Here is an 81,173-nt window from a genome sequence, read left to right on the forward strand (position 1 = left end):
CCGGCGGCTCGGTCGAGGTGCTGCGCGACCCGTTCGAGGCGGCCGACGGCGTCGACGTGATCGCCACCGACACGTGGACCTCGATGGGTCAGGAGGGTGACGGGCGTGACCGGCTCACCCCGTTCTGGCCCTACCAGGTCAACGACAAGCTGCTGGGCGCCGCGGCCGAGGGCGCGATCGTGCTGCACTGCCTGCCCGCGCACCGCGGCGAGGAGATCACCGACGAGGTCATGGACGGGCCGCAGAGCGCGGTCTTCGACCAGGCCGAAAACCGCCTGCACGCGCAGAAGGCACTGCTGGCCTGGCTCCTGTCGGTGAACTCGCAATGACCGGGCCGGTGACCCGGGCCGGTCGGCACGCGCGGATCGTCGAACTGATCCGCGACAAGGCAGTCCGCTCGCAGACCGAACTGGCCGAGCTGCTGTCCGACGACGGCGTCCAGGTCACCCAGGCCACTCTTTCGCGCGACCTCGAGGAGCTGGGCGCCGTCAAGGTCAGCGGCGCCTACCTGATCCCCGAGGACGGAAAACGCCCGCTTCGCGAGACCAGCGGTCAGGGCCCGGCCCGGCTGCTGCGTCTGCTGCGGGAGCTGTTGACCGGGGTCGACTCGAGCGGCAACATCGCCGTTCTGCGGACCCCGCCGGGGGCCGCGCACTTCCTGGCCAGCGCGCTCGACCGGGCCGGCCTGACCGACGTCGTCGGCACCATCGCCGGCGACGACACGATCCTCGTGGTGGCCCGCGACGTCACCGGGGGCAAGGCGCTGGCGGCCAAGCTCGCCGACTGGGCCGGGCACAACACCGATTCGTTCCAAGGCAAACTGAGAGACGATGACTGAGAAGACTTCCCTGTGGGGTGGCCGGTTCGCCGGTGGTCCCGCCGATGCCCTCGCCCGCCTCTCGGTGAGCGTCCAGTTCGACTGGCGTCTCGCCCCGTACGACATCGCCGGCTCGCGGGCCCACGCCCGGGTGCTCGCCGCGGCCGGTCTGCTCGACCCGGACGAGCTGGGTCAGATGCTGGCCGCCCTCGACGATCTCGAGGCGGCCTGCGCGTCCGGTGAGTTCCGGCCGACCATAGACGACGAGGACGTGCACACCGCCCTCGAGCGTGGCCTGCTGGAACGGCTGGGCGCGCTCGGCGGCAAGCTGCGTGCCGGCCGCTCCCGCAACGACCAGGTCGCCACCGATCTGCGGCTCTACATGCGCGACCACGCCCGCGGGGTGGCCGTGGCGCTGGTCGAGCTGGCCGACGCGCTGACCGAGCAGGCGGCCCGCAACGTCGGCACGCCGGCGCCCGGTCTCACCCACGTGCAGCACGCCCAGCCGGTCTCGTTCGGCCACTGGCTGCTCGCCCACGTGCAGCCGCTGCTGCGCGACCTCGATCGGATGAAGGACTGGGACGCCCGTACGGCGGTCTCGCCGCTCGGCAGCGGTGCGCTGGCCGGCTCGTCGCTGCCCCTCGACCCGGCTGCCGTGGCCAAGGAACTGGGCTTCAACGCGCCCGCGGCGAACTCGATGGACGCGGTGGCCGACCGTGACTTCGTCGCCGAGTTCCTGTTCATCACGTCGCTGATCGGGGTGCACCTGTCCCGGCTCGGCGAGGAGGTGGTGCTCTGGACGTCGACCGAGTTCGGCTGGGTCGAGCTCGACGACGCGTTCGCCACCGGATCGTCGATCATGCCGCAGAAGAAGAACGCGGACATCGCCGAACTGGCCCGGGGCAAGAGCGGCCGGCTGATCGGCGGGCTGGTCGCGGTGCTGACCATGCTCAAGGGCCTGCCGCTGACCTACGACCGGGACATGCAGGAGGACAAGGAGCCGGTCTTCGACGCGATCGAGACGCTCGAGCTGCTGCTGCCCGCGCTGGCCGGCATGGTGTCCACCATGACCGTACGGGTGGACCGCCTCGCCGCGGCCGCACCGGTCGGCTTCTCGCTGGCCACCGAGGTCGCCGACTGGCTGGTCCGCAAGGGTGTGCCGTTCCGCGACGCCCACGAGATCACCGGCCGTCTGGTCGCCCTCTGCTCGGTGCGCGAGTGCGAACTCGAGGACCTGACCGACGACGACCTCGAGACGGTCAGCGAACACCTCGACCCGTCGGTCCGCCAGGTGCTCTCGGTCGAGTCGGCCCTGGCCGGCCGCACCACTCCCGGCTCCACCGGCCCCGGCCCGGTCGCCGACCAGCTGGCCCAGGTCCAGCACCACCTCGACACGTGGCGCCAGTGGGCGGTGGAAAAGGTCGTTCCTCGCTGAGCTGACAGAGCGGCCTGCGCGGCGGGCCGCTCTTTCGCTATCCTCCGGCGTCACTTGCTGATCGCGGGGGTGTCCTCAGTGTTGCGTCGAGTCCTTTACGCGGCCGTGGCGACGGCTGTTGCCGTCCTGCTGCCCGCCCCGGTGCAGGCCGCGCCGGCCGACATGAGGGTCAGCGTCGAAGACCTGGTTGTCGCCGGGGTGGACAAGCAGGCGCGCACCGAGTGGACGCTGCCGCCCGGCACCCGCAAGCTGGTAAACCTCGTCATCGAGCTCGGCGCGACCGCCGGCGTGGCCCGGGCGGCGATCGACGAGAGCGGCTGGGAATGCTCCGGCGCGGGAGCGGTGACGACCTGCCGCCTCGGCAGCTATCAGGCCGGCAACGACATCTCCTGGCATCTTCCGGTGATCAAGGTGCGGGCGGCGGAGGACGCGACCCCCGGCCAAGCCGGGGAACTGACGCTGAAAGTGGCCGCCGACGGCTTCGGGCCGGCCACCGCCACCGCCAAGGTGACCGTGGTCAACGGGGTCGATCTGGCCGCGCTGCCGGCCCGGGGGGCGATCACCGCCGAGCCGGGTGCCGTGATCACCTCGCCGATCGAGGTGTCGGTCTCGGGCCGGGCGCCGGTCGACGATCCGGTCGTCGAGCTGACCCTGGCGCAGGGGCTGAGCTTCATGGAGAAGTACGGCAACTGCACCTACTTCACCGATTCGCGGCTCGAGATCGCGCACTGCCGCTTCGACCAGCGCCTCGCGCCCGGCGCCACCTATCGGCTCGGCGGACCCGTCGCCCAGCTCGACGCGAGCGTGAAGGCCAAGTCGAAGAACACCTACCTCTACCAGTTCTTCACGGCCGAGGACTACGCCGAGGTCGGCTACGACACCTCGGACTGGGAGCAGGGCACGGGCACCCAGCTGCTGCTGCAGCCCAACCCCACACCCGCGCCGGGCGAGCAGCGGGTGGCGTCGACCGACACGAACTGGGAGAACAACCGCAGCTTCACGGTCGTGACGGCGCAGCCGGGCCCCACCGAGTCCCCGGCCACTCCGGCCACCCCCGCCCCCGTCACGCCGGCCCCGGGTGAGGGCGGCGGCCTTCCGGTGACGGGTTCCAGCGCTTCGACCATCGCCGCCCTCGGTGGGCTGCTGCTGGCCGGCGGCGTCATCGCGTACGCGCTGGGCCGTCGCCGCCGGAACGTCTGACCACGCTGGAGCGACCTCGGCCGCTCCAGCGTGATGCGGCCTGTTAGCCGACGACCCGGGTTTTCGGGGTGTCGCCGGGCAGGCCACCCGACTCGTACTCGAACGCCGGCACGGGCGTGGTGCCCATTTTCACCCCGTTCTTCCCGTACGCCGTCACGTGCGCTTCCTGGGCCGGCGGCACCGACGTCATGGCCGCACCCGTCGCGTCCGGCGTGAGCTGCACCGGCGCGGCCGTGCCGAGTTGCAACGTCAGGCCGGTCGCGCCCGCCGGGCCGACCACGACGACCCGGTCGGTGCGGTCGTCGCTGCCGTCGGCCCGCATGCGCCACGCCACGGGCCGCTCGGCCACGCCCTCGGCCGGCAGCAGGAGGCGCAGGTCCTCGCGGTAGGAGTCGGCGGAACCGTGGAACGCGTACGCGAGCACGCCGCCCCCGCGGGGACGGAGGGTGAGCAGGGCGGCCGGCTGCCCGTTGACCGTGCCGGTCCAGCGGACGGCGAGCGCCGTCCCGGCCGCAGGGAGCCGGGTGTCCTGCAGCGCGCCGTTCGCCCAGCGGGTCAGGGTGGCCCGGTCGAACTTCCGGTCACCCAGCGCCTCGGTCACGGCGGCCGGCGGGAACTCGTCGGGCCGGTAGCCGGAGGAACTCGACCAGCCGGCGCCGACGGTACCGGTGTAGAGGACGTCGGCGCCGTCGGTCACCGTGACCTTGGTGTCGGGGGGTGAGGGCGCGGGAGGAAGTACCAGCTCGGCGAGTCCGGTTCCGGCCGGCTGCACCTGGTCGGGGGCGTGCTCGACGCGTCCTTCGGCGCTGTAGCGGAAGCCCTCGCTGATCGCGACCGTGGAACCCTCCGGGGCGACCACCACGAGCACGCCCGGCGCTTCGGCGCTGCGCATCGAATAGGTCACCACCGTCTCGCCGCCGTCGACCCGGCCGCTCTCCACCAGCTTGGCCGCCGGGTCCCCGGCGTCGCCGTCGTACCAGATCAGCGCCCGGTCCTCGAGGAAGCCGAAGCGCAGCGGGACCAGCGCGAGCACGATCCGGCGGTCGCCGACGTCCGCCGCGTACACAAATTTGATCTTGCTGCGGTCGGCGATCCGCCAGGTCTCGCCCGGGTCCTCGACGTCCTTGAAGTGGCGGCGCATGTCCTCGAGGAACGCCTTGTCGCCCGCGAGCGATCCGCGGACCGGGCCCTGGTCGAGCACCGCGTTGAAGCCGGCGACCGCGATGCCGGGCGCCCAGCCGGGCAGCGGGATCACGCCGGTCTGCACGCCGGCCGCCCCGGCCAGCACGGCCGCCACTCCGGCGACGACCCCGCGCCGCCTCATCCGGTGACGGCGTTCGCGTCGCTCGAACCCGGGCCACGGGTTGTCGATCGCGCCGAGCGCGTCGGCCTCGGCCGCCAGCGCGTCCTTGAGAGTGGTCTCGGTGTTCATGCTTGTGTCCTCTGCTCGGCGGCGACAGCGGCGGCGGCCCGGGAAACGGCGGCGGGGGTGATCTGGTCGCGCAGGCGCTCCAGCCCGCGCGAGCACTGGCTCTTGACGGTGCCGACCGAACAGCCGAGCGCGTCGGCGATCTCGGTCTCGGTCAGGTCGCCGAAGTACCGCAGGACCAGCACCGCGCGCATCCGCGGGGGCAGGGTGCGCAGCGCGGCGACGACCTGCTGCCGGTGCTCGATCGAGCCGTACGGGTCATTGATCGGACCGTCCGTGGTCAGCAGCGGAACCTCGCTGACCCGCCGGCGCCGGCGCCAGGAGGTCGCGGTGTTCACCATCGCCCGGCGGACGTAGGCGACCGGCGCCTCCATCCGCGAGACGCGTCCCCATTTGCGATGGGTCTTTTCCAGGGCCGCCTGGACCAGGTCCTCGGCGTATCCGCGATCGCCGGTCAGCAGGTAGGCCAGCCGCACGAGCGGCCCCCACTGCTGTTCGACGAAGGCGCGGAAGCCGTCGTCGGCCGGTGTGTGTGATGACATGGTGAGCTAACGCCGTCCGACATCCAAAAGGTTGAGTCAGCCTAAGGTCTTTGGGCTCACCCGGAAGCGCGCGACCGCGATCACATTCCTCTCATATCACCATCAGACCGGCCGGTCATGACTAACGTCGGAGTTGGCCGTAACCGAGGGTGAAGAGAGAAAGACGGAACGTTGCAGGAGTTTCTCGTCGTTGCCGGCGGCCTCGCTCTGTGCGCGCTGGTCGCGACCCTGTTGCGCCGTAAAGTCCGCCCCGCCGTTCACTCCGGTTATCACGCGATGCACGCCCGGGTGCGGCCGCACCTGCCGGAGCGTGTGCGGCGCCGGCTCCGCTGGTGCTTCGACCAGGTCGACGGCGCCACCGCCCGGGCCGTGCTGGTGTCCGGCATCGCCGCCGGTCTCGCGTGGTCCGCGGCTATTTTCCTGGACCTGGCCGGGCCGGTGATCGCGGCCATCTCGGCGACGCTGTCGGTGCAGATCAGCTCGCACGCCTCGGTCCGCGAGGGGGCGCAGCGCCTGATCGCCACCGTCGCCGCGATCGGTGTGGCGGTCGGCGTGTGGCACTTCTTCGGTCTGCACTGGTGGTCGGTCGCGGTGATCGCCGGCTGCGGTCTGGCCGCCGGCCGGTTGCTGCGCCTGGGCGACGGCGCGGTCGCGGTGCCGGCGACGTCGCTGGGCATCCTGGTCGCCGGCAGCACGCTCACCGAGGCGTTCATGTGGCAGCGCGTGGCGGCGACCGCCCTCGGCATCGTCGTCGGCGCGATCCTCTCGCCGCTGGTCGGCGGGATGACGCCGATCGAGCGGGCCCGGCACCAGCTCGCCCACCTCTCCACCGAGATCGCCCTGCTGCTCGGCGATCTGGGCGCCGGCGCCCGCGGCGGTTACACCCGGGAGGAGGCCACCGCCTGGCTGGCCCGCTCGCGCGAGCTGAACGAGGACCTGACCGGCGCGGTCACCGCGGTCGAGGAGCTGACCAAGCAGGCCCGCTGGTCGCTGACCACGCCGACCGCCCGGGTCGTGCCGCTGCAGCAGACCCTGCGGGCCCTCGAGCACGGCGTGCACCAGGTGAACTCGGTGGCCCGCTCGATGTTCGACGCGATCGCGACCCCGATGACCGCAGGTGTGCCGGCCCAGATCGGGCACGTGCTGACCACCGCCGCCGAGGCGTTCGCCGCGCACGCCGACCTGGTCTCGGACCCCGAGGCCGACGTCACCGGGGACGCCGGTCACCTCGACGACCTGCTGGCGAACCTGCGGGAGGCGCCCCGGCGGACGCTGCGCACCGTGCGCAGCGAGTTCGCCGACACCGGCGTGCTGGTGCTGACCGGTTCGATCATGAACGACATCGACCGGATGGCCGGGTCGCTGGCCCGGTCGGCGCCGGCCCTGGCGGTCGGTGAGCCCGCACCCGAACCGGGCATCCCGGCGGTCTCCGAGGTGCTGCCGGCCGTCCGTCGCCTGTGGGACAAGCGCCGCGACGGAACCGCCGCCTGACTTCCACGGTGGACGGTCCCGATCGTTTCGCGCGGATTTCGGGCGGCCCGCTCAGGAGATCCGGTGCACTTGGGTCATTTGATCGGCTAGGCCGGTCGCCCGAATGTGACGGAGACGTTACGGTGAGGAGGCGCCGGGACCCGCGCGACCGGTGGCACATCTGCGTCGTGAGCTGCCTACCGAGAAAATCGTCAACGGTCCGGCCCATCCGCTCAGTCCAGTGAGACGAATAGACAAGCAGGAGTACCAAGGAACAAAGCTTTCCGGGGTGCCTGCCGGAGAGATCCGGGCACGGGTGCTGGCGTCCATCGGTGAGGTGATGTGGTGATCCGGGTTGCGGTGGCCAGAGATGAGGGATACTTCGGTGTCCCGGTCCGAGCCCTGCTCGAGCCGAACCCCGACATGCATTTCATCGGTACGCTCCCGTTCGGTAACGATCTGCCGCAGGTCGCGGCCGAGATGTGGCCGTCGGTGATCGTCATCGACACGCAATACATGGTCGGTCAGATCCTTCCGGTGGCCAACGCGGTGCGCTCGGCCAACCCGTCGTGCGCCATGCTGCTGCTCTGCGATCCCCTCAAGCGCGGCATGCTGCCGCCCCGGCACCGGTCGGGGCCGCTCAACTTCCTGCCCAAGGACGCTTCGGCGCCGCTTCTGGCCGATTCCGTACGCCGTCTGGCCGGCGGCGAGCGGGTGGTGTCACCCCGGCTGCACACCGCGTCGCTGCTCACCGACAAGGGCCTGACGACGCGCGAGCTCGAGGTGCTGGGGCTGGCCGCCGAGGGTGAGCCGGTCAAGGAGATCGCGCGCAAGCTGTTCCTGTCGGGCGGCACGGTCCGCAACTACCTGTCGGCGATCATCTCGAAGACCGGTGCGCGCAACCGCCTCGACGCCATCCGGATCGCCCGTAAGGACGGCTGGCTCCGCTGACATAGGTACCGTTGGTGCGGTGCCATCCGGTCAGCTCGAGATTCCCGCCCTGGAGATCCTGATTCCGCTCGGGACGGCGCTCATGGTGGCCGCGGTCGTCGTGTTGCTGCGCCGGCGCGCGCTGACTCCGGGCCGGCTCGTCGCGACCTGGGCCGCGGGGTGGTATTCGGTGGCGGTGGCCGGCGCGACCATGCTGCCGCTACGGATCGCGTGGGGGCCCGCGGCGGGTGACCCCGAGTTCTTCCGGTTCCTGCTGATCCCGGTCGTCACGATGCGGGTCGACGACTTCATCCTCAACATCATCATGATGCTGCCGCTGGCCGCGGCACTGCGGGTGGTGGCCGGGGTGCGCGCCCGGCGGCGGGTGGTGCTGATCGGCTTCCTGATCAGCCTGTCGATCGAGACGATCCAGGGGCTGCTCCTCGTTCTTCTGCACGGCGACCGCTGGGCCGACGTGAACGACCTGATGGCCAACACGCTCGGCGCCTGGCTGGGCTGGGTGATCATCCAGGCCCCGATCGTGGCCCGCACGCTCGACCACTGGTCGGCGGCCCGTCAGCCCGAGCCGCTGACCCGCTCGTAGAGGCCGCCGACCTCGGCCGCCATCCGCCCGGCGTCGTACCGGTCGCCGGCCGACCGGACCGGCAGCCGCCCGCCGGACCGTTCGGCCAGGCAGAGCACCTCGGCCCGCAGCTTGCGCGGCAGCGATTCCGGATCGTGCGGGGTGAGCCGCTCGGCGCCCTCGACCGACTTGTCCTCCAGGGCCTCGCAGGTCGCATAGAGGGCGGGCAGCCCGGCCGCGATCGCCTCCAGCACGACCAGCCCGACCGTCTCGCGTCCCGGTGACGCGAAGACGTCCATGGCGCTGTACATCTCGCGTGCGTGGCGCACCGGCCCGGCGAACCGCAGCCGGTCGGACACACCCTCGATCGCCGCCAGCCGTTCCAGCCCGCGGCGGGCCGGGCCGTCACCGGCCAGCAGCAGCACCGCGCCGGGCACCTCGGCCACGGCCCGGATCAGCACGTCGAACCGTTTACGCGGCTCGAGCCGGCCCAGCCCCCCGATCACTGGGGTGCCGTCGGCGATGCCCAGCCGGGCCCGGGCCTCGTCCCGCAGCCCGGCGTCGAAGCGGAACTCGCCCGCGTCGAGCGCCTTGGGAATGACGGCCAGCCGGTCGTCGGGCACGCCCCGCCGGCGCAGCCGCTCGGCGATCAATGTGGACACGGCGATGGTGAACCGGCCCCGGCTGCCGGGCCGGGCGGCGAGCGCGGTCCGCCGTCCCTCGTCGAGGTGATACTCGGTCGCCACGACGTGGGCGATCCCGGCCAGCCAGGCGGCGAATCGGCCCTGCACGCCCGCCCGGAACAGGTGGGTGTGCACCACGTCGAACCCGCCGCGCCGGGCCAGCCGGCCCAGCCGGACGATCGCGCTCGGGTCGAGGTCGCGGCTGCCGGCGATCTCGTGCACGGTCGTGCCCGACGCCCGCATGGCGGCGAGGACCGGTCCGGGCGGTGACAGCGTGACCACCTCGCTCTGCTGCGGCAGGTGGTGGATCAGCAGCCGCAGCTGATGTTCGGCGCCGTCGCCGGCCCGGGCGCTGATCACGTGCAGCACCCGAACGGCCATTTCTCGGTACCCCGCTATCGCATTGTCAGGAATATGATTGCGCGCCCCGTGGAATGGACGTTCGCAGAGGTCGGAGCCTAATGACAGTCGCAAATGTCATGCCTAAGTAGAGAGTCTTTCACTTTCATGTTCGGGCCGTGAACCGACAATCGAGCAGGCCAGGCCGGGTGTCATGTCAAACGTGAGTAAATCTCATATGGTGCGTGACAATTGCTACTGTATTCACCCGGCCCCTCCTGGCACGCTCGGAACGCAGGCGGCGAAAGCGCTTCGGATCATATTTCCCGGCCTCGGTGACCATATTACCGGGCGCATTTTCCTTGCCTTGTGAAGAAGCTTCTTCGACCGGTGATCCCGGGCGTCCGCGCAAGGAGGAATTCATGCAGGTACGCAGTGCGGCGCCCCGCGCGGACACCGACGATCCTCCGGGTCGATGGCCGGGCTCACCCCGGCTGGGCGCCATCCTTGGAGGCCGGGCCGCCCGGGCCGGGGTCGACGCACTCGCCCTGGCTCTCGCGCTGGCCATCGCCACGGTGCTGCGGCACGACGGCAACCTGCCCGAGTCGCATCTGCCCGAGGTGCTGGTTCTCGGGGCGTTCGCGGCTGTCGTGCACACCATCGTCGGGCTCCGCTTCGGCCTCTACACCGGCCGGTGGGCGTACGGGTGCTTCGAAGAGATCGCGGCGCTGGCCAAAACCGCGGCGGTCACCACCCCGGTGCTGTTCGTCCTCGACACGCTGCTCGGCCGGCTGGTGCCGCGGTCGGCCATCATCGCGTCCGGCCTGATCGCCCTCGTCCTCGCGGCCGGGGTGCGTTATGCCGTACGCCTCTCGCGCGACCAGCGCCTGCGGCCCTCACCGGAGCACGGCGGGCGCGTGGTCGTGATGGGTGCGGGCGAGGGCGCGGCCCAGATCGTCCGGGCCATGCTGCGCAACCCCGGCAGCCCGTACGTGCCGGTCGCCCTGCTCGACGACGACCCGGCCAAACGCACCCTGCGCGTGATGGGCGTGCCGGTGGCCGGCACCCGGCACGCGATGGCCTCGGTGGTCAGCCGCTACGAGGCCGACGTCCTGCTGATCGCCATCCCGAGCGCCGGCGCCGAGCTGGTGCGCGAGCTGACCGAGCTCGCCGGGCCCACCGGCGTCGAGGTCAAGGTCGTGCCGCCGGTGGTCGAGCTGTTCGGCCGCACGGTCAGCGTCGACGACATCCGCCCGGTCAGCCACGCCGACCTGCTGGGCCGCCGCGAGATCGGCATCGACCTGCAAGCCATCGCCGGCTATCTGACCGGCCGGCGCGTGCTCGTCACCGGCGCCGGCGGCTCGATCGGCTCCGAGCTGTGCCGTCAGCTCGTCCGCTTCGAGCCGGCCGCCCTGGTGATGCTCGACCGCGACGAGTCCGGCCTGCACGCCGTGCAGCTCTCGATGGACGGCCGCGGCCTGCTCGACGACCGCAACCTGGTGGTGGCCGACATCCGCGACCAGCAGCGGCTCGACGAGGTCTTCGCCGAGCACCGGCCGCAGGTGGTCTTTCACGCCGCCGCCCTCAAGCACCTGCCGCTGCTCGAGATGCACCCGTCCGAGGCGCTCAAGACCAACATCATCGGGACGTACCAGCTCCTGCAGACCGCGCTCCGGCACGGCGTCGAGCGGCTGGTCAACATCTCCACCGACAAGGCCGCCGACCCGGGCAGCGTGCTCGGCTACTCCAAGCGCATCACCGAACGGCTCACCGCGGCGGCCGACGAGTCCGGCCCCGGCACGTACTGCAGCGTCCGCTTCGGCAACGTGCTCGGCAGCCGCGGCTCGGTGCTCACCACGTTCGCCGCGCAGGTCGAGGCGGGCGGGCCGATCACGGTCACGCACCCCGAGGTGTCCCGGTTCTTCATGACCGTCCAGGAGGCCGTACGCCTGGTCGTGCAGGCGGGCGCGCTGGAGAGCGCGGGCGAGGTGCTGGTGCTCGACATGGGCGAGCCGGTCCGCATCGCCGACGTGGCCCGCCGCCTGGCCGACGCGGCCGAACGGCACATTTCCATCGTCTACACCGGACTCCGCCCGGCCGAGAAGATGCACGAGAGTCTGTTCGGCGCGCACGAGAGCGACCGCCGCCCCAACCACCCGCTCATCTCGCAGGTGCCGGTGCCCCCGCTCGACGGGGCCGTGCTCTCCCTGCTCGACCCGACGGCGCCCCGCGGCGACCTCATCGCGGTCCTGCGCTGGCTGGCCGAGAGCCCCGCGCTCTCCGTCGCCCGCGAAACCCCCACGCAGTCACTGAAAGCCAGCTGAGGAGCCTCCATGCGGGTTGTCATCGTCGGTCAGGGATATGTCGGGCTGCCGCTGGCCGTCCGCGCGGCCCGGGTCGGGCACACCGTCGTCGGCTTCGACGTCGACGACGAACGGATCAAGCGGCTGGCCGCCGGCGAGTCCTACGTGGACGACGTGTCGTCGGACGAGCTGCGGGAACTGCTCGGCACCGGCACCTTCCACCCGTCGGCCGACCCGCGCTCGTGCGCCGGCTTCGACATCGCGGTCATCGCCGTCCCCACGCCGCTGCGCGAGGGCACACCCGACCTCAAGTACATCGAGGAGTCGGCCCGCACGCTGGCCCGTTACCTGCGGCCCGGGGCGACCGTGGCGCTCGAGTCGACCACCTATCCGGGCACGACGACCGACCTGGTCGCCCCGCTGCTCGAGGAGGGCTCCGGGCTCATCGCGGGGGACGACTTCTTCCTCGGCTACAGCCCCGAGCGCATCGACCCCGGCAACCGCGAATGGACGCTGGAGACGACGCCCAAGGTGGTCTCCGGCATCAACCCGGCGTCGCTGGAACGCATCGACGCGTTCTACAGCTCGGTGGTGGCCAAGACCGTGCCCGTCTCCGACTGCAAGGTGGCCGAGCTGGCCAAGCTGCTGGAGAACACGTTTCGGCACGTGAACATCGCGCTCGTCAACGAGCTGGCCGTCTTCGCCCACGACCTCGGAATCGACGTGTGGGAGGCGATCGACGCCGCGTCGTCCAAGCCGTTCGGCTATCTGCGCTTCGTGCCCGGGCCCGGGGTGGGCGGCCACTGCCTGCCGATCGACCCGTCCTACCTGTCGTGGCGGGTGCAGCGGACCCTCGGGCAGAGCTTCCGCTTCGTCGAGCTGGCCAACGACATCAACAACCACATGCCCGACTACGTCGTACGTCGTCTCGTCGCGGCCCTCAATCAGCAGCGCAAGGCGGTCAACGGCTCGACCATCCTGCTGCTCGGCCTGGCCTACAAGAAGAACAGCGGGGACGCCCGGGAGTCGCCCGCGCGCCGGATCGCCTCGCTGCTGCTCGACATGGGGGCCGACGTACGGGCGGCCGATCCCCACGTGGTCGAGGACGCGCAGGTCGACCGGCGCGTCACCCGGGTCCCGGCGACGGCGTCGCAACTGGCCGAGGCCGACGCCGTCGTGCTGCTGGCCGACCACGACGTCTTCGACCTCGGCCTCGTCGTCGAGCACGCCGCGTACGTGCTGGACACCCGCCGCCGCCTCACCGGAGAAAACGTGGAGACGATGTGAAACTGCTCTGGGGTTTCCTCAACCGCCTGGTCGCCGCCGTCGCTCTGATCCTGCTGTCCCCGGTGGTGCTCGCGGTCGCGGTGTGGATCCGCGTCGCCGACGGCCCCGGCATCCTCTTCGTGCAGGACCGCGCCGGCCTGCGCGGCAAGCCGTTCCGGATGCTCAAGTTCCGCTCGATGGTGCACCACTCCGTCGCGATGAGCGCCGAGCTGGGCATCAGCGACCCGTTCGGCCTGGTCGAGAACGATCCCCGGATCACCGCGTGCGGCCGGTTCCTGCGCCGCACCAGCCTCGACGAGCTGCCCCAGCTGATCAACGTGCTGGCCGGGCACATGCTGCTGGTCGGCCCCCGCCCCGACGTGCTGCCGCAGGTGGCCAACTATTCGCCGGTGGACGCGCGGCGTCTCGAGGTGAAACCCGGGATCACCGGCTGGGCCCAGGTCAACGGCCGCGACGACATCGACTGGCCGCAGCGGTTCGTGCTCGACCGCTGGTACATCGACAACTGGTCGCCGCTGCTCGACCTGCGGATCATCGCGCGTACGATCACCGACCTGCGCCGCGGCGAGCCCCCCGTACACGTCGACACGCTCAACATTGCCCGGGCCCAGGATCGTGGTCCGGCCGAGGACGTTCGTCGTGCGGCCTGAGATCGGCTCGGAGTTCCACTGGGACCCGGCCGTCCTGCTCGACGTCGCGCGAAACAGCCCCCTGCCGCTAAGCCATTCCCTGTACGCCACCGGCTGCGGAGCCCTCCTGTCGTTGCTGGGCCGGCTCGCCCGGCCGGGCCGCCTGCACGTCCCCTCGTTCTTCTGCATGGGAGTGGCCGAGGCGTTGAGCGCGGTCATGCCGCTCGCGTGGTACCGGCACCGGCCCGGCGGCCCCTCGATGGAGACGCTGCGGGCCCGCCCGGGCGACGTGGTGCTGGTCCAGAACCTCTTCGGCCGCGAGGACGGCGCGGTCTGGCGCGACTGGATCGGCGCGCATCCCGGCGTGACCGTCATCGAGGACCATTCGCACGACCCGTTCGGCCCGTGGGCCACGACCAGCACGGCGCCGTACGCGGTGGCCTCGCTGCGCAAGACCCTGCCCCTCCCCGACGGTGGTCTGCTGTGGTCGCCCCGGGGCCTCGACCTGCCGTCCCCGTCCGGCGCCGGGTCACCCGGCAGCGACCTCAAGCTGACCGCCATGGTGCTCAAGGCGGCCTGGCTCGGCGGGAAGCCGGTGCCGAAGGACGTGTTCCGCACCCTGCAACAACGGGGCGAGCGGGCGTTGCTCGGCAGCGCGGCACCCCCGGGCGCCTTCACCGTGGCCGTGCTGCCGATCCTCGACATAGCCGGCATCCGCGCGGCGAGCACCCGCAACGCCCGCGCCCTGGAAGTGTTGCTGCCCGCCCCCTTGCTGGTTGCCTCGCCCGGCGCTCATCCGCGAGGTGCGGCGCCCTTCCGGGTCCAGCTGCTCTGCTCCGACGAGACGGCCCGCGACGACCTGCTCGGCCGCCTGGCCCGCCACGGCATCTACGCCCCCGTCCACTGGCGGCAGTCCCGCGACGGCTTCTGGAGCGGCGACGACGAGGCCGCCACGCTCGCCGACCGGATCCTGACCGTCCCGATGGACCACCGCTGCGGCCCCGCCGACGTGCACCGAGCCGCCACCCTGCTGTCCGCCACCCCGGTGCCCGCGGCCTGATCGCTCGTGGCCTCGAATTCGCGGACCCAAATCGGTGGAGTCGCCCGGCGGGCCGCTGCTAGCGTCGCCAGGTGGGTTCCATCGCCGAACAGGGGACAGGCCGTTGTATCACTGCTGACACGTCCACCGCGCGAAGCGGGCACGCCGGAAGTCTCCGGCGTCGCGGCCTCGCGCCCTGACGTCACGCACCGACCGAGCGAGCGCGGCGGGTCCGCCTCTCGCTTCGCCGCTGTGCGCGGGCACAACCCGCGGAGCGTCGTCTCCGCCCGGAACTGTCGCAGCAGATCGGTACCCCACCAGTGATCATCATCGAGTCGTCACGCAGCACCCTCCAGCTCGGCTGGGACGGCGCCTGGATCCTCCGGAAGTCGGCTTTCGACTTCCCCAAGCCCCGGACCGTCCCCGCTCCCCGCCGCCGGATCTGGCACCGGGACCCGCGAAGGACCGGCGAGACGGGCACGATCGTCCGCCGGCAATGGTCCCGGACCACCCGCCGGGACTACCGCCGCCGCTGGCGTTGAGAACAGGCCGCCGTTTCCGCCGGACCACCCAACCGGCCGGCGGAAACGGCGAGCCGCGAGCGGGCAGCGTCGGCGGGTAACGGGCGGTCGGTGTCGGCGGGCTACGAGCAGGCGGCGTCGGCGGGTTACGGGCGGTCGGTGTCGGCGGGGCTACGGGCCGGTCGTGCAGTTGCCTTCGATGCCTGTCGTCCGCAGGACGGCGCCCGACTCGGCGTCCACCACGACGACGAGCGTCCCCGAGGGGACCGTCGAGGGGAAATGGACGCAGAAGTCGTCGGAGACGCTCGGCGCCGGGCCGGCTTCTCCGGGCAGGCTCAGCAGCAGGGCGGCCGCCGCCGCGATGACCAGCAGACGAGGGTGCCGCGCCCGGCGGTCCGGGGCGACCCGGGGCCGGGAGTCGAGGTCGATGACGGGCACAAGCCCGATCCTAACTTGGACGTGGGCCGCCGGACGGCCCGGCGGGTGCCGGCCAAGGGGCTATCGATAGGGCGGGAACCGCCCGGTCAGCGACTCAGGCGTGAGCGGCCCGGCCAGCTTCTCGAAGTTGTTCCGGTCGGTGATCACCCGCCACGTGTGGAACTGGTGGCGGCCGGACGCGAACTGGCTCTTGTATTGGAACAGGGAGTCGGCCGAGCCGCCGACCCCGCCGCCCAGGTGATAGATCTTGTTGCCGCGGGCGCGGCCCCACAGGCGTACCTCGTGGTAGAGCAGTTTGTCGGCGTAATGGATCGGGCCGTCGGCGGTGGACTGCAGGTGGGTGTGCATCATGCCGCCGTATTCGAAGAACAGGTTGCCCCCGAGCACCCGGCCCTCGGAGAGCGCGACGGCCAGGTGGGCGTGATCGGCGAGGGCGGCCCGCAGGCGGTGGAAGTGCTCGGAACCGAAGAAGTAGAACTCGGCTGCCCCGACCCGGCGCATGGTGGCGTGGTAGGTGGCGATCCAGGCGTCGAACAGCTCCCAGTCGTCGAAGACGACCTCGACGCCGGCCCGCCGGGCCTTGTTGATCTGGTTGCGGTGGCTGCGGTGGGTCTGCGACCAGAGCTCGTCGGGGCCGAGGGTCAGGTCGATCGAGACCGTCTCGCCGTGGTGCACCAGCGTGCCCGACCGGGCCAGCGACTCCGGGCAGCCGGGGAGCAGCGGATGGAGCCGCGCGAACGCGGTGATCACCCCCTCGGTGCAGAGCAGTTCGCCCATCACGCCGGCCGCACGCGACCAGAAGGCCGCGTCCCGGCTGCCGACGGGGCCCGGATACCCGTACGGGGAAATCGCGTCTTGCAGGTCGCTGTCGGGCACCGGCCGCACCAGCAGGGGCAGCAGGAAGACGCGTCCGCCCTCGTCGTATCGGAAGGCGATCGGAGTTGCGCCGGTCAGACCGGCGTCGAGCCGCACGTACTCGGGGATGTGGTAGATGTCGTGCCGGACCCGGTCGAGTGCCTCCGTCCATGCCGGGTCCCGCGGTGACAACAGTGCGGCATCGGCCATAGTCAACCTCCGGTGAGCTGGGGAATTCGAGGCTCGGTGGCGGGACGGCGCCGGGCCCGGCTCCGTCGGCGGGCGTTCAGGGCCGATCGCAGCATCGCTCTCGGCACCGAGCGCTGGGTGCTCAGGTGCAACAGGTACCGCCACAATGGATACTCGCCGCGGCGGTCGGACAGCGCGTACGAGAAGCGGTTCGACGGCAGATCCGCGTAATCGGGCATCCGCTCGAACCATTCGCTGCTGGCCAGGGCGGCCCGCTGCAGCGGCGCGAGCGCGGCCCGGCGGCGATGCTCGTAGCGTTCGAGGGCGGGCGCGAGCGGGCCGCCCCGGGCCAGGCTGTCGGCCAGCGCCATCGCGTCCTGCATGGCCAGCTTGGTGCCCGAACCGATCGCGAAGTGCGTCGTGTGCGCGGCGTCGCCCATCAGCACCACGTTGCCGTTGTCCCAGCGCTGGTTGGTCACGCGGCGGAAGTTCATCCAGCCGGTGCCGCCCGAGCCGGCCCGGTGGTCGACCAGCCGCTGCCCGCCCAGATGGGCGGCGAAGATGGTCTCGAGGCGCGCGCAGCCGGACTCCGCGTCGAGCCGGTCCAGTTCCAGCGCCGACCACACCGCGGGGGTGCATTCGGCGATGAACGTGCTCGTCCCGTCGTCGAACGGGTAGGCGTGGTACCAGATCCAGCCCGCGTGCGTCTTCTCGAAGCCGAAGGTGAACGTCCGGAAGATGTGCGGCGTGCCCAGCCAGATGTACTTGTTCGCGCCCACCGAGACCTCGGTGCCGAAGTGCGCCGCGTCGGCCGACCGGAGTTGACTGCCGGCGCCGTCGCAGGCAACCACGAGGTCGGAGGGCGGGACCTCCGACATGTCCATCGAGTACCGCACGTCGACACCGAGCTCGATGGCCCGGGCGGCCAGGATGGCCAGCAGCTTGTGCCGCCCCAGGCTGAACCCGTAGCCGGCCAGATGCGTCACCTCCTTGCCGGTGGCCCGCACCTCGTACTCGTCCCACTGGCGGGCCGCGTCCCAGATCCGGCGCGCGCTCACCGGGTCGTACGCGAAAAGGTCGTCGAGGAGGTCGTCCCAGAAGACCACGCCCCATCCGTAGGTGACGCCCGGCGGGTTGCGTTCCAGCACGGTGACCTCGTGCGCGGGATCGGCCAGCTTGGCCAGCACCGCGAAGTAGAGTCCGGCGGGCCCGCCGCCGACACAGGTGATCCGCATGGCGTGCTCCTCAGCGATAGGGCGGGAAGGTTCCCGATTCGTCGGTCTCGCGACCCAGGGCAAAGACCATTTCCTCGTACGCCGGCCGGTCCGCGACGATCCGCCAGGTGTGGAACGGATGCTCCCGGGGGGAGAACCCGGCCTTGTACGTGAACAGCGAGTCCCGCGCCCCGCCCTTGCCCCCGCCCAGGTGGAAGACGGTGTCGCCGCGCGCCTTGCACCAGCGCCGCACCTCGTCGTAGAGCATCTCGTCGGCGTACCGGCGGGGCGCTCGCCGCGTCGACGAGACGTAGCCCGTGGCGATGCCGTGATGCTCGAAGAACGTGTTGCCCCCGACGACCTCGCCGTCCTCCAGCGCGACGGCCAGGTGCATGCGGTCGCCCATCGCGTCGTGCATCGCCGCCAGGTGCTCGCGGGTGAAGAAGTAGTACGACGTCGCCCCGACCCGGCGCATGTTGTCGTGATAGACCTCGACCCACTCGTCCAGCCGGTCCCAGTCGTCGAAGACCACCTCGGTGCCGGCCCGCCGCGCCCGGTTGATGTGGTTGCGGTGGTCGCTGCGGGTCTGCCGCCACATCTGTTCGAGGCTGACCGTGAGGTCCATCGAGACGGTCTCGCCGTGGTGCACCAGCGTGCCGAACCGGCCGAGCAGTTCCAGCGGGGCGGGCAGCAGCGGGTGCATGCGGACGAACGCGGTCACCACCCCCTCGCCGCGCAGCGTCTCGAGCATCGCCATGCAGGCCCGTTCCCAGAAGTCACGGTCGCCCGGCATCGCGTCGCTGACCGGCCCCGGATATCCGTACGGGGAAAGGGCGTCTCGCAACCCGGTGCCGGGGATCTCACGCAGGATCAGCGGGAGCAGCAGGTGACGGCGGCCGTCGGTGTACCAGAAGGCGGCCGGGGCGCCCGAGTTCAGCGCGGCGTCCAGGGTGACGTATCCGGGAAGGTGGTAGGTGTCGTGCCGGGTCCGGTGCAGGACCTCCTTCCATTCCCGGGCGGCCGGTCCCACGAGCGCTGCGGTCATGTCTGTTCTCCTTAAAGAGCGGCTCAGGGCCGCAGGATCCGGGCGTTGAGCGCCATGTTGGCGGCGAACTGGTCGTTGACGACCTGATGGCTTTCGAGTCGCTGCTGCACGGCCGCGTCGTAGCGGCCCAGCTTGACGAAACCGTCGGAGAACCAGCCGTTGTCGGCCCCGGAACCGTCGACAAAGGCCCGATAGGTGGTGCCGGAGGGCCAGACGACCCGGGTCAGCAGCCGGGCCAGGGCCGTCATGTCGGCCCCGGTCCAGGTCGTGCCGCGGTCACGCGCCTCGACCACGTACGCCATCACCCCGTTGCCGTGGCTGACGTCCTGCCCCGGACGCCGGCCCGAGCCCCACACGTCGCTCCAGAAATAGGCGGTGGGCTCGGCCGGGTTGCGGCGCATCTGCTGCTTGAGACCGCCACGCTGACCGGGCACGTGCTGGTCGGCGTCGGCGACCACGGTCCGGTAGCGACCCCGGCGGCCGGCGTCGGTGGTGCAGCGGGCCAGGTTGAGCGCGATGAGCGCCCAGTGCGCGGTCATGTGCGTACGCTCGCGGTAGATCGTCTCGTCGGGTCCGCGCGAATACCATTTCTCGAACACGTGCTTCTCGGCGAACGAGAGCAGCCGGTCGTAGCGCGCCCGGTAACCAGCCTCGGCGTACGCGGAAGGGTTCTCCCGCAGGGCCACGAGCAGCGCCGTGCCGTACCGCCAGAAGTAGCTCTCGTAGAGCGGCACCTCGTCGCCGCCCTCCTGCGCCGACACCCAGCCCCGATAGCCGCCCCGGCGGGGAACGGCCGTGGCCATCACGTTCTCGGTGTACTGCAGGGCCCGGTCGAGGTAGCGCCGCTCGCCGGTCGCCCGGAACATCGCCACCAGCGCGTCGACCGTGTAGGAGACGTTGTAGTGGTCCCAGCTGTCCGGCGAGCGGGTCATCGGCTGGGCGGTCCCGGCCTGATAGTCCCAGGAGCGCAGGAAGATGCCGGCCCAGTAGCTGACCGGCCTGAGCACCGCGGCCGCCACCGCCGGGCCGTCCGGCGCGGCCGGCAGCGGACTGAGCGCGCCGGTGACGTCGTCCTCGCCGGCCCCGCAGGCGGCGAGCGATCCCAGGGTGGCCAGCAACAGGGCCCGGCGGCCGATGTGGACGGTCATGCGGGCACCTCCTCGAGTGTCTTGGCCGGAGCCGGCACCACAGCGGCCGCGGCCGCCATCGCGGCGAACAGCCAGGCCAGCCGGGAGTCGTAGTAGTCGCCGGAGAACAGGCTGCTCAGCCCGACGAAGACGGCCGCGGCCACGGCCAGGCCGGTGAGCCGGGGACGGTGACCGCCGCGGCGCACGGTCGTGGACCACAGCAGCACGGCCGCGGTCAGCAGGCCGATGCCGATCAGGCCGCCCTCGGCCGCCACACCGAGCACGTAGTTGTGCGGGTACTCGACGAACTGGTTGATGCCGATCAGCCCGTAGAAGCCGTCCAACCCGGCGCCGGCGATCGGGTGGTCGACCGCGAGCTGCCAGGCCGCGGCCCAGATGTCGGTGCGGTCGGACAGGTAACGCTGCTGCACGGTCTGCTCGACGAACCGTTCCTGGAACAGGCTGGTGAAGGCGGGCGGCGCGAACGCCCCGATCGTGGCCACCGCGGCCACCACGAACAGCAGCGCGCCCGCGACCGCGCCCCGGTGCAGCCGCCGGCGGATCTTGAACAGCGCGACCGCCCCCACGGCCGCCCCCGCGAGCAGTCCGGCCCGCGAGCCGGAGAGCACGGCGGCCAGACCGAACAGCGGGGTGGCGAGCAGCGGCCACAGGCGGCCGCGGATCATCGCCAGGGCGACCGCGCTGATGATGCCGAGGATCTCGATGCGCACGAACACGTTGGGGCCGCCGCCGAACGCCGAGTAGCGGCCCTGCTCACCCGGGCCGTTGACGAACAGGGCGGCCAGCGCGAACACGATCGCGGCCAGATAGAAGAGCAGGAACGCCGTACCGACGACCGCTTCCGGGTCGCCCACGGCGTACAGATAGAAGGCGACGACCAGCGCGCCCATCAGCACGAGGTCGACCGTCTGCGGCCCGACCCGCGAGGCCTCCGGCGCCCACAGGCCCGACGCGATCTGGAACAGGAAGAACAGGACGGTGGCGACGAGCCAGCCCTCACGCCTTTCGGTCCGCGCCGCCGAGGAGGGCCGGCGGGCGACGTCGACGATCAGCACGGCCAGCGCGACCAGCAGGCCGATCACCCGCAGGTCGACCCAGGCCAGGTCGGTGTAGCCGGCGCGGTCGAGGGTGAACCGCCCGCCGATCGCCACCAGGATCAGCACCAGGCCGGGGGCCAGGAAGACGCGCGGTGTGCGCAGCCAGGTCATTCGCGGTCACCCGGGCGGTCGGCCGTCAGCCGGTTGGTGATCAGCGCGAACAGCAGGCACGAGCCGTATCCGATCAGCGATCCGTAGGCCGCGCCGAGGATGCCGAACGGCGGGATCAGCAGCAGGTACGCGGCGAAGCTGACCACGAAACCGGTGATCTCGGCCGCCGACACCAGGCGGCCGCGGCCCTTGGCGATCAGCAGGCCGAGGCTCACCCGCGACATCGCGTACAGGCCGGCCGCGGCCACCAGCGGCACGACGACCGCCTTGGCGTCGGAGTATTCGTGGCCGAAGACCGGGACGATGAACAGGTACAGGCCGCCGGCCGCGATCGGCGCGACGATCAGGCAGTAGACGGCCACCGCGAGCAGGATCGGCCGGGTCGGCAGGCCGCCGTCGTTGTGCTCCTTGCGCCACTTGCCCAGCTTGGCGTCGGCGTACGCGCGAACCGGCCAGGCCAGAAGCTCGGTCATCGTGGCCACGGCGGTGTAGATGCCGAGGGCCGACGTCGACGCCAGCGCGGGCAGGGCCAGCCGGTCCGACCGCAGCATGGCCATGTTGGAGATGGCCGCGGGAAACAGCGAAAGGCCTTCCCGCCGTACGGCCCGGTTGTGATCTGTCAAGGCGGTGCTGGGGCCGCGCAGCCACAAGACGACGTAGACGGCCGTCGGCACCAGACCCGCGATCAGGTACGCCACGATCCAGAGAGCCGGCGTCGTGGTATTCGCCCGGTAGAGCACGACGAGCAGCGCCAGCAACAGGAACGCCTCGACGATCCGGCAGACCAGGAAGTCGCCGACTCGCCCGGCCGCGATCGCGATCGAGCGCGTGGCCAGCCCGGCCACCTCGACCAGCGTGTACGCCGCGATCAACCCGATCACGAGCAGGCCCGGGTTGTAGCGATCGGGCGCGACGATCTCGAAGCCCGCCGCCAGCAACAGCCCGCCCGCACAGGGCAGGATCAGCAGTTTCCCGTACGCCCGGACGGCCGCCCCGGGGGAAGCCTCGTGATAGTTGGCCACGAAGCTGCGTTCCGTGCCCAGCAGCAGGAACTGCGTGGACAGATAGACCACCTGCAGCATCAGCGCGACCTCACCCCGATGGGCCGGGGCGAGAGCCCGCACCATCAGGATGTTCGCGACGAAGGCCACCCCGCCGGTGAGCAGCTGCGAGGCGAACAGCTGCACGTACGGCTCGCGCAGCTGGGCGCCGATCCAGCCGGCCGGTCCGGTGCGCCGGGGTGGTGCCGGCCCGACGGGCGGGCGTTCCGCCTGAAGCTCACTCATCCTTGTGCCCCGGGCCGTCCTCGGCCGTCCTGTCCGGCCGCCTCCGCACCACCGCGCCGTTGAGGGACGCCTTCAGCTGGTCCGGCGGGGGGATCACCTGGGTCCGGGAGCCGTCGTCCTCCCGCACCGGCCGCTTGGGCGGCACGATCTTCTGGGTGGTCGCGCCGTCGTCCGGGCGGCGCGGGCTGATCACGGGGTGCGGGATGTCCAGGTTGGCGATCACCGCCTCGCCGACGCGGGCCCGGCCGCTCACCGGGTTGGGCGGGTGCGGCGGGTCGTCCGGCTCGCCGGGCATGCCCAGCAGCGTGGTGATCAGCCCCGGGCTGTCCATCGAGGCCGGGATCGTCGGCCGCGCGGGCGCGGGCGCGGGCCCGGTCGCGTCGGGCAGGCGCCGCGGCAGCGCGTTGAGCACGGCCCCGACCAGCTTGGCGCCGACCCGCTCGAGCAGGTCGGCCGAACGCTGCACGTCGGTCGCGCGGGTGCGGCCGGCCCGCACCACGAGCAGCGCGCCGTCGGTCACCTGGCCCAGCACGGCCGCGTCGGCCACCCCGTGCAGCGGGGGAGCGTCCACGATGACGATGTCGAAGCGCGAGGTCAGATCGCGTACGGTCGCGGCCAGCCGGGGAGAGGCCAGAACCTCGCCCGGATCGGCCCGCTTCTCACCCGGCGGCAGCACGGTGAGCCGCCCGCCCAGCGGGTCACGCAGCACGTCGCTCACCTCGGCCCGGCCGTCGAGCACCTCGGCCAGGCCCGGGCCGCCCTCCATCGCCAGATAGCGGCCGACGCCCGGCGAGCGCAGGTTGGCGTCGACGAGCAGCACCCGCGCCCCGGTCTCGGCCATCGCGATGGCCAGCCCGCAGGACACCGCGGTCGTGCCCTCCTTGGCGTTGGCCGCGGTGATCATCAGCGAGGTGCCACTGCCGCGCACCAGGTCGGCCGGCAGCAGGCTGCGCAGCCGGCGGAACGCCTCGGCCAGCGCCGAATCGGCCTGCCCCGAACGGGGCCGGCGTCCGCCCAGCGCGATCACGCCCACCGTGCCGATGCCGAGCCGGCGCAGATCGTCCTCCTCGGCGACCGTCTTGCCGGTCGCCTCGCGGACCGCGACCGCGACCCCGCCCACCAGAAGTCCGAGGACGGCGGAGAAGCCGATGTCGCGGACCAGATTGCCCGGTTCCTGAACGGTGACCGCCTCCTGGGCCACGGTGATCTGCGGCGGCGGCCCGGCGTCGGCCGCGGTGCTCGGCGGGTCGAGCTTCCTGGCCAGCGCGACCAGCGCCGCCGTGGCGCTGGTGACCAGCGAGCGGCTGCGGTCGGCCGACTCGTTCGTGGCCGTGACCACGAGCAGGTCGGTGCCCGCCTGCACCTCGGCCGACAGGCTCCGGCGCACCTCGTCGGCGGTCAGCGGCGGACCCACCTTGGTCACCACCGTCTGCGCCACCCGAGGCCCGGTCAGCAGGGCGATGTACGAGTTGAGGCGGCTCGCCTTGGCGTCCGGGTCGCCCGAACCGGTGCTGACGAACAACACCATCGACGACCGGTACGCCGGTTCCTGGCTCAGCGACAGCCCGGCCGCTATGCCGGCCGCCAGCACCACCGGCACGACGAGCCAGACCCAGCGGCGCCGGGCGGCCCGTACGTATTCGCGCAGTTCCACGCTCTATGCCTTTCCACCCGCTGAGGCCGCTGCCCGATCGAGCACCGTGGCGAACCGGTCGAAGAGAAGGTCGCGGGAGAACTGCTCGACCGCGAGTTTGTGCGCCGCGATGCGGGCCTGCGCGAGCCACGACTCGTCCCGGCAGTAGCGGGCGAACAACTCGCCGGCCGCCTCGGCGTCGGTCGGATCCAGCACCAGCCCGGCGCCGGTCTCGTCGAGCAGATCGGCCTGCCAGCCGCCGTAATTGATGGCGATCGGGCGGCCCGCGGCCAGCGCGTCGAAGAACTTGTTGGCCGAGTTCTCCCACAGCGCCCGGATCGGCCGCACGAAGCTGGTCGACATGGTGGCGGCGCCCAGAATCACAGGCAGCTCCGACTTCGGCACCTTCTCCCACATCCGTACGGTGTCGTCGAGCAGCCCGAGCTCGGCCGCCAGCCGCCGGGTCGGCTCCCACTCCTTGCCGTGCCCGACGATCAGCACCCGGATCTCGGGATCCCGCAGGCGCATCCGCTGGGCCGCCCGGACCAGATAGTCGACGCCGTTGACCGCGCCCAGCGCTCCGGTGTAGACGATCAGCGGCCGGTCGCCGAGCCACTCGTGCCGGGCCCGGAACTGGCTGACCTCGTCGTCCGTGACCTCGAACATCTCCATGTCGGCGGCGTTCGGGATCACGGTCGTACGGGCGGACGGTCTTCTCTTGCGGACACCGGCGGCCATGCCGGGGGAGAGCGCGACGACCTCCCGCGCGTTGCGGTAGGCGAAGTCAGCCAGGGCGCCGGCCGCCTTGCGGGCCACGGGGTTGCGCAGCGCGCCCATCTCGATCGGCACCTCGGGCCACAGGTCGCGCACCTCGAAGACGAACGGAACGCGGCGCATTTTGGCGGCCAGGACGCCCGGCACGGCGACGGTGAGCGGGGTGCTGGTGGCGAAGACAAGGTCGGCCCGCAATGACGCCGCCTTCGTCGTGGCGACCGCCATGAACTGCAGAAACGCGCGGATCCGGCGGGCGTACGACATCGAGTTGTTGTAGGGGATCGAGAACCAATGCACCCGTACGCCGTCATCCACGGTCTGCCGCCAGCCGAGCTTGCCGCTCGTGCCGGTGATGTCGGTGGTGATGACGTCGACGGTGTGCCCCCGGGCGACGAGGCGCCGGGCCTGCTCGTAGGAGCGGATGCCGCCGGCCATGCCCGGATTGCAGTAGTACTGGTGGATGTAGACGATGTGCATGCTGTGCTTCCCCTACCGCTCGTACGCGACGGCTCGGACGGCGGCCACCACGCGTTCCCGGTCGTGCTCGGTGAGCGCCGACCCGCTCGGCAGGCACAGCCCGCGGCGGAACAAGTCCTCGCAGACCTCGCCGCCGCGCATCACGCAGTCGCGGAAGACCGGCTGCAGGTGCATCGGCTTCCAAGTGGGCCGCGCCTCGATGTCGTGGGCGGCCAGACGCTCGACGACCCGGTCCCGGCTCGCGCCGAATTGCTCGGGGTCGATCAGCAGACAGGTCAGCCACCCGTTGGCTTCGCCGTAGGCGGCGATCGGCATGAAGGTGACGCCGGGCAGGTCGCCGAGCATGGAACGGTAGTGCCGCCCGCTCTCGCGACGAGCGGCGATCATCGAGTCGAGCCGCTGCAACTGGCCCCGGCCGACCGCGGCGAGCAGATTGCTGAGCCGGTAGTTGTAGCCGACCGACCGGTGCTCGTAATGCGGGAACGGCTCCCGGGCCTGGGTCGCCAGATGACGGGCCTTGCGGGCGATCCCGTCGTCGTCGGTGACGAGCATGCCGCCCCCGCCCGTGGTGATGATCTTGTTGCCGTTGAACGACAGAACCCCGGCCAGCCCGAACGACCCGGCCGGACGGCCGCGATACGTCGCGCCGAGCGCCTCGGCCGCGTCCTCGATCAGCGCCACCCCGTAGCGGTCGCAGGCGTCGACCAGAGGCCCGTAGTCGGCGCACTGGCCGTACATGTCGACGGCGATGACCGCGCGCGGCGGCCGGCCCTTGGCGCAGCGCCGCTTCAGTTCCTCGGCGACCAGGGCCGGATCGACGTTCCAGCTCTCGGACGTGCTGTCCAGAAAGATCGGGCGGGCCCCCAGATACATCACCGCGTTGGCGGTCGCGGCGAACGTGAACGACGGCACCAGCACGGTGTCGCCGTGCCGCACACCGGCCGTGACGAGAGCCAGATGCAGCGCCGCCGTGCCACTGCTGAGAGCGACCGCGTGGCGTACGCCGACGATCTCGGCCGCCTGCGCCTCGAACGCGTCCAGGTCGGGACCGACGGGCGCGACCCAGTTGGAGTCGAACGCCTCAAGCAGGAGCTTGCGTTCGAGCTCGCCGACGTCGGGCGGGGACAGCCAGATCCGTGTCTCAGTCATGGACTCTCGTCCTCACAGCCCAGAGGGGCCAGGCCGGGTGCAGGCCCTGTCGGTGGATCATCAAGGGGGAGTCGCCGGGCTGCATCGCCGGCCGCAGCGTGCTCGCGAAACTGCCGTAACCGGCCTCCTCGGCCACGAGCACGTCGCGCTGTCCGAAATCGACGGCCGGATGCCCGTACGGGGCTGCGAAATGACGAACCTCGACGCCCAGCTCGTCCTCGATCTCGCGCTTCGAGTCGACGATCTCGCGCCGGGCCTCGGCGTCGCCCTGATCGGCCAGCCGCTGGTGGGTCACGGTGTGCGAGCCGAACGAGAACCCGGCCGCCGAAATCGCCCGGCAGTCGTCCCAGGTGAGGTTGCCCCGCTGCCCGACCAGTCCGGTGGTCAGGAAGAACATCGCCGGAACGCCGAGCTCCCGCAGCACCGGAACCACGACGTCGAGCCAGCTCGCGTGCCCGTCATCGAACGAGAGGCAGAAAATCGGCCCGTGCAGGGGCTCGCCCTCACCTGCCAAGATTGCGAGGGCTTCGTCCCAGGTCACCAGGCGTCCACGCTTGCGGAAGGCCAGCAGGTGGCGGCGCAGATCGCCCGCATACTCCGGGAGAACGTCGTGATAGAAGGGAAAATAGAGCCCCGCGGTCTGGGGCAGCCGCCGGAAAGCCCCGGCCGGCGCCAGGATGCGACCCTGCACACGGGGTCGCGCCCGGAGCTTGCTGCGCAGCCCGAGTTCGTTGAGGCGTCGTTTGATCAAGGTCGGGGACGGCATCGGCACCCTCCGGCTCACTTCGTCCGTATAGACCCTCGCAAAACGATGCCGAGTGGCGTCAGTAGCAATTGTCATTAGGTACGTGAGAACTTCTCACATGATTTATGACGTGCTTGCCCTGTCGTTCCGCCGCCTTTGCGGAATAGCCTCGGGAGGGCGCATCTCTGCGTCATTTCGGCGGAGGGTGACGCATGCTGCGACTGCACCGGGTGACGCCGGCCCCCGACATCTGGGCCGACCGCGCGACGTACGAGGATCGTCTGATCTTCCACACCGAGCCCTGGCTGAGGTTCGTGGCCGAAGCCCAGCGGGCCGAACCCGTACTGGCCCGCGTCACCGACGGTTCCACCACCGTCGGCCACTTCACCGGCCTGCTCACGAAGCGCTTCGGCCTGCGCATTCTCGGCAGCCCGATGGCCGGCTGGACAACGTCCTACGTGGGCTTCAACCTGCGGCCCGGCGTGTCCCGCCGAGCCGCGCTCGAGGCCCTGATGCCGTTCGCCTTCGGCGAGCTGGGCTGCGCCCACCTGGAGATCCGGGACCGCAACCTGACTCCCGCCGACCTAGGCGGCCTGGGCCTCCGCTGGTCCGACGCCCCCACCGCGGTGATCTCTTTAGAGCCCCCCGAGGAGGCCCTGTTCGCCGCGATGGCAAGCGCATGCCGGCGCAATATTCGTAAGGCCTCGCGCAACGGCATCATTGTCGAGGAAGTTGTCGATGATCCGACTTTCGCCACCGATTTCTACGACCAGTTACGCGACGTTTTCGCCAAACAAAATCTGGTCCCCACCTATACGATCGAGCGGGTCCGTTCCCTGATCCGCCACCTGGCCCCGGCCGGCCACCTCCTGCTGCTGCGAGCCCGCGACTCCACGGGCCGCTGCGTGGCCACGGCCGTCCTCCCCTGGCACCACAACACGATGTACTTCTGGGGCGGCGCCAGCTATCGCTCCTTCCAGCATCTGCGTCCCAACGAGACCCTGATCTGGCATGCGTTGCGCTGGGCCAAGGCTCGGGGGGTCACCGAGTTCGACTTCGTGGGGGGTAATGCCTACAAGTCGAAATACGGCACTACGGAGGTTGCTGTTCCTTGGGCTCGGCGGTCTCGGTCTCCCCTTGTGGCCAATCTTCGTGATGCTGCTGCTCAGGGGTTTGCTCTCAAGCAGCGGACGGTTGCTCGGCTTACCGGTGCTCGGGGGTGAGCTGGTTTTGGTTGTTGGCTTTCTTGCGCTGGGACGGTTCGGGGGAAGGGGTGACCACTGACGGCGGGTGGAGCGTTTTTATGCCGTCAGTGGTCACCCCTTCCCCCGAACCTTGCATGGGGGCACGTTTCGGCCGGGACCTTGGTCGGCCCTCCGCCGGGTGGGTGGCTGGGGCGGCGGTCCCCTGACGGGTGGGTGGTCTGGCTTCCGCGTTGGGGACGAAGCCAGGCGTGATTCTTGGGCTGGCCGGCCTGGGTGGTGGGTCGTGCGGACGTACCTCGCCGGTTGCGGCCGACGCTTCGCGTCTATTGCAACGAAGTGAGCCCGCTACGCGGACAGAACCAACCGCCCCGCCTACCGAGCGTCCCCAGCTGTTCCCGATCCGCAGGCGGCCCTAGCCGAGTAGGGCCAAGCCGCAGGATGGCACGGAATCACGCATGTCGTGCCGGAGCCATCAGTCACTGGCGGCGGACAGCGGCCGGCAAGCGCGTTGCCCGGACCGTCGAGTTGGTCTCGCGGGGCGGCACAGTCGGCCCGGTGCGGATACGATCCCGCCCGAGGCATCAGGTCGATGCCAGTCGATGTTACGAAGGGATGCGAATGGGACTCAAACGTCCATTTGCAGGGATCGCGTTGGGCGGGCTTCTCGCGGCGGTTGGCGTCGCCGTCACCGGGAGTCCGGCCGCCGCCGCGGTCGGCGACGGCTGGTGGCAGCTCCGGAACGCCGAAAGTAACCTGGTGCTGGCGGTTTCCGCGTCTAGCGACGCCGATGGCGCCAAGATTATCCAGTGGCCCTCCCTCGTGCAGTCGAACGGCCAGTCCGTTCCCGAGCAGGACTGGCGAATCCACGACGAGGGTGGCGGCGGATATTCCATCCGCAGCGCAGGAACCGTCGGCTGGAAGGCTCTGGCCATCACCAACTCATCCGACACCCCGGGCGCCAAAGCGATCCAGTGGAAATACACCGGCAACGAAGAGCAGCTGTGGCAGGTGTACTACCCGCCAGGACACGCCCCGGGCACCCTCTTTGACACCTTCAAGCTGGTCAACGTGCACAGCGCCCTGTGCCTGGCGATACCGAACGGCAGCCACACCAAGGGCACGCAAGCCCTCCAATGGCAATGCGACGATTCAGAGAACGACCAGTTCTGGTACATGGACGACAACTGACCCGACTGGTCCTTCGCGGATAGAGGTCGGCCGGACAGCCCGGAGGAACCCTCCTCGGGGCTGTCTGGAGCGGGGCATCTCCCCGGCCAATGCGCCAGGACCCTTGTGCAGCCGTCTGATCTCGGATCGGTCGATGATGCCGGATCCTCACCGGGCCATTCGGTCTGGCTGCCGCGCCCAGGAGGCCGCCGGACTGCTACCGGCAGCGCGACGCGCCGACTGCCGGGGAACGTCACAGCCGGGTGCCGTGGCATCAGGATGTTGTCGGAACCGGCATGCGGCTGGGCCCGCAATGGGCGGTCACGGTGTGGGCTGCCCTGACCGACGTGACCGCGGACAGTGCAGCCGCCCCTGAACCTGCACGCAGCCGTCCCCGATCTGCACGCAGCCAGCCGGGGTACCGCACGTCAGCCGGCCAGGGTGCCGCACGTCAGTGCTCTGGCTATCTCCACGGTTCTGTACGCCGTGTGAACGTTGCTTTGGACACCGCTTGATCGTCGGCGGATTCCATGTCTGCGAGTTGGTGCGACCGCCTTGAGGCAAGGGTCTGTGCGGCGCGCGAGAACCGGAAGGACGACCAGCGGGGGTACCCGAGGTTATCCGAGGCGTTGCAGCGCTGTCTCGATTGCGGCTTCGACGCGGGAGGTCATGCCGGGCACATCGACTTGACGGCGCCCAGCGACCTGACTGCTGATCCACTTCGGGGCGCTGTCGTCGTAGTGCAGCAGGGCATACAGGTCCCACCACGGATCTAGAGTCACGCCGGCGATGGACTCGTAGAGCGACCGCAGCTGCTCCGACCACTCGGGTGAGTAGAGCGCCGCCAGGTATCGCCGGCAGTGCCCGACATCGATTGCGCGTGCTCCCCGATGGATGGAGTTCCAGTCGGTGAGTCCCGTGATCCTCCTGCGTGACCACAGCATGTTGACCGGCAGTAGATCGCAGTGCAGGAAGACGGCAGTGTCCTTTGGCGGTGGCTCGGCCATGACACCAAACGCTGCGTTCCACACCGCCGGCTTCTGTGCGCCGACCGGCACCCGAAAGCCGTCCCGAGGAGCGATCCACGAGTCCGTCCAAGGTCTGAACGTCTTCGCGGGAAGGTCGAGGGAATGCACCAACACGGCAATCTCCGCGATCCTCGTCATCCACGACCGGGGTTCCGCCGGACTGAGGTCAACATGCCCCGGCAGCCGCGTCATCAGCAACGATGGCGCGCCACCGGTCGAAGCACCAGCGACATCGGCAGCCAGGATGCCCGGAACCGGGAGCCCGCTTCCCGCCACCACACGAAGGTTGGCGATCTCCTTCTCCATGCTCGCCTGTAGGTCGAGCCCGCCCGGGTATTGCCGCAGCACGACGAACGTTCGCATTCCACGTCGCTCGACAGTCAGCTGATGCACGGCAGAGGAGACGCCACCGGTCAATCGCCGACAACCAACGACGCGACTGCCCCGGCCCATCGACGCCGCAACCCAGGCGAGTGTCTCCACGGAGGGCCGACGTTGCCTGAAACCGCCATCCCTCCAGTCGCCGTCGGTCATGAAAGCGACCCTATTCGTCACGGGCCTGCGGCCAAATGGATTTCCGACCCGCCAGAGGCAGTGACCCGGCCGCTGGACGGCGTCACCATCTGGAACGGTTCGGGCGCCGGCGCGTTCGTGCTGCTGGCCGCAGTCCTGGCGATCCTGCTGGACGGACTGGCCGTGACGGCCTCTGCGGTACCGGACTCGACGCAGCAGCCGGCTGAGGTGGCTGAGGACAGGCTCTGGGCGACCTGAGCGCTCTGACGTGGGGCCTGTCCGTCAGTTCCGGCGCCACGAGAGGTGGACGCTCGACCGCCGTGCGGCCTTGGGCTGCCCCGGATACGGCCGCGTCATATTGTCCTGCGTCGCCTGGGCCATCCCGTCCTTCGCCGCCACGCCTCTCACCACGCCGTCCAACCTGGCCATGACTCGTCGGTGCTGTAGGCCGGTTGAATTCAGGGAAAGCGTCGGCGGCGCTGGGGATCGGTTGACGGGCTGGTTGGGTCGGGGGAAAGCGTCGGTGGTGACGGGGTGGAGCGACGCCCTGGTTGTGGTTTGGGGCTGCCCAGCCGGGTTCAGGTGATGAGGCTTGTGCCTAGGGCCAGGACGGCCAAGCCCTGCAGGATGGCTCGGGGGACGATGATGCGGTCCCAAGCCTGTTGCCATGCGCGGGCTTCGGGTGGGGTTTCGTGGGCTTCGGCGGCGGCGGTCAGTTTGCGGTTGATGGGGGCGCTGATGCGTAGGTAGAGCAGCAGCCAGACCACCAGCAGCACGAAGGCGGCACCGGCGGTGGCTGAGGCGGCGGGGCGGCCGGCCAGGGCGGCGAGTACGGAGGCGACGGCGGCGGCGAGGAGGCCGACGACACCGGGGAGCGGCATGCGGCGGTCGGCGACGCGGTGCAGGTTGCCCATCACCGCGGTGAGGGTGGCGTCGTCGACTCGGGACAGGGCGGAACGCTGGACGAGGGCGCAGAAGACGTCGGTGCCGTAGACGATTCCGGTGCCCAGGACGGCGAGGAGCGCGGCCAGTTGCGAGAGCAGCGTCATGCCTGGGCACCGGAAGCGCCGAGCGCGGGCAGCGCGCCGATCTGCTGGAACACCTGCATGAGGTTCAGCTGGTCCCAGTGCTCGACGAACATGCCGTCCCGCACGACCCAGATGTCGATGCTGCGCATCTCGACGGGCTTGCCGGTGGCGGGAAAGCCCAGAAGGTCGCCGGTGTGGGTGCCGCGGTAGACGAAACGGCCGACCACGCGGTCGCCGGAGACGATCAGATCTTCCCTCGTGACGGTCACGTCGGGCAGGCCGGCGAAGAACGCGGACCAGAACTGGCGGTTGGCCTCGCGCCCATCGGCGACGAAGTCGTTGTGGTTGAGGTAGTCCTCGGCGACGAAGCGGTCCACCAGGTCCGGGTCATGGCTGTTGATCATCTCGACGAAGAGGTCGGCCAGGGGATGGGTGACTGTGGTCATCGTGCACTCTCCAAGGGGTTAGCACTGCTAGCGCTAGCGACGCTAACCCCTGGAGGCGATAGCGTCAATAGCATTGCTAGATCTGCTAGCGGTGCTAAACTAAGCCATGGGCATCGAGGATCGCCGACAGCGAGAGCGCACGGCCCGCCGTCGGCTCATCACTGAGACGGCGCGCTCGCTGGCCGAGAGCGAGGGCTGGGATGTGGTCACCACGCGCAGGTTGTCGACCGAGATCGAGTACAGCCAGCCGGTGCTCTACAAGCACTTCGGCTCGATGGAGGACATCGTCGAGGCCGTCGCGCTGGAAGGCTTCGGAGAGCTGACCGAGATGCTACGAGCCGCCCGCCACGCCGACGCCGACGCCGACGCCGACGCCGACGCCGACGCCGACGCCGACGCCGACGAGCTTGGCCGGGTCGCCGCGGCTTTCATCAGCTTCGCCGCGCGAAACCCCGCTCTCTACGACGCGATGTTCGTCCGTTCGACGCGCTTGCCCTTCGCCGCGGACAGCACCCCGGCACCGCTCACCGCGGCTTTCAGCGAACTACGCGAAGCGGTCGCCACCATCGCGGCGAACCGCGACGTCGACACCCTCACCGAGGTTCTCTGGGCCGCCCTGCACGGTTTGGTCACGCTCAACCGCAACGGCCGCCTGCGCCCCGACCACGAGGCGAACCGCCTGGCCCTCCTGATAGCCCAGTTCCGCACCGCCCACGCCTGAAGCAACCACCTCCAGGCCCGACACCCGTCCGCGGCGGCACGGGCGGGAATCCGGGACGGCTGGCTTGCGGATCGGGGACGGTTGGGACGCTCGGTAGGCGCGGGCGGTTTGGTTCTGTCCGCGTAGCGGGCTCACTTCGTTGCAATAGACGCGAAGCGTCGGCCGCAGGCGGCGAGGTACGTCCGCACGACCCACCACCCAGGCCGGCCGGCGTAAGAAACAGTCCTGGCTTCGTCCCCAACGCGGAAGCCAGACCACCCACCCGTCAGGGGACCGCCCGCTCAGCCACCCACCCGGCGGAGGGCCGACCAAAGTCCTGGCCGAAACGTGCCCCCGAACCGTCCCAGCGCAAGAAAGCCACAGGCGGCAAAAGAGAGAAAACCTAGGCAGCCGGAGTAGAAGCAGGCACATCCCGTCGACGAGGCGCCTTGGCGGTCGAGTCACGAACCACGAGCTCAGGCCGGAAGAGATACTCCGAATGCGGCGCCCCATGCCCATTGATCTCGTCCATGAGGGAACGAACAGCAGCCACAGCCATAGCCGTGACAGGCTGGCGCAACGTGGTCAACGGCGGATCGGTGAAGGCGATCAGCGGCGAGTCGTCAAACCCGATCACGGACACGTCCCCCGGCACGGACAATCCACGGCGGCGGGCGGCCCGGATGGCGCCCAGGGCCATCAGGTCGGAGCCGCAGACCAGCCCCGTCGCGCCCATGGCGAGCAACCGGTCGGCCGCCACCTCGCCGCCCTCCACGCCGAACAGGGTCAGCGAGACGTAGTCGTCCAGGGCTGAGTCGGCGACGCCCAGCTCGCGTTTCATGGCCTGCCGGTAGCCAGCCAGTTTGCGCTGCACGGCGATGAAGCGGTTGGGGCCCGAGATCATGCCGATGCGTTTGTGGCCCAGCGCGACCAGGTGGGTCACGGCCAGGTCGCCGGCCAGGCGTTCGTCGCACGAGACGAACGGGGCCTCGATGCCCTCGGTGTAGCCGTTCATCAGGACTATCGGCAGCGGGCGGTCGAGCAGGCGCTGGTAGCGGGCGTGGTCGGCGGTGGTGTCGGCGGAGAGGCCGGAGACGAAGACGATTCCGGAGACCTGGCGGTCGAGCAGCATCTCGACGTATTCGTCCTCGGTCACGCCGCCGGGGGACTGGGTGCACAGGACCGGCGTGTAGCCCTGCTGGGCCAGCGTCGACTCGATCACCTGGGCGAAGGCCGGGAAGATCGGGTTGTCGAGTTCGGGGACGACCAGTCCGACCAGGCCGGCGCTGCGCTTGCGCAGTCTTTCCGGGCGCTCGTAGCCGAGGACGTCGAGGGCGGTGAGCACCGCCTGGCGGGTCTCCTGGGAGACGCCGGGACGGTCGTTGATGACACGCGAGACCGTCGCCTCACTGACCTGGGCCTGACGGGCGATGTCGGCCATCCGTGCACGCATGGCGACAACTCTAGTGCCGACGTGTTGCCGGTGAGTTCCTGCAAGCTCTTCCATTGTCTGCAAGAAGTTGCTAACGTCCCGGCAACAAGAAAGATACAGGCCGATGTCCCTGGCCGCGCTTTGAGCTGAGCTTATTCCTAGCTGCCTATCCGCAGCCCCCGCAACGTTCCCCGACGTGTGCTTGCAATTGCTGAAAGACAATCCATGAGGAGACCTACATGCGCATCCGTTCCGCGGGTGTAGCCGCCGCCCTGACCTGTGCCCTCGCCCTGGCCGGCTGCGGCAGCGACGACCAGAGCAGCCCGGCCGGCAAGGAGTCCGCCGCGAACAAGAGCGGCGAGCTCGTCATCTGGGCCGACGACAAGAGGTCGGCTGCCCTGAAGCCTTTTGCTGAGAAGTTCGGCGCTGAGAACGGGGTCACCGTCAAGGTTCAGGCGATCTCGAAGGACCAGCAGACCACCTTTGTCACCGCGTCCCAGCAGGGCAGCGGCCCGGACGTGATGGTCGGCGCGCACGACTGGATCGGCAACCTGGTGCAGAACGGCGCGATCGACCCGGTGCAGTTGGCCGCCGAGCAGACCAGTGGCCTCAACCCCAACGCGCTCAAGGCCGTCACCTTCAACGGGCAGACGTACGGGGTCCCGTACGCGATGGAGAATCTGGCCCTGATCCGCAACACCGACCTGGCCCCGGACGCCCCCAGAACCATCGAGGCGCTGGTCAAGAAGGCGGGCGAGCTCAAAACCGCGAAGAAGGTCTCGGAGACGCTCTGCCTCCAGGTTGGACAGAACGGCGACGCCTACCACCTGTACCCGCTGTATTCGAGCGCCGGCGGCTACCTGTTCGGCACCGGCGCCAACGGCGACTACGACCCGAAGGACCTGGGCGTGGGCAAGCGGGAGTCGGTCGAGGCGTTCAAGAAGATCGCCACGCTCGGTGAGAAGGGGTCGGGGGCGCTCAAGCGTTCGATCACCCCGGAGAACTCGATCGCCACGTTCACGAGCAAGAAGTGCGCGTTTCTGGTGAGTGGCCCGTGGGCGGTCACCGACGTCAAGAAGGCCAAGCTCCCGTACGACATCAGCGCCGTCCCGGGCTTCGACGGCGGGCAGCCGGCCCGGCCGTTCCTGGGGGTGCAGACGTTCTACGTCGCGTCGAAGGGCAAGAACAAGGCGCTCGCGCAGGAGTTCGTCACCAACTACGTCACCACGCCCGAATTGGCCGTCGCGCTCTATGAGGCCGAGCCTCGCCCGCCGGCCCTGACCGCCGCGTTCGACCAGGTCAAGGGCAAGGACGCCGACCTGGCGAAGTTCATCGAGGCGGGCCGCAACGGTCAGCCGCTGCCGGCCATTCCCGAGATGGCGGCGATCTGGGACCCGTTCGGCAAGGCCGAGGCCTCGGTGGTCGGCGGGGCCGACCCGGCCCGGACGATCACGGCCGCGGGCAAGACCATCTCGGCCGCGATCAAGTAGATGACGGCGACGAAGCTCGGCGGGCCTGTCGTTCAGGCCCGCCCGGCCCAGGAGGAACCGCCCGGCGGGAGGGGCCCGCTGGTCAAGATCCCGCTGCTGGGACTGACCACCGCGATCGCGATCTGGGCCGCCTTCCCGCTGATCGACAACGAGGCGTGGACCGGGCTGGCGATCCTGATCGCGACGACGGCCGGTCTGCTCTACCTCTATCTGACCCCGCGGCACATCCCGCTCAAATATCTGGCGCCGGGCACGGTCCTGCTGATCCTGTTCCAGGTGTTCCCGGTGCTTTACACGGCGAGCACGGCCTTCACCAATTTCGGCGACGGCCACCGCGGCAGCAAGCAGGAGGCCGTCGTGGCCATCCAGACCGCGTCGGTCACCCAGGTGCCGGGTTCCCGGCAGTACGCCCTCACGGTCGCGACGACCGGCGATCCGGCCACCGGCCCGCTGGTCTTCCTGATCACCGATCCGGTCACCCGGCAGGTCTCGGCGGGCGACGCGGACGGGCTCGACGCAATAGCGGACGCGACCGTCAACGGTTCGGGCCGGGTCACGGCGGCCGGCGGCTACACGGTGCTCAACGCCGGGCAGGCCAGCCTGCGCTCGACCGAGATCACTGCCTTGGCCGTGCCTACGGCGGGCGGCGCCATCCGGTCGTCGGGGCTGTCCCGGGCGTACGAGGGAAGGGCCGGTCGCGCCTATGACGAAGGCTGCGACTGCATCCGGGACACCACGACCGGGCAGACCTGGACCGCGGACGAGAGTGCGGGCGCGTTCGTGGACGGCAACGGCGAACGGCTCGCGCAGGGCTGGAAGGTCGGCGTCGGGCTGAGCAACTTCACCCGCGTGCTCACCGACTCGTCCATTTCCGGACCCTTCCTCCGTACGCTGACCTGGAACTTCGCCTTTGCCATCGGCTCGACCGGCGGCACCTTCGTGCTCGGGTTGCTGCTGGCGATCGCCTTGCATTCGCCCCGGGTCCGCGGCCGTACGGCGTATCGCATGCTCCTCGTGCTCCCGTACGCGATGCCCTCGTTCGCCATGCTGCTGGTCTGGCGCGACATGTTCAACACCGACTTCGGGCTGATCAACAACCTGCTCGGGCTCGACGTCGACTGGTTCGGGGGCAGCGCCTCGGCCCGGCTGGCGGTGATCCTCGTGCAGCTGTGGCTCGGCTACCCGTACATGTTCCTGGTCGCCACCGGGGCCCTGCAGGCGATCCCGCGCGAGCTGTCCGAGGCGTCCCGCATCGACGGCGCGAGCGCGTGGGGCGGCTTCCGGCGGATCACCCTGCCGCTTCTGATGGTCGCGCTGACCCCGCTGCTGATCTCGTCGTTCGCGTTCAACTTCAACAACTTCAACGCGGTCTACCTGACCACCGAGGGCGCGCCGTTCCCGGCCGACAACCCGGCCAACGGCGCCACCGACCTGCTGATCACCTACACCTACCGGATCGCGTTCGGCGGGGGTGGCGCCCAGTACGGCTACGCGGCCGCCATCTCGATCTTCATCTTCCTGATCGTCGCCGTCGTGTCCGCGATCAGCTTCCGGCGCACCCGCCGTCTCGAGGAGGTCTATTCATGAGCTGGGTCAGGCAGGTGGGCTGGCGGCACCTGGTCGGCGTGCTGATGCTCGTCTTCGCGATGGCGCCGATCGTCTTCGTGCTGTCGGCGGCGATCAACCCGCTCGGCACGCTGTCGTCGAGCGAGCTGGTGCCGACCGGCGCGTCCCTCGGCAACTTCAGCCGGCTGTTCTCCGAGACCGGGTTCGGCCACTGGTTTCTCAACTCGATCGTCATCGCCGCGGTCTCGTCGGCCGCCTCGGTGTTCATTTCGGCGCTGGCCGCGTACGCGTTCAGCCGCCGCCGGTTCCGCGGCCGCCGGGTGGGCCTGCTGTCGGTCCTGCTGATCCAGATGTTCCCGCAGTTCCTGGCGATCGTCGCGATCTTCCTGATCTTCTCGACGGTCACCGATTACTGGCCGGCGATCGGGTTCAACACGTGGTGGGGTCTGATCCTGCTCTATCTGGGCGGCGCGCTGGGCGTGAACACGTGGCTGATGAAGGGCTTCTTCGACACCGTCCCGCGCGAGCTGGACGAGTCGGCCACGATGGACGGGGCCAGCCATCCGCAGGTGTTCTTCCGCATCCTGTTGCCGCTGGTCGCCCCGATCCTGGCCGTCACCGCGCTGCTCGCGTTCATCGGCACGATCAACGAGTTCCTCATCGCTAACGTGTTCCTGACCGACGCCGGGGCCAAGACCCTGCCGGTCGGGCTGTTCGGCCTGGTGGCGGGGGAGCGTAACGCCAACTTCGGCATCTTCTGTGCGGGCACGCTGCTCACCGCGATCCCCACGGTCCTGGTGTTCCAGCTGCTCCAGCGGTACATCACCGACGGGCTCACGGCCGGGGCGGTCAAGGGATGAGCACCCGGCCGCACCACGACGGCAGCGAGCTGTATGTCACCGATCCCGCGCCGGCGCTCGGCGACACGGTCACCGTGTTCGTCCGGGTGCCGCGCGGGACCGGGGTGTCGCGAGTGCACATGCGCTGGGTCCGCGACGGCGAGCCGGTGTTCACCTCGGCTGTCGTCGACCGCCGCACCGCCAACGGGGACACCTGGTGGCGGGCCGCGCTCGAGGCGCACAACCCGGTCACCCGCTACCGCTTTCTGCTGGGCACGACGAGCGGCGTCCGATGGCTGACCGCGTACGGGCTGACCGCTCACGACGTGCCCGACAGCACCGACTTCCGCCTGGTCGCTCAGCCGCCCGCCCCGTCGTGGGTGCGCGACGCCGTCATCTATCAGATCTTTCCCGACCGGTACGCCCGTTCGCCCGCGGCCGATCTGCGCGAGACCCCGGACTGGGCGCTGCGGGCATCGTCCTGGGACGAGCCGGTCGTGCCCGGCCCCGACGCCGTCCGCGTGCTGTACGGCGGTGACCTGGACGGTGTCGCGCGGCGCCTCGATCACGTGACCGCGCTCGGCGCCGACACTGTTTATCTGACCCCGTTCTTTCCGGCCCGCTCCAACCACCGCTACGACGCCGCCGGTTTCGACCGGGTCGACCCGCTGCTCGGCGGCGACCGCGCCCTGGAACGACTGTCGTCGGCGGCCCGCGACCGCAGTGTCCGGCTGATCGGCGACCTCACCACCAACCACACCGGCGACGCGCACCCGTGGTTCGCGTCGCGGCCGGAGTTCTATCACCCCGGCGTCTCGTGGCTCGGTGTGCCCAGCCTGCCCAAGCTGAACTGGGCCGGCTCCGAGCTGCGCCGTGAGTTCCGCGGCATCGTGCGGCAGTGGCTTTCCGAGCCGTACGGGCTCTCGGGCTGGCGCATCGACGTCGCCAACATGACCGCGCGTCTCGGCGCCGACGACTGGAACCACGAGGTCGCCGCGCTGCTGCGGGAGGCGGTGCTCGAGGCCCGGCCCGACGGTCTGCTGATCGCCGAGCACGGGCACGACGCTACCGGTGACCTCGACCGCGACGGCTGGCACGGCACGATGAACTACGCCGGGTTCACCCGTCCGGTGTGGAGCTGGTTGCGCGCGGCGGCCGTGCCCTTCGACGGTTTTCTGGGCAACCCCGAGGAGCTGCCCGTACGGGATGCCGGTTCGCTGGTGGCCACCATGTCGGCGTTCGCGGCCGAGATGTCGTGGCGGTCGTGGGAGGCGTCGTGGCAGCTGCTCGGCTCGCACGACACGGCCCGCATCCGTACGGTCGTGGGCGACGCCGACCGGCAGCACGTCGCCGCGGGCCTGTTGTTCACGTTGCCCGGCACGCCGATGGTGTTCGCCGGCGACGAGATCGGGCTGACCGGCGGGGGCAACGAGTCAGCCCGGGCGCCGATGCCGTGGGACCGCCCGGACGAGTGGGACACGCAGACCCTGCGCCGCTATCGCGAGCTGATCGCGTTGCGGAGATCGTCGCCCGCCTTGACCCGCGGCGGTCTGCGCTGGACGCACGCCGACGGCGACGTCCTGATCTTCCTGCGGGAGAGCGTCGCCCAGAGTCTGCTCGTGCTGGCCCGCCGGGCCGGGTCGGGGTCGTGCCGGGTGACCGGTCTGCCTCCCGACACAAACCTGGAAAACCTTTACGGCGGTGCGCCGTCGCTGCACATTGAATCCGATGGTTCCACCGTCATCGATGTCTCGGGCCCGGCCGTGCAGGTCTGGGCTGTGGAATAGAAGGGGACATAGTGGTCTCTCGAAGCCGGCGGCTCCTGGCTGCCGCGGTAGCCCTGACGCTGCCGTTTCTCGTTTCCGTGCCGGCGCAGGCCGCTCCGGCCGTTCCGGCCGCCCCCACCGACGCCGTCATCGCCCAGTGGGGCGCCGACCGGCCGGCCGCCAACGAGCAGTACTACTTCGTGCTGCCCGACCGTTTCGCCAACGGCAACAAGGCCAACGACAAGGGCGGCCGGACCGGCGACCGGCTCGCCACCGGTCTCGACCCGGCCGACAAGGGCTTCTATCACGGCGGCGACCTGGCCGGCGTGATCGACAAGCTCGACTACATCCAGGGGCTCGGCACCACGGCGATCTGGCTCGCGCCGGTCTTCAAGAACCGGCCGGTGCAGGGCACCGGGGACGACGTGTCGGCCGGCTACCACGGCTACTGGATCACCGACTTCACCCAGGTCGACCCGCACTTCGGCACCAACGACGAGCTCAAGAAGCTGGTCCGGCTGGCCCACCAGCGCGGCCTGAAGGTGTTCCTGGACATCATCGCCAATCACACGGCCGACGTGATCCGCTATGCCGAGGACAAGTACGACTACATCGACAAGGCGACCAGCCCGTACGAGGATGCGCAGGGCCGCCCGTTCGACGACCGGAAGGGCGACTTTCCGAAGGTGTCGACGGCCTCCTTCCCGTACACGCCGGTCTTTCCCTCGGCCGCCGACAAGACGGTCAAGAAACCGGCCTGGCTCAACGACCCCACGATGTACCACAACCGCGGCAACTCGACCTTCGCCGGCGAGAACAGCGAGTACGGCGACTTCTACGGGCTCGACGACCTGTGGACCGAGCGGCCCGAGGTTGTCCGGGGGCTGACCGACATCTACGCGTACTGGATCGCCGCCACCGGCATCGACGGCTACCGGCTCGACACCGTCAAGCACGTGGATCTCGACTTCTGGCCGCAGTTCAGCGCGGGCATCGAGAAGGCCGCGGCCCGGGCCGGCAAGAAGGACTTCTTCATGTTCGGCGAGGTCTACAGCGCCGACCAGGAGATCGAATCCACCTACGTACGCCGGGGCGGGCTGCCCGCCACGCTGGACTTCTCGTTCCAGGAGGCGGCCAAGGGCTTCGTGGCCGGTGACGGTTCGGCCCGGGCGCTGGCCGACGTGTACGCCAAGGACGATCTCTACACCGCCCGGGACACGAATGCGGGCCGGCTGCCGACGTTCCTCGGCAACCACGACATGGGCCGGATCGGGTCGTCCCTCAAGGGTGACGACGCTCTGCGCCGTGATCAGCTCGCGCACGAGCTGATGTTCCTGACCCGCGGGCAACCGGTCGTCTACTCCGGCGACGAGCAGGGCTTCACCGGGCCGGGCGGCGACAAGGACGCGCGGCAGGACATGTTCGCCTCGAAGACGGCCGACTACCTCGACGACGACCTGATCGGCACCGACCGCACGCACGCGGTCGACAACTACAACACCGGGCACCCGCTCTATCGCACGATCGCGTCGCTGGGCGCGCTGCGCAAGGCCAACTCGGCGCTGCGCGGCGGGGTGCAGGTCACCCGGCACGCGGCCGCGGGGCCGGGCGTGTTCGCGGCGTCCCGGATCGACCCGGCCGAGCGGGTCGAGTACGTGGTGGCGGCCAACAGCGCGACCACCGCGCAGACCGTCACCCTCGACACGTGGTCGCCCTCGACGACGTTCCGCGGGATCTACGGCACCTCGGCGCTCTCGCCGGCCACCGCCGCGGGCCAGGTGACCATCACGGTGCCGCCGCTGTCGGCCGTCGCGCTGCGGGCCGGCAAGCCGATCGCCGGGCCGTCGGCCGCTCCGACGGTGAAGTTCACCTCGCCGGCCGGCGCGCTCGTGCCCACCCCCACGAAACTGGCCGTCGAGACCACCGGCGACCCGCTGTCCACGGTCACCTTCGCGGCGCAGGTCGGCGACGGCCCGTGGCAGCTCGTCGGCTCGGGCACGAGCTCGGCCTATCACGACCTGACCGGGCTGGCCGGCGGCACGACCGTGCGCTACAAGGCCGTCGTCCGCGACAGCGGGGGCCGGCTCGCGTCGACGGTCACGAGCATCAAGGTGGGCACTCCGGTCACCGCGACCAGTCCCGACTACGCCGTCGTGCACTACCAGCGGCCGGCCGGGGGCTACGACGACTACGGCCTCTACGTGTTCGGCGACGTCGACCCGTCGATGACGACCACGTATCCGGCCGGGCAGCCGTTCGTGGGGGAGGACGAGTACGGCCGGTTCGCGTACGTGAAACTCGCCCCGGACGCCCGGAACGTGGGCTTCATCGTGGTCGGCAAGGACGGCGTGAAGGACGTCGACACGGACCGGTTCTTCGACCCGTCGCGGAACGGCGAGATCTGGCTGAAGCAGGGCGAGGCCGGGATCACGACCACGCCGCCGCCGGTCGAGCAGGATCCGGGCACGGCGGTCATCCACTACCGCACGGCCGACGCCACCGGCTGGGGCCTGCACGTCTGGGACGGCGCGGCCGAGCCGACCGACTGGGCGGCGCCGCTGACACCGACCGGAACCGACTCGTTCGGCCCGTACTGGGAAGTGCCGCTGGCGGCCGGGGCGACCGCGCTCAAATACATCATCCACAAGGGCGACGAGAAGGATCTGCCCGACGACCAGCAACTCACGTTCGCCGAGGGCGGGCGCGAGATCTGGCTGCTGGGCGGGGTCTCGCCGAGGCTGGCGCCGGTCGTCGCGAAGACCGGCTCGGGCGGTGTCGCCGACGTGACCAAGTCGTCGGCCGTCTGGCTCGACCGCGGCACGATCGCGTGGCGGCCCGGCGGTTCGACCGACGGCAAGACCTACGACCTGGTGTACGCGCCGGGCGGGATCGACAACTCGGTTTCCGGCGACTTCGCCTCGGTGCGGCTCACGGCCCGGCCCGGTGGCCTGACCGAGGCGCAGCGCACCCGGTTCCCGCACCTGTGGCAGTACGACGCGTTCCAGCTGCCCAGAGGGGTGAACGTCAAGGACGTGCTGCGCGGGCAGGTGGTGCTGACCGAACGGGACGCGACCGGCACGCTGCTGGCCGCCACCGGGGTGCAGACCGCCGGCGTGCTCGATGACGTCTACGCGACCGCGGCGGCCGACACCAAGCTGGGGCCGGTCGGGACCACGCTGTCGGTGTGGGCGCCCACCGCTCAGAACGTCGACCTGCAGCTGTTCGACACGGCGGAGTCCGGCCCGTCCATCGTGAAGATGAACCGCGACGACCGTACGGGGATCTGGTCGGTCCGCGGCCCGGCGAGCTGGAAGGGCAAGTACTACTCGTACCGGGTGACCGCGTGGCAGCCCGCCGCGAACAAGGTCGTCACGGCCGCGGTCACCGACCCGTACGCGCTGGGCCTGTCGACCGACTCGAAGCTGAGCCGGATCGTCGACCTGGCCGACCCGGCGCTCGCGCCCCCGGGCTGGACGGGTCTGCGCAAGCCGGCCGCGGTGCCCTCGGCAAAGATCCAGATCTCCGAGCTGTCGGTACGGGACTTCTCGATGGCCGACAAGACCGTCCCGGCCGGGCGGCGCGGCACGTACGCGGCCTTCACCGACCCGGAGACCGACGGTATGAAGCACCTGACCGCGCTGGCCGGCGCCGGGGTCACCCACCTGCACCTGCTGCCGGTGTTCGACTTCGCGACCATTCCCGAGAAGCGCGCCGACCAGAAGACGCCGGCGTGCGATCTGCCCTCGCTGCCGCCGGACTCGGAGGAGCAGCAGAAGTGTGTGGCCGCGGTGGCCGCCACCGACGGCTACAACTGGGGCTACGACCCGCTGCACTACACGGTGCCCGAGGGCGGGTACGCCGTCGATCCCGACCAGCGGACCCGGGAGTTCCGGCAGATGGTGGCCGGGGTGAACAGGGCCGGGCTGCGCGTGGTGATGGACGTCGTCTACAACCACACGCCGGCCGCCGGCACCGATGGAAAGTCGGTGCTCGACCAGATCGTGCCCGGCTACTACCAGCGGCTGCTGGCCGACGGAACGGTCGCCAACTCCACCTGCTGCGCCAACACCGCGCCCGAGAACGCGATGATGGGCAAGCTCGTCGTCGACTCGATCGTCACGTGGGCCAGGGCGTACAAGGTGGACGGTTTCCGCTTCGACCTGATGGGCCACCACCCGAAGGCGAACATCCTGGCCGTACGGGCGGCTCTCGATCGGTTGTCGGTGCGCAAGGACGGCGTCGACGGCAAGAGCATCAACCTGTACGGCGAGGGCTGGGACTTCGGCGAGGTGGCCGGGAACGCGCGCTTCGAGCAGGCCACGCAGGCCAACATGGCCGGCACGGGCGTCGCGACCTTCAACGACCGGCTGCGCGACGCCGTACGCGGTGGCGGGCCGTTCGACGAGAACCCGAGGGTGCAGGGCTTCGCCACGGGGCTGCTCAGCGCGCCCAACGGCGACGCGGTCAACGGCACGGCGGCCGAGCAGAAGGCGCGGCTGCTGCACTACCAGGACCTGATCAAGGTGGGGCTGAGCGGCAACCTGAAGTCGTACCGGTTCGTGTCGTCCGCGGGTCAGGTCGTCACGGGTTCCCAGGTCGACTACAACGGCTCACCGGCCGGCTACACGGCGGCGCCGGGGGAGGCCATCACCTACGTCGACGCGCACGACAACGAGATCCTGTACGACGCGATGGCGTTCAAGCTGGCCCGGTCGACCTCGGCCGCCGAGCGGGCCCGGGCCCAGTCGGTGGCGCTGGCGACGACCGCGCTCGGGCAGGGGGCCGGGTTCGTGACCGCCGGTAGCGAACGGTTGCGGTCCAAATCGCTCGACCGCAACTCGTACAACTCGGGGGACTGGTTCAACCAGATCGTCTGGGACTGCGCGTCCGGCAACGGATTCGGCCGGGGGCTGCCTCCGGCGGCTGACAACTCCGACAAGTGGGTTTTCGCGAAGCCGCTGCTGGCCGATCCGGCTCTGGTCCCGTCGTGCGCCGACGTGGCGCTCACCGATGCCCGCTACCAGGAACTGCTGAAGATCCGCGGCTCGTCGCCGGTCTTCGGCCTGCCGACCGCCGCCGAGGTGCAGAAGAGGCTGTCGTTCCCGCTCTCCGGAACGGCCGAGACCCCGGGGGTTGTCACGATGACCCTGGACGGACGGGGAATCGACCGGACCTGGAAGTCGGTGACGGTGGTCTTCAACGGCACCTCGGCGGCCACCACCCAGACCGTCGCGCCGCTCGCCGGCCGGACGGTCGCTCTCCACCCGGTCCAGCGGAACTCCGCCGATCCGCTGGTCCGCACGGCCGCGTTCGCCAAGGCGACCGGCACTTTCACGGTCCCGGCCCGTACGGTCGCCGTGTTCGTTGAGAGTTAGGTGACGGGAACGGTCGCGAGCCTCGCCCGCAGGCTCGCGACCGGCTCCGGCCGGCCCAGGTGGTAGCCCTGCGCGAACCGGCCGCCCAGCGTGATCAGCAGGTCGAGTTCCTCCTCGGTCTCCACGCCCTCGACCACAACCTTGAGCCCGAGCGTGTGACCGAGCTGCAGCACCGCGCTGACCAGCTCCTGCTGCCGCCGGTGACCGGCCAGCCCGGTGATGAACGACCGGTCCACCTTGAGCACGTCGACCGGGATGTCACGCAGGTAGCCCAGCGACGAGTAGCCCGTGCCGAAGTCGTCGATGGCGATGCGCACGCCCAGCTCGCGCAGCTCCTCGAGCCGCCCGGCGGTGACCGCGAGGTCGCGCATCAGCACCGTCTCGGTCAGCTCCAGCACCAGGCAGCCCGGGGCGACGCCGGTGGAGGCCAGGGCGTACGCCACCCGGTCGGTCAGGTCCGGCACCTCGAGGTTCGCGGCCGACAGGTTGACGCTGATCCACTGCGGTGCGGTTCTGGGCGAGGTCTCCTGCCAGTCGCGCATCGTCCGGCACGCCTCGTTCAGCATCCACCGGTCGATCTCGGTGATCAGCCCGGTCTCCTCGGCCAGCGGGATGAACGCGCCCGGCTGCTGCAGCCCCTGTTCCGGGTCCTCCCAGCGCACCAGCGCCTCGGCCCCGCGGACCTCCCGGGTCGTCACGTCCACCACCGGCTGCAGGTGCAGGCGCAGCTCGCCGCGGTGCACCGCCTCGCGCAGCCGGGCCTCCTGGTCCAGCCGGTCGAGCAGTTGCTCGTGCATGCGCGTCTCGAAGACCTCGTAGCAGGCCTTGCCCTTGGCCTTGGCCGCGTACATGGCGACGTCCGCGTTACGCAGCACCTCGTCGGCGTCGGTGTAGCGCTCGGCCGCGGGCACCACCCCGACGCTGACGCTGATCGTCGCCTCGCGGTGCTGGATCAGGAACGGCTTGTCCAGGGCGTCGACGCAGGCCTGGGCCCATCGCTCGGGATCGGCCCCGGCGTCGCCCGGCTCGGTCTCCAGCAGCACGGCGAACTCGTCGCCGCCGAGCCGGGCCACCGTGTCCTGCGGTCGCAACGCGGCGGTCAGCCGCTCGGCCGCCGTGCGCAGCAGGGCGTCGCCGGCGTTGTGCCCCAGGCTGTCGTTGACCTTCTTGAAGCCGTCCAGGTCGAGGTAGAGCACGGCGACGCCGGCGCGACCGGCCCGGGCCCGGACCATCGCGTGGTCGACCCGGTCGAGGAACAGCTTGCGGTTGGGCAGGCCGGTCAGCCCGTCGTGCAGGGCCTGGTGGCGCAGGTCGAACTCGAGGGCGCGCTGCCGGGTGACGTCGCGCAGCACGACCACCCCGCCGATCCGCCGCCCGTCCTTCTCGATCGGGCTGATCGTGTAGGCCACCCGCACCGACGTGCCGTCCGGCCGGTCGACGGTGACCTCGGCCCGCTCGACGTCCGGCAGCAGCGTGGCCGCCTCCTTGTTGAGCAGCCCCTCGACGCCCAGGCCGGTGATGCGGCCCGCCGCCTCGTTGGCGAACGTGATCCGGCCCTGGGCGTCGACGCCGCAGATGCCCTCGCCCGCGTTGGCCAGGATGCGGTCGGTGTACTCCTTGGCCAGGATCTCGCGGGCCGACCGGTCCAGGCGTACGGCCATGTCGTTGAACGCGTCACCGAGCCGGGAGATCTCGTCGCGCCGGCCGAGCCGCACCCGCTGCGTGTAGTCGCCGTCCCGGATGCTCTCCACGGCGCGGGTCAGCCGCCCGATCCGCCGGACGATCGACTCGGCGGTGGCCAGGCCGAGCGCCAGCACGAGCAGGATGCAGATGATCCCGGCGTACAGGATGATCGTCTCGGCGTGCCCGGTGACCGCCTCCATCTGCTCGTAGAGCGGGGTGTACTCGAGAACGACCGCGCCGAGGGTGACGTCGTTCTTGCCCAGCAGGGGGACAACGACCTGCTGGATGCCGTCGGGGTAGTCGTCGCTGGTCTCGACGAAGACCCGCGACCGGCCGTCGGCGATGGTGCGGCCGATCTCGTTGCCGGTGTCGTGGTCGAAGGTGGTGCCGACGTTCTCGGGCACGGCGTCGGCCAGGATCCGCTTCCCGGTGTCGACCACCACGACGTCCCGGTTCTGCAGTTCGTGCAGGCGCTCGAGATAGGCGGTGAGCGCGACCGGGTGGTCGATCAGGGCGGGCGGCTCCTCGCCCAGGGTGTCCGCGGCCAGCCCGAACGCCACGTCCTTGGCGATGCCCCGGGCCACCTGCTCGGCCTCGGTGATCGCGGCCAGACGGGTGGTCTCGGCGTCGGCGTGCAACACGACAGCCCCGGTCGCGGCGACCATGGCGGCCACCGTGAGGAAGCCGCCGAGCAGCTTCTGCCGTACGTTCATGCCGACTTGTCCCGTTCCGCCCGGCGAAGGTCTCCCTTCTGCTGTTCGGCACGGGGGCCCGCGAGGTGAGCGTCAGGGGGCCGCGACGGGGTCCCGTTCCGGTTCGGCGGCCGGTGTCCGGGTCTTACGGGCGTACAGGCCGAGCGCGACGGCGATCAGCACGGCCGTGCCCGAGGCGACGCCGACGATCGCGGTGGACAGGTCGAACAGCTTGAGCGCGCTGGCCAGCAGGACGATCACCAGGGCGGCCCGCACCAGACCGGCCGGGGCCCGCGACGAGACGCGCGAGCCGATCAGCACGCCGGGGATCGAGCCGATCAGCACGGCGGCGGCCAGGTCGAGATGCAGGTCGCCGAAGAAGGCGTGCCCCAGCGCGGCCGCGGTGACCAGGGGGACGGCCTGCACGAGGTCGGTGCCGACCAGGTTGTTGGCCCGCAGCGCCGGATACATGGCCAGCAGCGCCACGATGATCAGCGAGCCCGACCCGACCGAGGTCAGCCCGACGATCAGCCCGCCCACCGCGCCGAGCGCGGCCGTCGCCAGCGGCCGGACCGTGATCCGGCCGTCGCCCTCGCCGTTCCGCCGGCTCGCCCACGCCTTGAGCAGCAGCCCACCGGCGGCCAGCAGCAACGCGACGCCCAGGGCCACCCGGATGGCGTGCTGCACCGACTCGTCGTCGCCCAGCAGGCGCAGCAACAGCACCCCGAGGAAGGCGCTGGGCACGCTGCCCGCACACAGCCACCCGACCAGCGACCAGTTCACCGTGCCGCGCCGGGCGTGCACCCAGCCGCCGAACGGCTTCATCACCGCGCTCGCGGCCAGGTCGCTCGAGACCGCGGCCACCGGCGGCACACCGAAGACGAGCACCAGGATGGGGGTCATCAGGGCGCCGCCGCCCATGCCGGTCAGCCCGACGACGATGCCGACGCCGAGCCCGGCCAGCGCGAGGGTCCAATCCACCGGACGAGTCTGGAAGACCATCCCCCACCTTGTCCACTAAATCAGTGGACTTTATCGAGATTCCCATCCGGTGGTAACGCTAGTGGGTGAGCCCGCCCGTCCCGGGGTATCAGCCCGGCATGGAACAGCTGCAGTGGCTCGCCGTGGTCCGGCATGGCCAGAGCACCGGAAACGTCACCGCGCAGGACGCCGAGACCGGCGGCGCCGAGGAGATAGACATCCCCGAGCGCGACGCCGACGTGCCGCTGTCCGACCTCGGCCGGGAGCAGGCCGAGGCGGTCGGCGCGTTCCTGGCCAAACAGCCGGACGACGAGCGGCCCGGGATCGCGATCGTCTCGCCCTATCTGCGCACCCGCCAGACCGCCGAGCTGGCGCTGGCCGGCACCGGCGTCCGGGTCGTCGTCGACGAACGCCTGCGCGACCGGGAGCTGGGCGTCCTCGACCTGCTGACCGCCCGCGGGGTGCAGCAGCGGCTACCCGGCGAGGCCCGCCGGCGGGCCCGGCTCGGCAAGTTCTACTACCGGCCACCGGGCGGCGAGTCCTGGGCCGACGTCCTGCTGCGCCTGCGCGCGCTGCTGCGCGAGTTGCGCGAGGACCACCCGGACGGCCGGGTCGTGCTGTTCGGCCACGAGGCGATCGTGCTGCTCGTCCGCTATCTCGCCGAGGGCTTGAGCGAGGCCGAACTGATGGAGATCGCGCACGAGACCGCCGTCGCGAACTGCTCGATCAGCAGCTGGCGCCGGCAGGACGGCAAGCTGCGCCCGGAACTGTTCAACTCGGTCGAGCACCTGCACCGCGAGGGCACGCCGCACACCAAGCAGGAGGACGTCGATGCCGAACCGAACTGACGAGATCGTCATCACCCCGGCCGTGCTGCGGGACTGGCCGCTGCCCGACCCGAGCGGCGGCAAGGAATCACGCGGCACGGTCCTGGTGGTCGGTGGGTCCAAGTTCAACCCGGGAGCGGTGTTGCTGGCCGGCGAGGCGGCGCTGCGGGCCGGCGCCGGGCGCTTGCAGCTGGCGGTGGCCGAGGAGACGGCGGTGGCCATGAGCATCGCGGTGCCCGAGGCCAAGGTGATCGGCCTGTCCGACGTCGACGAGCTGACCACGCTGGCCGGGGCGGCCGACGTGATCGCGCTCGGGCCGGGACTGGACGACATCGACAAGACCACCGAGCTGATGCGTACGGTGCTCGGCGCGGCCGGCTCCGGCACGGCGGTGGTGCTCGACGCGTACGCCCTGGGCGCGCTCAGCAAGGATGCAAGCCTGCTGCGCCAGCGCCGCGCCGTGCTGACGCCGAACTTCACCGAGGCCGGGCATCTGCTCGGGCGTGAACCCGGCGACGACCCGGCCAAGGCGGCGGCCGAGCTGGCCGAGCGCTATCAGGCAGTGGTCTCGCTGTACGGCCACATCGTCACCCCCGACGGCCGCCGCTGGGCCGAGCAGAGCGGCGACGCCGGGCTGGGCACCTCGGGCAGCGGCGACACCCGGGCGGGCATCGTGGCCGGCCTGCTCGGTCGGGGCGCCGAACCGGCGCAGGCCGCGTGCTGGGGCGCGTACGCGCACGCGGTCAGCGGCCAACGGCTGATGCTGCGGCACGGCCGCACCGGCTTCCTGGCCCGCGAACTCGTCGACGAGGTGGCCGGCACGATCGCCACGATCTGACCCGCTGCGTCCGCGGCGCCGTCCTCTGGCCGGGGGTGGCGCCGCGTTCTGCGTCACAATTGGTTGTGGAGATCGCCGGTGGGGAGCGGGAGGCGTAGTGTACGAAACAGTTTCGTTTCGCAAGGCATGCCGGATCGGGGGAAGTCATGGCTGAGCAGGCGCGAACCGCCTCGTCGGCCGGGCGGTCCCGGCGTCTCGACAGCGAGCGTGAGCAGGCGATCCTGCGCGCCGCATACGAGTTGCTCGGCGAGACGGGCTATCAGGGTCTTCGGGTGGACGCGGTGGCCGCCCGGGCCCAGGCGAGCAAGGCGACGCTGTACCGGCACTGGCCGACCAAGGCCGAGCTGGTCACCGACGCCGTCCGGGCGTGCAAGGCGGCCGACGCGCCGCTGCCCGACACCGGGTCGCTCCGCGGCGACCTGCTGGCGTGGTTCTGCGACATCGCCACGATGATCAGCAGCGAGGAGGGGCCTCTCCTGGCCGGGCTGTTCATGGCCTTGCACACCGACCCCGAGCTGGCGGCACAGCTGCGCCAGATGCGGGAATCGAAGATCCCGTTCGCGGAAGCCATCTGCGCCCGGGCCGAGGCCCGCGGCGAACTATGCCCGGGCTACGACGCCCGCCTGATCGACGAGATCGTGCCGGCGATGGTCTTCATGCGCGGCTTCGCCCTCGGCGAGCCCATCGACCCGCCGTTCCTCGACCACCTCGTCGACGACATCATCCTGCCCCTGCTCAAACGCTGACCCCGCACCACTCACCAACGCCCCGTCGCTGACGAGGGTGGATCTCCGCATGCCCTTTCAAGGGGGGACCTCCATGTCCATCTCGACTTCTGACGCCGCCAATCCGCCGGATATTTCGCCTAAACCACGAAACCGGTGGCTCGCTCTGGCCGTCATCGCGGTCTCCCAGCTGCTCATCGTGCTCGACGCCACGATCGTCAACATCGCCCTGCCGACCGCCCAGGCCGACCTGAACATCAGCGACGCCGACCGGCAGTGGATGATCACGGCGTACACCCTGGCCTTCGGTGGCCTGCTGCTGCTCGGCGGTCGCATCGCCGACTTCACCGGCCGCAAGCGGGCGTTCATCATCGGCCTGCTCGGCTTCGCCGGCGCGTCGGCGCTGGGCGGCCTGGCCACCAACGCCGAGACGCTGTTCGCGGCCCGCGCGCTGCAGGGCGCGTTCGGCGCGCTCATGGCCCCGGCGGCGTTGTCGCTGCTCACGGTCACCTTCACCGAGGCCCGCGAACGGGCCCGGGCCTTCGGCGTCTACGGCGCCATCGCCGGTGGCGGCGGCGCGGTCGGCCTGCTGCTGGGCGGTCTGCTCACCGAGTACGCCTCCTGGCGCTGGACCCTGCTGGTCAGCACCCCGATCGCGATCGTGGCCGCGCTGGCCGCCGTCCGGTTCGTCGGCGAAAGCAAGGCCGAGGGCAACACCCGCTACGACCTGCCCGGCGCGATCACCTCGACCGGTGGTCTCGTCGCCCTGGTCTACGGCTTCACGAAGGCCAGCGAGGACGGGTGGAGCTCGCCGGTCACCATCGCCTGGCTGGTCGCGGCGGTCCTGCTGCTGGTGTCGTTCGTCGTCATCGAGATGCGCAGCGCCCACCCGCTGCTGCCGATGCGCGTCATCCTCGACCGCAACCGCGGGGGCGCGTACGTCTCGGCGCTGTTGATCGGCTCGGGTCTGTTCGGCATGTTCCTGTTCCTGACGTTCTATCTGCAGCTCACGCTGGGCTACTCGGCCCTGATGACCGGTGTCGCGTTCCTGCCGTTCACGTTCGGCATCATCGCCGGCGCCGGGTTCTCGGCCCAGCTGCAGACCCGCTTCGGCCCGCGCGTGCTGATGACCGGCGGCCTGGCGCTGGCCGCGATCGGCATGGTCATGCTGACCCAGATCGGCGTGGACACCGGCTTCTGGACCCACGTCTTCCCGGCCGAGCTGGTGCTCAGCTTCGGCATGGGCGTCACCTTCGGGCCCATGTCCAACACCGCCCTGGTCGGCGTGGCCGGCCACGACGCCGGGGTGGCCAGCGCCCTGATCAACACCACCCAGCAGATCGGCGGCTCGCTGGGCACCGCGCTGCTCAACACCATCTTCACCTCGTCGCTGGCCGGGTACCTCGCCGACCACCGCGGCGAAATCACCAGCCCGGACCAGGTCCCCGCCCTCCAGGCGGTGGCGACGGTCCACAGCTACACGGTCGCCTTCTGGGTCAGCGCCGCCCTGATCGGCGTGGCCGCCCTGGTGGCCTTCATCCTGGTGCGCGCCCGCCGCGACGAGGTCGCCGCGACCGAAGGCGTCCCGGTCGGGGTCTAGCGCTCGGGTTGGCCGCTCGGGTTCAACGCTCGGGTTGACCGCTCGGTTGACTGCTCGGGTTGGCCGCTCGGGTTGACCGCTCGGTTGACTGCTCGGGTTGACTGCTCGGGTTGACCGCTTGGGTTGACCGCTCGGGTTGACCGCTCGGGTTGACCGCTTGGGTTGACCGCTCAGTCTCGCCGCTCGGCCAGGGTTGCCGCCCTGGCCGAGCGGTGAAGCCGTACCTACAGATCGATGCTGGGCAGGCGGACCGTGACGGTTGTGCCGGTGGACTCGTGGGACGCCAGGGTGATCGAACCGTGGTGGCGTTCCACGACCACCCGGCACAGCGCCAGGCCGAGGCCCGCCCCCGGAATGCCGGTGTGGCGGGCGTTGCCGGCCCGATAGAGGCGGCGGAACAGTCGTGGCTGCTCGGCGGGGGCCACGCCCGGCCCGTTGTCGGTCACGGTCAGCACGGCCGCCTCGCCCTGGTCGTCGGCCAGCGTCACGGTGACCTTGGAGTCGGGGCGGCTGAACTTGACCGCGTTCTCGACCAGCGCGTCGGCCATCTGGCGCAGCCGGACGGCGTCGCCGGGGACGGTCAGCTCGTCGGGCATGCGGGCGTCGACGGTGACACCGCGCTCGGCCGCGGCGCGCGAGACGGCGTCGACCGCGCCGGCCACCACGTCGGTCAGGTCGACCGGCCGGATCGTGAGCTGGACGTGCCCCGACTCCAGCGCGGCCAGGTCGAGCAGCTTCTCGACCAGATCACGCAGCCGGGCATTGTTGCGCTGCACCACGTCGAGCAGGTCGCGCACCTCGCCCAGGGCCAGGTCGTCGGGGCTTTCGGCGATCAGGTCCACGTACGCCCCGATGGACGTCAACGGTGTGCGCAGCTCATGCCCGACGAGCGCGATGTACTCGTCGGTGGCCGCGGCCAGATGCAGGGCCAGCACCTCCGAGCGACGCTGCTCGAGGAACGCGCCGATCAGCCCGGCCAGCCCGGTCAGCAGCACGCCGAGTGCGGAGTCGGGCTCCTGCCTCTCGTACGAGAAAAAGGTCAGCACCCCGACGATGCGCTCGCCGCTGCGAACCGGGACCGCGCCGGCCGCCCGGAAATCGGTGCCCGCGGAGATGCTGGAGAGCACGGGCGAGTCGGCGGCGTGCAGGTCCGGCACCCAGATGACATCGGCGCGCTGCCAGCACGAACCGGCCAGACCGGTGCCCCGGGCCATGCTCACCGCCACCGGCAGCGGGCGCTCGTGCGGGGCCGTGTAGACACCGGCCGGGCGCAGCAGATCGGTCACCTCGTCGACCAGCCACAACCGTAGATAAGGCCAGCTCAGCGTCGTCCCGATCGCTTCCAGGATCCGGTCCGTGGCGTCCGAGGCGTGCGGATGGTCGGCGATGACCTTGAGCACCTCGTTCTCGCAGTGCTGATACTGCCGGTTGCGGTGCTGGCCGGTCACGTCGTGCATCGCGGCCACGGCCCCGGTCACCGCGCCCGACTCGTCGCGCACCGGTCGGGCGTTCACGGCGAACCAGCGTGGGCGGCCCAGTTCGTCGTGGGCCAGCAACTCGGCCTGCTGCACGTTCTCGCCGGCCAGGGCCCGGGAAAGAGCCAGTTCGTGCGTACGCAGGGCAGTGCCGTCCGGGCGCTGCAGGGCGAACTTGCGAGTGGCGTCGCCGATGGGGACGCTCCCGACGGCTGGGCCGACGAACTCGAGCATCGGCCGGTTCGCCAGCACCACCTGGCCCGCCGCGTCACACGCGATCACCCCGACATCCAGGGACTCCATCAACGCGTCGAAGAACGCCGGATTCTCCGGGGACGGAGTGCGGATCGGCGCCGCCGGGGCGGGCGGCGGCTCGGCCGGCAGGTGCGCGCGCAGGGCCTTAGTGAGTTCGGGAACGCCGAACGGCTTGCCGAGCACCGCCAGCGCGCCCGTCTCGGTCAGCCGGGGGTCACCCGGAAGGAGGTACGCCGTGACCAGCAGGACCGGCGTCCCGGCGATCTCCGGGTCGTGCCGGATCGCCCGGCACAGGTCGAGCCCGTTCAGGTGCGGCATGTCGACGTCGGCGACCACGAGCGAGGGCCGGTGCTCGGCGATGGCCTTGAGCGCCGCCTGCCCGTCACCGGTCACGATCACCTCGTGTCCCAGCCGCCGCACCACCTCCGCGATCACCCGCTGATGATCAAGGTTGTCCTCGGCCACCACCACACACGCCACGTTGGCCAGGCTAAAACCGCTCGCTCCCGGTCCGAGTGAAATTGGCCGATCATTCGCCGCATCGAGGTGACATCAGACTCTTTGCCGGTCCTGGTCGTGCGGGGCCCGGGTAGGAGGGGTAGGTGAACAGGGTGCCGGAGAACAATGTCGGACTGAGGTCCGAGCGCGGACCCGTCCTCGCCGCGGTCATGCTGTCCACCGCCCTGATCGCGATCGACTCGACCATCATCGCGACCGCGGTGCCCTCGATCGTCAAGGACATCGGCGGCTTCACCGAGTTCCCGTGGCTGTTCTCGATCTACCTGCTGGCCCAGGCCGTGTCGGTCCCGATCTACGGCAAGCTCAACGACCTGTTCGGGCGCAAGCCGGTGATCCTCTGGGGCATCGGGCTGTTCCTGCTCGGTTCGATCCTGTGCGGCGCGGCCTGGAGCATGCTCACCCTGATCATCTTCCGCGTGGTACAGGGCCTCGGCGCCGGCGCGATCATGCCGACCACCATCACGATCGTCGGCGACCTTTACTCCGTACGGGAAAGGTCCAAGGTCCAGGGGTACGTGGCCAGCGTGTGGGGCATCTCCTCGGTGATCGGCCCGACGCTGGGCGGCGTGTTCAGCGAGTGGGTCGACTGGCGCTGGATCTTCTTCGTCAACATCCCGCTCTGCCTGCTGGCCGGCACCATGATCTGGCGGCGCTTCCACGAACGGATGGAACGCGGCCGCCCGGTCATCGACTACAAGGGCGCCGCGCTGCTCACCGCCGGCCTGACGCTGGTCATCCTGGGCGTGCTCGAGGGCGGCCAGGCCTGGTCCTGGATCTCGTTGACCAGCCTGCTCGTGCTCGGCGGCGGCCTGGCGTTGCTGGTGGTGTTCGGCTTCGTCGAGCGCTCCGCGCCCGCCCCCGTCCTCCCGCTGTGGGTGTTCCGCCGCCGTCTGCTCGTCACTTCCGGCCAGCTGGCCATCGGCGTCGGCGCCATCCTGCTCGCGCTCAGCGCCTACGTGCCGGTCTTCGTGCAGGACGTGCTCGGCCACGGCCCGCTGGTGGCCGGTTTCGCCCTGGCCGCACTCACCCTGGGCTGGCCCATCTCGGCCAGCCAGGCCGGCAAGGTCTACCTGCGTGTCGGTTTCCGCGTGTGCGCCCTGATCGGCACCACCTTGGTACTGATCGGCACAGCCCTCCTGCTCTTGCTGGACGCGCAGTCGTCCGTCCTCACCGTGGGCGCGTTCTGCCTGTTCATCGGCTTCGGCATGGGCTTGACCGCCGCCCCCACCCTGATCGCGGCCCAGTCCAGCGTCGGCTGGTCCGAACGAGGCGTGGTCACCGCCAACAACATCTTCCTGCGCTCCCTTGGCAGCGCCTTGGGCGCAGCCGTCTTCGGAGCCATCGCCAACGCCATCATCGGCAGCAACGAGGTAGACCCGGCCAAGCTGACGATCGCAGTCCACCGCATCTTCATAGGCATGGTCCTGGTAGCCATCGCCATGCTGGTCCTGGCCGCCCTGATCCCCAAGTCAGCCGACGCCGTAACCACCGAGGCAAATGCCGACGCCACCCCCGACGGCGCCCCGGACAACTCGGCCCCCGCAGTCCGCGATGCTTCGCCGTCGCCCGACGATCCCGCGTCGTCTTCCACCCGCTGACACCAGACCCAGCCGTTCCCCGAGCCCGGCCGCCTCCGCCGCTCGCGGCCGCTCGCTCTTTCCGCACGCTCGGCTCTCGTGCCGCCCCGGCCCTTCCTGCCGAGTCCTGTTCCGGGGCCCCACTGTCGTGCCGTGGTGGCTTCTTCCGGCCGAGTCCTGTTCCATGTGCTCGGATCTCGTGCGTCGTCGGCCTCTCCCCGCGCGAGCCGCTTTCGCGTGCTCGGCCCTGCCGCGTCGGCGTCTTCCGCGCGAGCCCCGTGCCGCGTCGGCGCTTCTTGCGACCCGCTCCCGGGCCGCGCCGGTGTCTCCTTGCGCTTGCGCACTTCTGCTGGCTGATCGGGCGGGACGTGGTCGGTAAATGGGAGGCGTGAATGGTCGGGGCGCGCTAGCGTCCGGAAAGTCAGATCCGCTCATCGGAGGAGCAGAAATGCGAAACGGTTTCCCGCCCCGTCTGTTGGAAGCCGTCTCCTCGAAGGATCTGACTCCGCGTGCCCTTTCTCAATCTCGGGATCGTCGCCCATGTCGACGCCGGTAAGACCAGCCTGACCGAGCGTCTGCTGTACGCCGGAGGCGTGATCGACGCCGTTGGCAGCGTGGACGCCGGCACCACCCGCACCGACTCGCTCTCCCTAGAACGCCGCCGCGGCATCACGATCAAGACCGCCGTCGCGTCGTTCCCGCTGGGCGACCGCATCGTCAACCTGATCGACACGCCCGGCCACCCCGACTTCATCGCCGAAGTGGAGCGGGCCCTCCGCGTGCTCGACGGCGCCGTTCTCGTCATCTCGGCCGTTGAGGGCGTCCAGGCCCAGACCCGCGTACTCCTGCGCACCCTCCGCCGCCTGCGCGTGCCCACGCTCATCTTCGTCAACAAGATCGACCGAGCCGGCGCACGCTACGACAGCGTTCTCGCCGAGATCACCACCCGCCTGACGCCCGACATCGTGCCCGTCAGCAGCGTGCACAACCTCGGCATGCCCGACGCCTCGGCCCACCAGCTCGGTTCCGCCGACCCCGCATTCGCCGCGCGCCTGGTCGACCTGTCCGGCGACCCGGCCCTGCTCGCCCACTGGGTGCATGACGAGCGGTCGATCCCGTACGCGGCCCTCCGCCAAGTCTTACGTGCACACACCCGATCCGCGGCCATCCACCCGGTCTTCTTCGGTTCGGCCGTAACCGGCGCGGGCATCGACGCGTTGTTGCACGGTCTGACCGACCTGCTGCCGCCCGCGACCGGAGACCCCAACGGCCCACTAGCCGGCACAGTCTTCAAGATCGAGCGAGACCGGGCAGGATCGCGAGTCGCCTACGTCCGAATGTTCAACGGCACGCTGCACATCCGAGACCACCTCCCGGCCGGCGTAGTAACAGCGATCGAAAGAATCTCCGTAGCAAGCTCAGCCGTTCCCGCAGTTCCCCCCGGCGTCACGATTCCATCCAGTGCCCCGGGCGCGGCCACTTCCGACGTTTCAACCACGGCCGCGCGTTCAGACAGCCCTGAGCGTCCGGCTGGTCTTGAGCGTTCGGCCGTGTCCGCGCATTCAGTCGGTGACGAGCGTTCGGTCAGGCTCGCGCATTCAACCCGCGACGACCGTTCGAGTGACGATGAGCGTTTGGCCGCGCCCGTGCAGTTGGCCGGTCATGAGCGGTTGAGCGGTGATGAGCGTTCGGTGGCAATCGCGCATCCAGTGAGCGATGAGCGTTCAGGTGATGGTGAGCGCTCGGATGATGCGGCCGCGCAATTGGCTGAGGTCGCGCGGATCGGTCGTGGGCGGGTGGCTACGGCTGCGCGTTTGGACAAGAGCGGACGGCCTAGGGTGTCCGTGTCCGCGGGGGAGATCGCCAAGGTGCACGGTCTGCGGAGTGTGCGGATCGGGGACTCGGTCGGCGCGGGCGATGGCGCGGGTTCGGGGGAGTTGTTTGCGCCGCCCAGTTTGGAGACCGTTGTTGTTGCTGTGCATGACTTTCAGCGACGGCAACTGCATTCGGCTCTGACCGAGCTTGCTGAGCAGGATCCGCTGATTGATCTGCGCCGGGACGAGCGGCGGGGTGAGCTGGCCGTTTCGCTGTACGGCGAAGTTCAGAAGGAAGTGCTCGAAACCACGTTGGGTGAGGACTACGGGGTCGAGGTCGCGTTTCGCGAGAGCAGCGTGATCCACGTTGAGCGGCCCACCGGCACGGGACGGGCGCTCGAAATTCTCGGGCAGGACGGCAACCCGTACCTGGCCACTCTCGGGCTATTCGTGGAGCCGGGCGACGGGGTGAGCTTGGAACTCGACGTCCCGATCGAGCAGGTGCCGATCCACCTTTTCAAGACCGAGGAGTTCTTTCGCGAGGCCCTCGAGGACACCCTCCGCCGTACGGTCTCGCAGGGGCTCTATGGCTGGCAGGTGACCGGCCTTCGAGTGGTCGTGACCCGGACGGGGTTTGTCTCGCCGATGACCGGCGCCGGGGACTTTCGCAAGCTGTTGCCTCTGGTGCTGATGGCGGCGCTGTCGGAGGCGGGCACTGTCGTGTGCGAGCCCGTGCACCGCTTTCGGCTGGACGGGCCGGCCGAGACGCTCAGCGGTGTGCTCGGGTTGTTCGGTCGTTACATGGAGTCCTCGTTGATCGACGGGCCGCTCTTCGTGATCGAGGGCCGCGTCCCGGCCGCCCGGCTGCGTCAGCTGGAACAGGCGGTTCCGGGGCTGACCCGCGGCGAGGGTGTGCTGGAAAGCGCGTTCGACAGCTACCAACCGGTGCCGCCGCCCTACCCGGTGCGGGACCGCTGGGACGACAACCCGCTGGACCGCAGGGAGTACCTGCTGCGTGTGGAACGTCGCCTGCGGTTCTGACGCGTCGGGGCCGGCCGTCCACCACGGCCGGACGGGCGCGCGGCGGCCCGGACCATTTTCGCAGGTCGCGGGCGGCAGCCGCCGAAGGCGGAGGGCTGCCCCGGCTGCGTTTGGGGGAGCTGACGAGGCGTACGTCCTCGTGGTTTTGACAATGTTCTTGCGGGCACGTTGGTGTATCCCATTGCAATAGTGTGTGAGACACAGTATTGTTCTGGGCATGACAATGGACGCGACGCTAGCCAGCCACCTGCAGGAGCTGCGACGCGGCACGGTGGTCGTCGCCAGCCTCGCCGTGCTGCGGACTCCGGGGTACGGCTACTCACTGCTGGAGACGTTGAGCCAGGCCGGGTTCGAGGTCGAGGCCAACACGCTCTACCCCCTGCTACGCCGGCTCGAGAGCCAGGGACTGCTCACCAGTTCGTGGAACACCGACGAGGCCCGGCCGCGGAAGTTCTACACGACCACCCCGCAGGGCGACGCGGTTGCCGACGCCCTGCGCACCGAGTGGGCCCGGCTCGACGAGGCCATCGGCGACCTCTCCACCACCGACATCAAGGAGTGACCACCATGACCACGAATCTTGTCGACCGTTACGTTTTCACCGCCCTCCGCCGCGTGCCCGAGCAACAACGCGCCGACATCGACCGCGAGTTGCGCGCTTCCATCGAGGACGCGGTGGACGCGCGCATCGAAGCGGGCGAGGCGCGCGAAGCGGCGATCGAGCGCGCACTGCTCGAGTTGGGTGATCCGGACAGATTGGCCGACAGCTATGCCGACCGGCCCAACTATCTGATCGGTCCCGAGCTCTACCCGGTGTGGCGCCGTTCGCTGATGATGCTGCTCACGATGGTCCTGCCGATCGTCGTGATCGTGGCGGCGGTCGTGCGGATCCTGGCCGACGACGCGGGCTTCGGCGAGGTGATCGGCTCGTCGATCGGCACGATCATCAACGTCGGCGCGCAGATGGCCTTCTGGGTCACGCTGGCCTTCTGGATCGTCGAGCGCACCGGTGCGGGCAAGGACGACCTCAATCGGCCGTGGACCCCCAAGGACCTTCCCCGGTACGAACCCGGAGCGCTCACCCGCGTGCAGTTCGCGGCCAACATGGTCTGGCCGGCCGTGCTCATCCTGGCTCTGGTGCTGCAGCAGTTCACGTTCACCGACGAGCCGCTGCTCGACCCGGCGAACTGGTCGTTCTGGTGGCCCGTGCTGATCGCGCTGACCGTTCTCAAGGGGCTGTGGGCGTTCTGGGTCTACCGGATCGGCGCCTGGACGCGGGCGGTCGCGGCGGTCAACGCTGTGCACGGCGTCGTGGTCGGCGGCCTGATCATCTATCTGCTGGCCACTGACAACTTCTTCAACCCGGCGTTCACCGGTTTCGCCAACGCGGATGTCGACCTGGAGGGCTGGATCTCGGTTGTCGTCATGATCTCGACCGGGGTGAGTATCGCGTACGAGATCTTCGATGTGGCTCGCAAGGCGGAGCAGGCCCGCAAGGGCCTCGGCGTCAAGATTCCCGGCACCGGCAACACGTACACGGCCAGCTGATCCGTATCGGAGCGCCCCTCGGTTCGCCGGGGGGCGCTTCGGCGTGTGTGGTCAACGCGACAGGGTGGCGGATACCGCGCGACACCGCGCATCGCGTTGCCGAGCTGTGAGCCGCTTGCGGACATGAGTTGAGTGAACGCTCATAGTCCCCTGAGCAGATGGGCCCCGGTCGAGTGCACACGGGCGCTGGGCCGGTCGGCATGGAAGGCCCGCGAGGGGTGCGGGCCTACGGTGGCCGCATGCCTGAGCTGATCGAACCGACAACCCGGCTGCACGAGGCTTTTCTCGACTGCCACAACGAATGGGGACCGGGCCTGCACGAGGACGGCTTCGGACTCGGCGCCGACGACGACGTGCGGACGCCCGAGGGCTTCGCCGCCTGGGTGACGCGAATTCTGCGCGGATCCCACCCGACGGGCACCCCTTGTCCCGAGGGCAAACACGCAACAATGCGCTGGATCGTCGAGGACGGGCGAGTTCTCGGCGGAATCGCGCTGCGGCACAAGTTCGACAACCGGCTCGGCCACATCGGGTACGGGGTCCGGGCGTCGGCCCGGCGCCGCGGCATCGCCGGCTGGGCCCTGGGTGAGATGCTGGTCGAGGCCCGCGCCGCCCTGGGGGTCGACCGGGTGCTCGTTCCCTGCCTGGCCGGCAACATCGCGTCGGCCCGCACGATCGAGAGCCGCGGCGGTGTGCTCGAGGAGATCTGGCAGACCGCGAACGGCCCGGTCCGTCGCTACTGGATCGAGCTGAGTGCGCCCGGAACGGGTCGCCGGGTTGCGGGGCCGGCCACACCACCCGCTTAACCGTCGAGCCGCGCGGCCGCGACCGCCAGCCACAACTGCACCCGATCGGCCGTACGCGCAAGTGAGCGCCCGGTCAGCCGCTCGATCTGCTCGAGGCGGTAACGAACGGTGTTGCGATGCACGATCAGCCGGTCGGCCACGGTGGCAACCGACCCGTCCGCGTCCAGATACGCGCGCAACGTCGCCAGAAGCGAGCCGGCGTGCGCGGCGTCGAATTCGCGCAACGGCCGGAGCACATCGCGCGCAAGGTCGCGCAACGGCACGTCGTCGCCGGCGAGCAGGAGACCGGACAGGCTCATCTGTTCGCGCTCGTTGATGCCCGGCCCGCGGGTCATCGCCTCGTGCGCCTCGTAGTAACTCCACCGCAGCCCGCTCATGCCGGTGTGCCAGCCACCGATGCCGATCCGCACCGCGCCGCCCGGCCGATCCAGATGCGCGTGCAACTGCCGGGCGGTCTCGCGCGCGGGCCGCCCCGGTTCGAGCACCGCGACCAGGCAGTCGTCGAACACGGCGGTGGTGGCACCCGGCAGCGGCGGCCCGGTCAGCAGCCGTACGGGCGTGTCCACCGTGGCCACGACGAGCGCATGTTCATCCTCGTCCCGAATCCCGAACGGGGCCAGCCGCCGCGAGGCCTCGGGCGCACCGATCGTGCCGCGCACCAGATCTTCGAGCACCTGCCCGGCCAGCCGTCGCGTCCCGGCCAGCTCCGCGCGGCGACGCGCCAGTTCCAGACCCACGAGCGAGACCGCGTACGGGAGGACGTCCGCCGATCGCCGTGGCCGGCGGCAGCACAGAAACGCCACCACGGTGTCCTCCACGCTCACCGGAATCGCCATCGGCAGTCCGCCGGATGCGCGATTCGGGATGGCCGTCGGCAGTCCGCCTGATCCGCGATTCGGGTTCGCCGCCGGCCGTTCGCCCGACGTGCGACCCGAGGTGGCCGCCGGTCGATCGCTTGGTGCGTGGTTGCTCGGCGCGCGTTCGCTCGATGTGCGTCCGCTCAATGTGCGTTCGCGCGATGCCTGGTCGTTCGATGCGCGTTCGCTCAACGTGCGTTCGCTCAACGTGCGTTCGCTCAAGGTGCGTTCGCTCAAGGTGCGTTCGCTCAAGGTGCGTTCGCTCAACGTGCGTTCGCTCAACGTGCGTTCGTGCGCGGCGAACAGGATTTGCTCGACTGGCCACGCTGCGCTGGGCGGGGCTGTGGCCAGCACTTGTCCGAAGAGGTCGAGCACCATGGCGGGCGCGCCGAGGATCTGGTGCAGCGACGTGATCAGCGCGCCCAGCCCGCGTCCCGACAGCAGCGCCCGGGCCAGGGTGTCGTGTTCGCCGAGCAGGTCGGCGAAACGTCCGTACTGCTCCTCGAGCACCCGGTCGGCGACGAAGCGGTCGACCGCGATGAACGGGGTCGCGTACGGGATCTCGATCACCGGCAGGCGTGCCGCGCGGGCCGAGTCGAGGGTTGCGTCGGGAATGCGGGAGTGGGTCAGTCCGATGCCGAAACCCAGTCCGGCCGCCCGGCCCTCGGCGACCCGGTGCACGAAACGCCGCTGCGCGGTCTCGTCGGTCTGGCCGAGACCGGTCGTCAGCACGAGTTCGCCGCCGCTCAGGAACGGGCGTGGATCGTCCAGTTCGGTGACCGCGCACCAGCGCACCGGCTGGCGGAGCGCGGCCGGTTCACCGCCGGCCAGGCGCAGGCTCAAGTCGGGATCGGCGAGCACATCCGCCAATCGCAGCGTCATGGCCGGACTGTACTGCCGCACAACGGCTGCGCGTAAGCACTGGACTGCTGTCCATTTACCGCGATCATTGTCCGCCTCTACGGTGACGGGCACCACGTCGCGAGGGGGTGCCCGATGCTTCAGCTCACGCCCCGCATCGGTGGTCACCCGGTCAGCGCCGACGACTGGATCGAAGTGCTCAGCCCGTACGACGGTTCGCCCGTGGCCCGGGTCCCCGCGCTCGGCGCCGCGCACGTCGAGGCGGCGGTCGAGGCGGCCGGGCGGGCGCTCGAACGTGACGACTTCCCGCAGTACCGCCGCGCGGAAGTGCTCGAACGCGCAGCCGAACTGCTGGCCGAACGGGTCGAGGAGTTCGCGGTCACCATCGCCCGCGAGGCCGGCAAACCGATCCGCGATGCCCGGGCCGAGGCCCGGCGCTGCGTCGACACGCTGCGCTTCTCGGCAGTGGAGGCCCGGCGGCTGGCGGGCGAGGTCGTTCCGATGGACGCGTCGGCGAGCGGATTCGGCCTGCTTGGTTTCACCGTGCGGCAGCCGGCCGGGGTGGTCGCCGCGATCAGCCCGTTCAACTTTCCGCTCAACCTGGTCGCCCACAAGCTCGGCCCGGCGGTGGCGGCCGGCTGCCCGGTCGTGCTCAAACCGGCCGAGCTGACCCCGGTCTCCGCGATCCGGCTGGTCGATCTGCTGGTCGAGGCCGGGCTGCCCGCCGACTGGATCTCGGTGGTCACCGGCACCGGCCCCGGCGCGGGGATGCCGCTGGTGCTGCACCCGGTGCCCGCGGTCGTCTCGTTCACCGGCAGTGTCCCGGTCGGCCGCCGCATCCAGCAGGCCGCGCCCGGCAAACGCGTGCTGCTCGAGCTGGGCTCCAACGCCCCGGTGATCGTCGAGCCCGACGCCGACGTGCCCCGGGCGATCGCCGCGATAAGACAGGGCGGCTTCGCGTACGCCGGTCAATCGTGCATCTCCACGCAACGGGTGCTCGTGCATCGATCGCTCTATCCGTCGTTCGCCGACCAGCTCCGCGCGGCGGCCGGCAGCCTCGAGGTCGGCGACCCGCTCCGGGAGGAGACCGAGGTCGGCCCGTTGATCTCGTCGTCGGCGGCGGACCGGGTCGCGCGGTGGCTCGCCGAGGCCCGGGCCGCGGGCGCGGCAGTGACCGGCGGTTCCCTCACCGGGTCGCTGATGACCCCCGCGATCGTCGCCGACCCGCCCCGCCACCTCGACGTCTACCGGCAGGAGGTGTTCGGGCCGGTGGTGACCGTGACCCCGTACGCGGATCTGACCGAGGCGATCGCGCTGGCCAACGACAGCGACTTCGGGCTGCAGGCGGGCATCTTCACCGCCGGCCTGAGCTCGGCCCTGCGCGCGGCCCGCGAGTTGCGGTTCGGGGGCGTGCTGATCAACCAGGGACCGACGTTCCGCGCCGACCAGCAGCCCTACGGCGGGGTGCGCGACGCCGGCAACACCAGGGAAGGACCGGCCTACGCCGTACGGGAAATGACCGATCTGAAGTTCGTGATGGTGAGCCCATGACCACGCCCATGACCACGCCCGTGAGTGAGGCCGCGATCGTTCTGTCCGGGCTGCGCAAATCGTTCGGCGCTGTCGATATGACTGAGCCCGGGATCGACTGCTGGTGGTGGGCGGTGTGAGTGAGGCCGCGATCGTTCTGTCCGGACTGCGCAAATCGTTCGGCGCCGTCGAGGCGGTGGCCGGGATCGACCTGGAGATCTCCGACGGCGAGTTCTTCTCGATGCTCGGGCCCTCCGGATCGGGCAAGACCACGGTGCTGCGCCTGATCGCCGGGTTCGAGCGACCGACCGCCGGGACCGTGTCGTTGAGCGGCCGCGACGTGACGAAGCTGGCGCCCTACGAGCGTGACGTGAACACGGTCTTCCAGGACTACGCGCTGTTCCCGCACCTGAGCGTGATCGAGAACGTCGAGTACGGGCTGAAGGTGCGCAAGGTCGGACGGCGCGAACGCCGCGCCCGGGCCGTCGCGGCGCTGGAGACCGTACGGCTGGAAGGGTTGGAAAGCCGCCGGCCGAGCGAGATGTCGGGTGGCCAGCGGCAACGGGTCGCTCTGGCCCGCGCGCTGGTCAACCGGCCCCGGGTGCTGCTGCTCGACGAGCCGCTGGGTGCTCTCGACCTCAAGTTGCGCGAGCAGATGCAGGTCGAGCTCAAGCAGATCCAGCGCGACGTCGGCATCACGTTCGTCTTCGTCACCCACGATCAGGACGAGGCGCTGACCATGAGCGACCGGGTGGCCGTGTTCGACGCCGGCCGGATCGCCCAGGTGGGCACGCCCGAGCAGGTGTACGAGCATCCGGCCACCCCGTTCGTGGCCGGTTTCGTCGGCACGTCCAACCTGCTCAGCGGGGACGCCGCCCGGCGGGTGATGAGCCGCGACGGCACGTTCTCGGTGCGCCCCGAGAAGATCACGCTGAGCGAGACCGGCGACGGCGTTCCCGGCACGGTCGCCGAGGTCGTCTACGCCGGACCGGTGACCCGCTTCGTCGTCGACCTGGACGCGGGCGCGCGCATGGTCGTCGTCGAACAGAACCGCCGGACCGGCACGGCCGCGCTCACCGGCATGCGGGGGAAGAAGGTACGGCTCACCTGGCATCAGGAGCACGTCATCGAGATTGGAGCGACCCATGCGGCATAACACCAAGGCGCTCGTCGCGACGCTGGCCGTCGGCGTGCTCGCGCTCGCCGGTTGCGGGGGAGGCGGCGACGACGGCGGGGGCGGCCAAGGCCCCGGCGGCCTGACCGTTCCCAAGATCGACAAGCTGGCGTCGCTGGGAGCGGGCGAGGGCTCGGTCAACGTCATCGCCTGGGCCGGGTACGTCGAGGACGGCTCCTCCGATCCCAAGGTCGACTGGGTGTCCGGCTTCGAGAAGGAGACCGGCTGCCAGGTCAGCACCAAGGTCGCCGGCACCTCGGACGAGATGGTCGCGCTGATGAAGACCGGCGAGTACGACGTGGTCTCGGCCTCCGGCGACGCCTCGCTGCGGCTGATCTACGGCGGTGACGTCGCCCCGGTCAACACCGACCTGATCGCGAACTACAAGGACGTGTTCGACGGTCTCAAGGACAAGCAGTGGAACTCGGTCGGCGGCCAGCCCTACGGGGTGCCGCACGGCCGCGGAGCCAACCTGCTCATGTACCGCACCGACACCGTCAAACCGGCGCCGACGTCCTGGGGCGCCGTCTTCGACCCCGCCTCTCCGTACAAGGGCAAGATCACCGCGTACGACTCGCCGATCTACATCGCCGACGCGGCGCTCTATCTCATGAAGACCAAGCCCGACCTCGGCATCAAGAACCCGTACGCGCTGGACGACACCCAGTTCAAGGCCGCGACCGACCTGCTGACCGAGCAGAACAAGCTGATCGGCGAGTACTGGTCGGACTACACCAAGGAGGTGCAGGCCTTCAAGAGTGGCGACTCCGTGCTCGGCACCACCTGGCAGGTCATCGCCAACCTGGCCACGGCGGACAAGGCGCCGGTCGAGGCGATCCTGCCCACCGAGGGCGCGACCGGATGGTCCGACACCTGGATGGTCTCGGCGAAGGCCAAGCACCCGAACTGCGGCTACCTGTGGATGAACCACATCATCTCGCCCAAGGCCAACGCCGGGGTCGCGGAGTGGTTCGGCGAGGCGCCGGCCAACAAGCTGTCCTGCGCCGAGACGGCCGACAAGAACCACTGCACGACATTCCACGCCGACGACGAGGCCTATTTCGGCCAGGTCTGGTACTGGACCACCCCGCTGGCCCAGTGCGTCGACGGACGTACGGACGTGACCTGCAAGGACTACGCGGCCTGGACCCAGGCCTGGACGACGATCAAGGGTTAGCGTGTCCTTCTTCCACCGGCACCCGCGGTTGCGGCTGGCCGCGCTGCTCTCGGCGCCCATGCTGTGGCTCGTCGTCGCCTATCTCGGTGCGCTGGCCGTGCTGCTGGTGTCCGCGTTCTGGACCGTCAACGGCTTCACCGGCGAGGTGGTCCGGGAGTTCTCGCTGCAGAACTTCCGGACCATCGTCACCGAGGAGGTCTATCGCAACGTCACCGTGCGCAGCCTGGGGATCGCCGTCGCGGTCACCGTGATCTGTGTGGTGCTGGCCCTGCCGATGGCGTTCTTCATGGCCAAGGTGGCCACACCCCGCGCGCGAGGCTGGCTGGTGATCGCCATCCTCACCCCGCTGTGGGCCTCGTACCTGGTCAAGGCGTACGCGTGGCGGGTGTTGCTGGCCAACGACGGCCCGCTCGACTCGGTGATCGGCACTCCCGGCTACGGACTCGTCGCCGTCGTCATCGTGCTGTCCTACCTGTGGCTGCCGTACATGATCCTGCCGATCTACGCCGGGCTGGAACGGCTGCCCGACTCGCTGCTCGAGGCGTCGGCCGACCTGGGCGCGCGGGCCGGGCGTACGTTTCGCGGGGTGGTCCTTCCGATCCTGGTGCCCTCGATCTTCGCCGGTTCGATCTTCACGTTCTCGCTGTCGCTGGGCGACTACATCACCGTGCAGATCGTCGGCGGCAAGAGCCAGCTGATCGGCAACCTCGTGTACGCCAACGTCGGCGCGGCCAACAACCTGCCGTTCGCGGCGGCGATCGCCTGCGTGCCCGTCCTGATCATGGTCGTCTACCTGACCGCGGTCCGCCGCTCGGGCGCCCTGGAGGAGCTGTGACGCTTTCGGTCTGGTCCCGCTGGGCGTTGCGGGTGGTGATGGCGCTCGGCCTGTTCTTCATCTATGTGCCGTTGCTGCTCGTTCTGGTCAATTCCTTCAACGGCGACCGTACGTTCGGATGGCCGCCGCACGACTTCACCACCCAGTGGTGGAGGGCCGCCTGGAACAACGGCGGCGCCCGGGAGGCCCTGTGGACCTCGGTCAAGGCCGGCCTGGGCGCGACGGCGATCGCGCTCGTGCTGGGCACGATGGTCGCCTTCGCCGTGCAGCGCTTCAAGTTCTTCGGCCGCGACACGGTGTCGTTGCTGATCGTGCTGCCGATCGCCCTGCCCGGCATCGTCACCGGCATCGCCCTGGACAGCGCCTGGCGTTCGGTGATCGCGCCGCTCGGCCTGGGCAAGGGCCTGTTCTCGGTGATCGTCGGCCACGCCACGTTCTGCGTCGTGACGGTCTACAACAACGTGCTGGCCCGTCTGCGCCGCGGCGGCGTCTCGCTCGAGGAAGCCTCGGCCGACCTGGGCGCCTCACCCGGCCAGACGTTCCGCTACGTCACCTTCCCGGCGATCCGCTCCGCTTTGCTGGCCGGCGGCCTGCTGGCGTTCGCCCTGTCCTTCGACGAGATCATCGTGACCACCTTCACCGCCGGCCCCGGCATCCAGACCCTGCCCATCTGGATCTTCAACAACCTGTTCCGCCCCAACCAGGCCCCGGTGGTCAACGTGGTCGCCGCCGTCCTGATCGTCCTCTCGGTCCTGCCGGTCTGGCTGGCCCAGCGGGTGGCCGGCCCCGAGGCCGCCGCCAGCCGCACTTAGTTCGCCGTGGTGCAGAGCACGAACTGCTTGAGAAAGTCCGAGGCCTCGACAACTCGCGGAGACTCCTCGGCCGCACACACCGAGGGGTCGCGGGCAAAGGGGATCCGCTTGGTTATCTCGTACGTGCCGGGGCCGCAGTCGACCACAGAGCCGCTGTCGTCCAGGCACACGCCCGGCATGAGGTCCGGATAGTCCTCGTCGTCGTGGACCACGGCAGGGTCGTGACCGTCCAGGGCGTCGGCCAACCCGATGAACTCGGCCGACGGCGTGATCCCGGGAAGCCCGGCGATCCGGCTGATGTGCGCGCGTTCCTCGTCGATGCAGATCTTCTGATTGAACGTGGCCTCTTCCGACAGTTCCCAGTTGCCGTCCTTCAGCCCGACCCGGCCGCCCATCGGCGGCTTGACCAGAGCAAAGGTGCCGGCGTCGAGCGGCTCGGCCGCGCCGTCGAGGACGACCGACACCTTGACGACCGCGAGCCACGCGCCGCTCCCCTCAGCGACCGTGTGGGGTCCCACGGTCACGGCGATGCGCTCGATCGCGTTGGGCGGCACCTGGTGGCGAACGCTCGACTTCTGCGGCCTGGGATCGCTGTCTTCGACAGTGAAGCCGTAGGTCGCCTCGACCACGACCGGGCCGCCGAGCACGTAGCCACACGTGGACATGGTGCGAACCTCTTCGAACTCCACCCGGACCTCTTCCGGCAACGCCGGCGAGGTCCCGGTGTTCTGCAGCGTGAGATCGATCGTGGGTGGCTCGACGGTCGTCGAATCCGTGTTCGTGTCCGACTTCTGCTGGGCATCGATCGGATTTCCCAGAAAGGCCTCCGCCGTCACCACCTTGAGATCGCTCCGCATGACTTGCGCCTGCCGATCCACCTCCAGGTTGTCCGAAGCGATCTCGTTGGTGGCCAGCGAGATGCCGGCGGTGACCGTCGCGGTGGCCAGGGTGGCCCCCACCGCCAGCAAGGCGATGACGTCAGCCTTGGTCCACGACGCCCCCACACTCCGAAGCACCCGGATCAGTGGCAGCCGTCCCAGCCGGCCTTCTTTCGCGTTGGCGGTGTCCGTGCTGCCGGCGGCGGCGTCCGGCTTCGCAGCGTTGCGGCCCGGGGCGGCGTTCGCAGCGGCAGTCCCGGCAGTCCCGCCGCTGTTTCCACCGGATCCCGAGGCCGACCGCACCAGAGGCAGCCGGACCACCGTGTCGCGGGCCGACCGGGCCGGATCGCCCGTCCCGGATCCGGTCTGTCCGCTGCGTGGTGGTTGGTCGGTCATGCGGCCATGATGCGCATGGTCGCTGCCCCGAAGCCGCCCGGTTCACTCCGTGGGGTCACCGTCGGCGAAGCTTCTGTCGCTTCGGCACACCCCGGCCCTCGATCGGTCTCGCGGCCCGCCGGAACGGCCCCACCGATCCGCGTCGGACGACGACATCGTCGCCCGCCCGGCGGTCCATCGGCCGGTCCGGTTCAGGCCAGGGCCGGCCCGAGCTGGTCCGGTTCAGGCCGGGGCCGGCGCAAGCTGGTTCGGCTCAGGCGGGCGGGCGGGAACTGGTCCGGCTCGGGCCGCGGCGGGCGCGAGCTGGTCCGGCTCAGGCGGGCTGGCCCGAGCTGTTCGCCTCAGGCCGCGGCGGGCGCGAGCAGGTTCGGGTCAGGCGAGGGCCTGGCCCGCCGACTGGGTCTCGGTAGGCTGGGGTGCGGCGTGGTGGGTGAGGACGGCGCCGGTCATGAAGACCCCGCCGACGGCCGCGGCGCCCAGGATGCCCAGGGAGATCTGCTGCTCCTGGTCCTGGCGGCGGTCGAAGTCGGCCGGGGTCAGGACCGTGGTGCGGCCGTTGTCGGTCAGCACGTACTGGCCGTTGCGCAGCTCGGCGTCGCCGTCCAGGCCGGCGAAGGCCACGACCACGGCGAGCCAGAAGGCGAAGAACAGGACGCCGGCCAGCATGCTCGCCCAGTGCGGCACGTGCGGCGGCACCCACGAGGTCAGGGCCCAGCGGGCCCGCGGACGGGTGGTCCGATAGAACCAGCGGTTGCCGATCACGCCCGCGATCACGCCGGGCACGGCCAGGACCGCGGCCACCGCCACGGCGACGGCGGTCGGCACCAGGCGTGCGCCCGCGAACAGACCGGCGATGAGCACGGCCGACCAGAGCAGGCCGGCGGAGCTCATCGCGCTGGACACGATCAACCACCGCTGCGGAATCATCAGGTCGGACGCTAGCGGCCCGCGGACCCGTTCGAGGCGGAAATTCCTGAGAGCGAATACCGCAGGACCACGGTGCCACCGGATTCGGGACGGGCGGAGATCAGGCTCAGGCGGGTGGGCAGCTCGCCGTCGGCCAGCGCAGGACCGTCGAACACCCCCGGTGCGGGCGCGCTGCCGATCGCGGCGGGCAGCACGGTCAGCTCGATCTCGTCGACCAGCCCGGCCCGCAGCAGCGCGCCGTTGAGGCCTCCGCCGCCGGTCGACACCACGCTGGTCACGCCGAGCGCCGACCCCATGCGCCGCAGGGCCTCGCCCAGGTCGACCCGCTGCACGCCGGCGACCAGATAGCTGATCTCTTCCTGCCGCAGATAGGCCAGATAGGCCGCGGGCGTCGAGCGGGACACCAGCACCAGCAGGTCTTGGCCGCCCTCCTGCTTCATCGTCCAGCGGACCTGCCCGCGCCCGTCGACCACCGCGAACCACGACGTGTGACCGGGCCGCCCGGCCACCTCGGGGACGACGAAATCGTCGTACAGCTCGGGCGACGAGGCCACCGGCGGCAGCGGCGGGGAGTGGGGCGGCACGAACGATCCGCTGCCCTCCAACGTCGCCCCGGCGGCCACCACGCGCGCCGGCCCGGGCGGACGCAGAGACTCCCAGACCTCGCCGTCCCCGGTGGTCAGCAACGGCCGATCAGGCCGCAGCGCGACCTTGCCGTCGACGGACGTGGTCACCGACACGACAACACGCGGCTTCGACATGCCCCACTTGATAGCAGCGACCTACGACAAGATCCGGGGCTTGTGCCGCCGGTACGCGCTCACCGTCGGGTCGCCCTTGATCCAGAAACGCCACGCCACGTCGTGCGCCGAGGTCACCCCGACGCGCGGGCCGGCCTCGATCACCGAGGGGGCCACGGGGGCGGCCGGCGGCGACAGGGTCAGCGGTCCGGTCCCGTCGATCACCGACGACCCGTTCGCGCTGCGGTCGAGCGCCAGCACCTGCATCAGCTTCGCCGGGCCGGCGGCCAGATCGGCGTCGTTGCGGGCGGCCGGACGGCGCTCCCGGGCGTACGGGAAACCCTCGACGACCTCGCCCGCGCGCAGCAGCACCGCCGCGGCCCGCCCCACCTCGCCGCACACGATGTTGGCGCAGAAGTGCATGCCGTAGATCTGATAGACGTACAGGTGCCCGGCCGCCCCGAACATGACCGCGTTGCGTTTGGTCATCCCGCGATGCGCGTGCGAGGCCGGATCCTCGCCGAGCCCGCTGTACGCCTCGACCTCGGTGAGCCGCACGGTGACGCCGTTCGCCGTGAGCCGCCATCCCAGCAGCAGCCGGGCCGCCAGGTCGACCTCGGCGGCGGGCAGCTCGAGCCAGTTCTCCTCCACGGAGACAAGCCAAGCACACCCCCGGCCGAACAGAAGTCAGGGCTTGCGGGCCACCGCGCCGAAGATGGAGGCCTCGACCGGGGCGGGCCGCTCGGTCGTCTCCGGGTCGGGCCGCCAGTCGCCGACCGGCGCGATGCCGGGCGACACCAGTTCGAGCCCGTCGAGGAACGACGCGAACTCCTCGCGCGTCCGGGGATGAACATCGGACCGGCCCGTACGCAGGGACTCGTCCCATGCCGCCTTGAGCTCGGGGGTCAGCAGGTCGGTGGTGGCCAGCGACATCACCAGGTGACTGCCCGGGGGCAGGGCGTCGGTGAGCGTGCGCACGATCTGCTGCGACTGCTTGTGATCGGGCAGGAAGTGCACGACCGCGACCAGGATGAGCCCGATCGGCTTCGAGAAGTCGAGGATGCCGGCCGACGCGAGGATCTGCTCGGGGTTGCGCAGGTCCTGCTCGAGATAGGTCGTCTCACCCTCGGGCGTGCTGGTCAGCAGGGCCCGCGCGTGCGCCATCACCATCGGGTCGTTGTCGACGTAGACGATGCGCGATTCCGGCGCGACGCGCTGCGCGACCTCGTGCGTGTTGTCGACGGTGGGCAGCCCGGTGCCGATGTCGAGGAACTGGCGTACGCCGGCCTCGGCCGCGACGTAACGCACCGCCCGCCGCAGGAAGGCCCGGTTGGCCCGGGCCGCGATCCGCGCCGCGGGGTAGGCCTTGGCCAGCATGTCGCCCGACTCCCGGTCGGCGGCGAAGTTGTCCTTGCCGCCCAGCCAGTAGTTGTAGCGGCGAGCCGGGTGAGCGATGCCGCTGTCGAACCCCTCAGTCATGTCCATCATCCTAATTGGATCTTGTTGGCAGTAAAGACTTACTGTTAGCAACCATGTACTTACCCAGAGGTATGGACGTGGCTTAATCTGGCGCGGCGAGATTTTCGTCCAGCAAATCCCGTGGACTCGTACGCGGCAACCGTTGTGCACCGAAAGAGGCACTCGTGAAGGAGATCGATGAGCGAAACCGGGTCCACCGTTCCGCGCCGCCAGGTCGGCCGCCTGCTCCGTCAGCTTCGTGAGCAGGCCGGGATCTCCCTGCTGAGCGCGGCCGAGGAACTCGAGTTCTCCCGCGCCCGCATGTACCGCATCGAGAAGGGCGAGGTGCCGGTCCGCAAGCACGACGTCATCGCGATGTGCAACGTGTACCGGGCATCGCCGCGGATCACCGAGGTGCTGATCGGCCTGGCCCACGAGTCCAAGGCCAAGGGCTGGTGGCACGCGTACGGGAATGTCGTCCCGGCCTGGTTCGAGCTCTACGTCGGCATGGAGCAGGCCGCGAGCCGTCTGCGGACCTTCGCCCCGACTGTGGTCCCCGGCCTGCTCCAGTGCCGCGAGTACGCCGAGTGGATCTTTGGCAAGTGGATCGGGACCGACCCCGCCGCCGTCGACAACGCCGTCGCCATGCGCCTGGAAAGGCAAACCCTGCTTTCCCGTACGCGTCCCGTCGCACCCCGGCTGGAGGTGCTGATCGACGAGGGGGTGTTGCGGCGCTCCATCCCGGACGCGGCCGGCATGCGCAGGCAGCTGGCCCACCTGGTCAACGCATCGACCGGGCCGAACATCAGCGTGCGGGTCATCCCGTTCGCGGCCGGGCCGCACAAGGCCGCCAGCTCCGGGCAGTTCACCATCCTCGAGTTCCCGGCGGTCGGCACGGCCTCGCCCGAACCGACAACGATCTATTCCGAGAACCTCACCGGAGCGCTCTACCTCGATAAGCTCAGCGAGGTCACGACATATGAATCGATCTGGGGCGAACTCGTGTCCGTCGCGCTGAGCCCGGCCGACTCCGACGAGCTCATCGGGGCGATCATCAAGGAGAGCCATGGCTGACCTGACCGGTGCCGTCTGGCACAAGAGCACGCGCAGCGGCGGCAACGGCGGCGACTGCGTCGAGGTCGCCGTCAACCTGCCCGGCATCGTCGCTGTCCGTGACAGCAAGGACCGTGACCGTGCGGCGCTGGTGTTCACCCACGCCGAGTGGGCCGCCTTCCTCGGCGGCGTCCGCGACGGAGAGTTCGACCTCGATCTTTAGATCTCGGTGTTCCGAACCTTAAGGACGGCTTAGGGCGGCCGATCAAGCCGCCGGGACGACGCATAGTGAGGGCGCGTTGTCCCCCTATCCCCGAGGTGACCTGTCCCGTGTCGCTGTCCGCAGCCTCTCGTTTCCGTTACACGCTGGTGGCCGGAGCCACCGCCGTGGTGATCGGAGGCGGCTTCACCTTCGCCGGGCTCACCAAGGACGCCGGGGCCGACACCTCGGTCAGCAAGGCCTCCGAGCAGCAGACCCTCCAGGCGAACCCCGGTCTGCCCGCGGATCAGAACACCTCGGCCCCGCCGACGCCGGCGCCTTCCCCGTCGGCCTCCGCGACCCCGTCGCCGAGCCCTTCGGCCAAGCCGACGAGCAAGGCCCCGACGGCCACGCCGACGACGAAGAAGAAGACCTCGTCGCCCAAGGCCACCCGGACCAGGACCAAGGCGCCGGCGACCGCCCCCGAGACCAGCGGTTCGGTCATCGACCAGGTGCTGGCCCACATCAACGCCGCCCGCCGGGACGAGGGCCTGACCCCGTTCAAGCTCGACACCAACCTGTCCCGGGCGGCCGCGCTGCACAACCAGCGGATGATCGACGGCTGCGGCCTGTCGCACGAGTGCCCCGGCGAGGGCGGCATCGGCGACCGGTTCAGCGCCCAGGGCGTGAAGTGGTCGGGCGCGGCCGAGAACATCGGCTACGGCTCCAGCGGGTCGAGCGACTCGGCCAAGGTGAAGGCGGCCAACGGCCTCACCGACAGCATGCTGGCCGAGGTGCCGCCGAACGACGGCCACCGCAAGAACCTGCTCAACCCCGGCCTCAAGCGGATCGGCCTCAGCGTCGTCCGCGACAGCAAGGGCGTCACCTGGATGACCCAGGACTTCGTCAACTGATCCAGGCGTGACCCGGGTGCACCAGGGCGAGGGCGGCGTTCAGCCACTCCCGCTGGGCTGAGGTGAGCCGGGGCGCCACCGCGGCGTAGTCCTGCTCGTCCTTGGGCCGGCGGTGCTTGGCCTTGAACAGCAACACCACGTCGGGGCTCAGGTAGGGGATCCCGTCCGGGCTCTCGAGGACGATTTCCGCGTACGGGCGTCGCAGGCTCGCATCCCGGCGGGAGATCCACGTGTCGCCGTCGTGCGGCTCGCGGAACACGTCGAAGCGCCACACCTCGGCCTCGGTGTCGTACGCCCAGGTCTGATACTGCTCGGCCAGGGCCTCCGGCGTGGCCGGGCGCACCTGGCCGTCGCCCACGGCATAGAACGCGAGCTCGGGGAAACGACCGGCGATCGGGGCGAACCGCTCGCGTGGCACGGCGATCTCCAGGTCCTCGTGGTCGCGCAGCCCGCCGCCGAGATGCAGATCGACCGCCCAGCCACCGGCCACGTACCAGGGCACGCCGACCCCGGCCAGCCGTTGGGCGACCTGCTCGGGACCCCACGGTTGCCAGGCGTCGATGTCGGGTGTCATGGGCGCAGCCTAGAGTGCAGCCGTGCCCAAGATTCTGAAGTCTCTTCTCAACCGCATCGTGGGGCGCTCGGCGCCCGCTCCGGCCCCGGCGCCGGCTCCGGCACGACCCGGACGACCGCGGCACATCCCCACCCAGGACCGTGGCCGCCGCATCGAATACTCGCCGAGCCTCGACGGCGACGCCGACCCCGGCGAGATCGTGTGGACCTGGGTGCCCTACGAGGACGATCCGGCCCAGGGCAAGGACCGCCCGGTGCTGGTCGTCGGCCGCGAGGGCCACGACGTTCTGGCCCTGATGCTCTCGTCGCAGAGCGACAACGACGGCCGGCCCAACTGGCTGCCGCTCGGCCCGGGGGAGTGGGACCGCGAGTCCCGCCCGAGCTGGGTCCGCCTCGATCGGGTGATCGAAGTGAATCACGACGGCATCCGGCGCGAGGGTGCGATCCTCGGTCGTCCCCGCTTCGACGAGGTTGCCGCCCGGCTACGCCAGGAGTACGGCTGGCGCTGAGCCCGGCCGTTGACCGGCGACCCGCCGCTCCGGCCGGATAGCGTTGACGCCATGGATAAGGACGTAATGGTCGGTTTCGGCGGCAAGCAGGCCTGGCTTGCCGTCCGGGCCGACGGCCGGGACACCGCCGCCGCAAGCGTGCTCGCCGCGCTCGGGCTGCGCGACCTCGGCGAGGTGCCCTGGCGCGACGGCATCGACCTGGCCCACCTCACCGACGACCGGGTCGCCGTCACCCCGCCCCTGTCCGGGGCCCGCGACCAGCTGTGGGTGCTCGCCACCGGCCGCTACCTGATGCGCCCCGAGACCCCGGTCGACGTCGTCGGCCTGTCCGGCACGCTCGGCACCGAGGTCCAGTTCTTCGCCACCCACCGGGTCACCGAACTGCACCGCTGGCAGCGCGCCGCCGAAGGTGAGCTGATCCGCGCTTTCGGGTATGTGGGTCAGACCGGTGACGTCACGTCGTGGCACGGCGAGCCCGATCCGGCCGAACGCGACGCCGGCCTGCCCGGCGTCCTGGACGACGACACCACCGTCCTGGTGGGGGAGAAGGACGTGCTCGCCGTGGCCCACGCCTGGAGCATCGATCCCACCACTCTGACCGGGCGCCCGGCGCCGGGACCGCTGCGGATCGGCGCGGCCGACTGAGAGGGAAACCATGCGCAAGTTCGTGATCATGGGAGTGCAGGGCAGTGGCAAGGGCACCCAGAGCGAACTGCTCTGCACCGACCTCGAGCTGGTGCACATCTCGGTCGGCGACATCTTCCGCTGGAACGTGCAGAACCACACCAAACTCGGTGCGCAGGTGCGGCGCACGATGGCCGCCGGTGACCTGGTCAGCGACGACCTGGTCGAGTCGGTCGTGCGGGAAAGGCTCGACCGCCACGACTGGAACTACGGGTTCGTCGTCGACGGGTTCCCGCGCAACGGCCGGCAGGCCGAGTTCTTCATGGAGAGCTACGACATCGACGGCGTGATCCATCTCGAGCTCCCCGAGGACGAGGTCCGCCGCCGCGTGCTAAGCCGCAGGCTGTGCCCGAACTGCGGCATGGACTACAACCTGATCGCCGACCGCCCCGAGATCGAGGGCCGCTGCGACATCTGCGGCCACCAGCTGGTCACCCGGGCCGACGACACCCCCGAGGCGCTCGAGGCCCGGCTGCGCGACTATCACGAGAAGACCCGCCCGGTGCTCGAGCTGTTCGGCCGCAAGGAGGTCGTGCACAACATCGACGCCCGCCCCACCGCCGACGAGGTCCAGCAGGCCATCCGTGAGACGCTCAACCTCCCGGACTACAAGCCGGCCGATCAGAAGTCGTGACCACGTTTGCGTAGCTCGGCCTCCACCGCGTCGCACACGGCCTCGACCACGGCAAAGCGGGCGTAGTGCTTGTCGTTGCCCGGGATCACGTGCCACCGCGCCCACGTCGGGTCGCAACGCTCCAGCATCTCGTTGACGGCGGCCTCGTACAGGGGCCGCTTCTCGCGATTGCGCCAGTCCTCGTCGGTCAGCTTCCACTGCCGCAGGGGATCCTCGGCCCGGTCGGAGAACCGGCGTAGCTGCTCGTCCTCGTCGACGTGCATCCAGAACTTGACGATGATCATGCCCTCGGCGACCAGCGTCCGCTCGAACTCGACGATCTCGGTGTACGCGCGCGACCACTGCTCCTTGGCCGCGAACCCCTCGACCCGCTCGACCAGCACCCGGCCGTACCAGGACCGGTCGAACACCGCCATGCCGCCCCAGCCGGGCAGCTTGGGCCAGAAGCGCCACAGGAAGTGGTGCCGCTTCTCGTCGTAGGTCGGAGCGGCGAACTGGGAAACCCGGACGAACCGGGGGTCGAGCGGCGCGACCAGCCGCTTGATGGCGCCGCCCTTGCCGGACGCGTCCCAGCCCTCGAACACGCAGGTCAGCGGGGGCCCGATCTTCTTCTCGCCGATCTGACCGCCGAGGATCAGGCGCAGACGCAGCAACCGCTCCTGCGCCGCCTCGAGACGGGCGACGGCCTTCTTCTTCGAGATCTCGATCGGCGGTGCCCCACTACCCAGGCGACTCATCCGTACAGCATGGTCCCCCGACTGCGGTTTCGCAGCTCTCCCCGGGCCGCTTTCCCGGTGCCGCGCCCAAACCCGGTGTCCTCGCCGCCGGGGCGTGCGGGACAATCGCGGGGTGACTCTCGTAGACGATTTGACATGGCGTGGACTGATCCAGGATTCGACCGATCCGGCCGCGCTGGCCGAGGCGCTTTCCGGCGATCCGATCACGTTCTATGTGGGCTTCGACCCCACCGCCGCGTCGCTGCACGTCGGTCACCTCATGCAGGTCGTGACGGCGAGCCGGCTCCAGCGGGCCGGGCATCGCCCGCTCCTGCTCGTCGGGGGCGCGACCGGCCAGATCGGCGACCCGCGCGAGTCCGCCGAGCGCACCCTCAACCCGCCCGAGGTCATCGAGGGCTGGGTGCAGCGCATCCGCGAACAGCTCGCGCCCTTCGTGACGTACGAGGGAAGCAACGCGGCCACTCTGGTCAACAACCTGGACTGGACCGGTCCGACCTCGGTGATCGAATTCCTGCGCGACGTCGGCAAGCATTTCCCGGTCAACAAGATGCTTGCCCGTGACGTGGTGCGCAACCGGCTCGAGAGCGGCATCAGCTTCACCGAGTTCAGTTACCAACTGCTCCAGGCCAACGACTTCTTCCAGCTGCACGAGCGGCACGGCTGCGCGCTGCAGTTCGGCGGTTCCGACCAGTGGGGCAACATCACCGCCGGCGTCGATTTCGTGCGGCGCCGCGGGGCCGGGCCGGTGCACGCCTTCACCACGCCGCTCGTGCTCAAGGCCGACGGCACCAAGTTCGGCAAGAGCGAGGGCGGGGCCATCTGGCTCGACCCGGAAATGACCTCGCCGTACGCGTTCTACCAGTTCTGGATCAATTCGGACGACCGCGACGTCAACAACTACCTGCGGTTCTTCAGCTTCAAGAGCCGTGAGGAGCTGGAGGAACTGGAGAAGGCGACGGCCGACCGGCCGCAGGCCCGGCTGGCCCAGCGGGCGCTGGCCGAAGAGGTCACCGCTCTGGTGCACGGTCCCGAGGAGGCGGCGCAGGCCATCTCCGCGAGTCAGGCGCTGTTCGGGCGAGGATCCCTCGACGAGCTCTCGGCCGACACTCTGCGCGCCGCCCTGGGTGAGGCAGGCCTTCTTCCCGTACGCGGGGAGATGCCGAACTACGCGACGCTGCTCAAGGAGTCGGGGCTGGTCGCCAGCGCCAACGAGGCCCGGCGCACGATCACCGAGGGTGGCGCCTACGTGAACAACGAGCGCATCACCGACGGTGAGGCCGTGCCCGCGACCGCCTCCCTGCTGCACGGCCGGTTCCTCGTGCTGCGCCGGGGCAAGCGCACCTTCGCCGGCGTGGAGTACGCCGCCTGATCGTCCAAAGGGCCTCTGACCTGAGGTTTTAGCGCTGTCGGCTCCCTGTGACGTGGTTCGCAGGGGGCCGATTTGGCGGTCGGGGCCGGGTGCCTGTAATGTTTTCCGAGCCGCCAGGGAGACGGGCGAGCGAGCGGGACTCTTCAGAGGCCCGGCGCGGCCGTCCTGGAGGAACCCGGAGAAATGCCTCAGCAATAGCTGGTGTAGATTTCTGCGGGCTCGGGCAGTTCCGGAAGGTCATTTCCCGCCGATTACGCGGATTTGACGAGAAGGAAAAGCCCGAGTAAAGTAAAACGAGTGCCCCGGAGCGGTTAGCCGGGTGTGGTTGTTCTTTGAGAACTCAACAGGGTGCTTGATAAGCCAGTGCCAATTAGTTATACCCCGGCCGGCTTCTTTCGGGAAGTTTGGTTTGGGATTCCTTTGGCAGCATTTATGTTGCCGGGACAGTTTTTCAACAAGTTTTTGTTGGAGAGTTTGATCCTGGCTCAGGACGAACGCTGGCGGCGTGCTTAACACATGCAAGTCGAGCGGAAAGGCCCTTTCGGGGGTACT

Annotated in this window: 72 protein-coding genes and 1 rRNA gene (1 of these 73 only partly in view); 44 read left to right on the forward strand and 29 right to left on the reverse strand. The window is 70.2% G+C overall.

Annotated elements, in window-relative coordinates; genetic code table 11:
* The 4 genes from argF to ACZ3I4_RS14405 form a co-directional block, all read left to right on the forward strand.
* Nucleotides 1-329 carry the 3' portion of an ornithine carbamoyltransferase gene (argF, locus tag ACZ3I4_RS14390; RefSeq protein ID WP_465382343.1) on the forward strand. The gene continues 601 nt to the left of window position 1, outside the view, so the window shows 329 of its 930 coding nt (coding positions 602-930); its start codon lies beyond the left edge, outside the window; it ends in the stop codon at nucleotides 327-329.
* Nucleotides 326-838 carry an arginine repressor gene (locus ACZ3I4_RS14395; protein WP_465382344.1) on the forward strand — a complete coding sequence of 171 codons (513 nt, stop codon included), beginning with the start codon at nucleotides 326-328 and terminating at the stop codon, nucleotides 836-838. Before argF ends, ACZ3I4_RS14395 begins: the two co-directional genes overlap by 4 nt.
* On the forward strand, nucleotides 831-2,252 hold the full coding sequence (gene argH / locus ACZ3I4_RS14400) for an argininosuccinate lyase (protein ID WP_465382345.1): 1,422 nt from the start codon (nucleotides 831-833) through the stop codon (nucleotides 2,250-2,252). Before ACZ3I4_RS14395 ends, argH begins: the two co-directional genes overlap by 8 nt.
* Before the next feature lie 78 nt (nucleotides 2,253-2,330).
* Nucleotides 2,331-3,452 (forward strand): LPXTG cell wall anchor domain-containing protein, encoded by a 1,122-nt coding sequence (locus tag ACZ3I4_RS14405; RefSeq protein WP_465382346.1) that lies wholly within the window; start codon nucleotides 2,331-2,333, stop codon nucleotides 3,450-3,452.
* 43 nt (nucleotides 3,453-3,495) lie between these two features.
* Here the strand turns inward: ACZ3I4_RS14405 and ACZ3I4_RS14410 are convergent, their stop codons facing one another.
* Together ACZ3I4_RS14410 and ACZ3I4_RS14415 are read right to left on the reverse strand one after the other, a co-directional pair.
* Entirely contained in the window at nucleotides 3,496-4,884 is a 1,389-nt protein-coding gene (locus tag ACZ3I4_RS14410; RefSeq protein WP_465382347.1) for a hypothetical protein, read from the reverse strand.
* Nucleotides 4,881-5,423, reverse strand: a complete 543-nt coding sequence (locus tag ACZ3I4_RS14415; protein ID WP_465382348.1) for a SigE family RNA polymerase sigma factor — start codon at nucleotides 5,421-5,423, stop codon at nucleotides 4,881-4,883. The genes ACZ3I4_RS14410 and ACZ3I4_RS14415 overlap by 4 nt, the downstream gene beginning before the upstream one ends.
* A gap of 171 nt (nucleotides 5,424-5,594) precedes the next feature.
* Between ACZ3I4_RS14415 and ACZ3I4_RS14420 the strand changes: the two genes are divergently transcribed.
* The 3 genes from ACZ3I4_RS14420 (at nucleotide 5,595) to ACZ3I4_RS14430 (ending at nucleotide 8,427) form a co-directional block, all read left to right on the forward strand.
* Entirely contained in the window at nucleotides 5,595-6,914 is a 1,320-nt protein-coding gene (locus ACZ3I4_RS14420) for an FUSC family protein (protein WP_465382349.1), read from the forward strand.
* A 324-nt stretch (nucleotides 6,915-7,238) separates the two neighbouring features.
* Nucleotides 7,239-7,844, forward strand: coding sequence for a response regulator transcription factor (locus tag ACZ3I4_RS14425; protein ID WP_465382350.1), 606 nt, complete (start codon nucleotides 7,239-7,241; stop codon nucleotides 7,842-7,844).
* Between the two features lie 19 nt (nucleotides 7,845-7,863).
* Nucleotides 7,864-8,427, forward strand: coding sequence for a VanZ family protein (locus ACZ3I4_RS14430; protein ID WP_465382351.1), 564 nt, complete (start codon nucleotides 7,864-7,866; stop codon nucleotides 8,425-8,427).
* Here ACZ3I4_RS14430 and ACZ3I4_RS14435 read toward each other — a convergent pair.
* Nucleotides 8,400-9,470: a glycosyltransferase gene (locus ACZ3I4_RS14435; RefSeq protein WP_465382352.1), complete on the reverse strand. Its 1,071-nt coding sequence runs from the start codon at nucleotides 9,468-9,470 to the stop codon at nucleotides 8,400-8,402. The genes ACZ3I4_RS14430 and ACZ3I4_RS14435 overlap by 28 nt on opposite strands.
* A gap of 380 nt (nucleotides 9,471-9,850) precedes the next feature.
* Between ACZ3I4_RS14435 and ACZ3I4_RS14440 the strand changes: the two genes are divergently transcribed.
* From ACZ3I4_RS14440 to ACZ3I4_RS14460, 5 genes are all read left to right on the forward strand, one after another.
* Nucleotides 9,851-11,752, forward strand: a complete 1,902-nt coding sequence (locus tag ACZ3I4_RS14440) for a polysaccharide biosynthesis protein (protein WP_465382353.1) — start codon at nucleotides 9,851-9,853, stop codon at nucleotides 11,750-11,752.
* 9 nt (nucleotides 11,753-11,761) lie between these two features.
* Nucleotides 11,762-13,018 carry a nucleotide sugar dehydrogenase gene (locus ACZ3I4_RS14445; RefSeq protein WP_465382354.1) on the forward strand — a complete coding sequence of 419 codons (1,257 nt, stop codon included), beginning with the start codon at nucleotides 11,762-11,764 and terminating at the stop codon, nucleotides 13,016-13,018.
* On the forward strand, nucleotides 13,015-13,668 hold the full coding sequence (locus ACZ3I4_RS14450; protein WP_465382355.1) for a sugar transferase: 654 nt from the start codon (nucleotides 13,015-13,017) through the stop codon (nucleotides 13,666-13,668). The genes ACZ3I4_RS14445 and ACZ3I4_RS14450 overlap by 4 nt, the downstream gene beginning before the upstream one ends.
* A complete protein-coding gene (locus tag ACZ3I4_RS14455) occupies nucleotides 13,658-14,707 on the forward strand; it encodes a hypothetical protein (RefSeq protein WP_465382356.1) in 1,050 nt (349 codons plus the stop codon). The genes ACZ3I4_RS14450 and ACZ3I4_RS14455 overlap by 11 nt, the downstream gene beginning before the upstream one ends.
* A gap of 299 nt (nucleotides 14,708-15,006) precedes the next feature.
* The gene (locus ACZ3I4_RS14460) at nucleotides 15,007-15,228 is read left to right on the forward strand and encodes a hypothetical protein (protein ID WP_465382357.1); all 222 of its coding nucleotides are present in this window, start codon (nucleotides 15,007-15,009) and stop codon (nucleotides 15,226-15,228) included.
* 150 nt (nucleotides 15,229-15,378) lie between these two features.
* On the opposite strand, the gene ACZ3I4_RS14465 is transcribed toward ACZ3I4_RS14460, so the two are convergent.
* From ACZ3I4_RS14465 to ACZ3I4_RS14515, 11 genes are read right to left on the reverse strand one after another with little or no spacing between them, the layout of a single operon-like run.
* Nucleotides 15,379-15,645, reverse strand: a complete 267-nt coding sequence (locus ACZ3I4_RS14465) for a hypothetical protein (RefSeq protein ID WP_465382358.1) — start codon at nucleotides 15,643-15,645, stop codon at nucleotides 15,379-15,381.
* Nucleotides 15,646-15,705: 60 nt separating this feature from the next.
* Entirely contained in the window at nucleotides 15,706-16,710 is a 1,005-nt protein-coding gene (locus ACZ3I4_RS14470) for a GNAT family N-acetyltransferase (protein ID WP_465382359.1), read from the reverse strand.
* Nucleotides 16,711-16,712: 2 nt separating this feature from the next.
* The gene (locus ACZ3I4_RS14475) at nucleotides 16,713-17,924 is read right to left on the reverse strand and encodes an FAD-dependent monooxygenase (RefSeq protein WP_465382360.1); all 1,212 of its coding nucleotides are present in this window, start codon (nucleotides 17,922-17,924) and stop codon (nucleotides 16,713-16,715) included.
* Nucleotides 17,925-17,934: 10 nt separating this feature from the next.
* Nucleotides 17,935-18,948, reverse strand: a complete 1,014-nt coding sequence (locus tag ACZ3I4_RS14480) for a GNAT family N-acetyltransferase (protein ID WP_465382361.1) — start codon at nucleotides 18,946-18,948, stop codon at nucleotides 17,935-17,937.
* Nucleotides 18,949-18,971: 23 nt separating this feature from the next.
* The gene (locus ACZ3I4_RS14485) at nucleotides 18,972-20,096 is read right to left on the reverse strand and encodes a hypothetical protein (RefSeq protein WP_465382362.1); all 1,125 of its coding nucleotides are present in this window, start codon (nucleotides 20,094-20,096) and stop codon (nucleotides 18,972-18,974) included.
* Nucleotides 20,093-21,304 carry an O-antigen ligase family protein gene (locus tag ACZ3I4_RS14490; RefSeq protein ID WP_465382363.1) on the reverse strand — a complete coding sequence of 404 codons (1,212 nt, stop codon included), beginning with the start codon at nucleotides 21,302-21,304 and terminating at the stop codon, nucleotides 20,093-20,095. Before ACZ3I4_RS14490 ends, ACZ3I4_RS14485 begins: the two co-directional genes overlap by 4 nt.
* Nucleotides 21,301-22,590 carry a lipopolysaccharide biosynthesis protein gene (locus ACZ3I4_RS14495; protein WP_465382364.1) on the reverse strand — a complete coding sequence of 430 codons (1,290 nt, stop codon included), beginning with the start codon at nucleotides 22,588-22,590 and terminating at the stop codon, nucleotides 21,301-21,303. Before ACZ3I4_RS14495 ends, ACZ3I4_RS14490 begins: the two co-directional genes overlap by 4 nt.
* The gene (locus ACZ3I4_RS14500; protein WP_465382365.1) at nucleotides 22,583-24,244 is read right to left on the reverse strand and encodes a tyrosine-protein kinase domain-containing protein; all 1,662 of its coding nucleotides are present in this window, start codon (nucleotides 24,242-24,244) and stop codon (nucleotides 22,583-22,585) included. The genes ACZ3I4_RS14495 and ACZ3I4_RS14500 overlap by 8 nt, the downstream gene beginning before the upstream one ends.
* Before the next feature lie 3 nt (nucleotides 24,245-24,247).
* The gene (locus ACZ3I4_RS14505) at nucleotides 24,248-25,474 is read right to left on the reverse strand and encodes a glycosyltransferase family 4 protein (protein WP_465382366.1); all 1,227 of its coding nucleotides are present in this window, start codon (nucleotides 25,472-25,474) and stop codon (nucleotides 24,248-24,250) included.
* A gap of 12 nt (nucleotides 25,475-25,486) precedes the next feature.
* Nucleotides 25,487-26,623: an aminotransferase class I/II-fold pyridoxal phosphate-dependent enzyme gene (locus ACZ3I4_RS14510; protein ID WP_465382367.1), complete on the reverse strand. Its 1,137-nt coding sequence runs from the start codon at nucleotides 26,621-26,623 to the stop codon at nucleotides 25,487-25,489.
* Nucleotides 26,616-27,374, reverse strand: coding sequence for a polysaccharide deacetylase family protein (locus ACZ3I4_RS14515; RefSeq protein ID WP_465382368.1), 759 nt, complete (start codon nucleotides 27,372-27,374; stop codon nucleotides 26,616-26,618). The genes ACZ3I4_RS14510 and ACZ3I4_RS14515 overlap by 8 nt, the downstream gene beginning before the upstream one ends.
* Nucleotides 27,375-27,598: 224 nt before the next feature.
* On the opposite strand from ACZ3I4_RS14515, the gene ACZ3I4_RS14520 reads away from it, so the two are divergent.
* Together ACZ3I4_RS14520 and ACZ3I4_RS14525 are read left to right on the forward strand one after the other, a co-directional pair.
* Nucleotides 27,599-28,591 (forward strand): GNAT family N-acetyltransferase, encoded by a 993-nt coding sequence (locus tag ACZ3I4_RS14520; protein ID WP_465382369.1) that lies wholly within the window; start codon nucleotides 27,599-27,601, stop codon nucleotides 28,589-28,591.
* Nucleotides 28,592-29,191: 600 nt separating this feature from the next.
* On the forward strand, nucleotides 29,192-29,761 hold the full coding sequence (locus ACZ3I4_RS14525; protein WP_465382370.1) for an RICIN domain-containing protein: 570 nt from the start codon (nucleotides 29,192-29,194) through the stop codon (nucleotides 29,759-29,761).
* 596 nt (nucleotides 29,762-30,357) lie between these two features.
* Here ACZ3I4_RS14525 and ACZ3I4_RS14530 read toward each other — a convergent pair.
* The gene (locus ACZ3I4_RS14530; protein WP_465382371.1) at nucleotides 30,358-31,302 is read right to left on the reverse strand and encodes a phosphotransferase family protein; all 945 of its coding nucleotides are present in this window, start codon (nucleotides 31,300-31,302) and stop codon (nucleotides 30,358-30,360) included.
* 60 nt (nucleotides 31,303-31,362) lie between these two features.
* On the opposite strand from ACZ3I4_RS14530, the gene ACZ3I4_RS14535 reads away from it, so the two are divergent.
* On the forward strand, nucleotides 31,363-31,539 hold the full coding sequence (locus ACZ3I4_RS14535; RefSeq protein WP_465382372.1) for a hypothetical protein: 177 nt from the start codon (nucleotides 31,363-31,365) through the stop codon (nucleotides 31,537-31,539).
* Nucleotides 31,540-31,859: 320 nt separating this feature from the next.
* On the opposite strand, the gene ACZ3I4_RS14540 is transcribed toward ACZ3I4_RS14535, so the two are convergent.
* Together ACZ3I4_RS14540 and ACZ3I4_RS14545 are read right to left on the reverse strand one after the other, a co-directional pair.
* On the reverse strand, nucleotides 31,860-32,330 hold the full coding sequence (locus ACZ3I4_RS14540; RefSeq protein WP_465382373.1) for a DUF1772 domain-containing protein: 471 nt from the start codon (nucleotides 32,328-32,330) through the stop codon (nucleotides 31,860-31,862).
* Entirely contained in the window at nucleotides 32,327-32,755 is a 429-nt protein-coding gene (locus ACZ3I4_RS14545; protein WP_465382374.1) for an ester cyclase, read from the reverse strand. Before ACZ3I4_RS14545 ends, ACZ3I4_RS14540 begins: the two co-directional genes overlap by 4 nt.
* A 106-nt stretch (nucleotides 32,756-32,861) precedes the next feature.
* On the opposite strand from ACZ3I4_RS14545, the gene ACZ3I4_RS14550 reads away from it, so the two are divergent.
* Complete coding sequence (locus ACZ3I4_RS14550) at nucleotides 32,862-33,476, forward strand: TetR/AcrR family transcriptional regulator (RefSeq protein WP_465382375.1); 615 nt, start codon at nucleotides 32,862-32,864, stop codon at nucleotides 33,474-33,476.
* Nucleotides 33,477-33,858: 382 nt separating this feature from the next.
* Here the strand turns inward: ACZ3I4_RS14550 and ACZ3I4_RS14555 are convergent, their stop codons facing one another.
* The gene (locus ACZ3I4_RS14555; protein WP_465382376.1) at nucleotides 33,859-34,908 is read right to left on the reverse strand and encodes a LacI family DNA-binding transcriptional regulator; all 1,050 of its coding nucleotides are present in this window, start codon (nucleotides 34,906-34,908) and stop codon (nucleotides 33,859-33,861) included.
* Between the two features lie 218 nt (nucleotides 34,909-35,126).
* Here ACZ3I4_RS14555 and ACZ3I4_RS14560 point away from each other — a divergent pair, with 218 nt between their 5' ends.
* Genes ACZ3I4_RS14560 through pulA form a run of 5 tightly spaced genes read left to right on the forward strand, consistent with a single transcriptional unit; the run spans nucleotide 35,127 to nucleotide 45,923 of the window.
* A complete protein-coding gene (locus tag ACZ3I4_RS14560) occupies nucleotides 35,127-36,377 on the forward strand; it encodes a sugar ABC transporter substrate-binding protein (protein ID WP_465382377.1) in 1,251 nt (416 codons plus the stop codon).
* Nucleotides 36,378-37,964: an ABC transporter permease subunit gene (locus ACZ3I4_RS14565; RefSeq protein ID WP_465382378.1), complete on the forward strand. Its 1,587-nt coding sequence runs from the start codon at nucleotides 36,378-36,380 to the stop codon at nucleotides 37,962-37,964. It begins immediately after the preceding gene.
* Nucleotides 37,961-38,803: a sugar ABC transporter permease gene (locus ACZ3I4_RS14570; RefSeq protein ID WP_465382379.1), complete on the forward strand. Its 843-nt coding sequence runs from the start codon at nucleotides 37,961-37,963 to the stop codon at nucleotides 38,801-38,803. The genes ACZ3I4_RS14565 and ACZ3I4_RS14570 overlap by 4 nt, the downstream gene beginning before the upstream one ends.
* A complete protein-coding gene (locus tag ACZ3I4_RS14575) occupies nucleotides 38,800-40,569 on the forward strand; it encodes a glycoside hydrolase family 13 protein (protein WP_465382380.1) in 1,770 nt (589 codons plus the stop codon). The genes ACZ3I4_RS14570 and ACZ3I4_RS14575 overlap by 4 nt, the downstream gene beginning before the upstream one ends.
* 11 nt (nucleotides 40,570-40,580) lie before the next feature.
* On the forward strand, nucleotides 40,581-45,923 hold the full coding sequence (pulA, locus tag ACZ3I4_RS14580; protein ID WP_465382381.1) for a pullulanase-type alpha-1,6-glucosidase: 5,343 nt from the start codon (nucleotides 40,581-40,583) through the stop codon (nucleotides 45,921-45,923).
* On the opposite strand, the gene ACZ3I4_RS14585 is transcribed toward pulA, so the two are convergent.
* The gene (locus ACZ3I4_RS14585) at nucleotides 45,920-48,319 is read right to left on the reverse strand and encodes a putative bifunctional diguanylate cyclase/phosphodiesterase (RefSeq protein ID WP_465382382.1); all 2,400 of its coding nucleotides are present in this window, start codon (nucleotides 48,317-48,319) and stop codon (nucleotides 45,920-45,922) included. The genes pulA and ACZ3I4_RS14585 overlap by 4 nt on opposite strands.
* 72 nt (nucleotides 48,320-48,391) lie before the next feature.
* Nucleotides 48,392-49,279, reverse strand: a complete 888-nt coding sequence (locus ACZ3I4_RS14590; RefSeq protein WP_465382383.1) for a sulfite exporter TauE/SafE family protein — start codon at nucleotides 49,277-49,279, stop codon at nucleotides 48,392-48,394.
* A 119-nt stretch (nucleotides 49,280-49,398) separates the two neighbouring features.
* Between ACZ3I4_RS14590 and ACZ3I4_RS14595 the strand changes: the two genes are divergently transcribed.
* From ACZ3I4_RS14595 to ACZ3I4_RS14610, 4 genes are all read left to right on the forward strand, one after another.
* Complete coding sequence (locus tag ACZ3I4_RS14595) at nucleotides 49,399-50,127, forward strand: histidine phosphatase family protein (protein ID WP_465382384.1); 729 nt, start codon at nucleotides 49,399-49,401, stop codon at nucleotides 50,125-50,127.
* Entirely contained in the window at nucleotides 50,111-50,944 is an 834-nt protein-coding gene (locus tag ACZ3I4_RS14600; protein ID WP_465382385.1) for an NAD(P)H-hydrate dehydratase, read from the forward strand. Before ACZ3I4_RS14595 ends, ACZ3I4_RS14600 begins: the two co-directional genes overlap by 17 nt.
* 146 nt (nucleotides 50,945-51,090) lie before the next feature.
* On the forward strand, nucleotides 51,091-51,690 hold the full coding sequence (locus tag ACZ3I4_RS14605) for a TetR/AcrR family transcriptional regulator (protein ID WP_465382386.1): 600 nt from the start codon (nucleotides 51,091-51,093) through the stop codon (nucleotides 51,688-51,690).
* Between the two features lie 73 nt (nucleotides 51,691-51,763).
* Nucleotides 51,764-53,269 (forward strand): MFS transporter, encoded by a 1,506-nt coding sequence (locus ACZ3I4_RS14610; RefSeq protein WP_465382387.1) that lies wholly within the window; start codon nucleotides 51,764-51,766, stop codon nucleotides 53,267-53,269.
* 224 nt (nucleotides 53,270-53,493) lie between these two features.
* On the opposite strand, the gene ACZ3I4_RS14615 is transcribed toward ACZ3I4_RS14610, so the two are convergent.
* On the reverse strand, nucleotides 53,494-55,479 hold the full coding sequence (locus tag ACZ3I4_RS14615) for a hybrid sensor histidine kinase/response regulator (RefSeq protein WP_465382388.1): 1,986 nt from the start codon (nucleotides 55,477-55,479) through the stop codon (nucleotides 53,494-53,496).
* A gap of 122 nt (nucleotides 55,480-55,601) precedes the next feature.
* On the opposite strand from ACZ3I4_RS14615, the gene ACZ3I4_RS14620 reads away from it, so the two are divergent.
* The 5 genes from ACZ3I4_RS14620 (at nucleotide 55,602) to ACZ3I4_RS14640 (ending at nucleotide 62,304) form a co-directional block, all read left to right on the forward strand.
* Nucleotides 55,602-57,116, forward strand: coding sequence for an MDR family MFS transporter (locus ACZ3I4_RS14620; RefSeq protein WP_465382389.1), 1,515 nt, complete (start codon nucleotides 55,602-55,604; stop codon nucleotides 57,114-57,116).
* Nucleotides 57,117-57,604: 488 nt separating this feature from the next.
* Nucleotides 57,605-59,950 carry a GTP-binding protein gene (locus ACZ3I4_RS14625; protein WP_465382390.1) on the forward strand — a complete coding sequence of 782 codons (2,346 nt, stop codon included), beginning with the start codon at nucleotides 57,605-57,607 and terminating at the stop codon, nucleotides 59,948-59,950.
* A gap of 217 nt (nucleotides 59,951-60,167) precedes the next feature.
* Entirely contained in the window at nucleotides 60,168-60,512 is a 345-nt protein-coding gene (locus ACZ3I4_RS14630) for a PadR family transcriptional regulator (protein WP_465382391.1), read from the forward strand.
* Between the two features lie 5 nt (nucleotides 60,513-60,517).
* The gene (locus tag ACZ3I4_RS14635; protein WP_465382392.1) at nucleotides 60,518-61,498 is read left to right on the forward strand and encodes a permease prefix domain 1-containing protein; all 981 of its coding nucleotides are present in this window, start codon (nucleotides 60,518-60,520) and stop codon (nucleotides 61,496-61,498) included.
* Nucleotides 61,499-61,737: 239 nt separating this feature from the next.
* Entirely contained in the window at nucleotides 61,738-62,304 is a 567-nt protein-coding gene (locus ACZ3I4_RS14640; protein ID WP_465382393.1) for a GNAT family N-acetyltransferase, read from the forward strand.
* Here the strand turns inward: ACZ3I4_RS14640 and ACZ3I4_RS14645 are convergent.
* Entirely contained in the window at nucleotides 62,301-64,043 is a 1,743-nt protein-coding gene (locus ACZ3I4_RS14645; protein WP_465382394.1) for a PucR family transcriptional regulator, read from the reverse strand. The two genes, ACZ3I4_RS14640 and ACZ3I4_RS14645, sit on opposite strands and share 4 nt — an antisense overlap.
* A 114-nt stretch (nucleotides 64,044-64,157) precedes the next feature.
* On the opposite strand from ACZ3I4_RS14645, the gene ACZ3I4_RS14650 reads away from it, so the two are divergent.
* Genes ACZ3I4_RS14650 through ACZ3I4_RS14675 form a run of 6 tightly spaced genes read left to right on the forward strand, consistent with a single transcriptional unit; the run spans nucleotide 64,158 to nucleotide 69,550 of the window.
* Nucleotides 64,158-65,573 carry an aldehyde dehydrogenase family protein gene (locus ACZ3I4_RS14650; protein ID WP_465382395.1) on the forward strand — a complete coding sequence of 472 codons (1,416 nt, stop codon included), beginning with the start codon at nucleotides 64,158-64,160 and terminating at the stop codon, nucleotides 65,571-65,573.
* On the forward strand, nucleotides 65,570-65,692 hold the full coding sequence (locus ACZ3I4_RS14655; RefSeq protein ID WP_465382396.1) for a hypothetical protein: 123 nt from the start codon (nucleotides 65,570-65,572) through the stop codon (nucleotides 65,690-65,692). Before ACZ3I4_RS14650 ends, ACZ3I4_RS14655 begins: the two co-directional genes overlap by 4 nt.
* Nucleotides 65,689-66,708, forward strand: coding sequence for an ABC transporter ATP-binding protein (locus ACZ3I4_RS14660; RefSeq protein WP_465382397.1), 1,020 nt, complete (start codon nucleotides 65,689-65,691; stop codon nucleotides 66,706-66,708). The genes ACZ3I4_RS14655 and ACZ3I4_RS14660 overlap by 4 nt, the downstream gene beginning before the upstream one ends.
* Nucleotides 66,698-67,903 carry an ABC transporter substrate-binding protein gene (locus tag ACZ3I4_RS14665; RefSeq protein ID WP_465382398.1) on the forward strand — a complete coding sequence of 402 codons (1,206 nt, stop codon included), beginning with the start codon at nucleotides 66,698-66,700 and terminating at the stop codon, nucleotides 67,901-67,903. Before ACZ3I4_RS14660 ends, ACZ3I4_RS14665 begins: the two co-directional genes overlap by 11 nt.
* Before the next feature lies 1 nt (nucleotide 67,904).
* Nucleotides 67,905-68,738, forward strand: coding sequence for an ABC transporter permease (locus tag ACZ3I4_RS14670; protein ID WP_465382399.1), 834 nt, complete (start codon nucleotides 67,905-67,907; stop codon nucleotides 68,736-68,738).
* Nucleotides 68,735-69,550 carry an ABC transporter permease gene (locus ACZ3I4_RS14675; RefSeq protein WP_465382400.1) on the forward strand — a complete coding sequence of 272 codons (816 nt, stop codon included), beginning with the start codon at nucleotides 68,735-68,737 and terminating at the stop codon, nucleotides 69,548-69,550. Before ACZ3I4_RS14670 ends, ACZ3I4_RS14675 begins: the two co-directional genes overlap by 4 nt.
* Here ACZ3I4_RS14675 and ACZ3I4_RS14680 read toward each other — a convergent pair.
* From ACZ3I4_RS14680 to ACZ3I4_RS14700, 5 genes are all read right to left on the reverse strand, one after another.
* Nucleotides 69,547-70,824: a hypothetical protein gene (locus ACZ3I4_RS14680; protein ID WP_465382401.1), complete on the reverse strand. Its 1,278-nt coding sequence runs from the start codon at nucleotides 70,822-70,824 to the stop codon at nucleotides 69,547-69,549. The genes ACZ3I4_RS14675 and ACZ3I4_RS14680 overlap by 4 nt on opposite strands.
* A gap of 372 nt (nucleotides 70,825-71,196) precedes the next feature.
* Nucleotides 71,197-71,751 carry a hypothetical protein gene (locus ACZ3I4_RS14685; RefSeq protein ID WP_465382402.1) on the reverse strand — a complete coding sequence of 185 codons (555 nt, stop codon included), beginning with the start codon at nucleotides 71,749-71,751 and terminating at the stop codon, nucleotides 71,197-71,199.
* Between the two features lie 11 nt (nucleotides 71,752-71,762).
* The gene (locus tag ACZ3I4_RS14690; protein WP_465382403.1) at nucleotides 71,763-72,512 is read right to left on the reverse strand and encodes a dihydrofolate reductase family protein; all 750 of its coding nucleotides are present in this window, start codon (nucleotides 72,510-72,512) and stop codon (nucleotides 71,763-71,765) included.
* Between the two features lie 21 nt (nucleotides 72,513-72,533).
* Nucleotides 72,534-73,142, reverse strand: coding sequence for a DNA-3-methyladenine glycosylase (locus ACZ3I4_RS14695; protein ID WP_465382404.1), 609 nt, complete (start codon nucleotides 73,140-73,142; stop codon nucleotides 72,534-72,536).
* 36 nt (nucleotides 73,143-73,178) lie between these two features.
* On the reverse strand, nucleotides 73,179-73,970 hold the full coding sequence (locus tag ACZ3I4_RS14700; RefSeq protein WP_465382405.1) for an SAM-dependent methyltransferase: 792 nt from the start codon (nucleotides 73,968-73,970) through the stop codon (nucleotides 73,179-73,181).
* Nucleotides 73,971-74,147: 177 nt separating this feature from the next.
* Here ACZ3I4_RS14700 and ACZ3I4_RS14705 point away from each other — a divergent pair, with 177 nt between their 5' ends.
* The 3 genes from ACZ3I4_RS14705 (at nucleotide 74,148) to ACZ3I4_RS14715 (ending at nucleotide 76,115) form a co-directional block, all read left to right on the forward strand.
* Nucleotides 74,148-75,023 carry a helix-turn-helix domain-containing protein gene (locus tag ACZ3I4_RS14705; RefSeq protein ID WP_465382406.1) on the forward strand — a complete coding sequence of 292 codons (876 nt, stop codon included), beginning with the start codon at nucleotides 74,148-74,150 and terminating at the stop codon, nucleotides 75,021-75,023.
* Entirely contained in the window at nucleotides 75,016-75,225 is a 210-nt protein-coding gene (locus tag ACZ3I4_RS14710; protein WP_465382407.1) for a DUF397 domain-containing protein, read from the forward strand. Before ACZ3I4_RS14705 ends, ACZ3I4_RS14710 begins: the two co-directional genes overlap by 8 nt.
* Nucleotides 75,226-75,332: 107 nt before the next feature.
* Nucleotides 75,333-76,115 carry a CAP domain-containing protein gene (locus ACZ3I4_RS14715; RefSeq protein ID WP_465382408.1) on the forward strand — a complete coding sequence of 261 codons (783 nt, stop codon included), beginning with the start codon at nucleotides 75,333-75,335 and terminating at the stop codon, nucleotides 76,113-76,115.
* On the opposite strand, the gene ACZ3I4_RS14720 is transcribed toward ACZ3I4_RS14715, so the two are convergent.
* On the reverse strand, nucleotides 76,108-76,689 hold the full coding sequence (locus tag ACZ3I4_RS14720; protein WP_465382409.1) for a nucleotidyltransferase domain-containing protein: 582 nt from the start codon (nucleotides 76,687-76,689) through the stop codon (nucleotides 76,108-76,110). The genes ACZ3I4_RS14715 and ACZ3I4_RS14720 overlap by 8 nt on opposite strands.
* A gap of 22 nt (nucleotides 76,690-76,711) precedes the next feature.
* On the opposite strand from ACZ3I4_RS14720, the gene ACZ3I4_RS14725 reads away from it, so the two are divergent.
* The 3 genes from ACZ3I4_RS14725 to ACZ3I4_RS14735 are packed head-to-tail and all read left to right on the forward strand — an operon-like array spanning nucleotide 76,712 to nucleotide 78,515.
* Entirely contained in the window at nucleotides 76,712-77,197 is a 486-nt protein-coding gene (locus ACZ3I4_RS14725; protein ID WP_465382410.1) for a type II toxin-antitoxin system PemK/MazF family toxin, read from the forward strand.
* Nucleotides 77,198-77,248: 51 nt separating this feature from the next.
* The gene (locus tag ACZ3I4_RS14730) at nucleotides 77,249-77,842 is read left to right on the forward strand and encodes a hypothetical protein (RefSeq protein WP_465382411.1); all 594 of its coding nucleotides are present in this window, start codon (nucleotides 77,249-77,251) and stop codon (nucleotides 77,840-77,842) included.
* 10 nt (nucleotides 77,843-77,852) lie between these two features.
* A complete protein-coding gene (locus ACZ3I4_RS14735; protein WP_465382412.1) occupies nucleotides 77,853-78,515 on the forward strand; it encodes an adenylate kinase family protein in 663 nt (220 codons plus the stop codon).
* Here the strand turns inward: ACZ3I4_RS14735 and ACZ3I4_RS14740 are convergent.
* Nucleotides 78,503-79,252 carry a polyphosphate kinase 2 family protein gene (locus ACZ3I4_RS14740; protein WP_465382413.1) on the reverse strand — a complete coding sequence of 250 codons (750 nt, stop codon included), beginning with the start codon at nucleotides 79,250-79,252 and terminating at the stop codon, nucleotides 78,503-78,505. The two genes, ACZ3I4_RS14735 and ACZ3I4_RS14740, sit on opposite strands and share 13 nt — an antisense overlap.
* 112 nt (nucleotides 79,253-79,364) lie before the next feature.
* Here ACZ3I4_RS14740 and tyrS point away from each other — a divergent pair, with 112 nt between their 5' ends.
* Together tyrS and ACZ3I4_RS14750 are read left to right on the forward strand one after the other, a co-directional pair.
* The gene (gene tyrS / locus ACZ3I4_RS14745) at nucleotides 79,365-80,621 is read left to right on the forward strand and encodes a tyrosine--tRNA ligase (RefSeq protein ID WP_465382414.1); all 1,257 of its coding nucleotides are present in this window, start codon (nucleotides 79,365-79,367) and stop codon (nucleotides 80,619-80,621) included.
* A gap of 462 nt (nucleotides 80,622-81,083) precedes the next feature.
* Nucleotides 81,084-81,173 (forward strand): 16S ribosomal RNA (locus ACZ3I4_RS14750); the annotation flags it as partial.

Source organism: Actinoplanes sp. NPDC021490, assembly GCF_055562135.1.

Coding starts and splice junctions, on each gene's coding strand:
- ACZ3I4_RS14680 (WP_465382401.1), bottom strand. CDS start 70,824: ATGACCGACCAACCACCACGCAGCGGACAGACCGGATCCGGGACGGGC.
- ACZ3I4_RS14435 (WP_465382352.1), bottom strand. CDS start 9,470: ATGGCCGTTCGGGTGCTGCACGTGATCAGCGCCCGGGCCGGCGACGGC.
- ACZ3I4_RS14585 (WP_465382382.1), bottom strand. CDS start 48,319: ATGAACGTACGGCAGAAGCTGCTCGGCGGCTTCCTCACGGTGGCCGCC.
- ACZ3I4_RS14605 (WP_465382386.1), top strand. CDS start 51,091: ATGGCTGAGCAGGCGCGAACCGCCTCGTCGGCCGGGCGGTCCCGGCGT.
- ACZ3I4_RS14545 (WP_465382374.1), bottom strand. CDS start 32,755: ATGACCACAGTCACCCATCCCCTGGCCGACCTCTTCGTCGAGATGATC.
- ACZ3I4_RS14610 (WP_465382387.1), top strand. CDS start 51,764: ATGTCCATCTCGACTTCTGACGCCGCCAATCCGCCGGATATTTCGCCT.
- ACZ3I4_RS14555 (WP_465382376.1), bottom strand. CDS start 34,908: ATGCGTGCACGGATGGCCGACATCGCCCGTCAGGCCCAGGTCAGTGAG.
- ACZ3I4_RS14445 (WP_465382354.1), top strand. CDS start 11,762: ATGCGGGTTGTCATCGTCGGTCAGGGATATGTCGGGCTGCCGCTGGCC.
- ACZ3I4_RS14705 (WP_465382406.1), top strand. CDS start 74,148: ATGAGCGAAACCGGGTCCACCGTTCCGCGCCGCCAGGTCGGCCGCCTG.
- ACZ3I4_RS14470 (WP_465382359.1), bottom strand. CDS start 16,710: ATGGCCGATGCCGCACTGTTGTCACCGCGGGACCCGGCATGGACGGAG.
- ACZ3I4_RS14630 (WP_465382391.1), top strand. CDS start 60,168: ATGACAATGGACGCGACGCTAGCCAGCCACCTGCAGGAGCTGCGACGC.
- ACZ3I4_RS14415 (WP_465382348.1), bottom strand. CDS start 5,423: ATGTCATCACACACACCGGCCGACGACGGCTTCCGCGCCTTCGTCGAA.
- ACZ3I4_RS14395 (WP_465382344.1), top strand. CDS start 326: ATGACCGGGCCGGTGACCCGGGCCGGTCGGCACGCGCGGATCGTCGAA.
- argH (WP_465382345.1), top strand. CDS start 831: ATGACTGAGAAGACTTCCCTGTGGGGTGGCCGGTTCGCCGGTGGTCCC.
- ACZ3I4_RS14565 (WP_465382378.1), top strand. CDS start 36,378: ATGACGGCGACGAAGCTCGGCGGGCCTGTCGTTCAGGCCCGCCCGGCC.
- ACZ3I4_RS14410 (WP_465382347.1), bottom strand. CDS start 4,884: ATGAACACCGAGACCACTCTCAAGGACGCGCTGGCGGCCGAGGCCGAC.
- ACZ3I4_RS14720 (WP_465382409.1), bottom strand. CDS start 76,689: ATGACACCCGACATCGACGCCTGGCAACCGTGGGGTCCCGAGCAGGTC.
- ACZ3I4_RS14510 (WP_465382367.1), bottom strand. CDS start 26,623: ATGACTGAGACACGGATCTGGCTGTCCCCGCCCGACGTCGGCGAGCTC.
- ACZ3I4_RS14560 (WP_465382377.1), top strand. CDS start 35,127: ATGCGCATCCGTTCCGCGGGTGTAGCCGCCGCCCTGACCTGTGCCCTC.
- ACZ3I4_RS14740 (WP_465382413.1), bottom strand. CDS start 79,252: ATGAGTCGCCTGGGTAGTGGGGCACCGCCGATCGAGATCTCGAAGAAG.
- ACZ3I4_RS14650 (WP_465382395.1), top strand. CDS start 64,158: ATGCTTCAGCTCACGCCCCGCATCGGTGGTCACCCGGTCAGCGCCGAC.
- ACZ3I4_RS14540 (WP_465382373.1), bottom strand. CDS start 32,330: ATGACGCTGCTCTCGCAACTGGCCGCGCTCCTCGCCGTCCTGGGCACC.
- ACZ3I4_RS14485 (WP_465382362.1), bottom strand. CDS start 20,096: ATGACCGTCCACATCGGCCGCCGGGCCCTGTTGCTGGCCACCCTGGGA.
- ACZ3I4_RS14730 (WP_465382411.1), top strand. CDS start 77,249: ATGGATAAGGACGTAATGGTCGGTTTCGGCGGCAAGCAGGCCTGGCTT.
- ACZ3I4_RS14495 (WP_465382364.1), bottom strand. CDS start 22,590: ATGAGTGAGCTTCAGGCGGAACGCCCGCCCGTCGGGCCGGCACCACCC.
- ACZ3I4_RS14700 (WP_465382405.1), bottom strand. CDS start 73,970: ATGACTGAGGGGTTCGACAGCGGCATCGCTCACCCGGCTCGCCGCTAC.
- ACZ3I4_RS14575 (WP_465382380.1), top strand. CDS start 38,800: ATGAGCACCCGGCCGCACCACGACGGCAGCGAGCTGTATGTCACCGAT.
- ACZ3I4_RS14595 (WP_465382384.1), top strand. CDS start 49,399: ATGGAACAGCTGCAGTGGCTCGCCGTGGTCCGGCATGGCCAGAGCACC.
- ACZ3I4_RS14440 (WP_465382353.1), top strand. CDS start 9,851: ATGCAGGTACGCAGTGCGGCGCCCCGCGCGGACACCGACGATCCTCCG.
- ACZ3I4_RS14600 (WP_465382385.1), top strand. CDS start 50,111: ATGCCGAACCGAACTGACGAGATCGTCATCACCCCGGCCGTGCTGCGG.
- ACZ3I4_RS14550 (WP_465382375.1), top strand. CDS start 32,862: ATGGGCATCGAGGATCGCCGACAGCGAGAGCGCACGGCCCGCCGTCGG.
- ACZ3I4_RS14735 (WP_465382412.1), top strand. CDS start 77,853: ATGCGCAAGTTCGTGATCATGGGAGTGCAGGGCAGTGGCAAGGGCACC.
- ACZ3I4_RS14570 (WP_465382379.1), top strand. CDS start 37,961: ATGAGCTGGGTCAGGCAGGTGGGCTGGCGGCACCTGGTCGGCGTGCTG.
- ACZ3I4_RS14490 (WP_465382363.1), bottom strand. CDS start 21,304: ATGACCTGGCTGCGCACACCGCGCGTCTTCCTGGCCCCCGGCCTGGTG.
- ACZ3I4_RS14655 (WP_465382396.1), top strand. CDS start 65,570: ATGACCACGCCCATGACCACGCCCGTGAGTGAGGCCGCGATCGTTCTG.
- ACZ3I4_RS14710 (WP_465382407.1), top strand. CDS start 75,016: ATGGCTGACCTGACCGGTGCCGTCTGGCACAAGAGCACGCGCAGCGGC.
- ACZ3I4_RS14665 (WP_465382398.1), top strand. CDS start 66,698: ATGCGGCATAACACCAAGGCGCTCGTCGCGACGCTGGCCGTCGGCGTG.
- ACZ3I4_RS14505 (WP_465382366.1), bottom strand. CDS start 25,474: ATGCACATCGTCTACATCCACCAGTACTACTGCAATCCGGGCATGGCC.
- ACZ3I4_RS14645 (WP_465382394.1), bottom strand. CDS start 64,043: ATGACGCTGCGATTGGCGGATGTGCTCGCCGATCCCGACTTGAGCCTG.
- ACZ3I4_RS14480 (WP_465382361.1), bottom strand. CDS start 18,948: ATGACCGCAGCGCTCGTGGGACCGGCCGCCCGGGAATGGAAGGAGGTC.
- ACZ3I4_RS14640 (WP_465382393.1), top strand. CDS start 61,738: ATGCCTGAGCTGATCGAACCGACAACCCGGCTGCACGAGGCTTTTCTC.
- ACZ3I4_RS14635 (WP_465382392.1), top strand. CDS start 60,518: ATGACCACGAATCTTGTCGACCGTTACGTTTTCACCGCCCTCCGCCGC.
- ACZ3I4_RS14685 (WP_465382402.1), bottom strand. CDS start 71,751: ATGATTCCGCAGCGGTGGTTGATCGTGTCCAGCGCGATGAGCTCCGCC.
- ACZ3I4_RS14525 (WP_465382370.1), top strand. CDS start 29,192: ATGGGACTCAAACGTCCATTTGCAGGGATCGCGTTGGGCGGGCTTCTC.
- ACZ3I4_RS14690 (WP_465382403.1), bottom strand. CDS start 72,512: ATGTCGAAGCCGCGTGTTGTCGTGTCGGTGACCACGTCCGTCGACGGC.
- ACZ3I4_RS14530 (WP_465382371.1), bottom strand. CDS start 31,302: ATGACCGACGGCGACTGGAGGGATGGCGGTTTCAGGCAACGTCGGCCC.
- ACZ3I4_RS14475 (WP_465382360.1), bottom strand. CDS start 17,924: ATGCGGATCACCTGTGTCGGCGGCGGGCCCGCCGGACTCTACTTCGCG.